Origin of the sequence: Streptomyces sp. NPDC048197, assembly GCF_043202395.1 — a bacterium.
In the GTDB taxonomy this organism is placed as follows: domain Bacteria; phylum Actinomycetota; class Actinomycetes; order Streptomycetales; family Streptomycetaceae; genus Streptomyces; species Streptomyces siderophoricus.
In genome coordinates, this window is record NZ_JBIDAJ010000001.1 from 56,701 (window position 1) to 171,333 (window position 114,633).

A 114,633-nucleotide genomic window follows, 5' to 3' on the forward strand; every position below is an offset into this window, starting at 1 on the left:
ATGGCGGGCGACCGCGGCGAGGGCCAGCTCTTCCCCGGGGTCTACGCCTCTCAGCAGCCGGCCGGGCGCGGTGTCCTCATCCGCAGAGGCCAGCCCAACCGCCTGATCCAGACCGTGTACTCCCCCGGGTGACACACCGGAGAGCTTTCCCGCGCACCCGAGCCACGCCCCGTACGGCATCCATGCCACGAACGACGAAGGACTAGACGACCCCATGACCAAGGATGTCATCGCCCTCACGCAGCGCATGCCGGACCCGTCGGCCATGCTCGCGGGCCTGCTCTCCGGAGGCCCCGACAATCTGGTGGACATGACGGGCGAGGGCGCGGTCGTGCGGCTGTGCGACGGTGAGGGCCGACCGCTCGTCTCCGTCGAGGCACCGCTGCTCGTGCAGGTCGACGGCGAGGCCGAGCGGCTGCTTGGAGCCACCCCGCCAGCGCTTCCGTACTGGTGGACCGAAGCCCGCGCCACCACTGGTGTCGAGGAAGCCGAGCGGCTCGCAGGTACCTTCGCTGCCCGGCTGGCGGCTTTGGCCGACGGCTCCGCCTGGCCGTCGGAGGCTGCGCAGTCCCTGGCCGTGGTGAAGACCGACGGTGTGAGCGTGGCGTCCACGCCCGATGCCGCGCAGCCGGCCGTCGACGTGCTCACCGACAAGGTCGCCGTCGTCATCATGGACCGTCCGGTGATCGCCATGACGGCCTGGTTCCAGGATGCGTTCCGCACCGCCGCCAACGCCGAGCTGGGTCTCCAGGTCGTCACCCCGCCAGGAACCATGCTCTCCCCGGCCGTACGCGCCAGCCTCAGCAACTGGCCCTGCCGCTGGGTCGTGCGTGACGAGCACGACGGCTACTACGACGGGTTGGCCGGAGCCGTATTGCGCTGGCAGGACGGCATGTTCGCACCGGTGCTGGCGGCCGACGCAACTGCTGGCGATCCCCGGACCCCGGTGGCCGCCTCCTACCAGGAAGTCACAGCCGCCGGCGAGCATCAGCTGGCCATTACGTTCCGCACGGTCCACCCCGCTGACGAACGTCTGGTCCTTGGCGGTGCGCTGGAGTCGATATGGCGCGAACTCACCGGTGAGCCCCCCGCCGGTTGGGGAACCGCGGAACCCGCCAATCTCCCCTGGTCGCCGCGTCAGATGACCGACCTCGCCTACGAGCGGGCGCCGGAGCCGACCTGGTTCGTGGTGGTCGGCAGCCCTGCCCGGCCGGGCCTGGCCACGGTGCGTGTAAGCCGTACGAAGGCGGGCGTGGAGGAGCACGTCACGCTGATGTTCGGCTACGGCCCCGACGAGGAACCGCCGGTGGACGCCCTGCCCAGAGCAGCCGAGCAGCTCGCCACCCGCCACCGGCTCCTTTCGATGCTCGTCCAGCTCCGCAAGGCCCACCGCAATCTGACAGTGCCGCCCCGCTTCGAGGGGCCCGGTGTCCCGCTGGCCTTCGTGCTCGGCGCGGAGGAAGTCCGCCAGATGCCCGGCGACCGTGCCCGGAACACGCCGCTGTCCCAGCCGCCTGTTCCCCTCGGCCCGAAGAACCGCCCTGCGCTGTACTACCCGCTGCCGGGAGACCCATCGGATCTGTCCGGCTGGCAGGACTTCGAGCGCCTGATGCGACATCTGAAAGGCGAGTGAGAGCACCTGGACGTTGGGGCCGGCCCCGTGCACGTCCACAACTTCCAGCACATCGCAGCAGGTGACGGGTGGGGCTCCTGGCAGCTTTGAGCCATTGTCACACCCTGCTCATAACATAGTGATTGTGAATTGCACCGGCCATGACCCGGTTGATAGGCATGACCGTACATACGATCGTCAAGTCCGGCGGGGGGAGCCCGATGAAGTTCGACATGGGGGCGCAGACGCTCTCGACCCTGAGGTCGAAGTCGCAGGGATCGAGCACGGAACTGGGCACGTTGATCCACCAGCTCGTCCAGGCAGCGCAGCCGTTGGAAGGCAAGTTCAACGGCTCGGGCAAGGCGGCCTTCGACTCGTTCAAGTCGCGGGCGGACGAGATCACGTCGGCGTTGAACAGTGCGCTGGCCGCGATCGTGGGCGGCCAGTCGGGGATGGAGTCGGCGTTCGGCTCAGGCGTCCAGGAGCAGGCTGACAACGCCCGGCAACAGATGTCGGCGGCGAACTTCGACGCGGCCCGCTTCTCGGGCCGATGACAGCCTGATCGCGGCGAAGTACTCAGACCCTAGGGGGAGTGATTGTGATGGCTGCTGGCATGGACCGTCGTTCGTACGACTCGGGCGCCTCGGCAGAGGCGCAGGGCAACATCCAGGCGGTGATCGGCCGTCTGGAGCAGGTGATCGCGGCGCGTGATGCGCAGGTCAAGGCGGCGATGGCGGACTTCGCGGCGGATGGTGTCGCGGAGGAGTACCACGGCAAGGAGCAGCGCTGGAACCGCGCCTCGCAGGAGGTCAAGAGCATCATCCACTTGCTCAAGACGACGCTGGAGAAGAACGACGCGACCGCGCACCAGACGCTCGCCCGCGCGAAGGCGGCTGTCGACAACATCGGCTGAGCCAGTGCGGCGCACCAAAGGCGAAGCAGTCCTTCTCGGTGCGCCGATCGCCAATTCGGGTTGCTGGCCGCCTTGGGGCGGCGGCGCGTAGGTCGTGGTGTGTGGGTTACAAGAGAGAGGAATGCGGGGGGCATTCATGGCGTCATGGGACATTCAGCCGCAGGGCGTGCAGGGCCAATTGAAGGTCGTCGGCACGCACGCCGAGGACCTGGGCAAAGCTCTCAACACCCTGCTCTCTGACATCCAGGAAGCGGCTGAGGCAGCGGGTACGGCCGTGCCGGGCACGAGCGCCATGACGCCGATGCGCGGGCCGATGACGCCATCAGGCAAGCCGCTGGGACCGGTGGCTCCCGAATTGTTGCCGCACAAGGCGACAGGTCCGGTCGCCGCAGCGCTGGTCGAGTACGTGAACGGCCGCAAGAAGGGCATGAAGGCGATGGCCGATCGCTGCCAGGCCGCGGTCCTGGGCGCCGCCAAAGCCACCAATGAATACGTCCAGGGCGACCTGGAAGCGGCCAAGAACGCCCAGACCGCCGCCCGCAACGTGCGGCTGGAGGCTCTCAAGGACTTCGGGGGGAAGAAGAAGTGAGCGGCGGACCGGTCGACCCGGACGACGTACCGGTCTACACCGGCAATCTGGAGGTCCTCGAAGCCAAGGCGAAGGCGCTGTCCCGCGGCGGCTCCACGATCGAAAGAGCCGGCTCGGACGTCCACAAGTCCTTCGGCGGCCTGGCCGCCTTCTACAAGGCACCCGAGGCGGAGCAGCTGTTCGGCGTCACCAAGCCGGTGGCGGACAAGGCTCAGGACCTCAGCGAGGACATGCACGTCATCGCCAAGGCCCTGGGCACCTACGCCCATGAGATCACTCCGCTGATCGCGAAGTTCAAGCAGCTCAAAAAAGAAGCCGCCGACTTCCAAGCCAACGAGGCCGCCGAAGACGACTGGAGCGAAGACGGCGACCTGACCGACGAGAACCTCAACCGGCGCAACAAGATCGCCGAAGTCTGGACCGCGTTCCAGGAAGCCGAACGCAACTGCCACGCCAAGATCGTCGGCCTCGTCCACGGCAAGGCACTCCACGTCATCGACGCTACCCACAAGACGGGGTACGGCTACAACGCCGAAGACCTCAAACAGGCCAAGAGCCTTCCCTGGGGCGACGCGGTCGAGGAATCCATTCCCGGGTGGCAGGTGTGGGAGCACGCCTGGGAATTCGGCAAGGGCTTCGTCGTCGACGGCGGGTTGGCTGGCGCCAAGGCGCTGAAAACCCTGTTCGGCGGGTACGGAGGGGACGCCGCCGGCGAGGCGTGGCTCGGCCTGGCCAAGCTCTCCACCGGTTTCACGATCACCATGCTACCCATTGTGGGCCCCCTCTACTTGGGCATACCAGGGCACATGCTCCCCTCCTGGCTGCAGGAATCGCGTACCGCGATGATCGAGACCGGCAAAGCGTTCGTCGCCTGGGACCAGTGGGGAACGAACAATTCTCGGGCCGCCGGCGCGGTCACCTTCAACGTCCTGAGCGCCGTCATCACCCGAGGCGGCGGCAGCGCCGTGTCAGCCGCAAGCAAGGCCGCCACGGCAGCCAAGGTCATCTCCGTCGGCAGCAAGGTGGCCCAGGCCGTCGACCCGATTACCTACGTCGCCAAGGGCGCAGGCGTCGGCCTGTCCAAGGTCCGCGGCGTAATGGCCGGTCTCAAGGACGCCGGCCACCTCGAGGTCCCGAAAATCTCCGACGGCGCCGTCAGCCTGCCCGAAGGCTCCCTCAAGATGCCGGACGGCACGATCCAGCTACCCAAGGACGCCACCATTCCGGAAGGGGCTACGAGGCTCCCGAACGGCAATATCAAGCTGCCCGAGGACACAGTCACCTTCCCGCCGGACACGGTGAAGGACCCGTCCACCGGGAAGTACATGAGCGGCAAAGGCGACCTCTACAACGAGGACGGGAGCCTCTTCCAGCGCGCCGAAGACGCACCCAAGGAAAACCCTGCCCAACCCACCGCGGGCGCGGACAACCCGCGGGTCGAGGCACCGGTCCGCCAGGAACAGCGAATCCCGGCCGGCGTCGGCGGACGCGGCGACGACGCCATACGCGTCGGCTCGGAGATATCCGACCCGGTGCGCGCCACGGACAGCCTCCCGACCGGCCGCCCCGACACGACTCCGGGCGGCACCGCGGGCCACACACCTGGCGGCCGGGCGGGCGACCACATGCCCACGAACAACCTGGACAACAGGGCAGGGGGCACCGGCCGCACCGGCGACAACAATCCCACGGGCGGCGCGGGCCACACAGAGACCCCGTCCACGGGCGGCGGCCACGACGTGCCAGGCGGTTCCACGACCGACAATGCCATTCCGGGCGGCTCCTCCACGGACAACGGCATCCCGGGCGGTGGCCACCCAGACCCCCCGTCGACTGGCGCCGGCCACCCAGGCAGCGATGACGCAGTCCGTGGCTCCGACGACGCGGCTCACCGAGCGGAGTACGAGGCTGCCCGCGAGAAGCCGGCCAGCGAGCGGACGCCCGCAGAACGGATGGCCATTACCCGCGAGCACGTCCGGTTGGCCAATGAGAACCCGGTTTGGCGCGCGGAGCACTACGACAAGTGGGGGCCCGGCAAGCGCAACAGTGCCGAGGAAATGGTGGACGGCCAGCTCCTGCCGAAGCTGGTAGAGAAGCCGGACGGCAGCTGGATGGCGGCCGACGAAATGCCTTACGCGAACCCGAAGCAGTTCCACAGCACTCCCCTGGTGAGAGGCCGGGACACGGTCGCTCCGCACGAGCTCCACCACCTTGACGACGTCTCGGCCAAGCGCATGGCAGGCATGGAGCTGAACAAGGCGGAGGGGGACTTCAAGGACCATCCAACCCATGAGACCGCGCAGGCGCTCGCCGACGCGCAGAAGCACTACGACCAGACCGTCGGCGTGGACGTCTCCAACAACACCAAGCTCGGCGAAGCACTCGGAGAAGAGGCCGCGAGGCGCCACATGCTCCTTCAGGAGGAGTTCGCGGGCGCCAAGGAGGTCGACGACCCCCCTCTGCCGGAAACGCCCAATGGATCCAAGAAGTTCGATCAGCTCTGGCGTGACAAGGACGGCAACCTCATCATCGTCGAGGCGAAGGGACCCAATGGAACACTGGACTGGCGCCAGGGCAACGGTGAGCTCGACGCCAACACCAAGGTGCAGCAGGGAACCATCGAGTACGTCCGCACAGTCGTGGCCGACATGAAGGAACGGGCCTTCACATCACCGGGCGATGCCAAGTACGCCGCGGAGATAGAAGATGCCATCGACAACAAGACCCTGCGCTACGTTCTCGTCCAGGCGACCGAGAACACCGGTAGTTATGCTGGGGCCGAGCTCAAGCACTTCAAGCTCTTCTAAGGAGAATCGCGTTGGTCTCGAACATCCCCCGCCACCCCTTTCCCACGGGGAACGCGGAAGAGGGCCTCGCCGTACTCCAAAGCAGCGCACAGAAGCTGATCGACGGGCTGGAGGCGCGCTCCACCAGACTGGGCGATGCCCTGGGCACCACACTCACGCTGGCCAAGGCGCACTGCCTGATGGACCCGAGGGCGGCGATCTTCCCCACGTGGGATGCCTGGGTGAATGCGATGCAGGTCGGCTCCGCAGTGTTCGCTGCCGCGACCACGACCGAAGCGCGAGTTGAGTGCCGCATTGCGCACAAGGATCGGATACTCCAGGCCACCGGCCCGCAGTGGTACGTGCACCCGAACACCTGGCTCACCGCCTTCTACCTGGCCGTGGTGTGCCGGGAACGGGACAGGATCACGGCCCTGAGCCAGGTGCCGCTCTCCCTGCTGCGCGAGAACGGCTCGCGTTTCGACGAGTTCCAATTTGCCTGGATCGACACCCTCCAGACCTACTGGCTCGGCGGCCCCGACCTCGGCCAGAAGCTGGTGGCCGCGGTGGACGGCACGGACCCGGAAACCGTCACCGACCCGGAGACGGTGGGCAAGCTGATGTACCCGGCCATGGAGATGTTCCACCGGATCGTCCGCAAGGACCATGCCGGCTTCAACCGTGCACTCGTCGCCGCCCTCCAGTGGCACAAGGAGTACTGGACCGAAGAGGACCGAGCCGCCACAATTCCGGGCCTCGTCGCGCTCGCCCCCCTCGCCATGGCCTGCATCGCCCACGACGCGGGCATCCCCATCGAGGTCGAGTCTGAGTACCTTCCCGCCGTCCTCATCAAACGCAACTGGTGCGGCGAGTTCCCCACGTGAGACACGTGGAACAGATGGCAGCCGTGGTTCCCGTCATGGAAGAGTCGCTGTCGGAGTCGCTGGAGAGGATCGAGACCTCGCACAACTCCAGGTCGGGTGCCGTCATGGGGTCGCTGAACGTCGCACTCGTCCGCTCTGTGGGGGACCCCGGTGCCGTCATGCTGGAGACGTGGGAGTCCTGGCTGCTGGCCATGCAGGTGCATTCGGCTGTCTTCGCCGCCACCGATTCCGATCGGGAAACGGTCACCTGCAAGATCCGCCAGGAGGAGCGCCACCTCGCCACCACCGGGCCGCAGACCTACCTCAACGCGGACACCTGGCTCGACGCCTTCTACCTCGCGGTCATCTGCCCTGAAGCAGCCCGCCTCGACATGCTGGCCCGGATCCCGGTATCCCTGCTGCGCGACTTCGGCGGCGCCCTGGACGAGTACACCTACGCCTGGGTGGAGACCCTCCAGAGCTTCTGGCTCCGCCGGGACGACCTGCGCACGCACCTGGTGCGCGCCGTGGACCTGAGTGCTCCCGAGCACGCCCGCGTCGTCGACGCGGAGGAGATGATCAAGCTCCGCTACCCGCCGATCATGATGCTCTACCGCTACCTGCGCAACGACGCCGCCGGTTTCACCGAGGCCCTGGCCGACGCCGTCCGCTGGCACAAGGAGTACTGGACCGCCGACGAAGACCGCGCCCACAACACCCTGGGCGTCGTGGCCCTCGCTCCGCTTGCGATCGCCTGCCTGGCGAAGGCCAACGGCATCCCGGTCGAGGTCGAGACCGACTACCTCCCCAAGGCCCTCCTCGACTTCGCCTGGCGCGGCGAGTTCGACGCGTAACGCGTCGCGAAGGCCCGCACCACGAAGCGCGGTGCGGACCCGCGCAGATCTGCCGATGTAACCGAACTCGTCCCGGCAGGCTAGTACTCATGCCAGCTGTGCTGAGTAGTCGCGCAAGGTCCCGCTTTCCCAGTTAAAGCGGGAGGGCATAGAGCAAGTGAGGGGGCGCCGGCGCCTGTGAAGCGCTGGCGTGCACCCCCTCACCGCCCAGATGTCTCACCTGGTTTGGTTCGCCTAGGTCATGCACCAACCAGAGTCGCAGTCCCCGTCGCCTTCGTCATCGCTCGGCACGTCAGGTATCGCCGAGCCAAGCGGGATACCGTAGCGGGTGAGGTACGCAGCATCCCGACCGAGAGCTGCTCTTCGACCGTTGATGAATGCCTCGAGCTGCTGGGACTTGGCGAACAATGCCGGGTCCGTTTTGCGCAGCTCCTGCCAATCACTGACCGTATGGAATGGGCAAAAGAAGCAGGAGCTCTTTGGGGGAACGGGAAGGCCCGCCTCGCGGATGAGGCGCGTGCAGTCCTCGCGGCGTAGCCCTAGGTCCAGCAGAGGATAGGTTATCTGCTCGCGGGGATCACTCCTGCGCCTGTTCGCTCGATGGATCTCGTCAACTGAGATGCCGATGCCGACAGTCGCAGGAGATTCGGCGGTGGCGCCGTGCTCTCGAAGCCATCTCGAAATCACCTTGATCTTGAAATCGGCGGTGCAGCTGCGTCGGCCGGGAGCCCCGTTGGCCATGCGGACGGGGATTGGTATCGACCTCGCTTCTGGCTTGTGGAGCCTCTCCCAGAGGGTCTCGGTATCACCAGTGCGGCGTCGACGCTCTAGTGTGTGGAGGTCGATCCCGTTCTCCTGCGCGTACGGTTCCGCATATTCCTCAATAAATTTCAGCGTCGCGGGATTCTCGCTATCATCGCCCACATTGGAGAAGAGGAACGTTTGAAAGTCAATTCGGCGCTGCGCAGCCAGCACCAAGAGCGCCGTTGACTGGACGCCCCCTCCGTAAGAGATCACCTTGACGTGAGTCTCCGCCATTTCTCTCCTCGCTTCGAGCGTCTACTGGGACGACACAACCAACGACACCTCCTCGGAGAAGTCAAACTGCTTCTGCAGCCAGGTGGCACCAGAAATGTGAGTAGCGTTATAGGCCCTGGAAGGGCGAGTCCCAAACCATCGGATATTGATGGTTCTGGCGGTGCAGTTGCCCTATCCACACCCGGCTGACATGAACAAAAGAAACGAATATTGAGCTTGAACTTATGGGTGTCGCGTGGTGGTTACCGTTCTTGATCCCTGCGTTACGCCGTGGGTATGCGGTACGCGCAGGGCGGTGGGGCTGACCGCTGACGAGACTTCCGTGAGGGGCTGCGGATGCAGCCAGCCGAGCGGTTCGCCCGGGGCGATACGAAACTCGGGACGGCGGACTGCTCCCGACCTCCTCTTGCTGCGAGCGGTGGCTGATCTACTAGGCCCTGCCGCCTCGCCCCAGCGGAAAACTGCGGACGCACGCCGACAGAACGAGGGATCATGAGCCATGCGTCCGGATGGCTGGCACCTCACCGAAGACCTCGACGACTTTCTTGCCCGAGCCGGAGACTTCCTGCGCTCGCGCCCTGCCCTGCACACCGTCCCGCTGACGGTGGCCGAGGCGCTGCGTACGCGCGGGGCGGACGCGTACGGCGCCGAAGCCCCCATCTTCGGCAGCCTTGAGCGGGCGGGCGAGGTCCGCGCGGCCTTCTTCCGTACCCCGCCGCGCCGCCCGTACCTCACCCCGCTCACCCTTGAGGAGGCCGACACCCTCGCCGCCCACCTGGCCCGCCTCGGCCACCGCCTCTCCGGCGTCAACGCGGACCACGAGACCGCCAGCGCCTTCGCCGATGCCTGGGCGCGGCACACGGGCGCGACGCCGACGCTGCACGAGCGGGAGCGCCTGTACCGCCTCGGCACACTCACACCGCCGGAGCCACTCCCGGAGGGCCGAAGCCGAGTCGCGGGCGAGCAGGACCGTGAACAAATCATGGTCTGGCACCGCGAGTTCATCACCGCCATTGGAGGAACGCCCGCTGCAGACAACAGCTCATGGGCGGATGCACGCATCGCCCAAGGACGCGTCACGCTCTGGGAAACCCCGGACGGCACCCCCGCCTCCATGGCGGGCGTGACCCCGATGGTCGCCGGCCAGGTCCGGGTGGCCCCCGTCTATACCCCGGCCCACCTACGCGGCTGCGGTTACGCGGGCGCCGCGACGGTCGAGGTGAGTAAGGCCGCGCTGGCCGCAGGCGCAGCGGAGGTCCTACTGTTCGCGGACCTGGCCAACCCCACCAGCAACGGTCTCTACCAGCGGATCGGGTACCGCCCGGTTACCGACTTCGCGGTGTACGACTTCTCGTGTGCCGGGCCGGAAATTCGTTGAAGGTCTGTGGGGGTCCCGTGACGTCAGCGCAGCGAACACCCCTGCCATCGTGGGACTTCGCCACCAGGATTTGCTCCTCGCAGCTCGCCAGCAGTTCGGCGGCCCGATCGTCCTGCTCTGGGAGAATCTCAACACCCCCTCACCAGCAGCATGAGGGAGTTCATTGTTACGCCGGACCATCTGGTTCGCACGATCGGACACGGCTACGCAGGATCCAGTCCAGCACCGACCTCATCGACGGCTGTCTGGCCAGCTCCGGACTGGGCTGGCACGAGCACGCCTGAACGTGCGCTGGGCCAGGCCCAAAACGTGTGGCAGCGGCAGAGGAATCGGCGCAGGATAGCGACGTGGTCCAGATTCGCACTGCTTCTTCAGACGATGTTGCCCTGCTCGCAGCCCTCAACCACATCGTTCATGACCTGCACAAACGACACCGTCCTGACCTGTTCGTTGACTCCCCGGAGCCAGATGACGTTGAAGCCTTCTTCCGATCTCAGATAGCCGATCCGTCCGTCACCGTGCTCCTCGCCGATGGAGCGGAAGGCAAAGCCCTCGGATACGCCCTCGCCCGGGTCAAAAATCGGCCCGGCAGTTCTCTGACACACTCAGACGTCATCATGTCTGTGGATCAAATCGCCGTAGCCCCCGATGCTGCCCGTGCTGGAGTCGGCACAGCACTGCTCGAAGCCGTACGTGAAGTAGGACGCGCGGCAGGCTGCCGACGCCTCGTCACGGACGTTTGGTACTTCAACGAGAGCGCTCGCGAGTTCTACCAAGCCGCAGGCTTCAGCCCAATGAACATGCTCTTGGATCAGCAGCTCTGACTTCGAAGCTTGCCCAGCCCATGGCCTGGTCAGTGACCATTGCGTCACCACCGTGATGAGTTGGCACGCGTGGATGACTTCGAGGCCCGTACGGGGGCGAGGCATAGGCGCCAAAGACGTGCAGGGCCTCGCTGTCTCCGATACCTCGGGAAACAGCAAGGCCCTGCCTCGTGTCAGAGCTTCACAGATGGCATGCGGAGCAGCCTGGCTCGTCGTCGTCCTCGTCGTGGGCGTCGGAGAGGATTTCGAGCAGAGGGGTGTTCGGCTTCACGCGCTTGGCGGCTCGGTCGAGAGCCGCCTGGTGCTTGGCTTCGATCTCGTCCCGGCGCGCTATCAGTTCGTGCAGTGACTCCCCCTGGGACCAGGTGTACTCCCGGCCCTGCATGGCCGTGCGCCGGTAGTTGACCTTCTCCTCGTACGCTATGGCCTTCTCGAACAGTTCTGGGTGGCGGTCCTTCAGGCCGACCCACTCGTGCTTGCGCTGGAAGAAGCAGAAGTAGCAGCCGGATCGGGTGCGCCACTCGTAGTAGGCCGGCAGGCCGATGCCGGCCTCGTCGAGGATGCGGTCGACGCCGGCACGATCGATGCCGTCCTCGCGGAAGGGGAAGACCGCGCTGATGTTCGGCTTCGTGCTGACGTACCCAAGGCGGTTCTCGTCCGCGCGGATCGCGACGTACGAGATCACATCGTCATCGCCGACCCACTCTTCCAGCGGCTTGAGCTTCAGGTTCTTCGTGCACCAGCGCATCTGGGGGCTGGGGAGGGTGCCCTGGTAGACCTCAAGCCAATGGTCGAAGTCGCGGGTCGCGTTGAGACGCACGATCTGCTTACCGACCGCTGCTTCGAGGCGGTTGAGGTATTCGTATGTTTCGGGAAGTTCGGCACCGGTGTCGCAGAAGAAATACTCCATGTCCGGCACGCGGTCGCGCATATGGATCGCGAGTGCGGAGGAGTCCTTGCCTCCGGACAGGCCGAGGACGTGGCGCGTCTTCCCGCTTGAGCTGTTGGTGTCGGTCACAGCGTCTCCTCCTTCTGGTGTGCCGCGGCGGAGTCCTGCGCGGCCAGGCGCTCGGCCAGGGCAGCGAGCAGGATGCGCGCGCCGTCCGGGCCCAGTGCCTTCTCAGCCTGCCGGATGACACTGACAACGAGGTCGTCGGCCGTCTGTCGGGACTGCCTGGGTACGTGGATGAGCGTGCGCTCTTCCGTTCCCTTGGGGGTGGTCAGTGTCAGCAGATGGGTATCCATCTGCCTTGCCTTGGCAGGTTCCTGATCGGCGTCGGGTGCGTCGTGGACTTCGTAGAGGTGGCTGACACGGTCGAGTGCGCGGGCCACCTCTCTGACCCTCTGGGGGAAGGACTTGACGTCCTTGTCGGTCCAGTCGTCGAGCGCCTTGTTCGTCAGGCGGATGATGATCGGGGAGAGCCAGCTTTCATCTTGCGAACTCTCGTCGAGGACGCGGGAGACGAATCCCTGTAGATCGAGGTGGAGTTGGGCGTTGGCGAATCCACGGAGTTGCCCCGTGAGACCGGCACGCAGTTCTGCAAGCTCAGTCGGGAGACGGAATTCCCGTCCGATCGTGGCCACGGCCTCCCGTCGCAGGGCGAGGCTGGCACCGGAGAGGTCGTCGAGGGCTGCAGCCAGGCTGGCGACGTACGCTTTTGCAGTCTCGTCGTCTTTGGTGGTGCTGGGCAGAATTGGGTCGAAGCCCAGTGCCTTGGGAAGTGCTGTGAAGACGAGCTCGTCTGGGTCGGTGGCGTGGCGGAGCGTCTCTCTGACTGCGAGGGCTCCGGCGCTGAGGCGCTGAGTCTGTTTGGCGTAGGACTTAAGGCTCAGGACCCGCTTGACGATCGCTTGTGTGACGCCGAGCAGCGCGGGATTGCGGGCGGATCGGGCACGGCGAGTGTCGACGCTTAGGGCCTTAGCCAGACCGTCTACGACGAGGCGACGCTGGCCACGACCGACTGGTGCGGCCTTGACCGTAAAGCGGTCCGGATAAGGGACGTTGAGCCGCTCGACGATCTCGGGGGTGAGGTGGGGGCAGTAGTTGCCATCTTCGAACAAGGCAACGTCTTGGGCCCGCAGGATGAGCGCTGCCACGACGAGGATGGGGACGACACCCGCCTTGACACCGAAGGGCGGTGCCATGAGCTGACGATAGATGTCGACGATCGGCGTGGGCTGCTTCGCGTTGGTCAGCGCTTCTTCGAGAGCTTCCCATGCCTGGATGACACTGGGGTTCTTTTCGGGACTGGGATGCGAGATGGCATGGGTCAGGATGCTGGTGTCATCGGTGTCGCTGCTGGCCTCTCCGGCGCCGTGCAGGCCGAGATATTCGACCACACCGTGGTACATCGCACGCTCGGGAGCGTACTTTGTGGGGTCGTACCCGAGCAGGGGGTTTCCTGGCCGTTGCAGCATCGCGGTGAGCACCTCGCGGCGAGCGCGGGCGGCGTTGCTGGTGAGCTGGTGTCGGCCAACCATCTCGTTGCGGACGTGCGGCGTGTGGGGGTAAACGCGGTCGCACGCCTGGGAGGCCAGGCCGGCGTAGCTGCGGGCCTCGACAGGCTCGCTTCGGTCGCCCCGGGTCTCGGTCCCCTCGTCCCACAGGTACCAGGTGGACTGAGGGCTCAGCGGATTGAATGCTTCGTCGAGCAGGACGCTGATGTTCTGGGAGATGTATGCGGCACGTTCCTTGATCTCCCGCGCGGCGACGTGGTCGATGGTGTCGTCGTCTTGCAGTTCCTCAAGGGCCACGAGGTCGATACCCGCCTGCAGCACGGCATCGGGATTCTTTGTTGTGCCGATGAGCACAGGCAATGGTGAGTTGACGGTGGGGCGAGACTCCAGCGACCCGAGGTGGTACAGGAGCAGGCCGTCTGCCGCGTCCTGGACAACGTCGGGGCCGTCGATGCTGTCGCTCTTGTGACTGATTGCCGTAACGAAGTAACGCAGCATGCCGGTGCGTTGGCTGTGGCCGCCTGCGACTACAGCGGCGGGGAGCACCGTGCCCAGGTGTTCGCTGAAGTATTCGACGACATCGGCCGGGGCAATGCGGGTGGCGACTTCCCTGACCCGCGCATCGATGTCAACGTCGGTTCCCTGCCAGACCCGGTACTCGTTGCTGTAAGAGCGATGGACGAGGAAGCCTTCGTCCACGAGCTTATTGAGTCGGCCCTGGAGGGCGGCAAAGCGCTCAGGGTCGGGTGCATCAGCCGGGTCGTGCAGCGCGAACTGAATCATCGACGGCGTGGCACGCAGCAAACCATCGACGTCCATGAGGTTCAGGAGACCTACCACCTTGAGGACGTCCTGGTCCTCGGTGGACATCCCGTTGGCCTCGTTAAGACGGTTGTCGACCTCCAGCCAACGGCTAGCGTTGGCCGAGGCCAGGATCGTCGTGTGGCCGGAGGCGAAGAAGTAGTCGTACAGCTGCGGCAGGCGGATCGTCGAAGCCTGCTCGGGCGCCTCGGACTTCTTCGTGTCCAGGGTGCGGCGCACTGTGTTCGGCTCGTCGCTGGCGAGGAAGCCATGGATGCTGCGGTCGTGCTGGCCGATCTGGAATGCGAGCTGCGGTGCGGCGACGGCAGTCAGCGGGTGCAGCGGGTACAGGTCGGCAAACATCTCGGTGGAGATGTCCACGACTGCGTGGAGAGCATGGTCGGTCCATGCAGCTTCAGCGGCGCGTGCCTGCTCCTGGATGAGCCTGCGGCCCGGCTCCGCAACACCGGAGTGGTCGAGGCGGCGGCTCATCATATGGATGGAGTCGCCCAGGTTGGGTGCGAACGTGATGTCCTCGAAGCGGCCCTGGACTTTGGCCCACTCCTGGGTCTGGATGCTGCTTGAACGTGCCGCATAGTCCGTGAACGCCAGGTGTTGCAGGGTGAACATGAACAAGGGCATGCCCGAGGTGCCTGCGCCCTTTTCGGCGAGCATCTGGAGCAGGAAGACGTCGCTGTCGGCGCTTCCGGAGTCGCCGTCGGCGGCGAGGTATTCGAGGGTCTTGCCGAACTCGTCGAGGATCAGCAGGACAGGGTGCCGGTCGCAGAGAACCGTAACCGCGTCCATGAGGTTTTGCGTGGTGGGCACATCGTCGCTCGCGCAGGCGGCGAGCGCTTGAGCGACGTCCTTGGGAGCCCGCTTCTTCCACTTGCGCTCGACCGCGGTCTGCAGCGCCCGGTACACGGTCGCTGCGAGAGGCTCTCGACGTGCAGTGGCAACTGCTCCCAGGAAACCCTCACTGGTGAGCTCGTCACGAACCCGTGCCAGTCGCGCCGCTTGTCCTGGGCTGGTGGCCGCCACGGCGGCCTCTGCCTCCGTCCGGCGGGTCGTGTCGTGTCCAAGGAAGGCGTCGAAGAGGTTCGCCAGCGTGGACTTACCCGAGCCGTAAGGTCCAGTGAAGGACCATGCCCGGGTACGTCGCTTATCTGCAACGGCGTTGGTAACGCGCTCGAGCACATCGAGGGCGCGTACCCCCACATACGGCGCGTTGAGGTGCTTCTCGCGGATGTCACGCTCCAGGTTGGTGGAGCGCAGCTCGGATCCGACCAGGGCGATGCCCTCGGGAACCTGGGCGGAGTCGGTGGACGGGCCGGGGCGGCTGGTCGTCGGGGCCATGGTCACGCGATCTCCTCGCTCATTTCCAGCACCTCGGTCTGCTGGGGCGGCTTGCGGCGTGCGCGCTTCGGGGCGCTGACGTCAAGCCCGGGGTACTTCTTGATCCATTCGTGCGGCGAGGGGAATCCCTCGCGCTCCCGGACGCGTCCGTAGTGTTCGTCGAGGACGTCCCAAGCCAGCGTTTGTGGAGCCACTTCAAAGCGCAGGCTGCGCTGACCGAGCGCAGAGATGATCTGCAGATCCGGATGGTCGCTGATGAGGGGCTCAAGCGCCTTCGTCAGCTCTGGCTCCCGCATGCGGAAGGCGCGGCCCGGGGATCCGGGGTCCTCAGCGAGCCGAGCAATGGAGACGGAGCCCGCCTGCGACGAGGACCGGGATGCGTAGTCCAGACAGGCATACGCCAGGACCGGTGCAGGCAAATTTGAGCGTGACCCACTCGTGAAACGCCAGGTCCGGTCCCGGCCTTTCCCCTGGCCTTCCAACAGACGCAGTTCACGGAACGGGGACAGGAGCAAGTCCTCGAAACTGCCGGGAGACAGCGGATTGAACTCTTGGTCCAGCGCGTACATCTTGATCAAGCACTCCGCGTCGCGAGTAATCGACTCCGGTGCGGGCCAGTCGCTCTCATTGAAGTTCTCGCGGACGTAACGCGTGATGAAGCTGGCCATCTCCGTCGACGTGACCCGGGAACGAGGAACCAGGTTGAACATGACGTACCAGCTGGGTACCCAGCACTTGGCCTGGGGTTCGGATGAGAGCAGCCACCAGTGCAGTAGCCACAGGCTGCCCGTGTCCTCGAGATACGGATCGGCCCCCTCCTCGTCGAGCAGCCACCGAGCCCGCCAGGTCGGCGAGGCGACATGCGCGCGGTAGGAGGGGTCTTCGTGCGGGTGCTCCTGGGTAAGTTTGAAAGCCTTTGACCAGTGCCTCATGGAATAGACCATGTTCTTACCCACGCCGAGCCGGACGGGTGCGTCCTCACGGTGGAAGATCTCGCTGTCGTCCTTAACCTGCGTGTACGCCTTGTGCAGCCAGCCGAAGCGCGGGGCGAACGTCTCGTGGCGCCCGAAGGAAAGTTCGACGGCTTCAGCGAGCCGGCTGTCTGACATGCGGTGGGGCCTTTCAGTGGGCATGTTGGGCGGAGAGGTATATATGCGGCCACAACGCCGATCAGGGTTCGGCCGTGGCGGCCATGACCGACCGGACGTGGCGCACTGCTTCCGTGACGGCAGCCACTGCCCGATCGACGTCGCGCTGGGTCGTGGCGTACCCGAGGGAGAACCGCACCGTGGAGTCCGCGTCGTCGCGGCTGAGCCCCATGGCAAGCAGCACATGGCTTGGGCTTGGGGCCCCTGACGAGCACGCGCTGCCATCAGATGCGGCCACATGCGGCATTGCTGCAAGGACGGCATCCGCCGGCAGGCCAGGGAATGTAATGCTTGTGACGCCAGGCAGGCGGGGCACGCGCGCACCGTTTATCCGGCAGCCCTCAACCTGAGCAGTCAGTGCCGCTTCGAGGGCATCACGCAGAGCGGCGGTTTGGGCTGCTTCGTGCGCAAGCTGCAGCCGGGCGGCCTCAGCGGCTGCCCCCAGACCTGTGATGCCGGCCACGTTCAGCGTCCCGGCGCGCCACCCGCGCTCGTGCCCTCCGCCCACGAGGAGCGGACGGTGAGGCAGTGAGGTCCCCCGGCGGATGAAGAGGGCACCAATACCCTGCGGACCGCCGAACTTGTGGGCGGAGAGTGACAGCAGATCGACATCGATCTCGCGGAGATCCAGCGGTAGGCGCCCGACATATTGCGTGGCATCAGTGTGGACCAGCGCGCCGGCCTCGTGGGCAGCCTTGCAGACCGGCACCAGGTCGGTCAGCACCCCGGTCTCGTTGTTCCCGATCATGAGAGAGACGAGGGCCACCTTGCCGCCGCGAAGTGCTGCGTCCAAAGGCTCTAGGTCGACAATCCCGTCGCGGTTGACCGGCAGTACGACGAGGGAGTCGGGCCGCTCTTCTGTCACGGCGCGTGCGGCTTCCAGTACTGCCGGATGTTCCACCGCGGCGGTCACCAACAGTCCGCCACGCGCATAGGCAGTCCGCAGAGCCAGATTGTTCGCCTCCGTAGCCCCCGAAGTGAAGATGATCTCGCCAGGGGCGCAGCTAAGCAGATCAGCAAGTTGCCGACGAGCCTCGTCGACCCGGCCAGCCGCGCTACGCCCGAGGTGATGCATGCTGGAGGCGTTGCCCACGCCATTGAGCGCGGCGAGGGTTGCTTCGAGAGCTTCGGGCCGCAGCGGCGCAGTGGCGTTGTAGTCGAGGTACACCACGTCCGCCACCCCCTGTGCGTCACCTGTCATGTTCTGCCCCCATTTGCTGTGATGCGCTCCTCTGGTCACTCCTGGCGGCTCTCCACGGCCGGACCTCGCGTTCCACCAGGAGTGCAATGAGATCCTAACGAACGCCTGAGACAACCGAGACAGGCTCGCCGGATCCGGCGCGAGCCGGACACGTTGTGCTACTGCTCGGTTCCAGCCCGCTTCCTGCCTCGACCTGCCCTGAAGCCGGCCACCGGAGCCCGTCCTCGTCGACGGGCAATTCTTGTCTCGACCGAAATTCGCTGATCAGGCCCCGGCTGTCAGTGGTCCGGTCTAGTGTTGATCGCACGTCAGGGCCCTGGTATTCCCGCGAGTCATGGCGCACAACATCGAGGGCAGGGAGCTGGGTTGGAGCGGCGGAACGCGTACTCGCGGCACCGAAAGGGGACATGGGTACGGCAGGGGGACAGATGACTACGCAATCACCAGGGCTATCCTTCCGCCACGTCCTTGACAGCGCGCCCCTAACTTACGTGCGTGGCCTGCTTGGTGAGGACACGTGCGCTCTTCTTGACCTCCTCGGGGGCGGCCCCACGGAGGAGGCAATGCTCCGCCGCGTCGCTGTCAGTGCCGTCTCTCCCGAGCGGCTGATCTCGCAGCCAGACGAACGCGAGAGCTTCCTCGCGCTCCTGCCCGAGGCGAAGCGCAGTGAACTCGCTAACAGGCTCGGGTGGGATGGCTCCACCGGAGCGGACTCATTCCTGTCCAAAGCCGAGTGGACCCCGGACCAGCGGCGGGCACTTCTCGGCTTCCTCGGCCTCGTTGTCGACAGGGCCTCCGAGGCTCCGCCGGCCTTCCGCAGCTCCACTTCTCCCGCGTATGGCATGTTCCCTCACCAGCGCCGCGCTGCCCAACGTGCGCGTGACCTGCTGTACTCCGGAGAGCGACGGGCCGTTCTGCACCTGCCCACCGGCGTGGGCAAGACCCGCACCGGAATGAACCTCATCTGCGACCACCTGCGCGGACACGAACCAACCGTGGTCGTGTGGCTCGCCAGGGGCCGTGAACTTCTCGAACAGGCAGCGACCGAGTTCGAGCGGGCTTGGGCAGCGCTCGGCAACCGTGAGGTCAGCGTCACGCGCATGTGGGGAGACGCTCCGGTGGAACTGGAGGGCATCACCGACGGCATGGTGGTGCTCGGACTCGACAAAGCCGTCTCCGCGGCCAAGAGCGACCGCACGTTCCTGGACCGCCTCGCCTTGCATGCCACTCTCACAGTCTTCGACGAGGCCCATCAGGCCGTCGCCCCCACCTACAGCCGTGTGGTCGAAGCTCTGACACTGCGCCGTGACGCCAGCCTGCTGGGCCTCACTGCTACACCGGGGCGGACCTGGGCGAACATCTCCGAGGACGAGAAACTGTCGGAGTTCTTCGCCCGCCAGAAGGTGATGCTCGAGATCGACGGATACGACAACCCGGTCACCGCCTTGATCGAGCAGGGCTACCTTGCCCGCCCTCTTTTCCGCACCGTCGCTACGCAGTCCGGTATGAAGCTCAGCGCTGCCGATCAGCGGGGGATTGCGAACGTGTTCGATATCCCGGAATCGCTGGTGGATCGGCTGGCGACAAACGTGCAGTGGAATCTGCAGGTCGTACGGACGGTTCTCGACCTGACCAAGGACCACCGGCGGATCCTGCTCTTCGCCGCGTCCGTCGATCACAGCCGCCTCATCGTCGCCATCCTCTCCGCGCTGGGCCTGGACGCCGCACAGGTCACTGCAGAGTCCTCAACCCGACACCGGGACAACGCCATTGCGCGGTTCAAGAGCCCCTCCAGCAAGCCCATGGTGCTCTCCAACTTCGGCGTACTCACCACGGGCTTTGACGCTCCCGCAGCGAGCGCCACTGTCATCGCCCGCCCCACCAGGTCCCTGGTCCTTTATAGCCAGATGGTCGGGCGCGTCATCCGCGGGCCTCACGCCGGCGGGACACCAACATGTGACGTAGTAACCGTTGTTGATCCTGATCTCCCAGGATTCGGAGACGTCGCAGAGGCATTCACGAACTGGGAGGATGTATGGAACAACAGGTGATCGATGCCGCCCCGGCCTACCCGATCGTCAGCTCGGACATGACGGTCAAGGCCATGAGGGACAGCGGCTACAAGTCGACAGCGCATGCCATCGCCGAACTGATCGACAACGGCATCGAAGAGAACGCCGATCTCGTCGAGCTGTTCGCCGTCGAGTGCACCCAGCGGCGCTCTGAGCGGGCGCGCTACCACGTCGAGAAGATCGCCGTGATGGACAACGGCGACGGCATGGACCCCGAGACGCTCCGCCGTTCCTTGCGGTTCGGCGTGGGCAGCCGACAGGAACGTAAGGGGATAGGACGCTTCGGCGTCGGTCTGCCCAACTCCAGCATGTCGCAGTGCCAGCGAGTGGATGTGTGGTCCTGGCAGAACGGCCCCGAGAACGCCCTGCACACTCACCTCGATCTCGAAGAGATCAATGGGAAGGACGCGCAGGTCCCCGAGCCACGTCACGACCCGGTGCCGGAAGAGTGGCAGAACCTGAGCCAAGGGCTCGGCCCATCAGGAACGCTCGTCTTGTGGACCAAGCTGGACCGTGTTCAGTGGGTGGGAGCGAAGACGACGCTCCTGAAAACCGAGGAGCTGATCGGCCGCATCTACCGGAGGTTCATCGCCGATGGCCGGTGCCGCATCCGTCTCGTCCCGGTCCACGGCTGGGACATCCTCGATGAGCGAGACGCACTCCCGAATGACCCCCTGTACCTGACCGAGCGGACGTCGACGCCATCCCCGTTCGACACGAAACCGATGTTCCGCCCTTGCGGGGGCGGCACCGTCGGCAAGGTCGGAGTCGAAGAGTTCATGGTCGAGGGCCTTGACGGCAAGAAGTACCCCGTGCGTGTCCGCGCCTCCATCGCCAAGGACGAGGCCCGGAGGCCCGACGTGGAGGGGCAGCCTTGGCCGGACAACATCTCCCCCACGATCAACCCAGGCTCCGCTCCATGGGGAAAGCACGCTGCGCGCAATCTTGGCGTCTCACTCATCCGCGCTGACCGCGAACTCGACCTCGATAAAGGCTGGGTAAGCACGTACGACCCGGTTGAGCGCTGGTGGGGCATCGAAATCGAATTCGACCCTCAGCTTGATGAGGTCTTCGGCGTAACCAACAACAAGCAGTCCGCCACCGCTTTTTCAGAACTAGCCCACTTCGACTGGGCCGAAGAAGCGGACGGAACAGGGATGTCCTGGGGCGAGTTCAAGGAACAGCTTGCCGAAGACGGCGATCCCAAACTGAAGCTGATGGACATCGTCTACCAAATCCGCGAAAAGCTCATCAAGAAGCTGCGGAAGGATTTGGTGGACCAGACGCGCGGCACCGGTACCAGCCGCAAGCGCCATGAGAAGGCAGAAGCCCAGGCCGAACAGGCAGTGAAGAAGAGGCGAGTCGAGGTCGGCCCGAGCCGGACCGAGACCTTGGAGGAGTCGAGCTCTCCGGAGGAGAGCCAGCAACTCCAGTTCGATAGCTTGGTCGAGACGCACAAGTACCCCGAAGCCGACGCCAAGCGCATCATCGAAGAGACGATGGCCCAGCATCGGCACGTCCGGCTGCTGACCAGCCGTAACCCGGACTCGCCCGCCTTCTTCAACATCGAGTTCATCCCGGGGATGCTCCAGGTCGCTCTCAACATGGACCACCCGGTGTACAACGACCTCGTAGCAGTCCTCGACAGCGACGCCGAAGGCGCCAGCCAGCGCGAATTGGCTGATCGGCTGGAGCGGGCCGCAAGCGCGTTCAAGCTCCTGATGTTCTCCTGGGCACGCTTTGAGGATGAACTGCCGGAAGACTCCAAGACCAAGGACCGCGTAAAGAAGATGCGTCAGGATTGGGGGCGGCTGGCCAGCGAGTTCTTCACCGCCGATGACGAAGACGAGGACGACGAGTGACATCTGACCACGTCTGGCGGCAGATCGAAGATCTTCTTGCCCCAGCTCGCGGTCGCGTGGCCCTGATCGCGCCCTTCATCAAAAAGGACGTGTTCAGGGCCGCTCTCGCGGCGATCACAGCCCCAGACGTCGAGATCCTCTGTGTGACGCGGTGGTCTGTGCTGGAGGTGGCCGCCGGGGTGTCAGACCCTGAGATCGCGGAACTCGCCGCTCAGGACGGCCGCGTCACCATCTTGCTCTGCCACGACCTCCACGCGAAGCTCTATCTCGCCGATGACCGATGTCTCGTCGGGTCAGCCAACCTCACCGCCAAAGCGACCGGAAGGAGGCACCCGAAGAATCTGGAGCTGCTCATCGAGGCGCCGACGTCCCACCCCGAGGTCCAGCGGCTGCTCCAGCAGATAGATGGCGGTGGCATGCCGGCAAGCCTGGAGTTGGCACACCAGATACGCGAGCAGGCCGAGCTGCTCAAGCAAGACGAGGACCGTCCTGCCCTCATCCTGGTGACTGGTGACGCCGATCAGCAGCGGACTGCCTGGAGACCAGAGACGCGATCACCTAACCGGCTCTACCGCGTGTACCGCGGGGCGAAGCACGATTACGTCAGCGAGATCCTCGCCGGCGTGGTCCGCGACCTGGCGCACCTGGATGTGCCGCCAGGACTGGACGAGCAAGCCTTCTCCAAGGCGGTCAGGGCCCGCCTGTACGAGATGCCGGAGGTCGGGCAGCTGGTCACCGAGGGCCGGCTAAGCATGGCTGACTTGCAGCAGCAGCTCTTGGACGCTGACGGATGCACCACAACACAGGCCCAGCGTGCTGCCGAGAACATCGGAGAATGGCTCAAGTACTTTGGCGAAGTGCGTGTGGTGCCGACAGGTCCGTGGGAAATCAGGCAAGGCCGTGAGTTCGAATAGAACCGGACAGGCCAGCGGATAGTGCCCCGGGGGAGGCTTGCGGGAGCGCACCACGTTGTCGAGGCCGGATCACGCCCCCTGTGCCAGGGCCCAGAGCCGCTCGGTGGCACGTGTCCAAGCCCGCTCAGCGTCCGGTCCTCCGTAGGCCCCCTCCAGTTCGGCCAGGATGGATGCACCTTCCGGGTACCGACCGACGGCCAGGTCGAGCCACACGAGCGTCAGCCGCTCATCCACGATCGGGTCGCGCAGCTCGGTCACGGTGTACGCCGCATAGGCGGCCGTGGGCAGGTCGTCATGAGGTTCGGGAAGTGCCCCTCCGACAGCACGCATGGGCGCTTGAGTTCGTTGAACGGCGGCGAGGGACGCGGCGTCGGCGAGAGCCTGGGGGAGGGCGCCACACACCGCCATGACGTCGACTTCTGCGAGTTCGTGCCATGAGCACCACTTCGTTGCGACTGCCTCGCCGGCATCGAGGTTCGTATCTCCAAGCACGCATCCGTGGGCGAGGAAGAGGTGGGCCGTCTCCGTGCTCGCTGACCGGGCGGTCGCGACGACGCCGAGCGGATACACCCAAGACGCGTGCAGCCCCGTCTCTTCGGCGAGTTCGCGACGCGCGGCGTCTGCCGGATCTTCGCCTTTATCGATGAGACCGCCAGGCAGGTCGGTGATCTCCGTGTTGTGCAGATAGTGGTGCTGGGTGACCATCGGCACGCGGCCGTGGTGAACTGCAAGTACGCGTACCGAGTCCGGTGCGGCGACGTGTGGATACGCTACGACGGCCCCGTCGGGTCGTACCGCCTGGTCCACCGCGAGGCGGATACGGTCCTTGGGGCCGCCCGTGAACAAGATCTTGCTCTCCAGCCGCCGCCAGCGGGCCCCGTTCCTCATGTCGATGACGGTACTACCCGCCGTGATCTCCCTGCGGGGGAGCTACTAGCTAACCAGCTCAGCGCTGCGGATGCTCCCGGAATAATTACCTCCGCTCCTCGATTGTTCCTGCGCAGGATCGAAGTGCAGACGGGGGAGGCATGAGCAACCTGAAGGCGTTCCGTGTCCGCGACGGGCGGGCCACGGAGATAACGGGGTCGTCGATGCCGTTGGAGCGTCACCTTCAGACGCTGATCGAGGACAACATGGAGGAGATGATCGGCATCCGCTTCCTGGCCAGCGAATACGCCACGGGCCGGCACCGGGGCCGGATCGACTCCCTTGGTCTGGACGAGAACGGCGCGCCTGCGCTGATCGAATACAAGCGCTCCCGCGATCAGAACGTCACGAATCAGGCGCTGTCGTACCTTTCGTGGCTTCACGATCACCACCACGAGTTCGAGAGCCTGGTGAGAGCGAAGCTCGGCGTCGAGGTGGTGGAGTCCGTCGACTGGAGCAATCCACGGCTCGTCTGCATCGCGGGGGACTTCACGCATCACGACACGGTCGCGATCGAGATGATCGGCCGCCGGATCGACTTGGTCAGCTACCGGGTCTTCGATGATGTGCTGACGCTACAGCTGGTCGCGTCCGTTGCCGGCACCCCATCTCGGGCACGGGGGAAGACACCCGAAGCGGGCCACGTTGTCAGTGTGTCGTCGCCGAAGTCGGTTCAGCAGTACCTGGATGAGTCTCCGCAGGATCTTCAGGAGCTGTTCGCGGGCCTCAATGACGTGCTGCTGTCGCACGACGATGTGCGGATGGAGCCGCAGCTCCACTACTTCGCGTACCGGCGGATCAAGAATGTCGCCACGGTGCGCATCCAGCCGCGGAATCGGGTGCTGGTGGTCAATCTGAAGCTCGCCCCGGACACGGTGGAGCTGCAGGAGGGCTTCTCGCGGGACGTCCGCGGCCTGGGATGCCTGGGGATCCGCGATGGTGTCGAGGTGCGGATCAGATCGCGCGAGGACCTCGCACGGGCCAGTGACCTCATTCGGCGGGGCGTTGCCGTCGGCTGACGCAGCAGACGGTCAAGGGCGGGTTGTGTCACCGGGATTCCGTTGGCACAACCCGCCCATTTCTGTGTTCTGGCCCGATTGCCGGACCTCTCGGTCTCACTCTTCAGGTCCTGCGAGTGCGAAGTCGTCATGGGACAAGGCGCTGCGGAGGCGCTGTTCGGCGATGCCGGCGTAGTGATCGGAGAGTTCGACGCCGACGAAGTTGCGGCCCTCCTTCAGCGCGGCGATGCCGGTGGATCCGGAGCCGGCGAAGGGGTCGAGGACGGTGCCGCCGGGCGGGCAGACCTGGACGAGCTGCTGCATGACCTCCACGGGCTTTTGGGTGATGTGGACGCGGTCCTTGCGGGGCTGGGAGGCGATGAAGTGGCCGGGCAGGTAGAGGTCGCGGGTGTTGTCCAGGGTGCCCTTGACGCCCCAGAGGATGAACTCGGAGTCCTGCTTGGGCCCGCCCTTGCGGGGCCGTGAGGTCGGCTTGATCCACGACATTTTCCCGTGCCAGGTCCAGCCGGCCATCTGCAGGGCGTCCGACGTGGTGGGGTCCTGCCTCCAGTCGGAGAAGACCATGACGACGGCGTGTTCGGTGCTGGCGCGGTATGCCTCGGTGAGCAGTTCGGTCAGCCAGGCGCGGTAGGAGCGTTGGTCGCGGTTTTCGCCGGGGAAGTTGGCGAGGTCGTGGCGGGCGTCGCCGCTGGTGTACTTCGCTCGGGCGGTTCGGGCGGTGCGTTCGGAGCTGGTGCGTCCGCCGGAGTTGTAGGGCGGGTCGGTGATGACGGCATCGACGCTCTCGTCCGGGAGGGACTTCAGGACAGTGAGCGCATCGCCTCGGTGCAGGGTGTACGACGACATTCGGCGGATCTCTCTTTCTGGAAGACGACCACATGCACGCACCCGTGGAACGGGATATGCGTGCAAGAACTGCTCGGGACAACCGCATGGCGGCTTCCTGGGGCGAGCAGTGGGCTGGAGGTTAGCGCCTTTTTCCGGTCGCACCCAATGGCGTGATCTTGTCCGCCCTTTTTCATGATCGCGGCTCGTTTGGTGCTGCCGGATTTTGTCTCTACAGTCTCGGCGTGTTCGCAGGACGGGCCCTGGTCCCGGCCCTGTTGAGCTGTGCTGATGCGTGTTGCCTCGTCCAATTGGCGGTCCGTTCGGCACCCTGAAGAGCCCTGACGGATGCAAAGGGAGGGGAATTCACCGTGTGGTTCCTGAGATTACGAGCGCGGCTTGCTGCCGCATTGCGATAAAGGGTTCGGCGCTTCGGAGTTAGCAGCTCCGAAGCGCGGCCCTCCCTTCGGGGACTTTCGAGTGTTTAACCGGTGTGGTGCCGGTGGCCTTTTCGACGAGAACGCCGGCGCCACGCTGCCTACGAGTAAGGAGCTGCTGATGCAGCATGCCCAGGCACGCCCCTGGCCCGAGCCGGATATCTGGATACGCCGAGCGTCCGGTGGCCGGCTGTGAAGAAGGTCGCAGCGATAGCCGGGGGCGTCGTCCTCGCCCCGATGCTGCTGATCGCGCCCATCGCCGTCGCCCTGGCCGGCGCCAGCAACGCCCAGGCCGCCTGCGGCGACGGCGGTGGTGGCGGTGCGGTGGATGCCAAGGCCGTGGCCAAGCAGGTGGAGTCGATCCTCAAGGACGGCGGCAAGGGTTCGGTCTCCGTTGCAGGGCTGGACAACCCCAAGGAGCAGATACCGAACGCCAAGACGATCCTGGCCACCGGCGTCGCGATGAAGGTGCCCCCGCGCGGGCAGATCGTTGCGCTGGCGACTGCGTTGCAGGAGTCGGGGCTACGGAACTTGGACTACGGCGACCGGGATTCGCTCGGCCTGTTCCAGCAGCGACCCAGCCAGGGCTGGGGTACCGCGGCGCAGGTCCGGGATCCGGTGCACGCCTCGACGAAGTTCTACGAGGGGCTGCTGAAGGTCTCGGGCTGGCAGTCGATGACCGTTGCCCAGGCCGCGCAGGCGGTCCAGGCGAGCGGGTTCCCGGACGCCTACGCCAAGTGGGAACCGCTGGCAACGGCGCTCCAGAAGGCCATCGCCAAGAACCTCCCCGCCAAGGGCGGTTCCGGCAAGGGCACCGAGCCGGAGGTCTCCACTGGTGGATGTGGGACGGGAGGCGATGGGAGCGGGTTCGGCCCGATCCCGGCCGGGTCCGTCCCCAAGGGCTACAAGATCCCGGCCGATGCGCCCAAGTCGGTTCGCACGGCGATCCGTTGGGGGCTCGGCCAGCTCGGCACGGCGTACCAGTGGGGTGGCAGCTGCACCGATCCGCGCGGTCAGGACCCCATGGGTCGTTGTGATTGCTCGTCGTTGATGCAGGCGTCGTACAAGGCCGGTGGGGTCTCGATCTCCCGGACCACGTACACGCAGGTCAAGGAGGGCAAGGCGGTCAGCGTCGATGCCCTCAAGCCTGGCGATCTGCTCTTCACCCGCGGCACAGCAGCGGTGCCGGAGCACGTCGGGATGTTCATCGGCCAGGGGCTGATCCTCCAGGCCCCCAAGACCGGCGACGTCGTCAAGATCTCGACCCTCGCCTCCTGGCGGCCCGACATCCTCGCCGCCCGCCGAGTCGCCTGACCGGCCCCTCCCCCCTCTCCCCTTTTCTCTTCCTCCCCTTCCGGGCCTTCGCATGCCCGAATTCGCACTGGAGTTCCCATGAAGCTCATGCAGCACGCCCAGTACCTCGCCTACAACCCCGGCGTCACGCCGAAGCAGGGCGGGCTCCCCGGTCTAGACGTCCTGAAGAACGTGATAGGCAGCATCAACCTGTTCGGCATCATCGCCACGGTCGGCGCTCTGGTCATCTCCGCGGTCGTCTGGGCCTGGGGCCACCACAGCGGCGGCCACCAGGCGGAACAGAACGGCAAGAAGGGCACGGCCATCGCCGCCGGATGCGCCCTGCTGCTCGGTGCCGCAAACGGCATCGTCGCGTTCTTCTCCGCCATGGGAACGCAGGTTCACTGATGCCGAAGAAACGTCTCCGCAATGCCGAGGAGCGCACGTACGGAGAGCCGACTTCGGTCCTGCGGCGCTCGCTGACCGGCGGCATCATCCTCGCGGTGCTGCTGGCCGTCGCCGGCCTGGTCGCGTACCTGAACCGAACGTCGGACCCGGCCTCCGCGAAGCCCTCACCACCATCGACGTCCGCCCAGGAGCCCTCGCCCTCACCTGAAGCGGCCGATGGCAAGGGCATGGCTGTCGCGGATCCTCCGAAGACGAGCGATCCGATCGTGTTCGCCAAGGCGGCCACGAAGGTCCTGTGGACGTACGACACCCGCGCCTTCTCCCAGGCCGAGCACCTGGCCGGGCTGAAGCGGTGGATGACCGGCGAGAAGAAGTACGCCGACTGGAAATCCATCACCGACCAGGTGCCCAGCCCGGTGCTGTGGTCGCGGCTGCATGACAACCGCCAGCACGCGAGCGCCACGGTCGGCGAGGGCCACTTCCCGCAGGCGTTCAAGACCGCGCTGGCCCAGGATCCCGGTGCGATCACCGAGGCATACGTCTACGCCGTGACGGTCACCGGCAACCAGACCCTGGCCTGGAAGGGCTCGGGAGCCGGGGCCGAGGCCCGTTCGATGACCCTCGCTGTCCAGTGCCGGCCGCACCAGGACTGCGCGCTGGCGGCCGTCCTGCCCAACGCCGCGCCATGAGCGCCCTGATTCCGGATAAGGAGGTGCCCTGATGGGAGCCTGCGACCTTCCTCTGATGAATACGGTCTGCGACGCCGTCGGCGGCGTCGTCAGCTCCACCGGTAAGGCGGTCACCGACGGCATCGGTGCCTGGATCGCCAAGTCGATGGGCGAGGTGGCCCAGTCCGCGGCCGACCTCGCGTCCAAGGCGGTCGACCAGACCACCGCCATCGATTTGAACGCCGAGTGGTTCCGCAACAACTACGAACTGCTCTTGCCGATCGGGTTGATCCTGACGGTTGGCACGTTCTGCCTGCAGCTGACCCGTGCTGCCTGGCGCAGGGACGAACGTGCCCTTGCCCAGGCCGCGTTCGGGACCATGGTGGGCGTCTTCTTCGCCTTCGCTGCCATTGCCTGCACCACAGTGGCCATCACCGTGGTCGACGCGCTCAGTGCGGGTCTGTTCAAGGCCGCCAACAGTTCCGTCGATGATGCGGTCCGCCGCATGATCAAGGTCAACGAGCTGGGGGCAATGTATGGCCTGGGCTGGGGTGTCCCCTCGATCATCGCGCTCGGCTGCGCGATCGGGGCGTTCTTGTACTGGGCCGTGATGGTGGCTCGCAAAGTCGGCATCCTGGTCCTGGTCACGCTGGCGGTCTTCGCCGGTGCCGGCGGCGGCTGGGAGGTGGCCAGGCGCTGGCGCCGCGGCTGGGTCGAGGCCACGGCCACCCTGGTCGTCAGCAAACTGCTGATGACGATCGTGTTCTTGCTGGGCGTCTCGGCCATGGGCAAGTCCGACTCGCACGGTGGGCTCGCTGCCCTGTCGGATGCGATTGCAGGCATCGTCGTGATGGTCCTGGTGATGCTGTGCCCCTACGCCACCTACAAGTTCATCCATTGGGCCGCTGATGGCGGGGGTCACGATGACCTGCACCGCACTGGCGTGGCCGGCATGGCGGTGGCGGCGGGTGCGGCCAAGACCGCAGGCCAGCTCGCCATGCAGGCGGGCACCGGGACGCCGGCTCCGCAGGGCCCGTCGAAGGTGCCGGGCCAGGGCACGGACGGAGTCGCCTCCGGCATCGACCCGACCGGCGGTTCGAGCGGCGGCGGAAAGCCGAAGCAGACGCGCTTCCGTTACGGCGAGGACCCCAACGCCACCGGCGACAAGGGCCGGCCGTTGATCCAGCGGCCTCCCACGGATGGCGACCGCGGCCAGCCCCTGATCCAGCGCCCCGGCCAGGCGAGCACCTCGGGCGCGGCGGCAGCTTCGGCGCCGGTCTCCTCCGGGCCGGTGCCCCAGGGCACCGCCTCGGCCGCGGCGGGTACGCGGATGGATCCGCCGGCGCCCAGGCCCAGCGGGCCGCCTCCGGCAAGCGGGCCTCCGCCACAAGGCGGCAGCACGCCGCAGCAGTGGATCTACCCCAAGCCACCGGGTGGATCGGGCTCGTAGCCCTCATTTGACGGGGCGGGCGCCTGCCTGCTCTCGGCACGCCCGCCCCCGTCTCCCCCTCCCTTTTCTCTTCTCACCACGTTCAAGGAGGCTTTGCCATGCATACCGACGTTTCAATGCCCGACGGTCCGGCCACCGTGAAGTTCCCCCATCGCTCGCGCCGCGGTGTACTGCTCGGACTGTCGGTCGCCCAGCTCGTCGTCGTCACCCTCACCGGCCTGGCCCTGCTCGGGGTGCTGATGCAATCCGGCGTTACCGGTGCGCTCAAGCTCATCCCGCTGTGGGCGGTCGTCCTGGCGGCGGTCTTTATCCGCCACCGCGGGCGGTCCCTCGCCGACTGGGCACCCATCGCCCTGCGCTATGCGCTGCGGCGTTTCAAGGGCCAGCTCATCTGGCTCGCCCGCCCCTCCCGCCGGCCGCGGCGCGAGGGCCTGCTCCACCTGCCCGGAACTGCGGCTTCCCTTCGGGTGGTCACCTCTCCGGGTGGCGGCTTCGGTGCGGTGCACGATCCGCACAACGGCACGCTGACTGCCGTGGTGAAGGTGTCCTCTCGCGCCTTCGCCCTGCTGGATCCGGCAGCCCAGGCCAGCAATGTCGCGGGCTGGGGCCGTACCCTGGCCGCGCTGTCGCGCACTGGGCACATCGCCCGCGTCCAGGTGCTGGAGCGGACCGTGCCCGACTCCGGCGATGCGCTCAACCGCTACTGGAGCGAGCACGGCAACGCCGACACCCACCTGGCCGGCCCCATCTACAGCGACCTGCTGGCCGCCGCCGGTCCCGCCGCGGCCCCGCACGAGGCGTATGTCGCGCTCGCGCTTGATCTCAAGGCCGCCCGTCGGCTGATCAACCAGGCCGGCGGCGGACTGACCGGTGCCTTCGCCGTCCTGTCCCAGCTCACCTCCACCTTCGGCCAGGCCGCCCGCAACTCCGGTCTCGTGCCCAGTGGCTGGCTGGGGGCGAGCGAGATCGCCGCCGTGATCCGCACCGCATATGACCCGAAGGCGTCGGCCGCACTGGATCAGTGGTCCGAGGCAGGCCGTCCGCAGGCCGACCCCGCTGCCGCCGGTCCGGTCGTCCTGGTGGAGAAGGCCGACCGGATCCAGACCGACTCGGCCCGCCACGCCACGTACTGGATCGAGAACTGGCCCCGCATCGAAACCAGCCCCGGCTTCCTGCACCAACTCCTGTTCACCTCGGGGGTACGTCGCACGCTGTCGCTGACCTACGCGCCCAAGGGGCTGGATGCAGCGCTCAAGGACGTGCAGCGCAAGAAGGCCACGGTGATCGCGGACGCGGCCGAGCGGCAGCGCAAGGGCCAGGTCGACTCCGAAGAGGACTCCGTCGAGTACGCCGACATCAAGACCCGTGAGCGCCAGCTGATCGCCGGCCACGCCGACGTCGCCCTGACCGGCCTGCTCACCGTCAGCGCCGACACCGACGACGAACTCAACTCCGCCTGCGCCGCGATCGAGACGGCCGCTGTCGCCGCCCTGCTCGACCTGCGGCTGCTGACCTGGCAGCAGGCCGAAGCCTTCACCAACGCCGCCCTCCCGCTGGCCCGCCCCTAGCGCCCCCAGCACCCCCCATCGCGCTCAACCGAAGGGCCTCTCCCATGCCGACCGATCCGCTGCCCGAACCGGCCTCGGACTTCGTCCCGTTCGCCACCGCAGCGCTCGACTTTCACCGGGCGATCAACCTCCCCGCCGGGCCCGTGGCCGCACACCGCACCGAGCTGGACGCCCTCCACGCCCACCTCACCGCTCTGTACGGCCTGCTCGACACCCACACCGCCCGGACCTCTCCGGTGGCCGAGGCCGAGGGCGATCACCTGCGGGCCTGCCGTGTCCGGCTGTGGCAGGCCGCCGAGCACCTCCACGACGCCTACCACGCAGCCGCCCACCCCGGCACCGGCCGCCCTCGCACGCGGGAGGCGTGCCGGGCCCGGCTCCCCGAAGGTGCGCCCGAACTCACCATCTGCCAGCGCCACCTGGCCACCTCCGCACACGTCCGCCATGACCACACCCCGGCTGATTTGCGCGACCCGTTCACCGGCCTGACCCGCCACTGACCCCGTTGGAGCACCCCGGCATGCCCACTCACACCCGCGACCGCGCCAGCGCCAGCCCGCTGTTCGTCCCCCGCAAAAGCGACCGCCGCTCCGCCCGCGCGGCCCGCGACCAGTTCGCCGCCGCCCGCGATCAGGCCCGCCATGCCGCGCGTCCCCAAGCCCGCCGTGCCGAACCGGGCATCGACCCCGAGCTGCGGGCCACCTACCCAGCCGCCGGGCGTCCCGGTCCGTACTCCGCCCGCGGCGGCCATCTCAAGCTCCCCGCCCACCGCATGACGACCGCCACCGCAAGCGGCGCGTATCCCTTCCTTGCCGAGGGTGGCCTCGGCGCCCAGGGGATCTACATCGGCCGCGACGTCCACGCCGAAGCCGCCTTCACCTACGACCCGTTCGCGCTGTACGGGCGCCTCGACGGGTTCACGAATCCGAACATCCTGCTCGCCGGGATCATCGGCATGGGCAAGTCCGCCCTGGCCAAATCGCTCGCCCTGCGGGCCGTGGCCTTCGGCTACCGCATCTACGTCCCCTGCGACCCCAAGGGCGAATGGACCGTCGTCGCCCAGGAACTGGGCGGCCAGACCATCGCCCTCGGCCCCGGCCTGCCCGGCCGACTCAACCCCCTCGACGCACCCGCCAGGCCGCACGGCGTCACCGAGGAAGACTGGGCCAATGAGGTCCGCAAACGGCGCCTTCTCCTCCTCGGTTCACTCGCGAAAACGGTCCTGCGGCGGGATCTGCACCCGATGGAGCACACCGCTCTCGACGTGGCGCTCGACCAGACCGTCGCTCACGCCGAGGCCAACGGCACCACCCCGCTGCTGGGCGATGTCGCGCACGTCCTCGGCTCCCCTGAGCGGCTCGACTCTGCTCTCGGCGAGCTGACCGGGCGGCTCGGGCACGCAGCCGAAGACCTGGCCCACGCGCTGCGCAGGCTCGTGCACGGTGACCTGGCCGGGATGTTCGACGCCCCCAGCACCGTGGCCTTCGACCCCAGTGCGCCGATGCTGTCCATCGATCTCTCCCGCCTGGGTGGTGCCGGCGACGACACCGCGCTCGTCCTAGCCATGACCTGCGCCTCGGCATGGATGGAGTCCGCGCTCGCCGACCCCACCGGCGGCCGGCGCTGGGTGATCTACGACGAGGCATGGCGCGTCATGCGGCACGTCGCCCTGCTGGAGCGCATGCAGAGCCAGTGGAAGCTCTCCCGTGGTCTTGGCATCGCGAACCTCATGGTGATCCACCGCCTAAGCGATCTGCTGACCGCAGGCGATGCCGGCTCCCGGGGCCGGGCGCTGGCGGAGGGGCTGCTCACCGACTGCTCGACCCGCATCATCTACCGCCAGGAAGCCGACCAACTCACCTCCGCCGCAGCCCTGCTGGGACTGACCGGCGTCGAGACCCAGGCCGTGTCCGCCCTCACCAAGGGGCGGGGCCTGTGGAAGGTCGCAGGCCGGTCGTTCATCACGCAACACCTCCTCCACCCACGCGAACGCGAACTGTTCGACACAGACGCCCGCATGCATGCCTGAGCTTCGCCCTTCGCCTGCTCACGCCACGGGGGGAGCCGAAGGCGCACTTCGGCTCCCTCCGCCTCCCCTCCCAAGCATCTGAAGGAATCCGTTCCCATGCCTCTGCCGACCACCATCCGCCGTGCCGCACGTCGGCTCGTCCAGCTCTACAGCGACGCCGCAAAGGCCAACGCTGCCCATAGCCACATCCCCTTGGCTACAGGCCCGTTCAGCGTCCTGGATGAGGCTCGCCGCGCGAGTGCTGCACGCCAGGTACCTGTTCGTGATCGCGCTGGGAGCCGTCACGGCTGAACCAAAGCGCGCCGCCACCACAGGGCCGGTCGACGTGCATGGGCACGACCGTCGGCCTCGCTCGCGCTAGCGCATTTTTCCGGCATCACCAAACCGTTCGTTGGGCCGCATCCTCGTCGTCCGCACGGCCCCAACCTCTGCGAGGTGCACTTCTCGTGGCGGAAACACGTCCCCACATCACCGTCAGCCAGCACGCCCGCTTCGGCGTCGTGGCAGCGGCTTCGCACGACAACCACGTCGCCGACCACATGCTGCGGCGGGTCGGCTTCGAGCCCCTGCCCGGCAGCAATCTCTACGCCCTCACCGAGCCCAACCGCGACCCGACCCGCCGTGGACAACAGGCAGTCCAGTCCCTGCGGGCCGCGCAGTACACGGTCACCTCCGACGCCGCCTACAACCTCACCCCCCACACCCCACTCACCACCAACCACAGTCTTGGCCGACTGGAGAATCGTTCCGCCACACAGGTGCCCAGTGCCCTGCAGACGGCCTTCGCTTCCGCCCACGCGCTCGACGCTGACATACGGGCTGCTCAGATCGTGGTGCACGACCAGGTGCGTGACCGTGAGGGCACCCTGCGCGCAGTCGGCACCGACGTACGTACCCGCGAGGGCCTGCTGCTCCACGGCGAAGGCGATGGGCGCTACGTCGAGGCCCGGCTGGAGCACACCGGCCGCGCGTTCGACGCCTTCTACGCGATGCCCGGCAACGAGCGTCGGGACCCGAGGCTGTCGATGATGCAGCGCCGCGCCCAGGCTGCCACCGCCATCTCCCCGGCCCGTGCAAGCGTCGCGCTGCCGCAGCAACCAGCCGCCGCCGTCGCCTACCGACCGCCCTCCACCACCCAGCAGCCGGTCCGCACACGCTGACCGGCTGCCCGCCTTTTCCGATCGCAGAAGAAGGAGTTCCTGTCATGGCCGTCAAGACGCTGTGGACCATCGACCACGCCTGCGGACACACCACCGAGGCCGACCTCTCCGACCGGTCGGCCGACCGGCGTGCCGGCTACGCCCGCTGGCTCTCAGCCCGCGACTGCACCGACTGCTGGCAGGCCGCCCGGGGCGAGGATGCCGAGTCGAAGGCCGAGTGGCTGGCGAAGAAGCGGGCCGCCGAGCAGGCCGAGGCCCAGGAGTGGTCCGAGCAATACCGCATGCCCGATCTGGAAGGCACCGACCGTGCCATCGCCTGGGGCACCCGCTGCCGCCACCAGCTCGTCTCCGCCGCCTTCACCGCCCTCGTCCTCGAAGGCACCACCAGCGAAGCCGAGTGGGAGGCCATCGAGGACGCGGTGCGACCCCTGACCCGCGCCAGCTGGTGGATCGACCAACGCGACGCCGACCCCGCCGACCTGCCAGAACTGCTGGACGCCGCCACCGACGGCGACCGGCCGAACGAAAACCCCCACTTCTAACCCCCGAAAGGCTCAGCCGTGCATCCGTCCTTCGACTGCCACATACGGCGCTCCGCCGACACCGCAGCACTCCTCACCACGCTCCACGCCAACCGCGACGAAGGCTTCGAGCCCTACCTCCTCGCCGCCTGGTCGCCGCACCTGGAAGCCGCGAACACGCTCTCCCTCACACACCTGGCACAGCTGCTCGATGAACCTCTCCACGCACGCCAGCAGCGCACCGGACGACGGCCAGCCCGTCCCGCCTGGCACTGCTCCGTCATCAACCACACCGGCCGCGTCCTGTCCGACGAGCAGTGGGCGGCCCTGGTGAAGGACATCGTCGCCGCCACGGGGATCGAGCCCGGCGGCGACACGGCCGCCTGCCGGTGGGTCGCGTTGCGCCGGGGCCATCACTCGGTCGATCTCGTCGCCAACGTGATCCGCCAGGACGGGCGCTGGGCCCGGATCCATCAGGACACCTTCCACGCACGCTCCGCATGTGACCACTACGCCGGCGCCCTGACCGCCCAGCTCACTGCCTGACCCGCCACCAGCTCTCCTTCAGAAAGGACGCGCCATGTCCCGCATCACCCGATTCCTGTCCCGCTGCATCTCCTCCCTGAACGAGGTGTACGGGCGGGAAGCCGAGATCTACCGCGACCCGACCAGCGGCGCGGTCATCGCCGAATGCCGCAACAACTGCGCCCGCCGAATCTTCCTGACCTGCGGCTTCAAAAGGACGGCCACCGCCTTCCGTCTGCGCCTGCCCGAGGGGCTGACCGAGGCGGAGCAGAAGGCCCGTGCCACCCAGGCCGTGGTCCATCTGTTCCATGCGGGCCACTACACCGACATCGCCGCCCACCTGGTGTGCGATTCCACGCTCGCTGCCACATGGGCCGAGATCCGCGAGCGCCGCCCGGACCACCCCGGCTGGCCCGCCAGCCCGACCACCGACACGCACACGGCGACAAGCACACAGATCGCCGCGTCCCGCCGCCCGTAGACCACCGTCTTCAACTGCCTTCAGGAGTCCTCGTGATCACCAGAACAACGCGCTGCCCCGCCGTCCCTCACCGCGCCGCGCCACCTGGAACTCACCTTGTCGTCTCCACGCACCAGCACGCCCTCGACCACCACCGGTACCGACCTCCTCCTCTACCTCCTGCTTGCCATCGCCGGGCTCGGCATGGCAGGAGGTTCTCTGGCCTGGCTGTTCGGCAACCTCACCAACGCCGTCGCCGGCTCCGGCCCATGGGCTGCCTACCACCCTGAAGAAACGTTGCTTCATCCGGAGCGGGTCTGGCCTCATCTGCCGCAGCCCGCCCTGATCACCGGCTGCTACGTCCTGCCCGCCCTCGTCCTCATAGGCACCGCCGTCGTCGCCGCGAAGGTCTGGCTGCGCTTCCGCAGCAGCCCGTCGGGGCTGGCCACCCGACGTGACCTGGAGCCTCTGCTGGCGAAGGAGATCGCCGCCAAGGCCATCGACCTGCGCCCCAGCCTGGCGGGCAAGAAGCCCAAGGACGTCGCGCCCGACGACCGGGGCGTTCTGCTGGGCACCGTCACGCCGGGCAAGGACGAACTCCGCTCCTCCTGGGAGGACGTGATCCTGGCGATCATGGCTCCCCGCTCCGGCAAAACCTCCGGCCTGGCCATCCCCGCCATCCTGCGCGCCCCTGGCCCCGTGCTGCTGACCTCCAACAAGGCGGCACGCGACGCCTACACCGCAACCATCGACGCACGCGCGGAGATGGGGACGGTGTGGACGCTGGATCCGCAGCAGATCGCCCACGCGCCGCAGACCATGTGGTGGGACATCCTCACCGACGCCCGCGATCTCGCCGGGGCCCGGCGGCTCGCCGGCCACTTCGTCACCGCCTCCGTCGACGAATCCAGCGCCGGCGACTTCTGGTCCACGGCCGCAGCCAACACCCTCACCGCCTTCTTCCTGGCCGCCGCCCAAGCCCGACGCCCGATAACGGAAGTCCTGACCTGGCTGGCCTCGCCGGCCGACCGCACGGCGATCGATCTGCTCCAGGACGCCGGGTTCGACGCGGTCGCAGCCCAGCTCCAGGGCACCGTGGCCGGCGCGGTCGAAACCCGGGACGGCATCTTCGAAACCGCCCGGCAGTACGCAAGCTGCCTCCTCGACCCCGGCATCGCCGCCTGGGTCACCCCGCCCAACAGCCTCGCCAAGGTGCGGGAGTTCAAGCCGGAGGCGTTCGCGACCAGCAAGGACACCTTGTATCTGCTGTCGAAGGACGGCGGCGGCTCCGCCTCGGCGATCATCGCCGCAGCCGCCGACGCCGTCATGCGCGCCGCCGTCATCCAGGCCGAACGCGACGGTGGCCGTCTCGATGCCCCGATGCTGGCGATCCTGGACGAGGCCGCCAACGTCTGCAAGATCGCCGACCTGCCGGACCTGTACTCGCATCTCGGCTCCCGCGGCGTCATCCCGATGACGATCCTGCAGTCCTACCAGCAGGGCGTCCGCGTCTGGGGCCAGTCCGGCATGGACTCGCTGCTCTCCGCCGCGACGATCAAGGTGATCGGCTCGGGCATGGACGACGCCGACTTCGCCGACAAGATCTCGCGCCTTGGCGGTGAGCACGACGTGCGCACGGTCTCGGTCTCCACCGGCGAGTCGGGCAAGTCCACCTCGGTGTCGATGCGCCAGGAGCGCGTGCTCCCGCTGGACGTACTCCGCGCGATGCCCAAGGGCACCGCCGTGTTGATGGCCACCGGGATCCGTCTCGCGCGCATCGACCTCAAGCCCTGGTACAAGGGCCAGGGCGCCAAGAAGCTGGGCGCCGCCTCCGCCAAGGCCACAGCCGCGATCAGCGAGCGCGCTGCCGCCAAGGCGCTGCGCCAGGACGACTTCACTCCCGCGGCATGACCGGCCCCGCTCAACTCCGCACCCGGGCGAGACCGTCCGGCGCGGCCCCCGCGCCGCGCCCCCGCCTGATCCGCTTCCTGGCCTTCGCCTTCTTCACGAGGTGCTCTCCCATGCCACACCCCGCACCGTCCTGGGCTTCCCTCAGCCAATCCGAGCGGCTGGCCGACGCTCCCGTCGTACGCCGCGCCGGCCGATGGTGGCTCGTATCGCCCTCCGGCACCATGCTCGCCACCGATCCCGCCTTCACGGGCGCACTGGACCGCTTCGCCACCGACATGGCCGCCGCCAATCGCGCCGTCGCTGATCTGCACAACGAACGCGACGCTTCCGACACTCCCGTACGTGAGGTTCGACGGTGACGCCGCTCGTCCAAGCCGAGCAGGCAGTCCTTGGAGCGGTCTTCCTGGCTCCCGGCCAGCTCGACCGCCTTTCGCCCTGGCTACGGCCAGAGCACTTCTCCCGTCCGGCACACACAGCGATCTACGCCGCGATGCTCAAGCTCCGGGCCGACGACCACCCCGCCTCAAAGGCCCAGGACGCTGGCCCCGTACCGATGTCGTGGATGACCGACACGGTCACCGAGGCCAGCAAGCACACCCGGGGCCTGACCGCCTCCTATGCGCACTCCCTGGTGGCGGCTTGTCCACGGCCGGAGCACGCGGTGGTCTACGGACGGATGGTGCTGGAGGGTGCCATCCACCGCAGTGTCGCCCAGCACGCCACACGACTGCACCAGGCCGCCCGCGCCGATGCCATCCGCGGCGGCGCTGAGGAGACGGTGCACCACGCCCAGGTTCTGTCCGACGTGCTGGCCGATCTCGCACGCCGCTGGGGCGGCGAGCCCCGGCCCGTAGCACCCCCGGCATCGGTACCGCCTCCTCCTGCTCATCCACAGGCGGTGGATGAACAGCTCCTGACCGATGAGGAGTTCCTCCTCGGATGCCTCAGCGCGCGTCCTCAGAGGCTCGACGAGGTCGTGGGCTGGCTCCACCCCGGCGATTTCGCCGATGCCGGCCATCAGCAGATCTACCGGTCCCTGGGCGCGCTCCACCACCGGGGCGAGCCCATCGACCAGCTGACCGTGCTCTGGGAGACCCAACGCCGCGGCGCCCTGGCCGACCGAACCCTCGATGCCGAACGCGTGCTGCGGATCTGCGACCCCTCGGCGTTCGCAGGGTCGGCGGAGTACGTCGGCGAGCAGGTCGTGCGAGCCTCCCTCGTACGGACGGCAGCCGCCTCGGCCCGCCAGGTGCGGGCGCTGGCCGACGACGAGTCGCTGGCACCGGGAAGGCTGATCGGCTACGCCCTCCACGCACTCGGTCCGCTGGAGGAAGTCCGCCGGCGCTGGCGCATCGCGGCTGGGGCCGAGCCCGAACCTCAGCGCCCTTCCGACCAGCCAGGCGGTTCGCCACCGGCGGCCCGTATCGAAGCGGCCCGTTCCCGCAGCCGTCCCCGTCGCCCCCCCATCCCCGCCACGGCGCCGACCGCACCTTCGCGGCCTGCTGTCCTCGACCGTCCTCACCGCCGGAGTCCGTCATGACCGATCACACTGGCCGCGCCGGTCTGGAGCGAGAAGGGCTGTACGCCGTTGCCCACGAGTTCGACAAGCTGCACTCCGAAATCAGCGTCCCCGGAACACCGAGCGAGCTTCCCGACCTCGCGTCCGCGTCCAAGCACCTTGCCAGCCTGACGGGGTTGATCAAGGACTTGTCCGACGAGGTCGTCTTCCGCGTGGCGGAGGATGACCCCGGACTCGATCTCGGGCCGGTCATCTACGCCTACACCTCGGCAGCGTCACTGGCGGGACAAGCGACGGAGAACTACACCGAGGCATACGTCCAGCTCGGTTTTCTGCGCCGCTACGCCGACGCCCCCGAAACGAAGGAACTGCGGGACGCCCGCCACGCCGCCTTCCTGATCGTCCAGGAACGGACGGAGATCGTACGCGACGACCTCACAGACGCCGCCCGCGGACTGAGGCGCTCAGCAGACCGGCTGGACGGCACCCCACCACGCATCCTGGCTGCGCTGAGCCGCTCAGCCCGTCCGACGAACTCGATCTACCGCCTCCCACCGCAGGCACCCGCACCGGGCCCGACACAGCTCGCCGACACCCCCGCGCCCCGCCATGCCCGCTGACCTGACGGTGTCGACGGCCTCGCCATTGATCGGGAGTCTGTGCTCCGGATACGGCGGCCTGGATCTGGGCGTCCAGGCCGCCCTGGGCGGCGGCACGCTGGCCTGGCACGCCGAGATCGATCCGGGGGCGTCCCGGATCCTGTCCCGCCACTGGCCGACCGTGCCCAACCTCGGCGACATCACGACCATCAACTGGGCCGACGTCCCGGGAGTGTGCGTCCTGACGGCCGGTTTCCCTTGTCAAAGACGTCTCGGTCGCCGGCCGCCGCGCCGGACTGGCTGAGGGCACCCGGTCCGGCCTGTGGCACCACATCGTCCGTGCCATCGACGCCCTCAACCCGTGCCTGGTGGTGATCGAGAATGTCCGAGGGCTCCTGTCCTCCCCCGCCGGTTCCCCTGGCGACGTGGAACCCTGCCCGTGGTGTCTGGGAGACGGCACAGGCCAGCCTGCTGTGCGCGCACTCGGTGCCGTACTTGGATCCCTGGCCGACCTCCGGTTCGATGCACGCTGGTGTGTGCTTCGCGCCTCCGACGTCGGAGCCCCCCATCACCGAGCACGGATCTTCCTCACCGCTTGGCCCTCCGGACGGACTGCCGCTGCTCAAAACGCCGACGAGCAACCTGGCGACCAACGGCGGCAGCCAGCATCCGGCGAAGCGGAAACAGGGCGGCCACGGCCCGAACCTGGCGGACGAGGTCGAGTGGCTCCTACCCACCTCAGCGGCCCGGTTCCCACACCCGTCCGGTGCGAAGGGCATGCGCACGGGACGGGGACGGAAGGGCCCCGTCGGCGAGGCGTCGCTGACGGAGGTGCTGTCGCTGTTCTCGGATCCGGCGGACGCGGAGTCCGGTCCGGGGTCTGGGGGCCGTACGGCGCCGCCATCGCCCGATGGGAGAAGATCACCCGCCCCGCACCTCGGCCGACCGATGACGCGGGCCGCCTGAGCCCGCTGTTCGTGGAGTGGATGCAGGGCCTTGACCACGGCTGGGTAACCGCCACGCCAGGGCTCGGGCGCCCTGCCCAACTGGCCGCCCTGGGAAACGGTGTTGTGCCGCAACAGGCCGCCCGCGCCGCGGAGATCCTCGCCCCACCACGGTCGCTCTGCCGCCACCGCACACTGCTCTGAACAGCGTCTTCTACACCAGATTTCCGGCATGGCCAAACCGTGCTTTCTCCGGAACCTCGACACCCCACACGTTCGCGCCAAGGGGTATCGATGTCTGAACCCGCTCACGACAGCGAGCCGGTACGCATACCGGACCACAACCTGGACGACCTCGTCGCCACCGTCACAGAGCTCGTCGCGGAGAGCCGTAAGCAGGGCGAGACGCTCGCCCGGCTCACCGATGAACAGCCTCCCCAGCAGGACGGCGAACACGACGAGCCCGGTCGCGCGGAAGGCGCCACGCCGGCCTCGGCCCCGGCGGGCAGCGATGCGGCTGCCACCGGGGCGGAGGGGCCGTCCTCCCTCTTCATTTTGGCGCTCGACGGCAAGGCGTATGCCGAGGAACTCGCCGCCCTGACCACCTGGGTGCACCACCTTCTCCTGCCGGTCTACGGGCGGGAGATCACCACCGGCCGCCCGTGGTGCCAGCAGTGGCACGAACACCCCGAGGCCGTCGCCCGGCTGCACGCCCTGTGGCTGGCCTGGCAGCAGCTCACCGACGTCAACGCCGGCCTGGCCGGGCCCTCCACCTGGCACCGCGACCACCTCGACCCGGCCCTGCTGCAACTCCGCACACCAGACGGGCCGTTCGGGGCGTGCACCACCAGCCCAGCCCGGCCCAACCACCGGCTGCTGGCTTCGCCCGAGCCCGCCGGAGTCTGACATGGCCGACTTCCACGCCCCGGCACCGGACTACCGGCTCGACGGCTACAAGGCCACCACCGAACAGACCGAGGACGACTTCTTCGCGGTGACACTCTCGGACGACATGCTCGTGCCTCTTGCCGAGCACCACAGTGCCGATGGCCGCGACACCTACCTGCTGCTGTACGACCGGGCCGCGATCTGGGACGTCCCCGGTACGGCGGAGTACGTCACGCTGCACCTCGCCCGGGACACCGCCGAGCGCACGTTCGACTTCGCACACGCGCGCCACCCGGTCATTCCCCTGGCGCAGAACTGGCTTATCCGCCAGGGCTGTCCGGCCGATGCGGCGGAGCTGTCCAAGAACCACGGGCCACGGCCAGCCGACGTACTCACGGCCCGGCTTGAGGACATGCTGCGGACCAACCCGGACGATCGGTACGCGTTGCTCGACCATTCCACCGACAACCCGTGCTCGGTCGACTTGGGCATCGAGGTCAGCACCCTCGTCCACGACAGTCACCCCGACTCCGTGCAGGCGCCGTACCGGCTCTTCCTTGAGGAGACCACCAAGGACTTCCGCTCCTACACGGTGCGGGAGGGCGCCTTCCTCACCGCCGAAGCCGCGGACACCTGGGGCCGGGAGCGCTCCACTCCCCTCCCCCTGGCTCCGGCGCCCAACGGCATGGTCGGCCTGCGGGCCGAGGCTGCCCGTACCCGCTCAACGGTCAAGGCCGGCGGCCACGCCGTGCCGCCGAATGCCGTCGCACCGCCCCGACCGGCGACTGCGCCCGCTCGTGTGCGTCGGAGCGCGCCGTGAGCCGGGCCCGGTACGCCTTCGCGGCTCACCCCGAGGCCCTCGCCGACCTGCGGTCCGCCCCGGAAGACATCCGCGACCTGGCCCTGCTGGAGTTGCAGCACCTCGTCCACGGCAACGAGCGCGGAGCCGCCCTGCATCGCGAACTGGCAGGCTGCCACAAGGTCTACGTCGATCCGGAGACCCGATGGCGGCTGGTCATCCAGTACCGGGACGCCCCGGCCTCCTCCCAGCACAAGAGGGAGATCTACCTCCTGGCCGTCGGCGAGCGTCAGGATCAGGCCGCCTACCGCACCGCGGCACGCCGGCTGGAGCGCGAACGGGAGGCATCCGGGGCCGAGCAGCCGCTCGGACGTCGCGCTCAGGCCGCCAGGGCCCGCTCCCCACAGTCGGCCACGGCTCCCCAGGCACGGTCCGCGGCGCTGCGCACCACGGCAACCTCACCCCGATCCGCTCGCCTGGATTCCCCCGCGCCCGCTGGACGCTCTGCGCGCTCCCGCTGACAACCCCGACCGACTTCCGGAGAACTGGACATGCCCGAACAACGCATATCGGCGCACGACGCCGCGCTCGTCAGCAAGGCAATCGACCGCCTCGCTCCCCGCTGGACGACCTGGACGCTCCAGACCGTCGCGCAGCACGGTCAGATGCGCTTCACGAAGATCACCGCGGCGCTGCCGTGGCTCAGCACCCAGAACACGCAGCAGATCCTGCGGCGAATGCACGCCACCGGCCTGCTGGACCGACCGGGCCACGGTGTCTACGAAGTCTCCCCCTGGGGCCGGAACGCGGACAGCGTGCACCGCACGCTCGCTTCCTGGCACCGCACTCACGCTGGTGGAGGCGACCCGGCGGTTGCCGAGGCGGAGCGCACGGAGGACGCCCTGCGCCGGCTGCGCGGCGAGGGGGCTGTCGAGGTCCTCCACGCCCTCTCGGAACACGGCCCCCTTCCGCACGGCGAACTGCGACAGGCGTCAGGACTCGCCACCGGCACCTTTCATTACCGCCTCCAGCAGCTCCAGGAGGATCAGCTCCTGACCCGCACCGGCCCCTCGTTCCGTGCCGCGTACGGCCTGACTCCGGCCGCTCAGGCACTCGGGCCGATCTACGCGGAGCTTGCCGCCTTCGAGTCGATGGCTCCCTCCGCCGCTGTGCAGCGCAACCCCGCCGAGCTGGCAGCGGCCCGCACGACGAGGGCCAACGCGGCCGTACAGCGAACCCCTTCCGCCTTCCCGGGGTTGTTCTCCCACGCCCCGGCACCCCAGCCACCTGTCCCGGCACACGTCACGGCGCTCTCCCACCCCTCACGGACCAGGTGATCCGCATGCCCACCGTCAGACCCCGTCGCCACGACGGTGCCCGCGCACGTTCCCGTGCGAGCCGCGCGGGCACCCGTGCACCGCCCTCGGAGCTGTTCTCATGCCCACGACCGATCCCCACGCCCTCGACCCGGACGTCGACGTCCTGATCGCCCCCGTCTACCTCGCCGGCCCTGGCCCCGACCATGCCGTCTTCAACACCCTTGATTCCGCGGCAGGCTGGACCAAAGTCGTGGCCTTCGGCGAGGACACGTACTACACCAGCCCGTGCCAGCGCGTGCGCATGGCTAATGTCATGGACAGCCACTATGGCGGCTGGACGATCTCGTATGCCGAGGACCCGCTCGGGGTACCGGACTGGATCACCACTTTCGACCGCGACACTCCGCGAGAGATCGTGGCGGCGTTCACGGACACGCTCGTTGCCGGGCTGCCGAATAACTTCGCCGACTACCTCAGCGGCGGCGAACACCACACCGGGCTCACGCCCGCCACCGTGTTCTCCCAGCACGAGTGGGAGGCCGTCCGCGGCACGCGGCCGTTCCGCACGGTGTCGCCCGATGGCCACGCCGCCTTCCGGATACGCGGCGGCTGGCTCCACGAGTACGACGAACTACTCGACCCGGCGAAGTCGACATGGCGGATGTCCGCCGGCCCCAATCCCATCACCACACCGAGCTGGCAGGCGTACTTCAGCCGGGGCACCCCTGAGCACCTCATGACCGCCGCGGCCAACGCCCTGACCGACCCAAGGCCCGTCGTCCGCGCGGAATTTCTCATTCCCGACCGCCACCGCTCCCTGGTCAAGACCCAGCCTCTGCGCCCCAATCAGGCGACTTCGCTCAGCACGGCTGCGCTGGCCCGCAGTTCGCCCACCAACGCGGTGCACCACCTCCAGCGGCCACCAGTCGCATCCGCTCCCCTCCCGCCCGTCGTCGCCGGCTCGCGCCGTCAGCGCTAACCCCCACACCGCACCCGGAGGTCCGATCCCCATGCCCACCAATGCCCCTGACGGGGACTTCTACGTCTCCCCGGTCTACCTCGCCGGCAGCACCTTCACCGGTGATCCCGCCCTCCAGCCGCTCCTCGACCAGGGGTTCCACCTCCACCACGACGAGCTGGCGAACGTCTACGTCACCTCGCCCGAACAGCACATCCGGCTCGGCTACCTCCCCGAAGGCGAAGACACCACCCTGTGGAAGATCGCGGTGCACTCCGACCCCTTCGGCCCGCCCCGCTGGCTGGCCACCTTCGACAACAGCACACCCACCGAACTCGTCACCGCCTTCGCCACCGCCCTCGCCCACGACTACGCGCAGAACCACGACACCTACCTCTACGGCAGCACCGGCAGGGACCAAGGCTTCCAGCCGCTCGTCGACGCCGGCTGGCGCACCGACAAAGGGCCTCACCTCAGCGTCTCCGTCGCACCCGACGGCCTGGCGGAAATGAACCACGTCCGAGGAGCGCTGGATCATCAAGCGGAGCTGTCCGGCTACCAGTACCGCTGGAGCGCCAGTGGCGGACGCGACGGCTACCGCTCCAGCTGGCACGCGACGTTCACGAGCCACACCCCGTCACACCTGGTCGCCGCCACCGCCACCGCCCTAGCCGACCCCACCCCGGTTCCCCGGTATGAGGCCGAGGTCACCAAGCGCAACCTCGCTGCGGCCCGCGTGACGCCGGTGCCTCGACTAGTACCGACTCCGCTCGACGTCCGCCGGGCAACGGCAGCTCGTGCCCGCTCCGCCGGTGATCGCGCCCTCGTCCATCCTCCGGCGAAGGTGATGGCGATGGCCGCCAGCAGGCCGAGCGCTGCACTGCGGACTCATGCCGCCCGCCGCCGATAACGAACGCTCCGGAGGGCCCGACGACGTTGGAAGCACCCGAACAAAAAAGAGAGACCAGCCATACCCGCACCCGCGAGGGCACAGGATTTGAATGCTCAACTCGTCGGAAGAGCCTGGAAGATGGCTGGTCTCGCGAGCCAGTTAAGCACACCTTTCGCGGTGGCGGTCAACCCCCAAAACTTCGAAGCAATAACTTCTCCGACGCGCTCGTCGTCGGCAGCGAGGTCATCTGCGAACTGTCCGAACTCCACCCGTCCTGGACGCCGTTGATCGAGGCAGACGCCCTGCGGCTCGTCGCCAACACTGCCGGCCTCCGCACACCCTCACTGTTCTCCCCGGCAATGCCGCTCGTGATCACGGCGATCGACGCTCGAAGTGCAGCAGGCCCTCGTCGAACGAGCCGCCGAACGCTTCGCGAACCACGACGAGCACGTCCCCAACCACCCGCCATCCCTCACCACAGACTTCGGGAGCCATTCATGCCTGACACATCCGACCTCACCAGCGCCGATGCCATGATCAGCACTGCCTGGGGACATCCCGTAGACGAGCTGTACAACTACCTCCGCGAAGGCAGCATCCACGACCCAGCACTCGTCGCAGTGCTGCGGGTGCGCACGGCGCTCGTCATCGACGACAGCGACGTCACCGTGCACCGGGAACGGATACACAGCCTCACCCGCAACGGCCACGTCCCGCTCCACCACGACCTCCAGCAGCTCAGCTCCTCATCGGCCGAACTGCGGCAAGCCCACGCAGCGAACCAGGCCCGCCTCCACGCCATCCGCTCCATCATCGACGCCTACCCCGAAGGGCACCTTGCCCAAGGACTCACACGGTCCCTGGACCGCTCCGCGGCCGTGCGCGCCGAGGCAGCACGCACACGGTCGTCCACGCCGACACCAGTGCCACCCGCCGACACTCAAAGCACCAGCCACACGGCGAACGCCGGAACGCACAACGAGGTGCGCTCGCCCCGCCGTTAGACGGCACCGGCCGCACCATGCCGGCCCGTGCCCTGCTCGCCCGTGGCTTCGGCGCCGACCAGCTGCGCCAGCTCGTGAACGGTCAGCTCGATCCGTCTGCCGTCGGCCATGCGGGCCCGGCCCAGGGTCGCAGCCTCGGCATCATCGACCGCCTCGGCGTACGTACGGCTCTCTTCGCTCTCCAACCCAACCTCCCACAGCGATCGGTCGCCCCGGAACAGCCCCGCGGGCGACCGATTCATTCCCCCTTGCGCGGACATCGGCGGCCGGTCCCTGGCCAGTTCGCCGACGGCAGACGCACACCGCCGGACAGGACTGGAGACCCCCTCCCTGACCATGCCAACGTACGGGTGCCGCGGAAAACCGCAGGTCAACGAAGGGATTGCTGCTCGTGACGCTCACCGCCACCACCCCGCTCCACGCTCCCGCCGCGCTTCCGTTCGCCGCCCTCGGCGAGCGTGAGTCGCTACTCGGCTGCCACTGCGCAGGCCCCGTCACCGACCTCCTCAAGAACCAGGGGTGGGACGTCGTCTCCGACCCGAACTGCAACGTCCACTGCTCCAGCCCCGACCAACGCGTGTACGTGGGATTCCTCCCCGAGAGCCCTGGAGCGGCGCGTGGCGAGCTGTGGCACATCCACGTCATGGGGACGAACGGCACAACCGCCTGGCGTCAGAGCTTCGGGGCGGACACCCCGGCACAGGCTGTCGCCGGATTCCTCGCCGCTCTCTTCTCCTCCCCCAGCCACTACTGCACCTGCATCTGACCAGGAGGTCCCGCGTGGCCCGCCACTCGATCACCGTGACCGCGTATCACGCCGACGGCACCGTCTGCCCCTCCGAGCATCGGCACACCACCGGCGGCAGCCCCCTCACCGAGGGATGTACCGGACGGGAGCGGTTCCTCGCGACCTGCAGCTGCAAGCAGTGGACCAGCGGCCCCTCGTCCACCAAGACCTACGCCGCCGAGCAGGGCAGACGCCACCGCTCCGACCAGCTCCCGGCGAAATTCGCACCGCCCTCGAAGGGCCCTGCCGCATTGCGCAAGCTCCTGCGCTTCGACGCAGAGGACTGAACGACCCGCTGCACTCTTCGCCTGTTGCCCCCTCCCCGCTCACTCTTCCTCCCGGAGGCCGTCTTGTCGCACCAGATCACCGTCCGCCAACTGATCCACCAGCTCCAGACCGTCGACCCTGACCTGCCTGCCTACTTCGCCATCAACCCCGACTGGCCCTACGCCCACTACATCGGTCGCATCGTCGAGGTCTCCGGCCCCAACGGCGCTGTGTACCTCGCCGAAAACGGCCAGGAGGGCGTACTGCCTCCCGCGGTCCGCGCCGAGCTCGGCTGGGCGGCCGTATGAACTACCGCGCTCCTGCGCGTGTCTCGGCGCATGCGATCAGCCCGGCCTCGCACCTGGACCTCAGCGATCTTGTTCGCCGCCCCATGTCCGCGTCGGCGCGCGGTGCTCTCTTGCGCTCCGTCCCCCCACGCCCCACCGAGCCGATCCGCGTCATGTGGGACACCGCCCAGGGACCTGAGCCGCTCCGGCCCGGCGCGATCCTGCTGAGCTGGAAGCCCGGCCGCGACGGCGGCATGGACGTGACCGCCTGTCTCGGGCTGACCGCGACCACCGTCCTCCTCGCCACATGGCCCAGCCTCAACGGTGACTGGACGCCCATCGTCCACCCCACGCTGTACGAGGTCACTGGCCTTCACGCTGCACTGACCGTGGCCACCGACGCCCTCCACCTCGCCAACCACCTGGCCGCTTCCTGACGCCATCCATCCCGACCGCTGAGGGCTGCCCCACGCCGGGGCAGCCCTCAGCGGGCTTATGAGGTCTCTCTGGAGCATCCGCCCTGACTACTCCGACTGTTCCTTTTCGGCCAGTTCCTCGGGCGTGCCGACGAAGGCGCGACCGCAGCCTGCGGGGAGTCCTTCGACCACCATCGCGATGGCAGCCTCCGCGGTCGGTGCGGGGCCGACACTCTGGGACCGTGAGGGCCCGCCGACGAAGAAGCCGCCGCCCAGCATCGGGGCGATAAACGGGACGTCCCACGTCCAACGCGGCTCTGTGCACCGGCTGAAGTGCAACTCGGCCATGCCGACCCAGGGGAACAGCTGCCGTAGTCGGGGCTCGGCGTAGGCGGCGCGTAGCAACTGGCTGTCCACGCGTTGGGTGGTAAGCAGCTTCTGCCATGCGGCTTCGATGATGTCTTCCTCTGGCGCGCCCTCCGTCATGCCCCGCATTCTGCTCGACGTCGAAAGATTTCGGCCAGCTCGCGGTGATAACTCTTGGCCCCGCCCCGGGCACACCTCGTCTTGAGAGGGGGAGCGTTTTGTGTCGTCCCGTGTGGGCCGGACAGGCAGCCGACTACGAGACGGCAAGGCGGGTGCAGTGCCGCTTTCCCCGCGGCCGGGCCACACGCGGGCGCGGTCGAGAGCCTCACTCCGGACGGGGTCCAGACAGATAGGTGCCGGCCAGTGTGCCGTCGTACCCCGCGTCCTGGGCTGCGGCCTCCAGGCTCGGGTAGTCCTGGCCGATGCCTTCGCCGATCATCGCCAGGTAGTCCGCGCGGGTCAGTTCGCGCTCGACCCACTGGTGTGCGCAGCGGCAGCGGATGCTGATCTCGTTGCGGTCGCAGATGACCATCCAGTCGCGGCGGGCGCCGCACTGGGGGCACATGACGGTGATTCCGGTGATACGGATTTCCTCGGGGTGCGTGGTGGCGCGCAGACCGATGTTCCCGCCATCAGGTTGCGTCTCCTGCTGGAGCCGCAACAGCGGGTCATCGCCGGATGCCGTCTGGGGCAGCAGGGTTCTCGGGTCCTGAAGGTTCTCGCTGAGCATCCGCATCGTCTCCATGTCTCTCTTCAACCAGCCATAACCGGCATGGCGGCCGGTGTCCAGCCCTTTGCTGTGCTGGTCAACGCCTTGCCCCTCGGGCACGGGGAGCGCTGGGATTCGTTCGGGCCGTGGTGCCGGGTGTCGTGTGTTTCGGTGCCGGGGGTTGCTGCTGGGACGCTCGCGAGCTCGTCCGCGTGCGGGGCGAGTCGGTGGCGGAGGGCAGTTTCCCCAGGCGCCGCAGGCGCCAGACGAGGACGTCGGTGACGCTGTCGGCGGTGTCCAGTTCGCGCCATGCGATGGCCTGCTGGAGTAGGACGTCGGGGTCGTGTCCCGCTCGCTCGGCCTGGTCCAAGGTGGCGGCCAGGGCGTCCCAGCCGGGTTCGCGCAAGACGTGGTCCGCGTGCTGGGGCAGGGCGACTTCAAGGGCCTCGACGTGCCGCTGGCGAACGGGTTCGGGGAGGCGGCGGCCGTGCTCGCGCATGGCCTTCATGGGCGTGGCGGCAGCGGTCCGGTAGGCGGCGCGCAGGTGCTGGGCGGCCTGTTGGGCTGCGGCGGCCTGTTGGGCGTGGCCGCGGGCGGAGTGCCAGCGGGCGGCGGCGATGGTGACGAGGACCATCGTGGACAGGAGCATCGCGGTGGCGCCGCCGTCCTCGCCCTTACCGAGGGCGTTGCCCGCGCGGACGATACCCCGGGCCGCGGTGCGGATGGCGCGGTTGTCGGCGCGTTCAGCGCGGATGTGGGAACGGGTGGCGCGTTCGAAGGCGCGGGCGGCCTCGCCGAGTTCCTTGCGGGTCGAAGCCGGGGAGGTCTGGGCGACCGCGTCGAGCAGCTCGCCGACGCCAACCAGTTGTGCGGCGGCGTCAGCATCGTCGTCTCCGCTCAGTGCCGAAGCCGCCCGCTCGGCGGCAGGGGCTGCCTCATGCCGGGCGCGAGCCGGACGTGGGGCTCGTTCGCCGGAGCGGTCGATAGCGAATGCGTCACTGTCGGCCAGTTCGGAGTCGAGGCGCTGGCGGATCTTGGGGAGGGAGAGGTCGGGGGCGAGCTTTGAGCCGGGGAACCAGATGGGTTCGCCGTGGCGGTTGCGGTCGCCGGGGAGGGCGACCTTGTATCCGAGGGTGTCGCCGGAGGGTGCGAGGCGCTTTTCGACGCGGAGGCCGGCCTCGGCGAGGCGGCGGAAGAACTCCTCCTCGCTCGCGGCTCCGGCCAGGGCCTGACGGACGCGCTCGCGCAGCGTCTCGCGGGATGTCTCGGTGCGTCCGGCACGTTCGGCCTTCGAGCGTTCGGCGCTCGTGGGGCGCTGGGCGGCGGTGCGGTCTCCTTCATTGAGAATCTGCAGGCCCCATTCCTTCTCGATCTTGCGGCACTCGGCCTGGGCGCGGATGCCGTCCTCGTGACGACGGGGGCTGCGCCCGTCCTCGCGCTTGAGGGTGGCGACGATGTGAATGTGGTCATCAGCGTGGCGTACGGCGATCCAGCGGCATGCCTTGTCGTCACCGTGTTCGGCGATGCCGGTGGCGTGCACGATGCGGCGGGCGACCTCGGCCCATTCGGCGTCGGTGAGGTGGCGGTCGCCGGGGGCCGTGCGGACGGGGCAGTGCCACACGTGCCGGGCCGGTCGTCGGTGCTTGGGCAGGGCGAGGACGGGCAGGTCGAGCCGGTCGGTGAGCTGCTTGAGCGTGGCCGCCGGGTCGCGTCCCGGGTCGGGGGCGAGTTCCGGCATCCAGGCGGCGACCAGGTGCGGGTCGGTGTGCTCATCGCGCCGACCGGGGCCGTAGAGGTAGTTGAGCAGTCCGTAGGTGCGGCTGCCGGTGGAGATGTCGGGCACCATCGTCAGCGCCGCGCGATCTCGATGGCAGCGTCTTCAACGCGCACGGCGGCCCGCAGGACCCGGGCCACTGCGTCGTCCACGTGATCGACGTGGCCGCCGGAGTTGAGGATGCGGGCGATCTGGTTGAGGTTGTTGCCGACGCGGGCGAGCTGTGCGCTGGCGGCCATGAGTTCTTCCACCCGGCCACGCTGATCCAACAGCCATGCCTTGGAACCGCCTTGGGCCTGGGCGACCGCGACCGCGGCGTCGGCGAGGAACCCGGCAGTCTTCAGACCGGCGGCTTCGGCGGCGCGGGTGACGGTATCGAGTTCGTCTCGGGTCAGGCGGACACTGCGGACTTGATCGCGGTGCACGCTCTGGCGCAGACGAGGACGCGTTCGTGGCGCAGCGGGTGCGTTCGGTTCCCCCTCTGGCTGCGGTCCGCCCTCGGCCGCAGCCCCAGAGTCCGGTGCCCCCTGGTGCCGGGCCTCCCCCCTCCCTCCCAGGGCGGGGGCAAGCCCTTGCGAAACTCCTCCGCTGCCCGTGGCTGCGGAGGAGTTTCGGAAGGTACAGCTTGCTGCGCATCGTGCCGGGCAGTGGTCCTGCTGCAGTTCAGGGGTGGTGCTGGACGGTTCGGAGGGCTTCATCGCGGCGTCTCCGCTGTGTGGCCGCGAACGTCGCGGAGGATCTCGGCCACGTAGTCGAGCGCGAGGACCGGGTGGTGAAGGGTTCGGGGGGTGCATTCCGGGGTCTGCTGGACGGTCCAGCTGCCGTCGGGGCCGGGTTCGGCGCGGTGGAGGTGGCCGTGGTCGCGAAGCACGGTGATCCAGGCGTCAGCCTCGGCGTGAGTGGCCGGTGTGGTGCGCATCGTGGTGCCTCCGTGGTGTGGAGAAGTCGATGGGGTGGCGCGTGGAGCCGGTGACCTGGCCATGCGGATCGGCCAGGTCACCGGCCGTGCGTCTGCGTTCGGTCAGCCCGTCTTGGTGACCGGCTGCGTGTGGCTCTCGGCGCGAAGGCGGCGCATCAGGACGGTCAGCCGGTCGTTGCCGAGCGGGAGGTTCTGTCCGCGGATGGCGTCGGCGACGACCTGGCGGGTGGCCTTGCCCGCCTCGGTGACCGCCTGGCGGGCGATCGGCAGGAGTTCTTCGGTCACCGGGTCGGTGTCCGGAGTCTGGTTGTCCCCGTTCTCCTCAGCGGTGACCGGGTCAGTCTCCGGCTGTACGGCGGACGGTGCGACCGGGTCGAGGCGGGTGACCGGGGAGGGTCTGCTGGCCGGGTGTCCGCCCAGGTCAGCGGTTCGACCCTCGTGCTCCGGCTCCGGCTCCGGCTCCGGCTCGGCCAGACCGTCCTGTTGTCCGGACGGGTCCTGCGAGGCACCCGTCTCCTGGGTGTCCTGACCAACCGTGACCGCTGGGCGGTTGGTCTCCGGGGCGGGCAGCTCGACCGGGTGCCCGGAGCCGACCGGCGACGGCCGGGGCTCGTCCTGACCGACGGGAATGTCCGGGCGGTCGGCGGTGACCCGGTCGGCTCGGACACGGCTGGTGTCCGGCTGTCCGGTGGGCTCGGTGACCCGCCGGGCGATGAGGATGTACAGGTGGACCGCTCCGGCCAGGGCGAGCGGCGCGAGGGTGGACAGGATGCCCACGGTGACGTCGCCCAGCCGCAACCCCACGCCTTGCGCCTGCTGCTGGTTCAGGCGTACCGCGTGGAGCGCATTCGCCCAGATGCTGGCGGCCGTCGCGGTGCCGAACAGCAGCCAGACGTAGCAGCGGGCGGCGAGCGGTGCGCTGCGCAGGACCAACAGGGCGCGCACTCCGTAGGCGATGAAGCCGTCGATGACCAGGGGGAAGACGTAGGTGAGGAATCCGCGGATGTGGATGGCGATGGCCATCTGCTGCAGGGCGTCGTAGGACAGGGCGCATCCGGCGCCGCCGAGGGCGACGATGGCGGCCCGGTCCCAGCCGGTGATCCGCGCGGGTATCGGCGCGATGTGGCTCACGCGGCCGTCCCGAGGTCGCCGCGGGACGTCTTGGCCCTGGGCTCCTTGAGCACCGTGGGCCGGCTCTCGGGCGTCATCGACTTCTTCTTGCCCTCGTTCGCCTTCTTCTCTTGTTCGACCGCGCGGTCTCGGATCTGGCGGCGGGTCTCGCGGTACCGCCTCTGTGCGTGCTCCTTCGTGATCTTGAGCATCCGGGCGAGCTGCTCTGCTGAAGTACCAGCCTGGTAGGCGGCGAGGACGACAGCGTCGCGCTCAGCCTGCGTGAGATGGACATCCTGGCCGGCCAGAACGGCATTGACGCGGGCGTAGTTGAGGCGCCGCTGGAATTTGCGGTGCAGCTCGGCTCGTTCCTCTTCGGTCATGCCGCCCCGGATGCCGATGATGTCGCCGTTTTCGAGGGCGGCGTCCAGGCAGGTGTTGCGGACGGGGCACTGGGCGCACAGGGCTTTGGCGGCGCGGATGCGGTCCATCTCGTCCGGCTCGGGGAAGAAGTCGTCCGGATCGACCTGGTGGGGGCCCGTGGCACGGCAGGCGGCGTCGTCATGCCAGGTCAGGTCGCCGAGGGTGCGCAGCATGTCGTTCTCGGTGTGGTGCATGGGGATCTCCGTTGCCCCCAGGGCGCGTTCGGGCAGGCAGACGCGGCTTGGGGATGGGTGCGTGGGGAGTCGACCGGTAACGGCGGTCGCGAGCAGGTCGTTAGCGGCTGAGGTGGCGAGCGGCCGATACCGCGGTGGACGCGGCTCGTGCGGCGGGTTCGCTACGTGTCTGCGGGACAGCGGTGGCAGCGGGGCTGCGGCGCTGGGCTGCGATGGCTCTTCTGCGGTCGGGGCCGTCGAGGATGACCTTGTCGGTCATCTCGGTCAGGCGGGAGGCGACGCGGTCGCCGATGTGGGCGCGCAGGTCGGCCATGCCGAGGTTGGTGGTCACCAGGGTCGGGAGCATCTCGTTGTAGCGGCGGTTGATCAGCCGCATCGTGATCTCCTCGGTCCACTCGCTGCTCTTGGCGGCACCGAGGTCGTCGATGATCAATAGCGGGCAGCGGGAGAGGTCCATCAGCTCCCGCTCGCCGTCGTGGCCGGGGCGGGGCCGCAGCTCCGCGTACAGGTCGGCGGCCGTGATCGCCTTCCAGCGCAGCCGCACACCGGCCAGCAGCAGGGACCGGACCGCGCCGTACGCCTGGTGCGTCTTGCCGGTGCCGGTGGTGCCGACGATCAGCAGCGAGCGCCCCTGAGCGATACCCGGAGCCCCCTTCGGCCCGGGGCGTCCTGCCTGGGCGACCTCGCGGACCCACGCGGCGACTGCCGGGTGGTCGGCGACGGCCTCCTGGTAACGGGCCGGGATGCGGGCCTGTGCCGCCTGCAGAGCGGGGACCGGCTCGGCAGGATCGGTGAGTTGGGCGGTCGGGTCGATGCCTCGGGAGGTGAGGATGTGGGCCAGGCGGCGGGCGATGCCTCCGACGGGCTGGGCATCGTGGTCGCGCATCACAGCTCCTCGGCGTAGGCGGCGGCAGGGTCAGCGGGATTGGCCCAGGCCCGGTGACCGGGCAGGTTAGACCGCGATTCCGGCCGCACCAAACCGGCCGCCGAGGCGTTCATGGCCTCGTTGACCATGCTGGTCAGCACGCTGGGGTGCTTGGGGTTGGCGGCGAAGCGCTGCAGTCCGGCCCGGATGTGCTCCGGGGCGATGCCCTCGTCCAGAAGTTTCCTGGTGATGCGCCCGAGATGGCCGATCACGCCGCCCGGCGGGCGTTGGACGCATGCGGCGACGTACTCGCCAACGAGGTCCTGGGCCGACGGGCTGGGTGCGGGCGCTGTGCGCCCCGAAGGATTAGTAGATCCAGGATCCAAGATCCTAGATCCAGGCGCCGAACCTTCGGGGAGGGTTCGGGGAGCCTTCGGGGAGTCCTTCCCGACAGGCTTGTGACCTGCGGTTTTCTTCGCGGTTCGCTTGGGCGCCTCGATGGCGCCGTCGAGCGTCGCCTGCTCACCGCCCGTGCTCGCGGATTGGTCGGCGGAAGGCGTCACGGGCGTCTTCGTCGGCCGATCGAGGGTGCGGGGAGCCTTCGCCGAGGTTTCGGGGAGTCCTCGGGGAGTGTTCGCCCGGCTTTCGGTGAACACGGTGCAGGTGCCCTTGCAGGTTCCGCAGCGCTCTGTGGCGTGGTGGTCCGGGCAGGCCGAGATACGGGTCTGCGACGGCTTGTCGATCTTCTGGTGCTCGAACCAGGTGACGATGTGCAGGTACCGGCGGCCGTTGCAGCCGGTGTACCGGCAGATCAGCCCCGCATCGGCCAGCTGCTGCAGGTCGTCCTCCACGTGCACCGCGGTGTGCTCGGCACGCAGCGGCCAGAGCAGGCCAGCGATGACGGCCGGGTGGTCGCGGAAGCGCCCGTGATCGTCGGCCAGGGTGAAGAGACCGGCGAACGTCCGCTCGGCGTGAACGCTCACCTCGGCGAGCGACTCGCTGGTGAAGAATTCGGGCTTGATGGTGCGGATCCTGGCCATGATCAGCGGCCCCCGCCCGCGGCACGGAGGGTACTGGCGGCAAGGTCGAGGTCGTACGTCTCTTCCCAGGGCACGTCGGGGTGGGCGCGGATCACCCAGCGGGCAACCGTCACACGCTGGGCACGGTTGAGAGCTATGAGCTGCCCTTGGGCGTCGTACGCGCGGGCGTAGGGGCTGGGCCAGTTCTGGCCAGGCTGCTGCTGTGAGACGCGGATGGTGCGGGCTCCGGGCACCATGTCCGCAAGAAGCGCGGCCAGGCGGTGCCGGCGAGCGTCGGCGGTGGGTTCATCGACCTCGGCCTGCGGGGCAGCGAGGGCCCTTCCGCTTCGGGACTTGGGCATGCGAGAATTCCTCACTCGTAGGCGAGGTGAGACGGCCGTTCTCGTCGAAAAGGTCAGCCGACTCGCCCCGGTTATGTATCCGCCCCCTTCGGGGTGGCGGTGTCGGCGCCCGGAAGCTGCTAACTTCTGGGCGCCTTCTTCATTTCCCTCGGCGCTCTGGGATTTGACGCCCACTCACCCATCTTCCTCCTTCCCTTTCGCTGGGTTGCGTTCCGGCCGCCCCCTCCGAGGGACCAGCAACATATGCAGTTTCCGCGCCAAGATCCAGACGTATCCGTAGGCCCCTCAACGACGCCCAACCAGAGGTCGCGCTCCCCCTCCGCCGATCGCTCCGGCAGATGGACTGACGGGCCACGAACAAATTCGAGGGGTCCATCACAGCGCGCAGAGTTTCCACCCAACACCCGTACGTAATTCGATCTTCTTGTGGCGCTGGTCGCAGCACCTTCACGCCGAGAGCCAACGCAGGCGAAAAGGGCGATTTGCGCCGACTGTCCACAGTCGAGCGAGGCCCGTCAGACGAACGAAGGGTGGCAAAGTATTTACCGGGACGCCGAGAGCGACCCGAGCGGAGGCCGGCCTTCACGGCAGGGCGATTCCGCGTCGAGCACCGACGCTCGAACCGATCAATCTCTTCACTCAAGTACAAGATCATCACCTCCGTACCCTTCACGTCAGTGGAAGATGCTGATGGGGACCTTATACCGGCACCGCCCTCCACTCAACTGACGTGAAGGCGTCGACTTGTGTACCCTCCACTCGTGTACACTGACAGATCGACTCTTGACGAAAGGAGGGGAAGTGGTGAGCGAGGAGACAGGCCGCTCTTTGGCGGAGAAGATCAACTATTTGTTCGCGACGATCAAGGATGACGACGGCAGGGAATACAGCAACGAATACGCGGCGAACGCCATCAGCCAGACGGGGATCAACATCTCCATGAGCTACATCTGGCAGCTACGGAAGGGAAAGAAGGACAACCCGACCGTGCGCCACCTGCAGGGTCTGGCGAGCTTCTTCGGCGTGCCGATCTCGTACTTCTTCGACGACGCCGTAGCTAGGCAAGTCCATGGCCGACTGGTTCAAATGGAATCCGAGCGGGCGAGCGTCAACGAGGCACTCGAAGACCGCGATGTGAAGTTGATGGCAATGCGCGCCGGCGAACTGTCGGAAGCGCGAAGAAAGCAGGTAATGGACCTGCTTGACGTTGTCTACAAGTTGGAGCAGGCAGAGCACCGCGAATGACGCGCCGTCAACGGCGTGATTCCGCGGCGAGGGGGTGCTGTTGCCGCGACACTGATCGTGTGCGGGAGAATGACCGTGAAAGAGCGAGAGCTTCGCAGACGTTGTAAACGTGAACTGCGAGCCCTTGATATCCAGCCCCCCTTGCAAGTAGACGTGCTCTGCCAGCAACTAGGGGAACGGCGTGGCCGCCCCATCCGGTTGGTGTCGCACCCGATGCCGGTGCCGGGGCCGTTCGGTGCGTGGATCGCCGCCCCGTCCACGGACTACATCCTGTACCAACAGGAAACCACTGCGAGTCACCAGCGGCACATCATCCTCCACGAAGTGGGCCACATCCTGGCGGATCACCAGAGCGACGGAATCGAAGATGTCGCGCTCTGGAAAGGGGCGGTCCCGGACCTCTCGTCAGGATCGGTCAAGCGGCTTCTGCGGCGGACGTCATACGACGAAGAGCATGAACGCGAGGCCGAGTTGGTTGCCACCATCATTCTGGAGTGGGCTTCGGTCTTGGATCGGGTCGCGCCGCGTCGGGCATCCTCCCCCTCCCTGCGTCGCGTACAGGCCGCCCTCGGTGACCGGCAGGGGTGGCTGTGACCGGTCTGCTTTTGACGGCTTTCATCCTCGACCTGGCCGTGGTGTGGAAGCTCATTCAGCTCGCTCGGGATCCCCGCGATCTACCTCTCCGCGCTGTGACGCTGTGTCTCATCTGCACCCGTGCTTCGTTTGGCCTCGGCTTGGATTCCGCGGCCCGTCTCGTGGACAACCTCATGGGCCCAGGATCTGCGCGGTTGGTGCAGAACGCCCTGCTGCTCGGCGCGGTTTACTGCCTGATGTGCGTCTACCTGTTCTCCGCGGAGGAGCGGAAGCGTGCCATCCGACGGGCCCGCTGGGAAGCCCTGCCATTGGCATCGGCTGTCATCGTCCTCGCACTGACGACCATCGCCACGCCCGTCAGCGTCAGGGGCAAAGACTTCGCCACCGCTGACGTGACGACAACGCCGGTGGCCTTGTTCTTCATGGCCGCGCTGCTCTACCTCATCTACGCACTCGCTGCGGCGCTGTGGTGGACCTGGCGGCATGCGCGGATGTCCCTTCGCCCGCTGTCCACGGGGCTGTGGCTCACGGTGGGAGCCCTGGCTGGCATGGTGGTGGCCAACATCGGCCGCCTCGCTATCGACGTCACACGATGGCGTGGTGCGAACGTCCCGGCGTGGCTGCACCACAGCACGCAGGGCCTCCTAGCCCTCGCGGTCCCGGTTTTCATCATCGGCGTCATGTATTCGGGCGCCGCGATGCGGTTGGCGAGAGTTCGGGTCTGGCTGTGTCACCGCAAGGCGTACCGGCGCCTCCGCCCGCTGTGGGAAGCATTGCACGAGGCGTTTCCGCAGGACGCCCTCAGTCGCGTGCCCACCAGCGGATGGCGGGAGTTCCTGTCCCTGCGCGGCACTCACTACCGCTACTACCGACGGGTGATCGAATGCCGGGACGGCCTGGTGAGAATCAGCCCGTACCTGGCACAGCAAGGAGTGAACCACGGCACGCCGCATGCGTCTTTGGCCGGCCACCTGCGACACGCGCTGCGCGCCCAAGCCAACGGCGAAGCCGTGTCGGAGCAAGCTGTTGCCGTGGCCCATCCGGGCGACGACAGCCTCGATGCCGACGTACGGCAGCTGATCTCCCTGTCGGATGCGCTCAAGCCGGCACAAGCGCCATAGCCGACACGAGGACATGCAGCCGGACCCGACCGACCAGCGACCCCACGACGAGGAGCGGCACCATGACGGACACATTGATCACGGCTGGCCGGGTCATCACCGGCCCCAACGGCACCAGCGTCACCGATGGCGCCGTTCTCGTCCGCGGGGACCGGATCGCCGCGGTCGGCCCACGTGCGGAGCTCGAGCAGCTCGCGGCCCACGGACTGCGTACCGTGTCCTTTCCGGACGGCACCGTGCTGCCGGGCCTGATCGATGCCCACACGCACCTCATCTTCGATGCGAGTCCCGACCCTGTGGCTGCCGTCCAGGCCAGCAGCGACGAGGAACTGTTGGAGGGCATGGCCGAGCGCGCTGAGCAGCTGGTCCTCAGCGGGGTAACGACCGTTCGGGACCTCGGTGACCGCAACGGCCTCGCTATCCGCCTGCGCGGTGCCGTCGCCTCTGGCGCCTTGCACGGACCGCGCATCCTGTCGGCAGCAACACCGTTGACATCCCGCGGCGGTCACTGCCACTTCTTCGGCGGAGAGGTCGAGGGCGAGCAGGCCATCCGGGAGATGGTGCGGCGCAATGCCCGTCTCGGAGCGGACGTGATCAAGGTGATGGGCACGGGTGGGGGAATGACCAAGGGCGGTCCTGCCATCTGGCAGAACCAGTTCACCGAAGCCGAACTGCGCGTCGTTGTCGAGGAAGCCCGGCGCCTCGATCTGCCCGTCGCCGTCCACGCCCACGGCACCGACGGCATCGCTGCCGCCGTTGCCGCCGGCGTGGACACCATCGAGCATTGCACCTGGATGACCGAAGGCGGCGAATTCGACCTCCGGGACGACCTCCTCGCCGAAATCAAGTCCCAAGGCATCTACGTGTGCACCGCGACCAGCCCCAACTGGAGGGCGTTCGCCGAACGGGTTGGCCACGACCGCGCGGAGCACCTGTTCTCCTCCATGCGCTGGATGGCCGACGGTGGGGTGCCCATGATCGCCGGCACTGACGCCGGTGTGACGCGGGCGGTCTTCAACAAGTTCGTCAATAGTCTGGAGTTCTACGAGTACCTGGGAATTCCCAACGAGAAGATCCTCGACATGGCCACCATCGACGCAGCCCAGGCTCTGAGGAGCACCGACACCGGCCGCCTGGCCAAGGGGCTGCGCGCAGACATCCTCGCTGTTGACGGAAACCCTCTCGACAACATCACCACCCTGCGTAACGTCCAACTAGTGGTTGCGGACGGCAGAATGATCCAGAACTGAGTTGCGCTTCGCCGGAAGTCCGGCCAGCTACCTGCTCTGATTCAACGCTTCGTGGTAAGCCGTGGACCGTCCCCGCCGCCGCACCCAAGACGAGCTGGCGTTCCTGGCCCGCTACGCCGCGTCCTGATACCGCAGGGCACTGGAAACGGACCAGGGCTCAGCACGTGCTGCGGCCTCGCCGTGGTCACATGCGACGCTCGGTGAAGTCGCCGCTCGCGGGCGGCGAGGTGGGTACCACGGCCCGGGTGATGGCGCCCAGGGTGGCCCAGTCGCAGAGCACGCCCCCCATGGTGGATAGGAGGTCGGCCACCCGGTAGATCTCCACTTCCTCCGGAAGTGCCGTCTCATCGGTGGCGCTCCGTCGGGCTTTGAGATCGCCGAACTCTTCCTCCGACAGCTCCAGGCACACCACATTGCGTCGAGAGGCAAGAAGGTTCGACTCTGGGCGGGGCCCCAAACCGCGCAGCCGGTCCTTGTCGACCGTGAGGCCGAGTTCGGAAACCAGCGTCAGAATGGTCCGATCGGAGCTGTCTCCGCGACGGTAGAAGCTGAGGTCCAGGTCCACGCTGGGAAGACGTACGGGGAAGCGCGTTGGGGCAGTGATGACCGGCTCGGTTCCCAGGCAGTTGGGATCGCGCAGGACCATGACCTCACTGTCCGTCCAAACCGGGCGCAGTACGCAGACGACGATGCTCAGCACGTTTGTGCGGCCGACCACGAGTTCGTCGGTGACCTGGTGGTCGGGGTGGCGGATGCGTGCGTTCATCGCCCACCAGGACGCGTACTCGGGGTGGTTGGGGTGGCGGGGTGCCCACTCACTTGAGGCTGCGATGAGGGTCCGGTCCGCGTCATGCAGAGCATCTCGCCAGTAGTGGTACCCGGTGTTTCGTGCCAGGGAGAGTGGCACGTGCCGTTGGCCGCCCCGGCGGTTCCAGCCACGGTCAAGGCGCTTCAATACGCGGGCCGCGGCATCACAGGGCGTATGCGCGAGGGAGACGGAGCGCTGCTCGGCCCAGGCGCGTGTAGCTTCATCCGGCTCGGTCACCTGGAGGGTGAGGCGGTCGGCAGCATCCTCCAGGTCGATAATGCCGCCCGGCCTCAGCAATGGTGCGAGGTCAGTGCCCGGTGCTGGGTTAATGACGATTTCGTCGGCCCATGTGTATGCGTCGTGGAGCCATTGACTGTGCTCCTGCGACGCCGACTTGCCGCCCTGGTGTGGGATGAGCACAACGAGGCGGCCATCGCCCCTCAGCGGCCAGCCGTCCTTCAGTGCCGTGATGAGGTCATTCCGCCAGGAGGACGACTCGGGCGACGAGTCGGCCAGGAGTACCGAGGCGTCCCAAGACAGGGGCATCGGCTGTCCGGCGTGGACGACTGCGAAGCGCCGGTCCCAGTCCGGGATCGGCTCCAGATCAGCAGGGGGTACGTCCGCGGAATCGTAGCGGTCGTCGAAGCTGACCTCGAACGACGCTGGCGGTTCGGAGCACACGTGTCGCTCGTCATCGATGGTCCAGGTGACAGCGGTCAGCCGACCGCTGCGCCCTTGATGCACACCGGCGGTGACCACGACCTCAGTGCTCATGGACGGCGCACCACTGACAGCTAGGAGCGACCTGTCGACAATCCGCGTGAGTGTCTGCACGGAGTGCTCGAAGACGGTCTTGCCGGAAGCCGCATACCTGGCGCCGCCGCCGGAAGCGTCGTAGGCAGCAAGCTCCTCGGAGGTCAGGGTGTCCTCATAGGGGACGCCATGGGGTGCCTGCAGAGCGGCCCAACGCCGCCAAATGCGACCTTCCGAGGGAGGAGGTCCTGAGAACTCGCCGCGTTCGCCCTTGACGGCCTCGATCTCGCGCTCGAGGAGGCCCTCCAGCTGTGGGGAGCCTGTGAACTGGCCGTCTTCATCGAGAAGTTCGTTGATCCGGCTCCTGGTCATCTCGACGTACCCACCCTCAACGGTAGTCGCGCCCTGGTCGAGCGGGCCGGGGAGGAGAGTCGAGAGGTCTTGGTGCAGCTGCTGCGGATCAGATAGCCGGTAGCGCACGGCCCAGGGGGAGATGTCGTCGATCGCAGTGCCGTCGTCAACCGCGATGAGTGCGTAGATCAGGCTGAGTACGTCCGTCTCGGCCCCGGCCAGTCCTCGGAACTGCCTTGCCCGAGCTCGGGCGTTGTCCCAGTGCGGTACGACCCTGTTCGCCATGCAGGGATCCTAGCGAGCAGGTCGGCTGGTCGGGCCCGCCGGGACGGGACGCGTGGATCGGATGATGAGCACTGCGCGGCGGGTGCCGTCAACGGACTTGGCGCGCATTGCCTACTCCGCTGCGGCAGTGCGTCGAGCGATCACGTCCGGCATATCCTCCTCGCGCCCGAGTCGGCCTCACGAATGACCTTCAAGATCACCTGGCGAAAGTCCTGGCGGACGGGGAGAACGTTCGGCCGCGTGGCCAGCCAAGCCGCAGCAGCCGCCACCACGAGCAAGGTGCCCTCGTCAGCCTCTTTCCGCTGGCGATTAGGGGCTGTCTGGCAGGTCGAGTGACAGGACCCGTCGGACATGCCCTGCCGCATATTCAGGGTGACGCGGTTACCACCAGGGATCCATCTTTGATCCGTCGCGTCTCCCTGACCGTAAGGGCCGGAGATTGGTAGACCAGCGCGCCACGGCGGTACAGCCAGTACTCGAATCGCGTCGCGTGCTCTAGGGCACGTCGCTGTTGCGGGTCGGCGTCGGGCAGAGTCAGCTCGACGAATCCCCTGCCGTCGCGCAAGACCCCCTGAGACAGGATGTCTCCGGTGATCGTCACCGAGATGGTGGCGGTAATGAGCTGGACGGCGTCACCGTGCATCGGGCGGAGCCCAGGGAACATCATTCCGCTTCCTCGGGCTTGCGCTCGCGAACATTGGCGGTCACGCATGGTGCTATCTCGTCGGACATGCACGCACCCCCACTGCTACCTGGGCGTTCCACGCCGCTGCCCGTGCTACCGCCTTCTTGCGGCCAAACAGCATCTCGCGATCCTCCCGCAGGGTTTAGACGTCTCATTGTGACAACCGGCCGTGGCTGACGTCACCCCGTTGGGCTCGGGTACGACGTCCCGCAGACGTCTGCACCCGTCGGCGGCAGCACGCGCGTCACCGATCCGTGACTACGCCGTCGCAGCCGTGCACCGGGCGATGACCAGCGGCACGTCCTCCTCCCGCAACGCAAGGTGGCGGGTGGGCTCGGGATCGTGCAGGTGCGTCTTGAGGACGATCTCCCACAGCTCGGCGCGCTGGTCGTCGCTGTAGTGCTCGGTGAGCTGATACCAGTGCATGATCACCTGCCAGGTGAAGCGCTGCGGCTCAGGGCTGGCCTGCCAGTCCATCTGAAGGTGATGGTGGTCCTTCGCGGAGGCGATCGTGCCGCGCAGGTCGTCAGGGACCGCTTCCGGATTGCTCGCGCGCTCCAGGATGTCGGCAAGGTCCTCGGCACAGGTCGGACGGGGAGGCAGCGGGTCGTGGAGGCGGGGCGGGGGCCCGTCTTTGACGGTGCCTGCCGGCCGCCGAGGCCAGCGGTGATCGTAGGAGCGCTTGAGCTGGTCCGCGTCGATTTCCTCCGCGTCGTCAGAGTCGTCAAGGTCGACGACATACCCTTCAGGCCCGACCATGGTCTGGGTATCGTCGTCGGCGACCCAGCCTGATTGGACCACGTACCCTCGGTGCCCTTTGAACTCGCCGTCGGTGACGCGGACACGCGTGAACTTGGGGTAGCCGCCCTGCTGAGCGATGATCGCGGCCTGGACGACGACGGCCGACCAGTTCGTGCAGACTTCGAGGGCCGGGTCGGGGAGAGCGCTGCCGACGCCGCGGCTCATGCCGCCCCATCTCGGCTCGGGCACCGCCGCGTCCAGCGCCCCGCTGCCGCGGCGGGGGAATGCACCGAACAGATCTGCCGACCGGTTGCGTGGCCGGATGGGTGCGCTCGGATCCCAGGTTCGGGTCAGCCACCGCCAGCGCTCAGCCACCGGATCGTCGGGGTCGGCCTGCAGGGTGAGGTCGTGACCTGCACCGGGCAGTACGTCGTTCACCAGCGCACTGACCCGGGCGTCGTCCCACAGATGCCACAGAACCTTCGTCCACGGGACCTTGTCGACCGGCAGTCCGTCGCGCAGGTGCAGGCTGTAGAGGACTACGGCGGTGATGTCCCGGATCGCGACATCATCCCAGCAGTCCTCATCCATGGCTCCGGGGCGCTCCGCGGCGGTTGCCGCGGTGGCACGGCGTACGGCCTCGTCCCACGGGCAGACGGCCGTCGCCTTCCGAATGCGCATTGATGACTCCCTGTGCTCAGTGTCCTGCCGGTCTAGAAGACGAATTTGCCCATCTTCGCTCCCATGTCCGCGAGTTCGTAGACTGCTGCAGCCCGATCGGGCACAACCTCGGCTTGGTCGTACAGCCAGGTGACCAGAGCAGCCATCGCGTGCACCGTGGCGACGGGGTGCTGGAGCAGCTGCTCACAGGCCGGGTCAGTGACCACCAGTCGGCTCTCTGCGAAGGTCTCCAGCTGGTCCAGGCCGGCCTCCCAGTGCGTAGCAGGGCACAGGCCACCCAGCAGAGGGCGCGCTCCGGACGCCCATGCGACAGGATCGACGGCAGCGCCGCTGTCGTCGAGGAGCTTGGCGCCGAAGCCCCCGAGCCTGGTCACCATGGCCTGGACCATGGACACCGGCACCCACGAGGACAACACTTCGGCGACCTGGGACCTGGGGCTGCCCGCCATCGCCGAGGTCTCCACAAGCAGTTCATCGGCTTGCATTCGGGTGGCGAAGTCCTCTTCGCTCTCATCCGGCCGGCGCGGTGCGAACAGGCCCTCCGGGAGACCGTCAGCGCCGTTCTTCGCAAATTCGAGATAGGCCAGGAGGATCAACCATCCGTACACGTCGGTGCCGATCTCCCAGCGCGTGTACGAGGAGAGCCTCCCCGGCCTCCCGTCATCCATGTTGGGCGTCTGGCGTGGCTCTCGGGCGAACTCCCGAACCGGCACGGGACGTCCCTCCTGCTGGTCCCGAAGCTGCTTCATGCGCCGTCGCTTCGCCTCGCCCATCGGGTTCCCTCCCGCCGCACGCCGGTGCTCGGCGCACCGACTCCCTCTCATCAGATCACGTTGCGGCGGGCCAGTATCAAGCCCCGAGGCACACTCCCCCACCAGCCACCGGCCCGCCGTGCCCACCTCTGCATGTCTGGACATCAGGGGGAAGCGCCCAGTGGGATCGTGGCGACCGGCTCCCATGAGATTTCCCAGGCCGCGGTCCCCCTGTCGTGGGCACGCTCGCGGAACTGGACGTCGAGCAGGTGCACGCAGGTGACATGGAAGGGTGCGTGGCTGGGCGTGATCCTACGCAGGGCGCTTTGGAGGGTGTCGCTGCTGGCTGTGTCCCAGCTGTACCCGAGGGACATGTGGTGTCGGCCGCCGTCGTGCTGGATCGTCTCGGGACCGCGGGCTTCGCGGAACGCCTCGCGAACCCGGCCTTTCAGATCGGCCAGGGGGGCGTCGGGTGAGAGGTCCAGCAGGGCACCGGCCTTGTTGGCGATCGGTGAACCGGCCAGCACGCGGAACGGCACCGCGTCGTAGAGGTGTTTGCGCAGGGCCGCGGTGAGAGCCTCGCGGTCGTCACCAGTGATGTGGTCCGCGGTGGTGTCGGCGACCATCTCGACGGTCACGTGGATCAGGCCGTCGCTCAGCGGGGTGATCGGATATGGCTTCATCGCCTCCCGGCACGCTCTCACGAGCTGCGCGAGGTCCTGGTCCACAGTGAGGTCGGGGAGCAGGTAGGCGTGCAGGACACGGGCGCCGTCGCGCCACGGGGTTCCCGCGAACTGTGGTGCGAATTTCCTCATGACGGCCGACTTCCTCCTGCCCTTGCGCCGACCTGCTGCTCGGCGCTCCGGCGTCCCTGGCCAAGCGGTACCTCAGCGAGCACGTTCCAGGTGTACCCGTCCCGCCAGGTCTGCTGCTGGTCCACGAGGACGACCCGCCTCACGGTCATCCTGGCCCGGGGCGGCCGGAGTTTGACGAGTGCCCGTGAGAGTTCGTCGTGGTCCCATTGGGCGCCGCTGTACGCGAGGCTCATGTGTGGCCAGAAACCGTCTTCCGGGGCTGCCGGCATTGTCTCCGGGCCGACGACGCCTTCGGTTGCGCGGCGCAGGGTCCAGAACAGTTCGGAGATCCGGCCTTCTGGATAGATCGCTGGGACGACTCCGTTGTGGAGGGCCTGGGCCGGGCCGATTTCGAGGTCGAACGGCTCGAAGTCGCGCAGCGCCGCCTGCCCAGCGGCGGCGACCGCGGCGGCCTGGGCCGGAGTGAGTGGGCCGATGGACTGCAGGGTCGAGTGCAGCCACTCGATGGGCACCGGGCTCAGCTCGGGGTGGCGGCTGAGGATCTCGGCGTGGGCACGGGCGAAGTTGTGCACGGCTGGTTGGCCGTCGAACAGCAGATGCCAATGCGCGCGGCGCTCGTCCGCCGGCCAGTGATGCGTTGCCCAGAAGTCCCTCATCACGCACCACCCTCTACCTTGCTGGGATCAACGTCCACCCAGATCGGGAGATGGTCCGACCCCACCTTCGCGGCCTTGCTGCGGTGGGCTCCGTACGCCACGAGCGCGGGAGCTGCGGGGCGGGTGGCGAGGATGAGATCGATGCGGCGCGGCCCCCAAGGGTCGGGATCACCCTCGCCATCCTCCCAGTGGCCGACAGTCGGGTGCGGAGGGACTCCCAGATGAACTGCGGCGTCGACCATGAAACCGCGGCGTAGGAGGGCGCGGGTCTGTTCCCGGTCGGCCAGCTGGTCGCCACCAATCGTCTCAGGGATCACCTGGTATTCGAGATCGTCATGATCCTGGTTCACGTAGGGCTCGGCGTCGTAGTAACGCTGTAGGCCGCCCTCGGTGACCGTTGCAGCAGACGGGGCATTGAAGTCACCGATAACGAACCCCGGCTCGGCGCCACCAGTACACCGGTACATGCCTTTCACCCGCAGAGCCTCATTGGCACGGAAGTCCGGGCGGAATGGGTCACCATGGTAGGAGCCCACCTTGACCGATTTGCGCGCACCGATGTCGAAGCGTGCGCTGGTGAATCCGTGCCAGAAGTCCGGTGCTCCGTAAGGGCGGTAGCTGCCGGGAACTACAGCTGCCGCGTTCGGGTCCCACAAGAGCGCCGTGTACCACGGGCGGTGGGAGTTCGCAGCCATAGCGGTGCCGTATGGGTGCCCGGGTGTGGCGTCGACGGTTGCAGTCAGCCCGCAGTCGGCGGCAAATGCCTGGATGGCCTCAGCGGCCGTCTCGTCCCACTCTTGCTTGGCGGTGGCGCTTTCGTCGACCACAACCTCTTGGAGACCGAGAATGTGTGCGCCGATTTCACGAACTGCGGTGACACGCGCCTGCCAGGCGGCGCTGCCACGCGCATCGAGTTTGAGCTTGTAGGCGTTCAGATTCGCGATGCGTATCACTGTTTCCTCCTGTTCCAGGTCAGGAACTGTTTCGGATGCGGTCTAGATCTGCGTCGAGGACGGGCAGGTCGGGGTTAGTCGCGTAGCTGCTGCTCGCGTGCCCATTCGCCAAGGTCGGCTTTGTGTGCGGCCTGCACGGCGTCGACGGCTTTCGGTCTCCGGCCTACCAGGGCGGCTCATGTGCGTGCCCCGCGTTGCTCACCGTCAGGCTGGGTTTCCTCGGAGGTGACCTGGTAGGACAGCAACTGCTGGAACAGGCCCGGTTGCTGGGAGAGCTGTTGGTAGGTGCCCTCCTGCACGATCTTTCCCTCGTCGAGGACCACGATCCGGTCGGCCACGGCGACGTTGGTGATGCGGTGGGTCACCAGCAGCACCACCCGGTCCTGTGCCAGGGCCCGTAGCCGCTGGAAAATCCGGTACTCCGCCCTCGGGTCCAAGTTCGCGGTCGGCTCGTCGAGGACCAGCAGCCCCGCCCCTTTGAAGAACGCCCTTGCGAGAGCGATGCGTTGCCACTGGCCACCGCTCAGCTCCTCGCCGTTGAGCCACTCGCGGGCGAGGAGGGTGTCCAATCCGGCGCCGAGCTTGTCGACGACTTCGTCGGCGCCGGCGGCCTCGCACGCCTCACGCACGGCCGCATCGCCGCGCGGCGAGGGCTGTCCGAGGGTGACGTTCTCGCGCACTGTCAGGGGCCAGTGCGCGTAGTCCTGCGGCACCAGGGCCACCTGCTGCCACAGCGCCTGCGGGTCGGCGTCGCCGGCAGGGGTGCCGTCCCACAGCACCTGCCCATCCGTGGGCAGGTACAGGCCGCTGACCAGCTTCGACAGTGTCGACTTGCCCGAGCCGTTGAAGCCGACCAGGGCGGTGACCTCGCCACGGCGCAGAGTTAGCGAGACGTCGGACAGCGCGTCTTGGTCCTTGCCCGCATAGCGGTGGGAGACCGCCTTGATCTCGATCTTCTGCGGCGGCTTGGGCCGGTGCGTGCCCCGGCGCATGCGGAACCCGCCGGCCTTGTCCAGGAAACCGCTCCAGTCGTCCATGTACAGACCCGTGCGTACCGCCCGCGCCCCGATGGCCACCAGGCCGCGGACCGACTGTCCCACCGTCTGCAAGGCGAAGACGGCCGTACCGGCGTGCCCGACGCTGATGCGGCTGGTTGCCAGCAGCCACACGACCGCCGCCCACACCAGTGCCGAACCGAGCCCTCCGCACAGCGCGCCGACCAGGGACATGCGCGCTCCCTTGTCGGCTGCGGCCCGGTCCTCGCGGTTGATCCGGGCGACCGTCTGCCGGTAGCGGCCGGACAGGAAGCCGGCCATGGTGCCGGCGCGGATCTGGTCGGCGGCCTCGCGGGTGTAGATGTGCCAGCGCAACACCGACAGCATCCGGTTGTCGCCGTTGCTGCGCAGGTTCGCCAGGTAGCGCACGCGTGCGGCGCTGACCTGGGCCAGGGCCTGCGGCAGGCTGGCCGCCACCAAAAGTGGCAGGAGCACCCAGTGAACCCCGGCCAGCACGACGGCCCCGGCGAGGAAGGAGGCCGTCGAGGCGATCAGGTCCTGCCCCTCGTCGATCAGGTCCCCGGTGACTTGCGCTCCGCGGTCGGCGGCCTCGCGGTCGCGGTTGAAGTCGGGCTCGTCGTAGGCGCACAGCTCCACCTCGGCGCAGCCCGTCAGCAGCATCTGCTCGGCCTCACGCGACATCAGCGGGCCCAGCCGGGAGGAGAGCCAGTTGACAGTGATCCCCAGGAGCGCCCGCACACCAGATGCACCGGCCAACAGGACCACCGACGGCCACGCCTGCAGGAGCCGGTGGTAGACATCCCCGCTGGCCAGCAGCGCAGTCAGGGTCCCGCTGATCGCGACCAGGCCCAGGGCCTGCATCACACCGGCGACCCCCTGGCACAGCAGGAGGCCGACGGTCGCTGCCCGGTCGACCCGCCAGGCGAGGGCCAACGACCTGCGCACCAACCGCGGCAGGCGCCTGGCCATGTCGCTCATCCGGATCGACCGGCCAGCCGCTTCACGGCTGCCGGTCAAGTCCACGTACCGCATCTGCGACCCCGGATCGGTCGCCTCTGCCGCGGTGCCCGGCATTGCTCCAGGGGGGACGTCATATCCGTCCTGCGGTCCGGCAGGTCTCGTGGCGGTCGGAGGCGGCTGAGGGGAGGTGCGCGGCCCCGGGACACGGTCGGCTGATGCATCGGTGGGTTCGCTCATGCCCCCCACCCCGAATCGGGGCGTGATGAGTGGCGAGCACTGCGGGCGGAAACGTCAACAAGGCGCCCCAAGACACCCATGGACAGACGGGGGTCCAGCTGCCGATGTTCGATATCGATAGGGGACACGACGGGGATGACTACGGGATGCATGGTTCCTCCAGAAGAGTCGCCGATGAGTACAGGTGCTCTAAGAACGGCCCCGATCGGACACCCGTAACGGGCACACCGGAGGCAAATGCTGAACATGAGTTCCCATCGTCGACTCGGGCTGTGCGGCCGTTGGCCTGCGCGTGTCTGCGGGTGCTCGAACAGCTCGAATCAGTCCTTTGAGGTATTGCGGCACGGGATTGACGGGGGGGTGATCTCAACCCGGACACGGGTTGCGCGCTTACCGGCGAGCCGTTCTGGCTCCGCTGAGACGTTGCTGCGGAGCAGTTGGCCAGCGGGGTGAAGTGCCCGCCAGGCTTCAGCCATGCCTGCGCAACGGCTAGCTGTCGAAACGGGTGTTGGATGAGTTGATTAGGGCCAGCCGACGTCCTGCGCCACGAGCCACATGAGGCCAATCCATCCACTGGCGATCACGACGAAAACCAGGAACAGGAGGATGAATGTCGCGGCACGTATGGGCGGGTCAGGTTCTGGTGGCTCCGGCGCGGTATGGCCGTGGATGTGCGCCGCGCGCAGGCAGTCAGGGCAGTTGGGGTGGTGCGTCATCGCAGGGTGGTCACCTCGCCACGTCGGGGGTGCTCTTCACGGAAGCCTCCTTGGGGGTCATGCGCGGGTGAGCCAGCGGTGGCGTTCGGAGTCGGTGACGATGTGCTGATGGTGGGAGATCTCCAGCTGGGCGAGGTGGGCGTAGTGCTCGACGACGTCGGGACCGAGGGCGTCGCGGACGATGGAGCTGTTGCGGAGGGCCACCTGTGCCTGCTTCAGCGTGCTCGGGAGGGGTGGACCTCCTTCCCGGTAGGCGTTGCCTGTCTCTGGCGGTCCGGGGGTGAGCGCGTTGTCGACTCCGTGGTTGATGGCGGCGACGGCTGCGGCGAGCGCCAGGTAGGGGTTGGCGTCCGCCCCGGGGACGCGGATCTCCAGGTGTCGGCCTTCGCCGTGGCCGACGACGCGGATGGCGCAGGTGCGGTTGTCGTAGCCCCAGCTGGCGGTGGTGGGCGCGAAGGAGTCCGGGACGTAGCGCTTGTAGGAGTTGATGTTCGGCGCGTACAGCACCGCCGTCGGTGGCAGAGCGTCGAGCAGTCCAGCGGTGGCGTGCCGGCCAAGTGTGGACAGGGCGCCGTCAGCGCCGATGATCGCGTTGGTGCCGTTCTTCCACAGCGAGATGTGCAGGTGGAGGCCGTTGCCCACGCCGGTAGTGGGGGCTGCCATGAAGGTAGGGGTGAGACCTGACCGGCCGCCGATGGCGCGGACGGCGTGTTTGAACGCAAGGTGCCCGTCACAGGCGGCCAGGGCCTCGCCGTAGGGGAAGGTCACCTCCACCTGACCGGGGCCACTTTCCGTTTTAACCGCCTCGACGGGAAGGCCGGCGCCGGCGAGGGCTGCCTGCAGGCGGCGGAAAAACCGGTCCGCGGCCGGCGGGTGGTCCAGGGCGTAATCCAGGTTCCCCATGGCCAGGGGCCGCAGATCCTGGTAGCCACGTTCAGCGGCTTCCTCGGGGGTTCCCTGGTAGACCACGAACTCGCATTCCAGACCCGCCTTAAGGTGAAGGCCATGGCGGGCCAGGCGGGCCAGCTGTCGGCGCAGCATCTGGCGCGGAGCCACCTCGACTGGGCTGCCGTCGTGATCGACGGCGTCGCCGAGGACCAGGGCAGTCTTCGGCATCCACGGAGCAAAGCGCAGCGTCGTGAGGGCAGGGGTGACGGCCAGGTCCTGGTAACCGGTGGCCCATGAGGTCAGGCCGAAGCCGCTGGTGGGGGTCATGTCGACGTCGGTGGCCAATACGTAGGCGCACATGTCTGCCCCGCCCGTGGCGACGCGGTCGAGGAAGTGCCGCGCGCCGTAGCGTTTGCCCTTCACCCGGCCCTGTAGGTCGGGGATAGCCAGCACCACCGTGTCGATCCGTCCAGAGCCGACCAAGTGGTGCAGCTGGTCGAGGGTGAGCTGACCCGACGCGGCATGCCCCTGTCGTTGCCCCGGAGGCGCGGCCACGGGGGCATCGGCGCCATTACCGGACTTGGCCGAGAACTTCACACGATCTCCTGGTCAAAGTGGTCGGAAGAGCGGTCGAGGCTCTGGGCGGGCATGTCGTAGGTGCGCTTGCCCGCGGCCCGCCACCACAGCCAGGCCAGCGACAGCACGGCGAGCAGCGCGAGGGGTGCGTAGTTGAAAGTGGCGACGGAGATCGGGCTGGTCTGGGGCAGGCAGAACAGGAAGGTGACGAATGCCACCCAGGCCACGGCGATGGTGCCGACCGTCACGCCCCACCGGCCCAGGTTCCACGGTCCGGGCCGGAACCGGTTGCGGTGCTTGACGCGCAGGAAGATCGGGATGGCGTAGGCGGGGGTGATGCCGATGACGTTGATGCTGGTGATCGCCGCGTAGGCGGTCGGGCTGTACAGGCTCGGCGCGGCGAGCAGGGCCGCGGCGCCGACGGTCAGCCACACCGCGTGGCGGGGCGTACCGGTGCGGGTGTGGACCCGCCGCCACAGGCCCGAGCCCGGCAGTGCGCCGTCCCGGCTGAACGCGAACACCATCCGGGAGGCGGCGGCCGTCTCGGCGTTGCCGCAGAACAGCTGGGCGATGATGACGATCAGCAGCAGCGCCTTCGCGCCGGACACTCCCAGGGCGTCCAGGAAGATCTGGGCGGGTGGAACGCCGGTCGCGGTGGCGCGGGTTGCGGTGTAGTCCTGGATGGCGAACGTGAGACCGGCCAGCAACGCGAACCCAGCGAGCCAGGACCAGCCAATGGCCCGCATGATGCCGCGGGAGGCGCTGACTTGGGCGTTGGTGGTCTCCTCCGACAGGTGCGCGGAGGCGTCGTAGCCGCTGAAGGTGTACTGCGCGAGCAACAGGCCGATCAACGTCACGTACACGGGGCTGGACCAGCCGGTGTGGTTGATGAACTCGCCGAAGACGAAGCCGGGTTCCTGGTGGTGGGCGGGAACGATGGCCAGGGCGCCGACGATCACGGTGACACCGGCCAGGTGCCACCAGACGCTGATGCTGTTGAGGATGCTGACCAGCCGGACACCGAACAGATTCAATGTGGCGTGCAGGGCGAGGATGATCAGGTAGATGACCACGGTCTTGCCCGCAGTGGGCTCGAAGCCGAATTGCAGGTTCAGCCAGGCACCGGTGAACAGCGCGGCTCCGTAGTCAATGCCGGCGATCGCGCCGAGCAGTCCGAGCAGGTTGAGCCAGCCGGTGTACCAGCCCCATTTGCGGCCGCCGAGCTTCTCTGCCTGGTAATACAGGGCCCCGGACGTCGGGTAGGCGGAGGTGACCTCGGCGAGCCCGGCGCCGACGAACATCACCATCACGCCTACGGCGATCCAGCCCCACATCATCACCGCGGGGCCACCGGTGGTCAGACCGAAGCCGTACAGCGTCATGCAGCCGGAGAGCACGCTGATGACGGAGAAGCTGATCGCGAAATTGCCGAACGGACCCATACGGCGGGCGAGCACCGGCTCGTACCCCAGTTCGCGCAAGTACGCGTCATCCGGGGCACGCCGGGAGCGATCCGATCGGCGGTGCTGACCTAAGCGGAACACGAAACCTCCAGGAAGTGAAGAAAGGGGCGAACGGGCTGAACGCGCGTGTCAAGGGATGTGGAGATGTCCGGCAGGGTCACGGACGAGGGCCAGCGCGTGGAGCCTTCCTGTGTGCGTAGGCCAGCGATTCCCGGCGTGCCCGCAGCATCAGCTCCTGACCTGCGTCGTCCCCCGGGAGCCGGTCCTCCACCGAGGACCACGGTTCACGGGTCGCGTAGGGCTCCATGGAGGTGAACACCTGGGCCGCTTCGACGAACTGGTGACCGGCCCACAGCGCATACGCAAGGTGGCTCAGGTCGGTCAAAGACCGAAGAGAGGGGTCCGAGGCCCTGAACCAGTGGTGGAAGGCGTTGCGGGTGTAGGAGCGCAGTGGATCCTCGGCCCACTGCCGTCGCCACAGCGGGTGCACCCTGCCGCGCTGCATCTGCTGCCGGCACTGCTCGACTTGAGCGTATGCCGGTAGCAGGAGCAGGGGCGATCCGGCGGGCGCCCATGATGCCACCCACCGTCCGAAGTCGAAGACGGCAGCCAGCCCTCCAGATGCTGGGGCGTCCCGGGAGAGCAGGACCTGCAGGATCCGGTGGAATGCCTCCCGGTTGAACGGATCCCGTCGGTGCACCTCACCCAGCAACTGCCACGGCCCCGGCGGCAGCATCGGCTCCTTCGACGGCACACGGTGCTCCGGTCGCTGTTGACGCACATCGATCTGCGCGAGGGCCAGCAGACACACCCACGGGACTGGATCATGCGGAGCCCGGTGTGCCGCCATCTGCGCTGCATGTCGGCCACGGGTCTCGAACTCGGACACGGCGGTGTGTTGTTGGCGGTGGGCGCGCAAGGCGCGCTCCACGAAGACCCGGGCTCGCATGACCTGGGCGTCGTAGCTCTCCGGCTCCTCAGCCAGCCACACATCCATCACGTCGCTCCCGGCAGCGGTGACCGCCAGGACCTGCGTCCGAGACGTCCTCAGCGCCAGAGACCTCGTGGCGGACAACAGGTTCCGCGTGGCCGACCACCGTCCGGCTCGCAGCTCTACCAGGGCCACTCGCAGGTCATCATCGCTGCCCGCGGGGTGATATACGGGATACATCAGCGCCCCTCGCGCCAGCATTCGCTGTCGCGGCATCTCACCCCTGCGTCGGAGACGTGCGCCCCGTCGGCCGATATCCTGAGTGCTGCCTCGATCAGGCCAATATGGCTGAACGCCTGCGGGAAGTTGCCCACCTGGCGCTTGAGCCGGGGGTCCCACTCCTCCGCCAGCAGGCCCAGGTCGTTGCGGAGCGAGAGCAGCTTCTCGAAGAGCTTGCGGGCCTCCTCCACCCGGCCGATCATCGCCAGATCGTCGGCGAGCCAGAACGAGCAGGCCAGGAACGCGCCCTCCTCGCCCTCCAGACCGTCCACGCCCACGCCCTCGCCGGCGGTCGGATAGCGCAGTACGAAGCCATCCTCGGTGGTCAGTTCCCGCTGGATCGCCTCGATGGTGCCGATGACGCGCTTGTCGTCCGGCGGCAGGAAACCCATCTGGGGGATGAGGAGCAGCGAGGCGTCCAGCTCCTGGGAGCCGTAGGACTGGGTGAAGGTGTTGCGCTCCTTGTCGTAGCCCTTCTCGCAGACATCCCGGTGGATGGTCTCGCGCAGGTCCTTCCAGCGCTCCAGCGGGCCGGCGACATCGCCGGATTCGATCAGCTTGACGGTGCGGTCGACGGCGACCCAGGTCATGACCTTGGAGTGGACGAAGTGCCGGCGCGGGCCGCGGACCTCCCAGATGCCCTCGTCCGGCTCGTCCCAGTGCTTCTCCACCCAGCGGATCAGCTTCAGCTGCAGGCTGACCGCGTGGTCATCGGGTGCCAGGCCGGAGGCGTACGCGACGTGGAGGGCCTCGGTGACCTCGCCGTAGACGTCCAGCTGGAGCTGTCCGGCGGCGCCGTTGCCGACCCGTACCGGCTGTGAATTCTCGTACCCGGGAAGCCAGTTGAGCTCGTTCTCGCCGAGCTCGCGCTCACCGGCGATGCCGTACATGATCTGCAGGTTGTCCGGGTCGCCGGCGACCGCCCGCAGCAGCCACTCCCGCCAGGCCCGCGCCTCCTCGCGGTAGCCGGTGCGCAGCAGCGACGAGAGGGTGATCGCGGCGTCCCGCAGCCAGGTGAAGCGGTAGTCCCAGTTGCGGACGCCGCCGATGCACTCCGGCAGCGAGGTCGTCGGCGCCGCCACGATTCCGCCGGTCGGCGCGTACGTCAGCGCCTTGAGCGTGATCAGCGAGCGCACCACCGCATCGCGGTAGGGCCCGTGGTACGTGCAGCGCTCGACCCACTCGCGCCAGAACTCCTCGGTGGCCTCCAGCGACCCCTCGGGGTCCGCTTCGGCAGGCGGCTGGCGGTGCGAGGGCTGCCAGCTGATCGTGAATGCAATCCGTTCGCCCTGCGAGACGGTGAACTCGGAGACCACTGTTCCGTGGCGGGCGGTCGCACTTGCGGGGGTGTCCAGCCATACGGAGTCGGGCCCGGCAACCGCGACGGTCCGGCCGTCGACTGAGTGGACCCACGGCACGACCTTGCCGTACGCGAACCGCATCCGCAGCTCCGAACGCATCGAGACCTGGCCGCTGATCCCCTCCACAATGCGGATCACCTTGGGTGCGCCGTCGCGCGGCGGCATGAAGTCGACCACCCGGACCGTGCCATGTGGTGTGTCCCACTCGGATTCCAACACCAAGCTGTCGCCTCGGTAGCGGCGGCGGTCAACAGGTCGGGGGCGGGCGCCGGGAGCATGGGCCGGGGCGATGGACCAGCAGCCGTGTTCCTCGGTGCCCAGCAGCGCCGTGAAGACCGCCGGCGAGTCGAAGCGGGGCAGGCACAGCCAGTCGACCGTGCCGTCCCGGCACACGAGAGCGGCCGTCTGCATATCGCCGATGAGCGCGTAATCCTCAATGGGCATGGACATGGGTTTGTGTCCGATCGTCGTGCGGGAGCGTTCCGCGGGTAGGCACGGCAGCAAGGAACCGCCGGGTGACACGGCCTTTGGCGAACAGGCGGGATTGTTCGTAAGCGGCCTGCGCGGCCTCGCAGTAGTCGCGGGAAGACGCGAGGAGAGCGCGGGCGAGGTTCAGCAAGGCCCGGGGCCCGTGTTGCGGTTCGGCCAGCAACGCCCGTTCTCGCTGCGCGGGACCGATGAGGTAAGGCAGATTCCCGCTCCGGTAACCGATGACGGGGACTCCCACTGCCATGGCCTCAAGAGCCACCATGCCCAGTGAGCCGGATGTGGACGGCGTGACGACGATCGCGGCCCCCGAGAGCCAGGCGGGCACGGCATGCCACGGCAGCCCTCCGGACCAGCTCATGTGCGCCGCCAGATCCACCTGGCGCCGACAGGTCTCCGCCAGGACGACGCCGGCTGGTCCTGACTGCAGGTAGTGCGTGGCTGCCGCGACGCGCATCACACAGGAGCTGGCGGTGGTCCCCTGCTGCCCTGCCGCTCGCAGCAAGGCAACAATGCCGTTGGAGGTGTCCCCGACCGCGCTCAGAATGCGGATGTCCCCGGCTTGCAGACGGCCCAACACTCCGACGGGATTCGGTTCGGGCGGTTCGTGGAGGAGGGCATGAGGAACCACACACCACGTCGATGTGTCCCAGCCGCGTTGGCGCGCCGCGTCGAGGACCGCTGCCGTTGGGGCCAGAACGACATCGGCCTGTGTCAGAGCTATAGCGTCGCGGTCGTCGGGCAGTCGGTCCACCGCCAGCACCCGGCACACCCCATCGGGGAGGTTCATGCGCAGCCGGCCCAGGCCCCACAACGCGTCGGTGCACAGCACCGTGTCGGCGTTGTGCCGGTCAACCAGCGAGCGCAGCTGACGCTGAAGCCCCCACGCACCGCGGCTGATTGCGTCCCGGAGCGTGTCTGGAGGGCAGGGCAGGCTTACGGGCGAGTCGATCTGCTCCACGACCACGCCCTCGAGCCTGGGGCCAAGCATTGGCGGGGCCGCGGTGACGATCACTGCCCGGTGTCCGGCACCCACCAACCCGACGGCCAGGGCTGCGGCGGCCTTCACGGAGCCTGAGGCTGCATTCATCTGCCAGGCCAAACAGACCACCAGCACGCTCCGGCGATCACAAGCGGCTGCCAATCGGCCCTGGTGGAGCCGGGGAGGAGTGATCGCGGATTGCTCAGGGCGTTGCGGGGGCTGCCAGGGCCGGCGCGGGTCACGGGTGCGACGAGAGGCTGCGCTAGTCATGCTCACCAGCGCACTCCGTCGGCCAGCAACTTCAAGGTGGCACGGGCGCGTTCAGTGACCTCGGGATCACGACAACGGACACCTTGGACCAGGCCGTCGACAGCATCCATTGCGGCCAGGGCCGGCAGCACCCTTCGCTCCGGCCCCGTCAGCTGACGCCCATATCCGCTCAAAAACATTCGCCGAAGCCGCGGAGATTGCATCCACGCGTCGACAGCCAGATGCACGAAATCGTCGACGGCCACCGCAGGCCGCGCCTGCCCGAAATCGAGCAGAGCAGTGCACCCGTTGTGCCCGTCCCACAAGAAGTTGAGTTCCCGCGCGTCACCATGGACGAATGCCGTAGGGCACGCCTCCAGCTGGGGCAGCTCCCTGACCAGGCGAAGCACCATATTCTGCTCGGCATGCGAGAGGAGAGCACCGGCCGCAGTTACGCCCTGCCCCGCGGATGCCGTCCTTGCACGCACCTCTGCCAGCGCATCCACCGAGGCGCGGGGGGCGACCAGCGTGTCATGAAGCTCACGCAGCAGGTAGCCCGCTTGGCGGTGCACCCGGATGAGGTCGTTCATATCGAGCCCGGCTGGTGCCACCGTCTCGCCAGGAACTGCGGTCAGAAGCAACGCCAGCTCGCCGGGATTAGCCGCCTGGAGCCGTGGAGCGCGGCCGGGACCGAGAGCAGGTACCGCGAATCTGTAAGCGTGGACTTCGCGGTCATAGGAGGCTTTCGTCGACGCAATCTTCAGGAAGAACCGGGTGCCGTCCGCACAGGTCAGCTCCCACACCTTGGAGTTCGCGCGGCCCCGTGAGGCGTCCAGCACGCCCGTAATGGCGCCGAGCACACACGACGCCCAATCGAGCACGCAGCCCGGAATGCTCATCTGCCGCCCGCTGGCGCAAATCCCGGCCGTGTCGACCGTCTCAGCGTAAACAGGCCGGCTGGCGCTCTTATCCACATCTGTCCGTGCGTGATCGACCTGCGCTTTTGGCGTGTGGCACGGGTATCCGTCCGGGTTGCCCTGGAGGCGGCTCATGAAGACTCCTCGAAACATCAAATTGAACGGCAGTGAACGGAGCGCTCAGGCAACGGCGGATTCGGGCCCTGCTCTCATCGCGCGCACTGCGTCCAGCCGCTCAGCAAGAGCCCGGAAGTCGGTCAGAACGGTTGGATCTTGAGGAAGGAGCCACAGACGAAAGGGGCGGCACCCGCCTCGCTGCAAGCGCTGGCCGTCGTAGGCGCAGGACAGACATTGCCCCTTCACGCCTAGGCGTTCACCCAAAAAGCTCCGTGCGGCCTCCGGCTCCACCGGAATGTGCAACCAGCGGTGCTGCATGCACACGAGAACTGGACCTACGTCAGCGCCGGCCGCAATGAGCGCCTCAAGGGCTGCGAGTCCAAGCATGGGGCGAATGGAAAGCGCCGCCCATTCCCGGCCTGGCAGCGGGTCTGGATGTGGCTGCTCGTCGAGTTGGTGCCACCAGGGATATGTCGTTTTGACTCCGGTGGTCGATGGAGGCCACACAACGGTGGTCGAAGGCATCAAGCGTCACGCCCTCGATCCGGTGGGATGCCGACGGCCGGAGGAGACCGAGCACCGCGACCTCGGGTTGCAGTAGCCGGTGCGTTGCGGAGCGATGCTGCTACCGTCGGGGTGAATTGCCCCGGTGTCGTCTAGAAGCAGGACACCGTTGCAGAGGAGCGACCACCCTTGTTCCGGGTGCTGAGCGACTGAACGCGCGGCCTCGCAGTCAGACGCGTTGGAATCTGGACAGGGCGGCTGGTGCAGGCACATCTGAGATGATTCCTCTCTCGCGATTCCTTCGATGCATTTCCAGGTTTCTGTGCGGGGACCCGAGGGATACCTCATCGGTTAATCTGCCGTGCACCGCAGGGAATTACCGAAACCCTTCACAAAGAGGCTCTCGGTGATAGGTAAAACTCTCCGAACGGCACGCTGCCCGAACGCAGGAACACCCTTCGCGGATCCACTGACGGTCAATGCCGGACGGACCCAAGCTGAAGAAGCACGGAGATGCGCAGCTTCTGTCTGGGAGCCGATTATTCCGAAGGACCTTGTCGCTCTCTTCGAGCCTTACTGAGCGCTTTGCGCAGCCCTTCAGGATCGGTCAAGCCTCGGACGCTTGCGGGAAGTACGTGCCAGTGCAAGCCAGGGGGAGCCGATGCACTGGCCGGCGGAACAACTACATGACACTTGCGCCCAAGCGGGACAGTCTCGGGCTCGTCCCAGCGCGCAGCGACACCGGCGGGAACGAGAAAGTAGAGACGCGGCTCAGGGCCATCAGGCTGAAGAATCACGGCTCCGACCGAGGTTGACTCCGCGCGAAGAATGTCAATTGCTCGCCGCCCGATGACCTCCGTCGCTCGAATGGCATCCCACCATTCACCAGCTGAGCAGAGTTCGGGCTCATTGCCGATGGGCATCCACCGGGGCGGCACTTTGGGTGCTGCACGATTGATGGCGGACATGAAATAGCCTCCTCAACATTCTGCGCTGAGGAGACCATTTCACTTTGTGGATGTAGTGCGCGGACAGACTGTGCGCACACGGTCACGCGAACGCCCTTGACAGGGGCTCACGTTGTGGTAAAGCCAGCCCAACTACCGAATGCCGAGAGCTCGTTGGAGGGGTGCGCATCCTGACGCAGAAGAGCTGCGACGGTCTCGCGAACGGACGGGTGGAAGCGTGTGTGGTTGGGGGCGACCTTGCGGGCACGCTTGAGGGCATCGAATGCACCAGCACGATCACCCACGCCGAGCTTCGCGGAGGCCACGTCGATGTGGTGGTGGCTCGACCGCTCGCCAGCCGTGGTCGACGGAGGAGCCCATTCTCCACCAGCCACGGGGGCCCACTCGGTCAGTCGTGCCAACGCTTGCTCGGTGTCACCCAGGTCGATCATGGAGTGGACCTCGTGGATGCGAATGTTCGTTGGACCAAACGACATCTCGTAGGCGAGGGAGTCGCGGTTGCCAGCCATTCTGGCCACGTCTTCCGCCTCCCGCAGATACGTGTCCGCACTTCCCGGATTGTTCTCGCGAGCTTCCAGCACGGCCAGCTTCAGCAGCAGTGCACCGTCGACCGCGAGAGCGTCGTTCGTGAAGGAACGCTCCGGCTGGAGTCGTTCAAGCTCATCTCGCAAGGTCAGCAGCTTGCGCCGAGCCGATGAATACGCGCCCTGCCGCAACATCGCGCCGGCCACCAAGTAGCCGGATGTGATCTGCATCAGCGGATCGCCGGAGTGCTGTGCAGCCCAACGGACCCGCTCTAGCGCGGTGTTGGAAAGATCGTGATGCCCCATCTTGTGGGCCAGCGAATTCACGGCACGGTAGGCACGGGCGAGATGCAAGAAAGCCTGCGCCCGGTCACCGCTACGGCCCCCCAGAGCTATGTGGGTGAGTTCCGTGATAACCGGTGGGAGCAGTGGGCCCATCGGTGCGTAGCGGGCGTCGCGCCGCAATGCCGCCACCTGATCGACCTCGGAAGCTAGCACCGCGAGTGAACGCGGCGCAGCCTTGATGTCATCAGGTGTGTCATAGCAAAGCATGATCCGTCGCAGCTCGGGGATCACTGCGTGAACGCCATCTTCGGCCTCCGGATCGCCGTAGTACGGCTGCCCTGTAAGGACCTCAGTCCCGAAGCGCAGTGCTTTGGACAGCGCCAGGACGAGCGATGGCGGCGCCTTTCGCGCCCCGGATTCCAACTTCTGGATGTAGCTCGGCGAGACAGAGGCTTTCTGCGCCAGCTGAGCCGTGGACAGCTTCCGTGTCCTGCGGGCGACCCGGAGGCGGTCGCCCAGCATGAGGTTTTCATTCATCGGTGGATCGGTCCCTTCGCGATGAGGCGCACTCGCTTCAGAGTACGGACATTCCAGTTCCGCGCGACTGCCGTCGCCAACTGTTAACGGGGCTGGTGGCACTGGACGGCTAAACCAAGATCGCCTGGTGGGGCTGACGCTTCCCTGCTTGGTGATCCCACACGTTGCAGGGGGATTGAGAAATGGCACTTATGCCTGCAATCACGACATCATTTGGCGCCGACGAGGGGCGCCCGGGGCCTGCCGTCAAGGGTCACCGCAAGAAAAAGTGCGGACAGTTTGTCCGCGAACGCCGATCACGCTGTGGAAGTATCTGCTTGCACTCGGTGCCGCACCGCCGTCGGCGCCAGCGAGAAGAGGCGATGCAGGCCAGCCACGGACGCACACACCTGCACCGCCCCATCTCACCGATTCCGCAAGCTAGTTCGACGACTTTTGCGCTGTCGTGACGCCTGGTCACCCGGCCTAGACTCAAGGTCGTTTGCCCGGCGTCGGGTGTGCGCCACCAGGGGTGCACGCCGCTTCACGCCCTGGCCCTGGCCGAGGGCACCGCCGGGTGGGCGCCCGGTTCCGATGAATGAATGAGGGGTGTTCCCGTGCCCGAGAAGGTCACCAAGGACAAGGTGCTGTGCTACGTCGTGCGCGACGGAAAGCTGCTGGTATTCCGGCACACCGAATACAGCTACGAAGAGGTCGGCATCCAGGTCCCGGCCGGCAGCATCCGTGAGGGCGAGACGCCGGATGCGGCGGCCCTGCGGGAGGCCCGCGAAGAGACCGGCCTGAAGGACTTCAAGATCGTGCGGAAGCTCGGCGAGGCCGAGTACGACATCAGCCCGTACCGGTTCGAACTCCAGCGCCGTCACGTCTTCCACCTGGAGCTGACTGAGCCCACTCCGGAGCGGTGGATGAGCCAGGAGGACCACGACGGGGAGCAGGAGCCCACGCACTTCGAGTGCTTCTGGATTCCGCTGGAAGCCGCCCACATCCTCCAGTCCGGCCAGGGCGCCCTCCTGGGACGCCTGTACGACTGATCCCCGTCCGGTCACGGCCCCGGGAGGCAGCCGATGCACCGCACCACCGAACAGCACGAGCATGATCCGATCGCCCAGATGTACCGCGGCTTGGACGCCGAGGATACCGACAGCGCCGTATCAGTGATCTTGAAGTTACGCGGTGAGACCTGCGACATCGACTGCCTGTACTGCTACGAGAAACGCAAGGAGGCCCCGGGAGGAGCCCGGATCGACGCCGGCCAAGTTCGTCGGCTCGCCGAGCTCTTCCAGGGGCGTCCGCTCGCGGTGGAGCTTCACGGCGGTGAACCGCTGACCGCCGGCCGCGACCACGTCGCCGAAGTCCTGCGCGAACTGGCCAGCCAGCCCAGAGTGGTCCGCGTCTCGATGCAGACCAACGGCGTGCTGCTGGACGAACAGTGGCTGGACCTCTTCGATGCCCTGTACCCGGGCCTTGTGATCGGCATCTCTCTGGACGGGGACGCGGCGGGCAACGCCTGGCGGGTCGGCTACGACGGACAGCCGGTCTACCCGCGCGTCGCCGCCGCGCTGCGGCTGCTGGCCGATCGCGGCCGGAAGACCGGAGTGATCGCCGCGGTCACCCCGGCCGTGCTCGGACGCGCCGAAGCGGTCCTGGACCACGTCGCCGGCTTCGAGGCGGTCAACGCCGTCAGCTTCGTGCCCTGCTTCGACACTTCCGTCCAGCGTCCCACCGCCATTCCAGGGCTGCGCATTCCGGAAAGCCGACAACTCCAGCGCGCTGCCGTGCGCGGCCATGCTGGTCCAGCGTGGGCGATCAGTCCAGCCGAGTATGCCGAGTTCGTGCTTGCCGCCACGATCCGGTGGATCGGCGCCGGGTATTTCACCCGCCTGAAGCTGGAACCCGCTGTGTCCACCATTCGGCGGCTGCGCGGGCTGGACACCGGCTTCTGCCACTTCTCCAACCTCAAGTGCGACCACGTCTTCACGTTCTACCCGGACGGCCGCCTCGGCAGCTGCGACGAACTGCCCTGGCCCCAGGCCATGATCGGCCGTCTGGACCAGGTGCCCGACCAGGACGCGGTCATTGCTGGGCAGCGGCGGCTGCCCCTGCTGAAACAGGGCAAGGGTCTGATGGAGCGGTGCACTACCTGCGCCTACCGGTCCGCCTGCGGCGGCGGCTGTGTGGCCACTCGCTGGCGCCATGACCAAGCTGGTGGCCAGGACGCCTACTGCGACTACCGGATGCGGATGATTGACGGCATCGCCGCGATCCTCGCCCAACCCGCCCACCCGGACGGCGCCTGGTGCCGCACCATGCGCTGGCGCCCCCGTACCCCGAACAGCATGCGCGACGTTGCTGCCTTCCTCGCCCGCTGGGACCGCGCCAACGCGGCCAGGACGCCTGTGCGGCTGCACACCAGTGCGCACGGCAACATCAACACTGTGGGCTTGCCCGGCATACACGAGGCCGATGACCTCGACCCGGCCCACCCCCAGTGGCGCGAGGCGATCGAGCCCGGGGTGCGGCCTCTGGTCGACACCGTCACCCGGATGTGGGGACTGGTCACGTACGACAGCTGCCAGGGCCACCCCTACACCGGCCTTGACCTGGAGCCCGCCGAACGCAGAGTCGGCATCCTCCCGCGCGACCGAGCCGAGTACGCCCAAACTGCCGCGGCCCTGTGCCGCGCGGTCACCTCGGCCGCCCCTACCTTGCCCGCCGCGGTGCAGGTGACCGTCGGGCGCGCGGAGCTGACCTGCGAGGCCACGAACCGGACCACCCACGTGCTCGACCTGGCACTGCGACTGGCCCCAGGCCATGACTGGCCGGCGTACTTCGACGCCGTGGACGCGGCTACCGAGGCTGTCGCGGACGCGCTGCGAGGCGAGGCCCCTTCAGCTGGCCGCTGCTGTTCCTGTCGCATGCCGCAACCCACCGCTCCCTCCTCCGAGGAGATATCGGCGTGAGCAGCGCCTCGGACACGCTGACGATCCACCAGTTACTTGGGCGGATCGTGTACTTCCACGTCCTATTCATCGAACCCGACCTCCGACCCAGCACACCCCCCGCCCCGGGGCCGGCGTGCTGCAACCACGCCACCGCCCCGGTCCAACTCACCGTTGGTGAGCTGCTGCCGGACTCCGCCTGGGCGGCTCTGGTTGAGGTGGCGCCCACCCTCCGGGCACATCACCGGCCGTGCCCGAAGGCCACCAGCGCCTGCTGCGCCACATGTCGCGTCATCTCTGCAGCCACAGCGGTCGCGGCCGGATGGGCACACACCGAGTGCCACAGCTACCGGCAGGCCGAACCCGCCGAAACTCTCCTGCGTGACTGCGGGCACGCGGCGGCAGGCCGTCTCGGGCGGGTTTTCGCCACCCAGCACGCGGCCCACTGCCCGGCGTTGGACCGGCTCACAGTGCCGGAGGCACTCCCAGACACCGAGGAACTGCCGCTGACCGGCGAACTGCTGGCCTTGTGGGCTGAGCCGACAGCCGCCACCCGCCACCCCGTGGCCACTTGGCTCAATCACTGCACCGGCCTGGACGACGTCCGCCGAGTGCTCGAAACGAGGAGGAGCGGCTCGTGATCCACATCGCCGAAACCGTCGCGGTCGGCAGCATCGAGGGATTTCTCGGCTCCGAGGAGCAGACCCGGCTCGCCACTGCGATGAACAACTTCCTCTCCAGGGAAGCACGCGCACGCTTCGGTGAAGACCGGACAACCTCCATCCACGAGATTCCCGGCCACTCCCACGAGCAGGCAATGACGGTGTACGAGCCGGCCGGACGGGTCGAGATACCGGAGATCCCGGCCGAGGCCGAACAAGTTCTGCAGCACGCCTTCGACCGAGCCCGCCCAGCCCTGTCCCGCGTCATGCCGTCAATCACCGCATGCCGGCCGTGGACGTATGTCGAGTACGGACCCGGCCAGCACATCACCGGCCACCTCGACGGCATCGCCCCCGACCCGCTCGCCTGGCCGAGGCAGATCGCCGGAATCAGCGTCGTGATCAGCGAAGCAGAGGCCGGCGGCGCCTTCTACGTCGAGAGCTCCTCCAGCGACCGCCTGTGGGACACCCGCCTCAACCAGGCCGCGGACCACGGCTACGCGGACGGCATGTGGATAGCCCACGACGGGGCCGACCATTCAGCCGACTGGTTCAGGCAGATGCCCCGCACCCGATGGAACGTGAGTTCCGCCCCGGGCACCGCCCTGCTGTACGGATCCCAGCTCACCCACGGCACCGAGCCGGTGGCCCGCGGCCGGGTCGCGAAGTTCATCAGCTGGCTGGTCGCCGAGAAGCACGAGGGGTGAGCCGCATGCTGCTTGCCCTGGAGGGGATCGCCGGAGCCGGAAAGAGCACACTGCGCGACCGGCTCTTGTCCGCGGCCACGCGCGAGGACATCCGCCTTGGACACATCGGCCAGTTTGCCTGGCTGTCGCTCGAGGCCACCCGCACCCTCACCGGTCTGCGGGCCGGCCGCCCCGCGCCGGCCGGCGAGCAGGCACTGTCCGCCGCCCGCCTCGACCTGGAACTCCACGCCAGCCACAACCTCGCCCCCGCCCTGTCCCTGGGCCCCGTGGTCGCCGACCGGCTCATCCTGTCGACCGCCTGCCTGCTCGCCCTGCTGCATGACCGTCCCGTCGCCGGCTACGTCCGGAATTTGGCCGAGGTGAAGCCCGCGCGGGCAGAGCTGACCATCCTGCTGACCACCGATCCCGAGCTGTGCCATGCCCGGCTTTGCCACAGGGCCACCTCGCGCCGCTTCGGCGAGGCCCCGCCGACCGCCGCTCGGCTCGCCGACCTGTACGAGCAGGCCGCCACCGCCTGGACCGAGACGACCGGGCTGCCCGTGCTGCGGCACCCGTGTACCGCCGAGCCCGACCTCGACCTGCTGGCCGCCGCCTGCCTGGACCAGCTGCGTGCAGCCGCCCCACGTACGGCGCGAATATTAGAGGAGCCGCCCCATGCACCTGCACCCCCTTCACCCCGCCGTCTGGGTCCTTGATCAGCTCCGTGACACCGGGTGGCACGTGCACGACCTGCTCTCCTTCACCCGCGCCAGCACCCTGGTGCTCGTCAGCCGCGGCGGCGCGTCCCCGGTGGTCCTCAAGGCCGGCTTCGGCAGCAACCACGTCCTGGCCGAGCTGGACGAGGACAGCCGCAAAGCCGCCTACGGCTTCTACTGGTACGCGGAAATGACCGAGGCCGAGCGTGCCCTGACCCGCGAGGACTTCCGCCACGAGATCGCCGTCGCCCGCGCCGCCGCAGATGCCGAGCACATAGTGCCGCTGCTGGAGGAGGGCAGCACTGACCGCTTCGACTGGTACACCATGCCCTTCTGCTCTGGCGGCAACTTCCGGCCCTTCCTGGCCACGGCCTGTGACCACGACCGGGCGGTGGCCGGGCTGGGCATCTTGGCTGACGTCGCCGAGGGACTGCGGGGCCTGCACGAGCGCGGCATCGTGCACCGCGACGTCTACCAGGAGAACATCCTCATCCACGACGGCCGCGGGCTGATCACCGACCTCGGCGCGGCCAGCCTCGCCGACATCCCCCGCGGACCTGCCGCCCGCGGCCCCGAAGTCCACTGGCCCCCGGAGTATGCAACCTCCTACGACCGCGTCACCCCGGCCGCCGACGCCTTCAGCCTTGCAGTCCTGATCTACCGCTTCCTCTGCGCGGACATCCCCCGGCATGGCCACTCGCGACTCGACGCTGCCCCCGCCGGCCTCCAACCGGTGATCTCCGCGGCCCTGGCTCCCGCTCCACAGCACCGACCCGCGATGAGCGAACTCCGCGACGCCCTGTTCCAGGCAGCCGCTGCGCTGGCTATGCCCGGCCACTGAACCACGCCCTCGGAGGGATACCGCAGTGAACACCGCACGTTCGCCGCCTCACCCCCGGCTCCAAAGGTGCACGGCCCCAACACCCCTTTCAGGAAAGGACGAGCACACTCATGAACGACCGGATCAGCGACTTCCTCACCGCCGTGGACGACCTCCGCAGCGACGACAAGACCGTACGCACCACCGCCCACACCTCCAGCGTCTCCGCCGAGGGCTGGCCTACGACCGAGGTCCCGGCAACCACCGACGCTGCCACGGGCACTGACGCCGCCTGACCGCCGCGCACCACGCCGGCGGCAGCCCGCCGGTGAGCATCTCCTGGGGCCGGACCACCACGGTCCGGCCCCAGGCCCAGCCCCGACGGAAGGACCGCCCCGTGGACGCGCCCACCACCGCCTTCTCGTATGCCCCCATCCAGAGCCTGCACCGCGACCGCACCCGGCGGATCCACGCCGTCGTCCAGCCCAGCTCCCCGCGTCCGGTCGGCACCGCCGCGGCCTCGGTGACGGCCGCAGCCGACTACTGCCTGGCTCACCATGTCCTCGAAGGCGCCGAGGCGGCCGCCCGCGCCCGCGACACCACCACCTTCGACTGGTACGGCGCCCACCCCGACGCGAACACGGCGACGCTGTCCACCTCCACGGCCGTCGGCCCGCGCATCGTGATCAACCCCGACCTGGACCGCCTGCCCCGTTCGGCGTTTTCCGAGACCCCTTACTACGTGCTGGGCCCCAACACCACCGCCGCGCGGAAGGACCTGCGCGAGCTGGCCACCGCCGCATACAACACCGGTGCCCAAACGGGATTCGGCCCCCTGCTCGCCGCCCATGCCGTCGTCTTGGTCCTGCTCCGGCACAAACAGCTCGGCGACACACTCGACAGCTGGACCATCACCCGCCTGCCCGGCACTGTCTTCAGCGATCACGTCGACGAGCCCGTCGTCCTGGCCCGCGACCTCGTCCACGAATCCGGCCACAACTGGCTCAACGACGCCCTCGCCGCCACCGCCAGCAAGATCAGTGACGAAGCGCAGTTCTACTCCCCGTGGAAGAAGACGATGCGCCCCGCCTTCGGCTTCCTCCACGCCTGTTGGGCCTTCCCTCTCACCATGATCTACACCGCCCGCGTTTTGTCCCAGACCACCGGCGCCCTGCATCAGTTCCTGACCGCCTACCTGGACCAGCAGCGCGGCCTGCTCGCCCCGACCGCCGACGACCATGCACGCGCGCTCGCCCTCATCCCCGACACCGGTCTACGCCAGCGTCTGCACGCCGTCCATCACGAGGCCCTCAGCCTGTGAACCACACCGACGCCCCCACCACTTCACCGGCTACCTGCCCCGCCGACCGAGCGCACGAGCCCGGCCTCATCCTGCGCATCCACCCCGTTGGCCAACGCCCGGTACAGGCGCACATCGGAGCGGCCAGCCTCGAACTCAACGCGCCCATCGGGGAGAACACCGCCTTCAACGTCGGCTCTGTCGCCAAGCAGATCACCGCGTACCTGTGTGTGCACGCAGCGCGCAACGGTCTCCTCCACCTAGGCCAGCCGGTCGGCGATATCCTGCCGCGCTTCCGCATCGCAGGCGTGACCGTCGGCGACCTCGTCCAGCACCGGGGCGGGATCCGCGACGCCGAATCCCTGCTCTCCCTGGTCGGCTTCCGCGACCTCGACCACTACACCGCCGACGATCTGCTGCAACTCGCCTACCGCCAGCACCGCCGCGCCGTCGAGCCCGGCAGCTTCCTGTACAGCAACACTGGCTACCTCCTCCTCGGCGAGGTACTCAAGCACGTCCACGGTGCCGCCGGGCTCCAAGAAGTCGCCGACGCGCAAGTCTTCACCCCGCTCGGGATGACCTCCGCCCGCTTCAAGAGCGATCCGCGCGAGGTCATCCTCGGCGCCGCCTCCAGCTACCGCCTTACCGTCGACGGCTGGCTCCACCAGCAGGCCCCGGTCACCTTGCCCGGCCCCGGCTCGCTCTGGTGCACCGCCACCGACCTGGACCGCTGGCTCGACCACCTGTGGCACGAGTGGCAGGCCCGTGCCGACGACGCGCTCCCGTTTGGGCAGCACATCAGCTACGAGACCAGCGATCACCACCCCTTCACCTACGGAGCCGGCCTGTACGCCGATCCCCGCCCGAAGCGCACCGCCGTCTTCCACTACGGCCACGAACAGGGGTTCTCCTCCACCGCCCACCTCACCAGCTCAGGGTTCCGCGTCATTTGCATGTCCAACCACAGCGGAATCGCTGCCGACCACGTCGTCGCCACCACCCTCGCCGACCTCGACCACCACCCCGAAGCCGACCTGGGCGAAGTCCTGCGTCGATCGCTTCAGCAGCGCCCCAAGCCACCGCCCGCACCGGTGAACCGCCCCAATCTCGACGCACCGCACATGCCGCTTGGCACGTACGCCTGCGAGGACGTGCCCGGCACCGTCCGCCTGACCCGCAGCGAGGGGGCGCTGTACCTATGGCGTCGGGGAACCCGCGACTATCTCACCCGCAGCGGGCCCGCGACGTACACCGCGGACGGCTACACGCTCACGCTCACTACCCCACCCGCAGACGAAAGCGCGCCCTCGCCGGACGGCTTCGTTCTCGATCTCGACCGTGCACCCCGACTGCACTATCGACGACAGCCGGACTGACCAACTCCCAACCACACCGCTCTACAAAAAGCCGCACGTTCGCCCACCATCACGCCCCTGTCTTCTGCACCCCGTCGCCAGGCGAGGCATAACCCCGTAGCAGCACAGCGGTCGGACTTCGGCATTCCAGCCTGACTGTCCCGTGGTTCCGGCGCGCAGCTACTACACAGTTCGCAAGTGAAAGAGATGGGTCACATGAGCCACCAGAACACCTCCCGCCCCGCAGACGCTTCCGGCACCTTCGCCCTCGGCGGGGACCTGACCATCAACCGCCTCGGCTACGGCGCCATGCAACTCACCGGCCCCGGCGTGTGGGGCGAGCCCAAAGATCCGGCCGAAGCGATCCGGGTGCTGCGTCGTGCCGTCGAGCTGGGCATCAACTTCATCGACACGGCCGACTCATACGGCCCCTTCGTCAGCGAGCGACTCATCCGCGAGGCCCTGCACCCCTACCCCGACGACCTACTCATCGCAACCAAGGGCGGGCTGACGCGCCCCGGCCCCGACGACTGGCGCCCCGTAGGCCGGCCCGAGTACCTGCGTCAGCAGACCGAGCTGAGCCTGCGCCACCTCGGCGTCGAACGCATCGACCTCTACCAGCTGCATCGCATCGACGAAAAGGTGCCGCTCGCCGACCAACTAGGTGAGCTCGTCCTGCTTCAGCAGGAAGGCAAAGTCCGTCACATCGGCGTCTCCGAAGTGACCGTCCAACAGCTCAAGGAGGCCCGCACGATCACGAACATCGCCTCCGTGCAGAACCGCTACAACCTCGCCGACCGCAGCGCCGAAGACGTCCTTAACTACGCCGAACGCGAGAACATCGCCTTCATCCCGTGGTTCCCCATAGCCACCGGCGAGCTTGCCCGACCCGGCGGCCCGCTCGACGCTGCCGTCAAACAGCACGGCGCCAGCCCCTCCCAGCTCGCCCTCGCCTGGCTGCTGCACCGCTCCCCGGTCATGCTCCCCATCCCCGGCACCTCCCGGACGGCCCACCTGGAGGAAAACACCCAGGCCGCCCGCATCGCCCTCACCGACGACGAGTGCGACGCCCTGGCCGCCGCAGTCTGACCCGCCAGAGCGGCGTCAGCGGCTCCGAGGTCGCATCGAGACGGCTACCGCTGATGGACAGGACGAAGCTCCGGGCCTTCCGAGGGTTCGAATATCCAATGAAGGTGCGCCCAGGGCCCGGTCACTATGCCGGTCGACAAGATCACCCTGGTCGCGCAGTGTCACGACGAGCGCGAGGACATGTCGAGTGGGTCCTTGAGGTACCAGCTAGACGGAGGATGCGACGCTCTCCTCCGCCTGGATCCCGAGGAGCCGATGCAGCTCCGCTGTCACCACGCGGTAGGCGTTCCCAAGCCTGAGGACCGCGACCGGGTACTCGCCGCGCTTTGCCAAGGCGTATCCCGTGCTGCGGCCAATCGTCAGCGCCTTGTTGGCTGTGTCGAGGTCGACGGCGGCTGGCAGCGCGAGCAGCTCTTCGTAGGTCATCCCTCGTGCAGCCTTGCGTGTAGTCATGATGTATTCCGATCAAGAAAAGTTGCCCTGACGGCGAACTGTGTACCACGAATGTTGCGGCAACACATTTTTCTGCCATAAGTTGTCACCATGACAAACAGGGAGTGGTCACCGACCTTCACCGCCCGCGTCGCCGAGCAGATGCGCCGTGCGCGCAAGGCCGCCGGCCTCACCGTCACGGAGGCAGCCGAGGCATGCGCGGCCCTGGGCCTGGCGGTCCCGAAGACGACGATCACGAACTTGGAGACCGGGCGCCGCAGCTCGATCGACCTCGCGGAATTCCTCGTCCTGGCCGAGGTCTACAAGGTCCCGCCGGTAAGCCTGCTGTTCCCTCTCGGCCTGGAATCTTCCGTCGAAGTGCTTCCAGACCGGGAGGTCTCGACCTGGGAGGCTGTGGCCTGGTTCACCGGCGAGACACGGCTGGAGAGGCCCGCGCCGGAGGACTCCGCCCGCGGCGTGCTGGACACCTTCCGCGCCCACAGCGACGCCGTGGCGACAGCCCTGGCTTCGACCCACTTGGCCAAGGAGCGCCGCCGGAAGGCCAGCACCACCCTCGACTCCGGCCGTCGCGAGGCTCTGCTCGAAGCCGCGGGCGCGTACGAACAGCTCGCCTTCGACGACTGCAGAGAGCTCCGCGAGTTCCGCCTCACGATGCAGCAGCGCGGCCTCGTCCCACCGGCCCTCCCCGCTGAACTCTCCTTCGTCGACGAGCCCAATCCCGAGGACTAGCCTTGGCCAGCACCACCTCCGGCGGCACGATCACCCGTCGCTGTTCCTGCCGCAACCCCGCGACAGGCAAGAACTACGGCAAGGCGTGCCCCAAACTTGCCAATCGCCGCCATGGCAACTGGTCCATACGCCACGAACTGGTCAATCGATCCGACGGCACTCGGCGGGAGTTCCGCCGCAGCGGTTTCGAGTCCTCGGCCGACGCCACCAAGGAACTGGGCAAGGTCCGCGCGCTGCTTGCCATACCCGATGAGGACGACCCAGCGGGGCACCTGGCGATCAGCGACATGCTGGAGGACTGCTCCAAGAAGAAGGAGCCGCTGCCGGGCTACGACGAAACCCGTCGGCGGCTGGCAGCGGGGCAGGCGCTTAACCCGAAAATGCCGGTGGCCGAGTGGCTCGACCTCTGGCTCGCTGGCAAGAAGCGCCTGCGCGCGGGCGGCTACAAGCGCTACGAGTGCGACGTCCGCGTCCACCTCAAGCCCCACCTGGGCGAAGTACGCCTGGACAAGCTCAACGTCCCCCACCTGGACCGGATGTTCGACGCCATCAACGAGGCGAACATCGAAATCCAGGAGCAAAACACTCAGCGGCGTGCCGCCCTGGACGAACTCAAGAGCATCCCGTGGAAGGGGACGGAGAACCGAGCGCGCCGCAAGTGGCTGAAGGCCGCCATCGACCAGATGCCGCCCTTCCGCCGCGTCACCACCGTCAACACGCAGCACCACATCAAGGCCACCCTGCGAGCGGCGCTCAACACCGCTATCGCCCAGCGGATCATCCCGAACTACAACCCGGCCGAGCACGTCGAACTGCAGCCCGGTACCAAGCCCAAGGCCCTCGTCTGGACCGACGAGCGTGTCGCACACTGGCTGGCCACCGGCGAGAAGCCCAGCCCGGTCATGGTCTGGACACCGGAGCAGACCGGCAAGTTCCTGGACCACATCATCGGCGACCGCCTGGAGGCCATGTGGCGGATGATCGCCTTCCGTGGCCTGCGCCGTGGCGAGGGCTGTGCTCCACGCTGGATCGACTACTCGAAGAAGTCGCGGTCGCTGGAAATCGCCACCCAGCTGGTCCAGGACGGCTGGGATGTCCTCGAAGGTCTCCCGAAGACCAACAGTGGCATCCGTTCCGTCGCGCTCGACGAGGAGTCCGTCGAACTCCTGGAGCTGCGCAAAATCGCCCAACAGGAAGAGAAGCGCGAATGGGGTGAAGCCTGGCGGGACACCGGCCGTATCTTCACCGAGGAGGACGGCTCCCTTCTGCACCCCGGCAAGATCTCCGACCTCTTCGAGCGCCTCATCGCCGAAGCCGGCCTGCCGCCGATCCGCCTACACGACCTGCGACACGGCGCCGCGACCCTGATGCTGGCCGCCGACGTCGACATCAAGGTCGTCTCGGAAACACTGGGTCACAGCGACACTCGCATCACCCGCGACATCTACCAGTCCGTCCTCGATGACCTAGCCCGTGCGGCAGCAGAGGCCGTGGTCAAGCTCGTGCCGCGTGCTCCGAGCGCGATCCGCTCTCTGATCGAGCAGCGCGCTGCGCGCTCTCTCACTCCTGTTGGCGCCTCCCCACGATGCACCTGTGAGTGCACCTGTGGCGCTGTGCAGGAGGAAGGTCTTATGGCGTAAGGGCGGTCGTCAGCCCCTTCAAGGGGCCCTTCATCAGTGAGGGCCCCTTACGGCAACTGATCAAGTTCCCGGGCAAGCACCATGCAGCTATCAACGAAACTGAGCGCCTCAGTGGTAGTCACTGTGTCCGTACCGTGAGCCGCTGCATTGCGCAGCTTCCGCAATCGTTCAAAGAGGCCAACTGCCTGTTCAGGCAATCCCACCTCAGCCAACTGCCGACCCAGCTCATATCCCGGCAAGGACATTCCTGGACGAGTGTGCGTCGGCGTGACGTCGGGGTGGCGGACCAACACCTCCACGCACAGACGTTGCAGTGCGTTCCATGCCGTGACTACGGCGCCTGCCGGTGACGCCTCCGCCATGTATCGCGCGTTGTGAAATTCTTCGTAGTCGTCTTCGGCGAGGTTCACGAGCACTGCCCCGGCGGCGCGCTCGTCGGGAGGGATGGCATCACCTCCATGGATCATGTTTCGTACGCGGAGTGGCAACTGAGACGGTGGGCGCTCGGCGAGCTCCTGCATGCGGCGGTACAGCGGCCATTGCCGGAGGTCTCGTGGCAGATCGTCGACCGACTCGCTCGAAGAAACCCTCGCAGGCTCGGAAAGCACCGGATCGGTATGCCGAACCTGCCTGTTGGGCTTTGGGCTCGCAGGTTGCGACGGTACGTCCCGCTCCACGGTGAAGGCATCCCCCTTCCCGTCCAGTGCCTCTTGGAGCTCCTCGGCCGCTGCTCGGTGCAGGCTCCTCACACGCTCGTACGGCATCGCCAGCCGCCGACCATCTGGCGCGCCCTCGTCGCACAGAAGCCGGTGCCACGGCAGGCTTCGGTTCTTCACGTAGTTGGTGCTGGCTCGGCGTTCGAGCAAGGTCCGCTGCACGACAAGAGCAGAGGCGATGGTGCACCCCAACTGCCGCTCGCCGAGCGGACCGTGGCGGCAGCCCGCCAATGCCCCTGCAAGACGGGCTGGCTGCCAATTCAGATGGTTGTAGAACACGTAGGCAGGAAGACACCCCGCGGCGACAGCGTCCTCGATCAGGAGATCGCTTTGGAGGCGCCCACCGTTGGGCCGATATCGGAGCTTGTAGCTGCCGCTTCGCTCAGCGCGCTTGGCTTGGACTCGCATGCCGAACCCGATCTCGCCAGCGTAGAACCACCATTCCCAGTCCGCACCGTTCACCGCCTCTTCGGGGCCGGTGAACCAGCGAACCGCCACACGGTCGCCGTGCTGCATGCGGATGTCCTGCAGATGGTGCTCGGTGAGCCCCACCTCACCGGGGGCCTGCCCCTCTCGGTGCCCATCAGCCAGTCGCTCAAAGGTGTACTCGGCGCAGGCGCTCAAGGTACGGCAGAGCGATTTCCCCCGTAGCTCCTTACCGCAGGATGGGCAGAACGAGAATTCGGCCGTGGTCTTGCGACCGCACGAGCACACCTGATCCATGTCGCCTTGTTCGGGGGTGATCGTCATCTTGATCGTCGAGATTACCCGGCGGCTTCGCGGAGACCGCGGGCCAGCGCAGCATGGTGACGCATGACGGGCAAGCAGCCAGCGTCCACATCGGCCTGGCCATGGTCCTCACCGCAGGGGCAGATGCTCCAGCCGTCTTCCTCGATTCGGTCGGCCACTGTGTCCACCAGTTCGGCCAGTTCGTCGAGTGCCCCGACCGGAATCCTCGCTGCGCCGTCCGCATGGTGCTTCACGAGGGCTGCGCCGATCTCTGTGGCGAGGTCCAAGAGGTGGGCGACGGCCGGACCGTCGTCGTTGAGGCTTGCGTACTTGCCGGCCTGCGAGGCTGCCATGACCAGGTGGCCCAGCGCTTCGACGGGCGCGCTCACCGTACGGTCGTCGATCCGCACCGGGCGAACCGCATGCGCGCCCTTCTGATCATCCTTGGAAGTCGCCCGCATGATGACCTCAGCGACAGCTTCTGGGGTTATCAGGTGTACGGCGTCCTCGCGGTCCATTCCCGCTTGCTTGGCCGCGGTCTCGACGAGATGGGTGGCGACACCCTGCACCGCCGTCGGCTCCACCTCGACTCCGTGGGTCAGCAGCACGGCGCTCGCCTGCGCCACGAGGGTCTTGAACGAGAGGGTGTCCATTGGGTCTGCCACGGTGCCCAGCCTAGAAGCGTCGTTGGAGCGTTTCCACAAAACCGGTTTGATCGCCAAGGAACCTCACCGAGCCGTTCGGCGCCCCTTCGACGGGTTTTCTCGCGCACCCCTCTGCACAAGCTCTGCGCTCATGCGCTCCCCTTGCGCTCCCCTTGGATTTGGTGGCACGAATCGAAGCGCCGCCACCGGCTAAGGTGGACTTCTCCGGTAAGAGAAAAGCCAGGTCAGACGGGATCTGACCTGGCTTTTTCGCTGAGCCGCCTTCGGGATTCGAACCCGAGACCTACGCATTACGAGTGCGTTGCTCTGGCCAACTGAGCTAAGGCGGCGTGGTGCGCGGCCCAGTCTACACACCACTGAGGGGTGGTTCGTAACCGGTTGCGGGGCTGGTCAGAGGTGGGCCGGGAGGGGTGTGGGGCGGGTCACGCGGCGGGTGGGGCGTGGTCAGGTGCAGCGCTTGTTCTTGGGCGGGGTGGTGCCGGTCAGGAGGTAGGTGTTGATCGCGTTGTCGATGCATGTGCTGCCGCGGCCGTAGGCGGTGTGGCCGTCGCCCTCGTAGGTGAGGAGGGTGGCGTTGGAGAGCTGGGCGGCGAGGGCCTGGGCCCAGGCGTACGGGGTGGCCGGGTCGCGGGTGGTGCCGACGACGACGATCGGGGCAGCGCCCTTGGCCGGGATGCGGTGGGCCGTGCCGGTGGCCTTCACCGGCCAGTAGGCGCAGCTCAGCGCGGACCAGGCGAAGCTCTCGCCGAAGACCGGGGAGGCCTTGCGGAAGGCGGGGAGGGCGGCGCGGACCTGGTCGGGGCCGGTGAAGGGGGGCGCCAGGTCGAGGCAGTTGACGGCGGGGTTCGCGTACATCTGGTTGGCGTACTTGCCGCTGGGGTCACGCTCGTAGTAGCTGTCCGAGAGGGTGAGCAGCCCGCGGCCGTTGCCCGCCTCGGCCTGGGCGAGGTATTCGCGCAGGACGGGCCAGGCGCGCTGGTCGTACATCGCGGCGATGACGCCCGTGGTGGCCAGGGATTCGGTGAGCTTGCGGGCCTCGCCCGTCTCCGCCGGGTGGGCGTCGAGCTTCTTGAACAGGGCGGCGAGCCGCTTGCCGGCGTCCTCGGCGTTCTTGTGGCCGAGCGGGCAGTCCTTCTTCTTGACGCAGTCCGCGGCGAACGCGGTGAACGCGGTGTTGAAGCCCTTGGTCTGGTCGAGGTTGATCCTGCGGGAGTCCAGCTCCGGGTTCATGGCACCGTCCAGCACGATGCGGCCGGTGCGGGAGGGGTAGAGGCCGGCGTAGGTGGCGCCGAGGAAGGTGCCGTAGGAGGCGCCGACGTAGGTCAGCTTCTTGTCGCCCAGGACGGCGCGCAGGACGTCCATGTCACGGGCCGCCTCGATCGTGGAGACGTGCCGGAGCACCTTGCCGGAGCGGGCCTGGCAGCCCTTGGCGAAGTCGCGGTACGCGGTGACGAGCTTGTTGACCTCGGCCGGTGAGTCCGGGGTCTGGTCGGTCTGGGTGTAGCGGTCCATCTGCGGGTTGGTGAGGCACTCGACCGGTTCGCTGCGGGCCACGCCGCGCGGGTCCATCGCCACCATGTCGTAGCGGGCGCGGACCGACGCGGGCTGCGGGGCGTACTGCTGGAGGTAGTCGATCGCCGAACCGCCGGGCCCGCCCGGGTTGACCATGAGGGAGCCGAGCCGGCTGCCGGGGCCGGTGGCCTTCTTACGGGCCACCGCGAGCTTCAGGTCGGTGGCCACGGAGGGGTGCGCGTAATCCAGGGGCGCCTTCATCGTCGCGCACTCGAAGCCGGCGACCCCGCAGGGATGCCAGGTCAGCTTCTGGTCGTAGTACGGGCGCAGGTCGGCCGGGATCGCGGCGGGCAGGGGCCGCAGGGTGGCGTCGTCGGCGGGCCGCTGGGCGCCGGCTTCGGTCGTACGGCCCGGGGACGCATGGGCATCGGGGGACGAACTGCCCGAGGAGCAGCCGGACATCAGCAGAGCGGTGGCCGCGACTACGGCGGCGGAGGTGCGGAACAGACGGCTGGTGGCCATGGACGGTCCCTTGGTCGCGGTCCCTGGAAGCTGGAGCCTGGGTCTGGTAGCCGGGAGAGCCGGTCATCGGGGGAGTGGTCGGGGGGCAGGTACCTCGTGGTGGTCGGCCTTGGGTGCTGCGTCTTGAGCGGTGCGTCTTGAGCGGTGCGTCTTGAGTGCTGTGCCTTGAGCGGTACGCCTTGGTGGTGCTTCGGGGTGGTGCGTCTTGGCTGGTGCCTCGGGGTGGTGACGCTTCGGTGGTGGTGCTGACGAGCGGGTGCGTGCGAGTGGGTGCGTGCGGGTGGGCTGTTGGCCGGTATTGAGTGGTGGCTGGCCAGGTGCTGAGTGGTGGCAGGTCGGGTGCTGAGTGCTGGCCGGTCGGGTGGCTGGTCGGTGGGCGGTGGAGCTGCTGTGGCTTTACGGAGGGGGCGGTGAGGGCGGGTGGTCAGCCGGCGCGGAGGGCGGCGGTCATGGCCTCGACCGCCAGGAGGGGCGCGACGTTGCGGTCCAGGGCCTCTCGGCAGGCGATCACCGCTTCTATCCGGCGGAGGGTGCGCTGGGGGGTGGAACCGGCGGCGATGCGCTCCAGGCTGTCGCGCACCTCGTCGTTGGCGAGCGGGACCGAGGCGCCCATCTGGAGGGCGAGGACATCGCGGTAGAAGCCGGTGAGGTCGACCAGGGCCAGGTCGAGGCTGTCGCGCTGGGTGCGGGTCGCGCGGCGCTTCTGCTTGTCCTGGAGCTCCTTCATGGCCCCGGCGGTGCCCCGGGGCAGCCGGCCGCCCGTCCCGGCGGCGGCGCCGAGCGCGGCGCGCAGCTCCTCGGTCTCCTTGGCGTCGACCTCCTCGGCGACCTGCTTGGCGTCCTCCCCCGCGGCGTCGATCAGCTCCTGGGCGGCCTTGAGGCAGCCCCCGATGTCGTCGATCCGGAGCGGAAGCTTCAGGACGGCGGCGCGGCGGGCGCGGGCACGCTCGTCGGTGGCCAGGCGGCGGGCCCGGCCGATGTGGCCCTGGGTGGCGCGGGCGGCGCGGTCGGCGGCCTCCGGGGCGATGCCGTCCCGGCGGACGAGGACGTCGGCGACCGCGGCGACCGGCGGGGTCCGCAGGGAGAGGTGGCGGCAGCGGGAGCGGATGGTGGGGAGGACGTCCTCGATGGAGGGCGCGCAGAGCAGCCAGACCGTACGGGGCGCGGGCTCCTCGACGGCCTTGAGGAGGACGTTGCCGGCGCCTTCGGTGAGGCGGTCGGCGTCCTCCAGGACGATCACCTGCCAACGGCCGCCGGCCGGGGAGAGCGAGGACCGGCGGACCAGGTCGCGGGTCTCCTTCACGCCGATGGACAGCAGGTCCGTACGGACGATCTCGACGTCGGCGTGCGTGCCCACCTGGGTGGTGTGGCAGCCGTCGCAGAAGCCGCAGCCGGGGGCGCCGCCGAGGGCGCGGTCGGGGCTGACGCACTGCAGGGCGGCGGCGAAGGCGCGCGCGGCGGTGGCCCGGCCGGAGCCGGGCGGGCCCGTGAACAGCCAGGCGTGGGTCATCTGGGAGGCACTGCCCCGCTCGCCCGGGGACGGCGTCCCGGACCGGTCCTGCGGGGCACCGGTCCGGCCCGCGGCCTCGGCGGTGACGAGGGCGTCCGCGTCCCGCGCGGCAGCGGCCAGCTGAGCCGTCACCCGCTCCTGGCCGACCACGTCGTCCCACACCGCCATCGCTGCCGCCGTTCCTCTTCTCCGGTGTCTTCGTGTCTGTGACCGCAGGTCGCCGCCACGGCCGGGATCGCCGTCCGCGCGTCGCCCGCGACCTGACCCATTGTGGTGCAACCCACTGACAAACGAATCCGGAAGCCGGCGCCGGAGCAGTCGGACGGCGCCCGCGCGGCCCCGCGGAGGCGCTGCCCCCGACCTCACCGAAGGCCGCGAAAAGGCCGCGAAAAGGCCGTGGCCGCAGTGTTCCCACTGCGGCCACGGCCCGCGCCTGCGACGACTTTCGCAACGGCTCCCGTCCGGGCTAGCGGCGCCTGCCCCGGCCCCCGCGGCGGCCGTCGTCGCCCGCACCGTCGTCCGCGTCCTCGTCGTCATGCGGCCCGAGCAGTTCGTCGGCGAGCGTCGGCAGATCGTCCAGCGGGGTCTCTTCCGCCCATTCGGGTCGCCGGCGGGTGCGCGGCGGGGTGTCCGAGGGGTGGCCCGTCGACGGGTCGATCTGCGGGAGTTCGCGGGTCCGCTCGATGCCCGACTCCGCGCTGGAGGCGCTGTTCGGGGTCTCCTTGCGGAACATCCATGACGGCACCCGTTCGGTGGGGTCCTCGCCCCGGGTGTCCCGCGCCTGCCGGTCGTTCCGTCCGTGCCAGTCGTGCTGCTGCTCCGGCCGGGTGTCCTGGCGCCAGGCGTCCTGACCGCCCTGCGGGGCCTCCTGACCACCCTGCCAGGTGTCCCGTACGGGCGGCAGGACGGCCGTCTGCTCGGCGTCGGTGCCCGCATCGTGGCCTGCACCGGAGCCCGCGTCGGGGCCGGCGTCGCGGACCGGCGGCAGCACCGCCGTCTCGTCCGCCGCGCCGGGCGCATTGCCGCCCCGGGCCTCGGGCCTCGGCAACGACTCCGTCCGCTCGTGCGGGGCGACACCCGCCGAACCGGAACCGGACGCTCCCGAACCGGCGGACTCGGCCCCCGGCGCTCCCGCCCCGGACGACGAGGCGTCGCCGTGCTCCTCCCCCAGCCGCTTCCGCAGGTCCGCCACCGGCGTTTCCTTGGTGGGCGCCTCCGCCGCCTCGGCCTCGGCGGCCGCTTCGGCGGCCGCCTTCGCCTCCGCCGCGGCAGCCGCCTCCGCTGCCGCGATCCGGGCCTGCTCGGCGCGGAGCAGGGCCTCCTCGGCCTTGCGCTGCTTCTCCAGGCGGCGTTCCTCGGCCTCCTTGCGCAGCCGGGCCTGCTCCTCGTGCTGCTTGCGCAGCCGCTCCTGCTCGGCCTGGCGGGCCCGCTCCTCCGCCTCCCGGCGCTGGCGCTCGGCCTCGGCCGCCTGGCGGGCCTCCTCGGCGCGCTGCCGGGCCTCCGCGGCCTGGCGGGCGGCCTCCAGCGCCTTGGCCTGCTCGGCCTCCTGGCGCTTGCGCTCCTCCTCCTCGGCGCGCAGCTTGGCGAGCTGCTCCTGGCGCTCCCGCTCCAGGCGCGCCTCCTCGGCCTTGCGCGCGGCCTCCTCCTCGGCCCGGCGGCGGGCCTCCTCCTCGGCCGCCTTACGGGCCTCCTCCTGGGCCTTGGCCTCGGCCTCGGACAGCGGGAGCACCTGGTCGAGGCGGTGCCGTACGGCGGTGGTGACGGCCTCGGGGTCCTGTCCGGCGTCGACGACCAGATAGCGCGCTGGGTCGGCGGCGGCCAGGGTGAGGAAGCCGGCCCGGACCCGCTGGTGAAACTCGGCGGGCTCGGACTCCAGGCGGTCGGGCGCCTCGGTGAAGCGCTCCCGGGCGGTCTCCGGGGAGATGTCGAGCAGGACGGTCAGGTGCGGGACCAGGCCGTCCGTCGCCCAGCGGTTGATCCGGGCGATCTCCGTGGGGGCGAGGTTCCGCCCGGCGCCCTGGTAGGCGACCGAGGAGTCGATGTACCGGTCGGTGATGACGACCGCGCCGCGCTCCAGGGCGGGCCGGATGACGCTGTCGACGTGTTCGGCGCGGTCGGCGGCGAACATCAGCGCCTCCGCCCGGTCGGACAGCCCGGTCGTCGCGACGTCCAGGATGATCGAGCGCAGTCGCTTGCCGATGGCGGTGGCGCCCGGTTCGCGGGTCACCACGACCTCGTGGCCCTTGTTGCGGATCCACTCCGCGAGCGCCTCGACCTGGGTGGACTTGCCGGCCCCGTCGCCGCCTTCGAGGGCGATGAAGAAACCGGTGGGCGCGGGTGCCTGCGCCGGGTCGCCGCCGCGCAGCGCCTCCCGCAGATCGCGGCGCAGCGGGACGCCGTGCCGGTCGTCGACCTTGCCGAGGACCCAGGCGGCGACCGGCAGCAGCAGCGCTCCGGTGAGCATCAGGGTGTAGGCGGCGCCCCCGTAGGCGAAGTCGAACGTGTCGTTGCCCAGGTGGTGCGGCCCGATGAGGGCGGCGAGCAGCGGCGCCACGATGGCGGCCAGTGCGATCGCGAGCCGTACGACGGCCTGCAGGTGCTCGGTCGTACGGGCGGTGCGGGCCTCCTCGGCCTCCTGGTCCAGCAGGACGTGTCCCGTATTGGCGGCGATGCCGGCGCTGACGCCGGCCAGCAGCGCGAGGACGAGGACGGTCGTCGGGTCCGGGACCAGGCCCATGGCCAGCAGGGCGACGCCGGTGGCGGCCACCGCGAGGGCGAGCAGCCGGCGCCGGGAGAGCGCGGGCAGCACCCGGTGGGCGCCGCGGATGCCGGCGGCCGTACCGCCGGTGAGCGCGAGCACCAGGAGGGCGAAGGAGGCCGGCCCGCCCGCGAGGTCGTAGCCGTGCAGCACGGCCAGCGAGACGGCCGCGGCGATCCCGGCGGCGACCGCCGCACACGCCGTGACCAGCAGCGGAATGGCGCCCGTACGGCCCTTGTCGGCGCCGGCCGGCTCGCCCTGGGCCGACTTCGCGGCCTTCGGGCGGCGCAGCCCCTCCAGGGGGGAGCGCGGCCGCGGTGTCTGCCCACCGGGGAGTTCGATGAAGTACAGGATGGACACGGAGGCGGCGAACAGGCCGGCCGCCACGTAGGAGGCGAGTGCCACCTGGTGGAGGTGGAACCAGTCGATGCCGGTTCCCAGGAGCTTGCTGATGAGGGTGACGACCACCAGGGCGGCGGCCGCGATCGGCAGGGAGACGAAGGTGGTGCGCAGCGAGAGGCGGCGCAGGGCGTCCAGGTTGTCCGGCAGCGGCCTCGCGACGGCGCCCTCGGGGGGCGGCGCGGGCAGCAGGCCGGGCGCCGCGCTCTCCCTGGCGACGGTCCAGAAGCGCTCGGCGACGCCGGTCACGAAGACCGTGACCAGCACCCAGGCCAGGGCCTTGCCGGGCGTCCAGTCGATCCAGAGGGGGGCGACGACCAGCAGCGCGAGCCGCAGCACGTCCGCGCCGATCATCGTCCAGCGGCGGTCCAGCGGCCCGGAGGGCGCCGTGAGCGCGGACAGCGGGCCCAGGAGGACGGCTCCGAAGAGCAGCGTCGCCAGCATCCGGGCGCCGAAGACCGCGGTGACGGCGAGGGCGGCACCGCGATAACCACCGCCGAAGACGGCCTCACCGCCCAGCGGCACGTACAACGCCGCCTGCAGGGCGAGTACCACCAGGACAAGCATGGACAGGGCATCGCCGATGCCCCCGACGAACTGGGCGCTCCACAGCCGCTTCAGTGGGGGGAAGCGCAGCAGGGCTCGCACGGCGCGCTCGCGGGAATCCGCCGCTAGGGCGCCAGAAGTGGGGGTCACGACCGTTGGCTGCTCGGCACGCGTCATCCCGCCAGCCTATCGGGAGGGCGCGCAGCGTCGACCGCCCGCCCGAACAAGCGGGCGGGCACGACGGAACGCGTCCGTCGTGCCCGCCCGCACCTCACGCCTCACCAGGGGCGCAGGCCCCGATCCCGGTCCTGGCCCCGGTGCCGGCCTCAGTCCTCCGCCGAAGCCGCCGTCTTCTTGGCCGCCGCGGTCTTCGCGGTGGCCTTCTTGGCGGTCGTCTTCTTCGCGGTGGTCTTCTTGGCCGCGGTCTTCTTCGCCGTCGTCTTCTTGGCGGCCGTCTTCTTCGCCGGCGCCTTCTTGGCCGTCTTCTTCTTCGCCGGCCCCTTGGCACGCTTCTCCGCCAGCAGCTCGTAGCCGCGCTCGGGCGTGATCGTCTCGACGTCGTCGTCCCGCCGCAGCGTCGCGTTGGTCTCGCCGTCGGTCACATACGCACCGAACCGGCCGTCCTTGACCACCACCGGCTTGCCGCTGACCGGGTCCGTGCCCAGTTCCTTCAGCGGCGGCTTGGCGGCGGCCCGCCCGCGCTGCTTGGGCTGGGCGTAGATCGCCAGCGCCTGTTCGAGGGTGATGGTGAAGAGCTGCTCCTCGCTCTCCAGGGAGCGCGAGTCGGTGCCCTTCTTCAGGTACGGGCCGTAGCGGCCGTTCTGCGCGGTGATCTCCACGCCCTCGGGGTCCTTGCCGACGACGCGCGGCAGCGACATCAGCTTGAGGGCGTCCGCCAGCGTCACGGTGTCCAGCGACATCGACTTGAAGAGCGAGGCGGTGCGCGGCTTGACCGCGTTCTTGCCGGTCTTCGGGGTGCCCTCGGGCAGGACCTCGGTGACGTACGGGCCGTAGCGGCCGTCCTTGGCGACGATCTGGTGGCCGCTCTCCGGGTCCATGCCCAGCTCGAAGTCGCCGCTCGGCTTGGCGAGCAGCTCCTCCGCGTACGCCACGGTCAGCTCGTCGGGCGCGAGGTCGTCGGGGACGTCGGCGCGCTGGTGGCCCTCGCTGTCCTTCTCGCCGCGCTCGACGTACGGGCCGTAGCGGCCGACCCGCAGCACGATGCCCTCGCCGACCGGGAAGGACGAGATCTCCCGGGCGTCGATCGCGCCGAGGTCCGTGACCAGTTCCTTCAGCCCGCCGAGGTGGTCGCCGTCGCCGTTGCCGGCGTCGGATGCGGCACCCACCGCACTCGCGTCCTCGCCCTCGCCGAAGTAGAAGCGCCGCAGCCACGGCACGGCCTGCGCCTCACCACGGGCGATGCGGTCGAGGTCGTCCTCCATCTTGGCGGTGAAGTCGTAGTCGACCAGCCGGCCGAAGTGCTTCTCCAGGAGGTTGACGACCGCGAAGGAGAGGAAGGAGGGGACGAGCGCGGTGCCCTTCTTGAAGACGTAGCCGCGGTCCAGGATGGTGCCGATGATCGACGCGTACGTCGACGGGCGGCCGATCTCCCGCTCCTCCAGCTCCTTGACCAGGGTGGCCTCGGTGTAGCGGGCGGGCGGCTTGGTGGCGTGCCCGTCGGCGGTGATCTCCCGGACGGTCAGCGCGTCGCCCTCGGCGACCTGCGGCAGCCGGCGCTCGCGGTCGTCCAGCTCGGCGTTCGGGTCGTCGGCACCCTCCACGTAGGCCTTGAGGAAGCCGTGGAAGGTGATGGTCTTGCCGGACGCGCTGAACTCGGCGTCCCGGCCGTCGGCAGAGGTACCGCCGATCTTGACGGTGACGGAGTTACCGGTCGCGTCCTTCATCTGGGAGGCGACGGTCCGCTTCCAGATCAGCTCGTAGAGGCGGAACTGGTCGCCGGTCAGCCCGGTCTCGGCGGGCGTGCGGAAGCGGTCGCCGGAGGGGCGGATCGCCTCGTGCGCCTCCTGCGCGTTCTTGACCTTGCCGGCGTACGTGCGCGGCTTGTCCGGCAGGTAGCCGGCGCCGTACAGCTGCGTCACCTGGGCGCGGGCGGCCGCCACGGCGGTGTCGCTCAGCGTGGTGGAGTCCGTACGCATATAGGTGATGAAGCCGTTCTCGTACAGCTTCTGCGCCACCTGCATCGTCGCCTTGGCGCCGAAGCCGAGCTTGCGGCTGGCCTCCTGCTGGAGGGTGGTGGTCCGGAACGGCGCGTACGGGGAGCGCCGGTACGGCTTGGACTCCACCGAACGCACCGAGAAGTCGGTGTTCTCCAGGGCGGCGGCGAGCGCGCGGGCGTTCGCCTCGTCCAGGTGGAGCACGTCGTTGTTCTTGAGCTGTCCGTTGGGGCCGAAGTCGCGGCCCTGCGCGACGCGGCGGCCGTCGACGGAGTTCAGGCGGGCGGTCAGCGTCGAGGGGTCGCTCGCGTCGCCGGCCCGCCCGGTGGAGAAGGTGCCGGTCAGGTCCCAGTACTCGGCGGAGCGGAAGGCGATGCGCTCGCGCTCCCGCTCGACGACGAGACGGGTCGCCACGGACTGCACCCGGCCGGCCGACAGCCGCGGCATGACCTTCTTCCACAGGACCGGCGAGACCTCGTAGCCGTAGAGGCGGTCGAGGATCCGGCGGGTCTCCTGGGCGTCGACCAGCTTCTGGTTCAGATCGCGCGGATTGGCGACGGCCTCGCGGATCGCGTCCTTGGTGATCTCGTGGAACACCATCCGGTGGACCGGGACCTTGGGCTTGAGGATCTCCTGGAGGTGCCAGGCGATGGCCTCGCCCTCGCGGTCCTCATCGGTGGCGAGGTAGAGCTCGTCGGATTCGGCCAGCAGCTCCTTGAGCTTCTTGACCTGGTCCTTCTTGTCACTGTTCACCACATAGATGGGCTGGAAATCGGCGTCGACGTTCACCCCGAGCCGGGCCCAGGGCTCGCCCTTGTACTTCGCCGGGACCTCCGCCGCGCCGTTGGGCAGGTCACGGATGTGCCCCACGCTGGCCTCGACCACATAGCCCGGGCCGAGGTAGCCCTTGATCGTCTTCGCCTTGGCAGGCGACTCGACGATGACAAGTCGGCGGCCGCCGCCCTTCGTGGCTTCGCTGGTCGGGGACAACTTCGCTCTTCTCTCCGGTCGACGCGGAAAATGCCCCCCGGCCGGATGCGGGGGCGCACTGCGGTGACGCTTGACGCTGCGGAGTGTGACGGTACCTCCCGCCCCCGTGTCAAACGGAAAAACCCCGCAACGCCACTCGAACGGTAACCCGACTACATGCCTTCATGCCGCCTGGACCACCTCAGCCGGTCGCCACGGGTCCGGCACGCGCCATCTGGATCATGACGGCCCGGAGGCTCCGCCCGGAGGCCCGCGCATGATCCGGATTCGCGAGCCGCGCCCCCGCCGCGGCGACTGTCACAAGGCGGCCCCGGATCCCGTCACTGTCTTGGTACGACAGGTGAGCGGGCTGGCAGGATGGGCGCAGGATGGACACGGCACGGCCCACCGCTCGGGCCGGTTACCGCCGTCGTCACGCATACCCTCGGGGGGAATCTCACCCATGGCGAACCAGTACCCCGGACCGCCACCGGAGCAGCCCGGCCAGCCCGCTCAGCCCGGCCAGAATCCGTACGCCACACCGCCCGGCCCGGCCGACTCCGCCTACGGCTATCCGCAGGGCGGCCGCCCCGGCGAGCCCGGGTACGGCTATCCGCAGCCCGGCTCGACGCCCCCGCCGCCCGGTTTCCCGCCCGCCGGCGCTCCGGCCGGCCCCCCGCCGCCCGGTCCCGGCGCCTTCCAGGCCGGTCCGCAGCCCGGCGGGATGGCGCTGTCGCTCGGGGACATCGCGGTGAGCGGCGACACGATCACGACGCCTACGGGGGTGATGCCGCTCAAGGGCGCCGTGTGGACCGCGACGGACATGTCGCGGACCGAGGAGAAGATGCCGACGCACGCGGTCGTGCTCGCCATCATCTTTTTCTTCTTCTGTCTGCTGGGTCTGCTCTTCCTGCTGATGAAGGAGCGGACGACGACCGGCTTCGTGCAGGTCACGGTGGCCAGCGGGGGCCGGCACCACTCCACGATGGTTCCGGTGCAGTCCCGCGAGCAGGTCATGTTCGTACTCAACCAGGTCAACTACGCACGGTCGCTGAGCGTGTGAGCGACGCAGAACAGGCCGGGCCGCCCTCCGGGGCGGCGATCCGGAGCCGCACCGTCCGGCGGGCGTCGCTCGCCCTCGCCGCCGGTGCGGCGGCCGCCGCCTACCTCTGGCACACGAACCCGCACCAGCCCGGACAGGTGCTGATCCCCTGCCCGTTCCGGCTGCTGACCGGGGTGCTGTGCCCGGCGTGCGGCGGTACCCGGATGGCGTACGACCTGCTGCACGGCGACGTGGTGCGGGCCTTCCACGACAACGCGGTGCTGCTCGTCCTGGGCGTGCCGGCGATTGCGTACGTCCTGCTGCGCTGGCTGGTCCTGGGGCTGCGCGGCCGCGCGTACCGGCTGCAGCTGACGGGCCGCGACAATGCCGTGGTGTTCGGCATTGCCGCGGTGTGGATGCTCGTCCGCAATCTCGTCGGCTGACACCCCGGCAGCCTCAGCCCACGGGGACGGAGACCAGCGGGTGGGTCAGCGGGTCAGCGGACGGTGACGGAGACCACCGGCGAGACGGTCTTGCCCGCGGCCATCCGGAGCTGGTTGGCGCCCTTGATGCCGAGCTTGACCCGCACCGAGTAGGCACCGCTCTTGGCCACCGGGGTCTGCGCGGGCAGCGAGACCCACTTCGTGCCCTGCTTCTGCTGGACGGTGACCTTGGTGCCCGCCGTGATGCCCTTGGCGGTCCCGGAGATCCGGAACTCCTGCCAGGCCTTGACGGAGTTCACGCTGGCCTTCGCGGTCAGCGACGCGGCGGCCGGGGCGGTGGCCACGACCGGCTGGGCGGCGTGGAGGTCCTGCGGCGCGGCGAAGGCGGCGGCCGAACCCCCGGCGAGCAGGGAGACGGCGATGGCGCCGACGGTGGCGTAGCGAAGTGCGCGGTTCATGGGAGTTCCTCACTGTCGGTGTGGCCGTTGGTGACCTTCACCGAGGAACATGACGCCCGGCCCGCGGACGTTCCACGTACCGTCACAGATCAGCCATCCGTTACAGAACTGTCTGGAACTGGACGTACTACCGCGTCCCCGCCGCCCGCCGACCGGTTACAGCGTCATCAGCAGCCAGGCCCCGGTGATCAGGAACAGCACCCCCGCGAGCAGTGCGGTGACCGCGGCGACCGGCCGGCTGACCCCCTCGGCGACCGGTGTACCGCTCCGGGCACACGCCCCCGTCCACACCAGCAGTCCGGCACCGAACAGCGCGAACGCCACACCGGCGAATGCCTCGGGTCCACTCTCCATGCGCGCAGCGTCGCACCCCGGGGCGGCGTCCCGGCGAACACCGGATGAACGCCGCCCGCCCTCCTCACCGCCCCCTCTGCTCCCCCTACTCCGCCTACTCCCCTTACTCCCCCTCACTCCTCCTCCGCCACCGGCTCCAGGAAGCCCTGCTCGACCAGCATCCGGATCGAGGCGGGCGTACGGTCCCGCAGCAGCACCGGGTCCTCGCCGACGAGTTGGGCGATGGCGTCCAGGATCCGTCCGGCGGGCAGCGTGCCGTCACACACACCGGCGAAGCCCGCACCGACGGTGTCCACCTTCGTCGCCCGCCGCATACCGCGGTTCTGACGGAGCACCACATGCTCCGGGTCCTCGGCCCCCGGCAGCCCGACCTGCTCCTGGACGACACCGTCGGCGAGCCGGAAGCGCCCGGCCAGCAGCGCGGCATCGTCCGTGGAGCGCAGATAGTCCTGGCGCTCGAAGTGGGCCACGACCGCGTCCCCCAGCGGCTGTTCGACCGGATGCGGCCATTCCTCGACCGTGACGGACGGGGCGTCGGACCCGGATTTGCGCAGCGTGATCCAGCCGAAGCCGACGGCCTTGGTCCTCCGGGCCGCGAACTCCTCCAGCCAGGCGTCGTACCGCGCGGCGTACTCCTCGTCACCGGCGCGGTGGTCACCGGCGTCCCGCAGCCACAGCTCGGCGTACTGCGTGACGTCCTGCACCTCGCGCTGCACGATCCAGGCGTCACAGCCGCGCGGCACCCAGGAGCGCAGCCGGTCGTGCCACTCCTCGCCCTCGACGTGCTGCCAGTTGGCGAGCAGCTGGCAGTACCCGCCGTAGTTGAGGTACGCGGCGGACTGCTGGACGAGGGTCCGGCACAGGTCGTCGCCGCCCATGCCGCCGTCCCGGTACGTCAGCCGGGCGCCGTCCGGCCCGAGGGGCGAGATCACGAACGGCGGGTTCGACACGATCAGGTCGTACGTCTCGTCCCCGACCGGCTCGAACAGCGAGCCCTCCCTGAGGTCCGCCGCGCCCGCGCCGGAGAGCGCCAGCGTCAGCGCGGTGATCCGCAGGGCGCGGGGGTTGAGGTCGGTGGCGGTGACCCGGGTGGCGTGCCGGGCGGCGTGCAGCGCCTGGATGCCGGAGCCGGTCCCGAGGTCGAGCGCCTTGGCGACCGGCCGGCGCACGGTGATCCCGGCGAGGGTGGTGGACGCGCCGCCCACACCGAGCACCAGCGCCGCGCGCTCGCTCTCCCCGGCGCCCCGGATGCCGCCGGCGCCGCCGACCGCACAGCCCAGGTCGGAGACGATCCACCAGTCCTGTCCCTCGGGGCCGCCGTACGGACGGACGTCCACCGTGGCGCGCAGGGTGTCGCCGTCCTGCACCACCCAGCCGTCGGCGAGGCAGTCCTCGACCGGCAGGGCCGCCCGCGCCCGGCCCAGTTCCACCGGCCGCTGCAGCAGGAACAGCCGCACCAGGGTCGCAAGCGTGCTGTCGCCGCGGGTCGCGCGCAGCGCGGGGACGGTCTCGTTGCGCGCCAGCGCGGCGTAGGCGGGGGCGCCCAGCAGCTCCAGCAGCCCGTCGGCGGTGAAGGCGGCGGTCAGCAGCGCCTCGCGCAGCCGGGCGGTGCGGGCGTTGCTCTCGGGGTCCTGGACATCAGCGGTGGGGAGGTGCGTACTCACACCGACCATTGTCCGTGCTGCCACTGACAATCGGCACCGGCCCGGCGGCACGCCCTTCCCGGGCGCGTCGCCGGGCCGGCAAGAGGCCCCGCGGAGGCGTTACGACTTCTTGGAGGGCGTGGGCGCCGCCTTGGACGGCGTGGCCACCGGGGAACCGGACGCGGCCTGGTTCTGGCAGCCCTTCTGCTTCGCCATCGCGGCGCCGACGTCACCGGCCTCCAGGTTCTTGAAGGCGGCCTCGCTCTGCTTGTTGAGCTTGTTGATGCCGTTGGACAGGTCGCGCAGCCCGTCGGCGAACTTGAGCTTGTTCGAGGTGTCGAGGTTGTTGACCTGCTTCTGCAGGTCCGCGTAGCCCTTGGACAGCGAGTTGAGTTCCTTGACCGCGTTCTCCTGCGCCTGCTTGCCCTGGTCGGTGGGCGGCGGCCCGGCCTGCTGCAGGGACTTGGCCAGCGAGGCGTACGCCTGGGAAATCTTCTGGAAGGCCGCCGAGTCGGTCTGCTGGACCTTCTTGGAGTCCGTGCTGCCGTTGTCGGCCGTCTGCATGGCGGCGTTGGCGTCCTGGATCTGCTTGAACGGAGTCTGCGCGGGGTCGCAGAAACTCTTCGCCCAGTCGTTGAGCTTCTTTCCGTTGTCCTCGCTGCAGCCGGTCAGCGCGAGCATCAGTGCCGCTCCGCCGGACAGTGCAGCCACAAGCTTCTTGTTCACCGGATTGGTCCCTTCCATGGCTCTCGGCCCCGGAACATACACGTCCGAACGGCCTGGTTCCCGGGTCGGGCATCCGGTCCGGCTCTCATTGCAGCCATTTGCACCAAGGAGCGCAGGGCCACCCGGGCAGACCGAGGGCGGGTGGCCGGCGCCTGCAACATGCGCCGTCCACCCGCCCAGTTGAGCGGTCCGCGAGCCTTCCGACGGTCGGTTCCGGTTAGGACGCCACCGCCGTCTCGGCCGACTTGGCGACGCCGTCGGGCTCCTCGGAGTTGTTGTGTTCGTCACCCACGGCGATCCCGCGCCGCTTGGAGATGTACACGGCACCGATGATGACGACGAGCGCCAATACGGCCGCCGCGATCCGGATGCCGATGTTCTTGTCCTCGCCGTACGAGAACTTCACCACGGCGGGCGCGATCAGCAGGGCCACCAGGTTCATCACCTTCAGCAGCGGGTTGATCGCCGGTCCGGCGGTGTCCTTGAACGGGTCGCCGACGGTGTCACCGATGACGGTGGCGGCGTGTGCCTCGCTGCCCTTGCCGCCGTGGTGGCCGTCCTCGACCAGCTTCTTGGCGTTGTCCCAGGCGCCACCGGAGTTGGCGAGGAAGACCGCCATCAAGGTGCCGGTGCCGATCGCCCCGGCCAGGAACGAGCCCAGCGCCCCGACGCCCAGCGAGAAGCCGACCGCGATCGGGGTGAGCACCGCCAGCAGGCCCGGCGTGGCCAGCTCGCGCAGCGCGTCCTTGGTGCAGATGTCGACCACCCGCCCGTACTCGGGCGTCTGGGTGTAGTCCATGATCCCGGGCTTCTCCCGGAACTGCCGGCGCACCTCGAAGACCACCGCTCCCGCCGACCGGGACACGGCGTTGATCGCCAGCCCGGAGAACAGGAAGACGACCGAGGCGCCGAGGACCAGCCCGACCAGGTTGTTGGGCTGCGAGATGTCCAGGCTGAGCCCCATGCCGCCGGCGGCATGGCCGATGTTGCGTACGGCGGTGGCGATCGCGTCCCGGTAGGAGCCGAAGAGCGCGGAGGCGGCCAGTACGGCGGTCGCGATGGCGATGCCCTTGGTGATGGCCTTGGTCGTGTTGCCGACCGCGTCCAGGTCGGTCAGCACCTGCGCGCCGTCCCCGGAGACGTCGCCGGACATCTCGGCGATGCCCTGCGCGTTGTCGGAGACCGGTCCGAAGGTGTCCATGGCCACGATCACGCCGACGGTGGTCAGCAGGCCGGTGCCGGCCAGCGCCACCGCGAACAGCGCCAGGGTGATGGACGCACCGCCCAGCAGGAACGCCCCGTAGACGGCCAGACCGATCAGCACCGCCGAGTAGACGGCCGATTCCAGGCCGACCGAGATGCCGGAGAGGACGACGGTGGCCGGTCCGGTCAGCGAGGTCTTGCCGATGTCCCGTACGGGCCGCCGGGTGGTCTCGGTGAAGTATCCGGTCAGCTGCTGGATCAGCGCGGCGAGCACGATGCCGACGGCGACCGCGACCAGGGCCAGCATCCGCGGGTCACCGCTGTGGCCCAGGACCACGGGGTCGCTGACGCCGGTCAGGTCGCGGTAGCTGGACGGCAGGTAGGTGAAGACCGCGGCGGCCACCAGGACCAGCGAGATGCCCGCGGAGACGAAGAAGCCGCGGTTGATGGCGGTCATGCCGCTGCGGTCCCGGCGTCGCGGCGCGACGACGAAGATGCCGATCATCGCGGTGATCACGCCGATGGCCGGCACCAGCAGCGGGAAGGCCAGGCCCGCGTCGCCGAAGGCCGCGGTGCCCAGGATGAGGGCGGCGACCAGGGTCACGGCGTACGACTCGAAGAGGTCGGCGGCCATACCGGCGCAGTCACCGACGTTGTCGCCGACGTTGTCCGCGATGGTCGCGGCGTTGCGCGGGTCGTCCTCGGGGATGCCCTTCTCGACCTTGCCGACGAGGTCGGCGCCGACGTCGGCGGCCTTGGTGAAGATGCCGCCGCCGACCCTCATGAACATCGCGATCAGCGCGGCACCGAGACCGAAGCCCTCCAGCACCTTGGGCGCGTCGACCGCGTAGACGAGGACCACACAGGACGCACCGAGCAGACCGAGTCCCACGGTGAACATGCCGACCACGCCACCGGTACGGAAAGCGATCTTCATCGCCTTGTGGGATACCGCCGTAAGATCCTTTTCCCGGGATTCGCCCTCGGCCGGAGTGGCCTCCCGGGCGGCCGCCGCCACACGCACATTGCTGCGCACCGCGAGCCACATGCCGATATAGCCGGTGGCCGCCGAGAATGCCGCGCCGATCAAGAAGAAGGCACTGCGTCCGGCGCGCTGCGACCAGTTATCCGCGGGCAGCAGCATGAGCAGGAAGAACACCACGACCGCGAATACGCCGAGGGTCCGCAACTGCCGTGCCAGGTAGGCATTTGCGCCTTCCTGCACCGCCGCCGCGATCTTCTTCATACTGTCGGTTCCCTCGCCGGCCGCAAGCACTTGGCGGACCAGCACCGCCGCGACGGCCAGCGCCGCCAGCGCCACTGCGGCGATCACCAGCACGATGCCGCGGTTGCCCGCGGTCAGTGACGGCCCGGCCAGAAAAGAGGGGGTGTCAAGCAACTGAGGGGTGTAAGGCCCCGCCATTCGTCCTCCTTGACGTTTGGCACATGGGCGCGCGGAAGCACGCTCAGGCGTCCTGAGCAAGAGATGTGGACGGATTGTAGGGAGCCCCGGTTGATCAAAACAGGGCGCCTCAAAGGGAATTCGCCGGTAGTCGCGAAGATCAAAAGGCAGAAGGCGCCCGGAATTCGCCCGGACGAAGGAATGCACCGAATTCACTGACCGTCGGCAGATGATCTCTTCGTCGTACCGATCGCCGCTTGATCACGCATTGATCGCCGCTGCTCACGGACACCGCCCCCGGCGGCTGGGCCGAATGAGGCACAGGGGACCCCGGAGAGAATTGAGCCGCCCGGCCGCGGCCGAACGGGTGACCCACCGCCCACAAACGCCCCTCTGAGGGACCGTGAGGGCTCATCCCGACCCATGAGGACCCGTCAGATCGAGTCCGGATCGCAACGCATGGGGGCAACGCATGGGGAGCGAGGGGGCGGACCGCCG

107 protein-coding genes and 1 tRNA gene (1 of these 108 only partly in view) are annotated in these 114,633 nt (G+C 68.3%); 60 read left to right on the plus strand and 48 right to left on the minus strand.

The window, feature by feature from the left end:
- From eccCa to ACGF4C_RS00325, 8 genes are all read left to right on the plus strand, one after another.
- On the plus strand, positions 1–132 hold the 3' portion of the coding sequence (eccCa, locus tag ACGF4C_RS00290; RefSeq protein WP_393562026.1) for a type VII secretion protein EccCa. It extends 3,843 nt beyond the left edge of the window; 132 of the gene's 3,975 nt are visible here — the last part of the coding sequence; its start codon lies off the left edge, out of view; it ends in the stop codon at positions 130–132.
- An 82-nt stretch (positions 133–214) separates the two neighbouring features.
- A complete protein-coding gene (locus ACGF4C_RS00295) occupies positions 215–1,633 on the plus strand; it encodes a DUF6177 family protein (RefSeq protein ID WP_393562028.1) in 1,419 nt (472 codons plus the stop codon).
- A 200-nt stretch (positions 1,634–1,833) separates the two neighbouring features.
- Complete coding sequence (locus ACGF4C_RS00300) at positions 1,834–2,166, plus strand: hypothetical protein (RefSeq protein WP_362919680.1); 333 nt, start codon at positions 1,834–1,836, stop codon at positions 2,164–2,166.
- A gap of 47 nt (positions 2,167–2,213) precedes the next feature.
- Positions 2,214–2,525: a pore-forming ESAT-6 family protein gene (locus ACGF4C_RS00305; RefSeq protein ID WP_393562030.1), complete on the plus strand. Its 312-nt coding sequence runs from the start codon at positions 2,214–2,216 to the stop codon at positions 2,523–2,525.
- Between the two features lie 136 nt (positions 2,526–2,661).
- A complete protein-coding gene (locus tag ACGF4C_RS00310) occupies positions 2,662–3,114 on the plus strand; it encodes a DUF6507 family protein (protein ID WP_393562032.1) in 453 nt (150 codons plus the stop codon).
- Complete coding sequence (locus ACGF4C_RS00315; protein ID WP_393562034.1) at positions 3,111–5,921, plus strand: hypothetical protein; 2,811 nt, start codon at positions 3,111–3,113, stop codon at positions 5,919–5,921. The genes ACGF4C_RS00310 and ACGF4C_RS00315 overlap by 4 nt, the downstream gene beginning before the upstream one ends.
- Before the next feature lie 11 nt (positions 5,922–5,932).
- Complete coding sequence (locus ACGF4C_RS00320; RefSeq protein ID WP_393562035.1) at positions 5,933–6,784, plus strand: immunity 49 family protein; 852 nt, start codon at positions 5,933–5,935, stop codon at positions 6,782–6,784.
- 35 nt (positions 6,785–6,819) lie between these two features.
- Entirely contained in the window at positions 6,820–7,617 is a 798-nt protein-coding gene (locus ACGF4C_RS00325; protein WP_393562037.1) for an immunity 49 family protein, read from the plus strand.
- Positions 7,618–7,851: 234 nt separating this feature from the next.
- On the opposite strand, the gene ACGF4C_RS00330 is transcribed toward ACGF4C_RS00325, so the two are convergent.
- Complete coding sequence (locus ACGF4C_RS00330) at positions 7,852–8,655, minus strand: phosphoadenosine phosphosulfate reductase (protein ID WP_393562038.1); 804 nt, start codon at positions 8,653–8,655, stop codon at positions 7,852–7,854.
- 499 nt (positions 8,656–9,154) lie between these two features.
- Between ACGF4C_RS00330 and ACGF4C_RS00335 the strand changes: the two genes are divergently transcribed.
- Complete coding sequence (locus tag ACGF4C_RS00335; protein WP_393562040.1) at positions 9,155–10,033, plus strand: GNAT family N-acetyltransferase; 879 nt, start codon at positions 9,155–9,157, stop codon at positions 10,031–10,033.
- Positions 10,034–10,380: 347 nt separating this feature from the next.
- Positions 10,381–10,857: a GNAT family N-acetyltransferase gene (locus ACGF4C_RS00340; RefSeq protein ID WP_393562041.1), complete on the plus strand. Its 477-nt coding sequence runs from the start codon at positions 10,381–10,383 to the stop codon at positions 10,855–10,857.
- A 181-nt stretch (positions 10,858–11,038) separates the two neighbouring features.
- Here the strand turns inward: ACGF4C_RS00340 and ACGF4C_RS00345 are convergent, their stop codons facing one another.
- The 4 genes from ACGF4C_RS00345 to ACGF4C_RS00360 form a co-directional block, all read right to left on the minus strand.
- Positions 11,039–11,875 (minus strand): phosphoadenosine phosphosulfate reductase family protein, encoded by an 837-nt coding sequence (locus tag ACGF4C_RS00345; RefSeq protein ID WP_393562043.1) that lies wholly within the window; start codon positions 11,873–11,875, stop codon positions 11,039–11,041.
- Complete coding sequence (locus ACGF4C_RS00350; protein ID WP_393562803.1) at positions 11,872–15,471, minus strand: ATP-binding protein; 3,600 nt, start codon at positions 15,469–15,471, stop codon at positions 11,872–11,874. The genes ACGF4C_RS00345 and ACGF4C_RS00350 overlap by 4 nt, the downstream gene beginning before the upstream one ends.
- Positions 15,472–15,473: 2 nt before the next feature.
- A complete protein-coding gene (locus tag ACGF4C_RS00355) occupies positions 15,474–16,580 on the minus strand; it encodes a DUF4007 family protein (protein WP_393562045.1) in 1,107 nt (368 codons plus the stop codon).
- A 61-nt stretch (positions 16,581–16,641) separates the two neighbouring features.
- The gene (locus ACGF4C_RS00360; RefSeq protein ID WP_393562047.1) at positions 16,642–17,820 is read right to left on the minus strand and encodes a cysteine desulfurase family protein; all 1,179 of its coding nucleotides are present in this window, start codon (positions 17,818–17,820) and stop codon (positions 16,642–16,644) included.
- Between the two features lie 563 nt (positions 17,821–18,383).
- Between ACGF4C_RS00360 and ACGF4C_RS00365 the strand changes: the two genes are divergently transcribed.
- Genes ACGF4C_RS00365 through ACGF4C_RS00375 form a run of 3 tightly spaced genes read left to right on the plus strand, consistent with a single transcriptional unit; the run spans position 18,384 to position 22,668 of the window.
- A complete protein-coding gene (locus ACGF4C_RS00365; protein ID WP_393562049.1) occupies positions 18,384–19,871 on the plus strand; it encodes a DEAD/DEAH box helicase in 1,488 nt (495 codons plus the stop codon).
- Positions 19,856–21,754 carry an ATP-binding protein gene (locus ACGF4C_RS00370; protein ID WP_393562051.1) on the plus strand — a complete coding sequence of 633 codons (1,899 nt, stop codon included), beginning with the start codon at positions 19,856–19,858 and terminating at the stop codon, positions 21,752–21,754. The genes ACGF4C_RS00365 and ACGF4C_RS00370 overlap by 16 nt, the downstream gene beginning before the upstream one ends.
- Positions 21,751–22,668, plus strand: a complete 918-nt coding sequence (locus ACGF4C_RS00375) for a phospholipase D family protein (RefSeq protein ID WP_393562053.1) — start codon at positions 21,751–21,753, stop codon at positions 22,666–22,668. The genes ACGF4C_RS00370 and ACGF4C_RS00375 overlap by 4 nt, the downstream gene beginning before the upstream one ends.
- A 69-nt stretch (positions 22,669–22,737) precedes the next feature.
- Here the strand turns inward: ACGF4C_RS00375 and ACGF4C_RS00380 are convergent, their stop codons facing one another.
- Positions 22,738–23,556, minus strand: a complete 819-nt coding sequence (locus ACGF4C_RS00380; protein WP_393562055.1) for an NUDIX domain-containing protein — start codon at positions 23,554–23,556, stop codon at positions 22,738–22,740.
- 140 nt (positions 23,557–23,696) lie between these two features.
- Between ACGF4C_RS00380 and ACGF4C_RS00385 the strand changes: the two genes are divergently transcribed.
- A complete protein-coding gene (locus ACGF4C_RS00385) occupies positions 23,697–24,614 on the plus strand; it encodes a transporter (protein WP_393562057.1) in 918 nt (305 codons plus the stop codon).
- Positions 24,615–24,710: 96 nt separating this feature from the next.
- On the opposite strand, the gene ACGF4C_RS00390 is transcribed toward ACGF4C_RS00385, so the two are convergent.
- Positions 24,711–25,460, minus strand: coding sequence for a DNA-methyltransferase (locus ACGF4C_RS00390; RefSeq protein WP_393562058.1), 750 nt, complete (start codon positions 25,458–25,460; stop codon positions 24,711–24,713).
- Positions 25,461–26,068: 608 nt separating this feature from the next.
- On the opposite strand from ACGF4C_RS00390, the gene ACGF4C_RS00395 reads away from it, so the two are divergent.
- The 24 genes from ACGF4C_RS00395 (at position 26,069) to ACGF4C_RS00510 (ending at position 46,791) form a co-directional block, all read left to right on the plus strand.
- A complete protein-coding gene (locus ACGF4C_RS00395) occupies positions 26,069–27,190 on the plus strand; it encodes a C40 family peptidase (protein ID WP_393562060.1) in 1,122 nt (373 codons plus the stop codon).
- Between the two features lie 78 nt (positions 27,191–27,268).
- Positions 27,269–27,577, plus strand: coding sequence for a DUF6112 family protein (locus ACGF4C_RS00400; RefSeq protein WP_030068283.1), 309 nt, complete (start codon positions 27,269–27,271; stop codon positions 27,575–27,577).
- Positions 27,577–28,266, plus strand: a complete 690-nt coding sequence (locus ACGF4C_RS00405; RefSeq protein WP_393562062.1) for a hypothetical protein — start codon at positions 27,577–27,579, stop codon at positions 28,264–28,266. Before ACGF4C_RS00400 ends, ACGF4C_RS00405 begins: the two co-directional genes overlap by 1 nt.
- Positions 28,267–28,297: 31 nt before the next feature.
- Positions 28,298–29,695 (plus strand): ATP-binding protein, encoded by a 1,398-nt coding sequence (locus ACGF4C_RS00410; RefSeq protein ID WP_393562063.1) that lies wholly within the window; start codon positions 28,298–28,300, stop codon positions 29,693–29,695.
- A 116-nt stretch (positions 29,696–29,811) separates the two neighbouring features.
- Entirely contained in the window at positions 29,812–31,263 is a 1,452-nt protein-coding gene (locus ACGF4C_RS00415) for an SCO6880 family protein (RefSeq protein ID WP_393562065.1), read from the plus strand.
- 44 nt (positions 31,264–31,307) lie between these two features.
- Positions 31,308–31,763 (plus strand): DUF6238 family protein, encoded by a 456-nt coding sequence (locus ACGF4C_RS00420; protein WP_393562067.1) that lies wholly within the window; start codon positions 31,308–31,310, stop codon positions 31,761–31,763.
- A gap of 20 nt (positions 31,764–31,783) precedes the next feature.
- Positions 31,784–33,292 carry an ATP-binding protein gene (locus tag ACGF4C_RS00425; RefSeq protein WP_393562069.1) on the plus strand — a complete coding sequence of 503 codons (1,509 nt, stop codon included), beginning with the start codon at positions 31,784–31,786 and terminating at the stop codon, positions 33,290–33,292.
- Positions 33,293–33,738: 446 nt separating this feature from the next.
- Entirely contained in the window at positions 33,739–34,452 is a 714-nt protein-coding gene (locus ACGF4C_RS00430) for a hypothetical protein (protein ID WP_393562071.1), read from the plus strand.
- A 44-nt stretch (positions 34,453–34,496) separates the two neighbouring features.
- Entirely contained in the window at positions 34,497–34,994 is a 498-nt protein-coding gene (locus tag ACGF4C_RS00435) for a hypothetical protein (RefSeq protein ID WP_393562073.1), read from the plus strand.
- A gap of 18 nt (positions 34,995–35,012) precedes the next feature.
- Positions 35,013–35,519 carry a hypothetical protein gene (locus ACGF4C_RS00440; RefSeq protein ID WP_393562075.1) on the plus strand — a complete coding sequence of 169 codons (507 nt, stop codon included), beginning with the start codon at positions 35,013–35,015 and terminating at the stop codon, positions 35,517–35,519.
- Between the two features lie 34 nt (positions 35,520–35,553).
- Positions 35,554–35,979 (plus strand): hypothetical protein, encoded by a 426-nt coding sequence (locus ACGF4C_RS00445; protein WP_393562077.1) that lies wholly within the window; start codon positions 35,554–35,556, stop codon positions 35,977–35,979.
- A gap of 96 nt (positions 35,980–36,075) precedes the next feature.
- Complete coding sequence (locus ACGF4C_RS00450) at positions 36,076–37,869, plus strand: type IV secretory system conjugative DNA transfer family protein (protein ID WP_393562078.1); 1,794 nt, start codon at positions 36,076–36,078, stop codon at positions 37,867–37,869.
- A gap of 110 nt (positions 37,870–37,979) precedes the next feature.
- Positions 37,980–38,228 (plus strand): hypothetical protein, encoded by a 249-nt coding sequence (locus ACGF4C_RS00455; protein WP_393562080.1) that lies wholly within the window; start codon positions 37,980–37,982, stop codon positions 38,226–38,228.
- Positions 38,225–39,409 (plus strand): DnaB-like helicase N-terminal domain-containing protein, encoded by a 1,185-nt coding sequence (locus ACGF4C_RS00460; protein ID WP_393562082.1) that lies wholly within the window; start codon positions 38,225–38,227, stop codon positions 39,407–39,409. Before ACGF4C_RS00455 ends, ACGF4C_RS00460 begins: the two co-directional genes overlap by 4 nt.
- On the plus strand, positions 39,406–40,008 hold the full coding sequence (locus tag ACGF4C_RS00465; protein ID WP_393562084.1) for a hypothetical protein: 603 nt from the start codon (positions 39,406–39,408) through the stop codon (positions 40,006–40,008). Before ACGF4C_RS00460 ends, ACGF4C_RS00465 begins: the two co-directional genes overlap by 4 nt.
- A complete protein-coding gene (locus ACGF4C_RS00470; RefSeq protein WP_393562086.1) occupies positions 39,998–40,291 on the plus strand; it encodes a DNA cytosine methyltransferase in 294 nt (97 codons plus the stop codon). The genes ACGF4C_RS00465 and ACGF4C_RS00470 overlap by 11 nt, the downstream gene beginning before the upstream one ends.
- 16 nt (positions 40,292–40,307) lie before the next feature.
- Entirely contained in the window at positions 40,308–41,135 is an 828-nt protein-coding gene (locus tag ACGF4C_RS00475) for a DNA cytosine methyltransferase (protein ID WP_393562804.1), read from the plus strand.
- A gap of 90 nt (positions 41,136–41,225) precedes the next feature.
- On the plus strand, positions 41,226–41,837 hold the full coding sequence (locus ACGF4C_RS00480) for a DUF4913 domain-containing protein (RefSeq protein WP_393562088.1): 612 nt from the start codon (positions 41,226–41,228) through the stop codon (positions 41,835–41,837).
- A gap of 1 nt (position 41,838) precedes the next feature.
- On the plus strand, positions 41,839–42,639 hold the full coding sequence (locus ACGF4C_RS00485) for a hypothetical protein (protein WP_393562090.1): 801 nt from the start codon (positions 41,839–41,841) through the stop codon (positions 42,637–42,639).
- Entirely contained in the window at positions 42,636–43,139 is a 504-nt protein-coding gene (locus ACGF4C_RS00490) for a hypothetical protein (protein ID WP_393562092.1), read from the plus strand. Before ACGF4C_RS00485 ends, ACGF4C_RS00490 begins: the two co-directional genes overlap by 4 nt.
- A 30-nt stretch (positions 43,140–43,169) precedes the next feature.
- Positions 43,170–43,955 carry a winged helix-turn-helix transcriptional regulator gene (locus ACGF4C_RS00495; RefSeq protein ID WP_393562093.1) on the plus strand — a complete coding sequence of 262 codons (786 nt, stop codon included), beginning with the start codon at positions 43,170–43,172 and terminating at the stop codon, positions 43,953–43,955.
- Positions 43,956–44,055: 100 nt separating this feature from the next.
- Positions 44,056–44,916, plus strand: coding sequence for a DUF317 domain-containing protein (locus tag ACGF4C_RS00500; protein ID WP_393562094.1), 861 nt, complete (start codon positions 44,056–44,058; stop codon positions 44,914–44,916).
- Positions 44,917–44,947: 31 nt separating this feature from the next.
- Positions 44,948–45,805, plus strand: coding sequence for a DUF317 domain-containing protein (locus tag ACGF4C_RS00505; protein WP_393562096.1), 858 nt, complete (start codon positions 44,948–44,950; stop codon positions 45,803–45,805).
- A gap of 479 nt (positions 45,806–46,284) precedes the next feature.
- Positions 46,285–46,791, plus strand: coding sequence for a hypothetical protein (locus ACGF4C_RS00510; protein ID WP_393562097.1), 507 nt, complete (start codon positions 46,285–46,287; stop codon positions 46,789–46,791).
- Here the strand turns inward: ACGF4C_RS00510 and ACGF4C_RS00515 are convergent.
- Entirely contained in the window at positions 46,788–46,976 is a 189-nt protein-coding gene (locus ACGF4C_RS00515) for a hypothetical protein (protein WP_393562099.1), read from the minus strand. The genes ACGF4C_RS00510 and ACGF4C_RS00515 overlap by 4 nt on opposite strands.
- A gap of 206 nt (positions 46,977–47,182) precedes the next feature.
- Here ACGF4C_RS00515 and ACGF4C_RS00520 point away from each other — a divergent pair, with 206 nt between their 5' ends.
- The 4 genes from ACGF4C_RS00520 (at position 47,183) to ACGF4C_RS00535 (ending at position 48,569) form a co-directional block, all read left to right on the plus strand.
- Positions 47,183–47,557 (plus strand): DUF317 domain-containing protein, encoded by a 375-nt coding sequence (locus ACGF4C_RS00520; protein WP_393562100.1) that lies wholly within the window; start codon positions 47,183–47,185, stop codon positions 47,555–47,557.
- A gap of 14 nt (positions 47,558–47,571) precedes the next feature.
- The gene (locus ACGF4C_RS00525) at positions 47,572–47,865 is read left to right on the plus strand and encodes a hypothetical protein (RefSeq protein WP_393562102.1); all 294 of its coding nucleotides are present in this window, start codon (positions 47,572–47,574) and stop codon (positions 47,863–47,865) included.
- A gap of 63 nt (positions 47,866–47,928) precedes the next feature.
- On the plus strand, positions 47,929–48,153 hold the full coding sequence (locus ACGF4C_RS00530) for a hypothetical protein (RefSeq protein ID WP_393562103.1): 225 nt from the start codon (positions 47,929–47,931) through the stop codon (positions 48,151–48,153).
- 110 nt (positions 48,154–48,263) lie between these two features.
- Positions 48,264–48,569 (plus strand): esterase, encoded by a 306-nt coding sequence (locus tag ACGF4C_RS00535; RefSeq protein ID WP_393562104.1) that lies wholly within the window; start codon positions 48,264–48,266, stop codon positions 48,567–48,569.
- Positions 48,570–48,656: 87 nt separating this feature from the next.
- Here the strand turns inward: ACGF4C_RS00535 and ACGF4C_RS00540 are convergent, their stop codons facing one another.
- The 10 genes from ACGF4C_RS00540 to ACGF4C_RS00585 form a co-directional block, all read right to left on the minus strand.
- Positions 48,657–49,034: a DUF6193 family natural product biosynthesis protein gene (locus ACGF4C_RS00540; RefSeq protein WP_393562105.1), complete on the minus strand. Its 378-nt coding sequence runs from the start codon at positions 49,032–49,034 to the stop codon at positions 48,657–48,659.
- A 205-nt stretch (positions 49,035–49,239) separates the two neighbouring features.
- Positions 49,240–49,659: a hypothetical protein gene (locus ACGF4C_RS00545; protein WP_393562106.1), complete on the minus strand. Its 420-nt coding sequence runs from the start codon at positions 49,657–49,659 to the stop codon at positions 49,240–49,242.
- Positions 49,660–49,720: 61 nt separating this feature from the next.
- Positions 49,721–51,469, minus strand: coding sequence for a relaxase/mobilization nuclease domain-containing protein (locus ACGF4C_RS00550; RefSeq protein ID WP_393562107.1), 1,749 nt, complete (start codon positions 51,467–51,469; stop codon positions 49,721–49,723).
- Between the two features lie 2 nt (positions 51,470–51,471).
- Entirely contained in the window at positions 51,472–51,822 is a 351-nt protein-coding gene (locus ACGF4C_RS00555; RefSeq protein WP_393562109.1) for a plasmid mobilization protein, read from the minus strand.
- A gap of 269 nt (positions 51,823–52,091) precedes the next feature.
- The gene (locus ACGF4C_RS00560) at positions 52,092–52,316 is read right to left on the minus strand and encodes a hypothetical protein (RefSeq protein WP_393562110.1); all 225 of its coding nucleotides are present in this window, start codon (positions 52,314–52,316) and stop codon (positions 52,092–52,094) included.
- A gap of 102 nt (positions 52,317–52,418) precedes the next feature.
- Positions 52,419–53,447 carry a DUF2637 domain-containing protein gene (locus ACGF4C_RS00565; protein ID WP_393562112.1) on the minus strand — a complete coding sequence of 343 codons (1,029 nt, stop codon included), beginning with the start codon at positions 53,445–53,447 and terminating at the stop codon, positions 52,419–52,421.
- Positions 53,444–54,043: a WhiB family transcriptional regulator gene (locus ACGF4C_RS00570; protein ID WP_393562113.1), complete on the minus strand. Its 600-nt coding sequence runs from the start codon at positions 54,041–54,043 to the stop codon at positions 53,444–53,446. Before ACGF4C_RS00570 ends, ACGF4C_RS00565 begins: the two co-directional genes overlap by 4 nt.
- Before the next feature lie 100 nt (positions 54,044–54,143).
- Positions 54,144–54,929, minus strand: coding sequence for an ATP-binding protein (locus ACGF4C_RS00575; protein WP_393562114.1), 786 nt, complete (start codon positions 54,927–54,929; stop codon positions 54,144–54,146).
- Positions 54,929–55,948 carry a hypothetical protein gene (locus tag ACGF4C_RS00580; protein WP_393562115.1) on the minus strand — a complete coding sequence of 340 codons (1,020 nt, stop codon included), beginning with the start codon at positions 55,946–55,948 and terminating at the stop codon, positions 54,929–54,931. The genes ACGF4C_RS00575 and ACGF4C_RS00580 overlap by 1 nt, the downstream gene beginning before the upstream one ends.
- A gap of 2 nt (positions 55,949–55,950) precedes the next feature.
- Entirely contained in the window at positions 55,951–56,289 is a 339-nt protein-coding gene (locus ACGF4C_RS00585) for a hypothetical protein (protein ID WP_393562117.1), read from the minus strand.
- Positions 56,290–57,093: 804 nt separating this feature from the next.
- Here ACGF4C_RS00585 and ACGF4C_RS00590 point away from each other — a divergent pair.
- From ACGF4C_RS00590 to ACGF4C_RS00605, 4 genes are all read left to right on the plus strand, one after another.
- Positions 57,094–57,534, plus strand: a complete 441-nt coding sequence (locus tag ACGF4C_RS00590; protein WP_393562118.1) for an XRE family transcriptional regulator — start codon at positions 57,094–57,096, stop codon at positions 57,532–57,534.
- 201 nt (positions 57,535–57,735) lie between these two features.
- Positions 57,736–58,128, plus strand: a complete 393-nt coding sequence (locus tag ACGF4C_RS00595; RefSeq protein WP_393562120.1) for a hypothetical protein — start codon at positions 57,736–57,738, stop codon at positions 58,126–58,128.
- Entirely contained in the window at positions 58,125–59,249 is a 1,125-nt protein-coding gene (locus ACGF4C_RS00600) for an MAB_1171c family putative transporter (protein ID WP_393562122.1), read from the plus strand. The genes ACGF4C_RS00595 and ACGF4C_RS00600 overlap by 4 nt, the downstream gene beginning before the upstream one ends.
- Positions 59,250–59,311: 62 nt before the next feature.
- Complete coding sequence (locus ACGF4C_RS00605; RefSeq protein WP_393562123.1) at positions 59,312–60,499, plus strand: amidohydrolase family protein; 1,188 nt, start codon at positions 59,312–59,314, stop codon at positions 60,497–60,499.
- Positions 60,500–60,683: 184 nt separating this feature from the next.
- On the opposite strand, the gene ACGF4C_RS00610 is transcribed toward ACGF4C_RS00605, so the two are convergent.
- The 17 genes from ACGF4C_RS00610 to ACGF4C_RS00690 form a co-directional block, all read right to left on the minus strand.
- Complete coding sequence (locus ACGF4C_RS00610; RefSeq protein ID WP_393562124.1) at positions 60,684–62,696, minus strand: hypothetical protein; 2,013 nt, start codon at positions 62,694–62,696, stop codon at positions 60,684–60,686.
- Positions 62,697–63,063: 367 nt separating this feature from the next.
- Positions 63,064–63,339, minus strand: a complete 276-nt coding sequence (locus ACGF4C_RS00615) for a hypothetical protein (RefSeq protein WP_393562126.1) — start codon at positions 63,337–63,339, stop codon at positions 63,064–63,066.
- Between the two features lie 300 nt (positions 63,340–63,639).
- Entirely contained in the window at positions 63,640–64,713 is a 1,074-nt protein-coding gene (locus ACGF4C_RS00620; protein ID WP_393562128.1) for a hypothetical protein, read from the minus strand.
- Positions 64,714–64,835: 122 nt separating this feature from the next.
- Positions 64,836–65,576, minus strand: coding sequence for a hypothetical protein (locus ACGF4C_RS00625; protein WP_393562129.1), 741 nt, complete (start codon positions 65,574–65,576; stop codon positions 64,836–64,838).
- A gap of 143 nt (positions 65,577–65,719) precedes the next feature.
- On the minus strand, positions 65,720–66,370 hold the full coding sequence (locus tag ACGF4C_RS00630) for a hypothetical protein (protein ID WP_393562131.1): 651 nt from the start codon (positions 66,368–66,370) through the stop codon (positions 65,720–65,722).
- Positions 66,367–67,026: a 2'-5' RNA ligase family protein gene (locus tag ACGF4C_RS00635; RefSeq protein ID WP_393562133.1), complete on the minus strand. Its 660-nt coding sequence runs from the start codon at positions 67,024–67,026 to the stop codon at positions 66,367–66,369. Before ACGF4C_RS00635 ends, ACGF4C_RS00630 begins: the two co-directional genes overlap by 4 nt.
- Positions 67,026–67,979, minus strand: a complete 954-nt coding sequence (locus tag ACGF4C_RS00640; protein WP_393562135.1) for an endonuclease/exonuclease/phosphatase family protein — start codon at positions 67,977–67,979, stop codon at positions 67,026–67,028. The genes ACGF4C_RS00635 and ACGF4C_RS00640 overlap by 1 nt, the downstream gene beginning before the upstream one ends.
- 176 nt (positions 67,980–68,155) lie before the next feature.
- Positions 68,156–70,027, minus strand: a complete 1,872-nt coding sequence (locus tag ACGF4C_RS00645) for an ABC transporter ATP-binding protein (protein ID WP_393562806.1) — start codon at positions 70,025–70,027, stop codon at positions 68,156–68,158.
- A gap of 686 nt (positions 70,028–70,713) precedes the next feature.
- A complete protein-coding gene (locus ACGF4C_RS00650) occupies positions 70,714–70,908 on the minus strand; it encodes a hypothetical protein (protein WP_393562137.1) in 195 nt (64 codons plus the stop codon).
- 57 nt (positions 70,909–70,965) lie between these two features.
- Positions 70,966–72,393, minus strand: a complete 1,428-nt coding sequence (locus ACGF4C_RS00655) for a glutamine synthetase family protein (RefSeq protein WP_393562139.1) — start codon at positions 72,391–72,393, stop codon at positions 70,966–70,968.
- On the minus strand, positions 72,390–73,814 hold the full coding sequence (locus ACGF4C_RS00660; RefSeq protein ID WP_393562808.1) for an amino acid permease: 1,425 nt from the start codon (positions 73,812–73,814) through the stop codon (positions 72,390–72,392). Before ACGF4C_RS00660 ends, ACGF4C_RS00655 begins: the two co-directional genes overlap by 4 nt.
- A 178-nt stretch (positions 73,815–73,992) precedes the next feature.
- Positions 73,993–74,832, minus strand: a complete 840-nt coding sequence (locus tag ACGF4C_RS00665; RefSeq protein ID WP_393562141.1) for a hypothetical protein — start codon at positions 74,830–74,832, stop codon at positions 73,993–73,995.
- Positions 74,833–75,005: 173 nt separating this feature from the next.
- A complete protein-coding gene (locus tag ACGF4C_RS00670) occupies positions 75,006–76,856 on the minus strand; it encodes a glycoside hydrolase family 15 protein (RefSeq protein ID WP_393562143.1) in 1,851 nt (616 codons plus the stop codon).
- Positions 76,840–77,961 (minus strand): glycosyltransferase, encoded by a 1,122-nt coding sequence (locus ACGF4C_RS00675; RefSeq protein WP_393562145.1) that lies wholly within the window; start codon positions 77,959–77,961, stop codon positions 76,840–76,842. The genes ACGF4C_RS00670 and ACGF4C_RS00675 overlap by 17 nt, the downstream gene beginning before the upstream one ends.
- Before the next feature lie 185 nt (positions 77,962–78,146).
- Positions 78,147–79,175 carry a phosphotransferase gene (locus tag ACGF4C_RS00680; protein ID WP_393562147.1) on the minus strand — a complete coding sequence of 343 codons (1,029 nt, stop codon included), beginning with the start codon at positions 79,173–79,175 and terminating at the stop codon, positions 78,147–78,149.
- A gap of 513 nt (positions 79,176–79,688) precedes the next feature.
- A complete protein-coding gene (locus ACGF4C_RS00685; protein ID WP_393562148.1) occupies positions 79,689–79,934 on the minus strand; it encodes a DUF5999 family protein in 246 nt (81 codons plus the stop codon).
- A gap of 802 nt (positions 79,935–80,736) precedes the next feature.
- On the minus strand, positions 80,737–81,975 hold the full coding sequence (locus tag ACGF4C_RS00690) for a helix-turn-helix domain-containing protein (protein ID WP_393562150.1): 1,239 nt from the start codon (positions 81,973–81,975) through the stop codon (positions 80,737–80,739).
- A gap of 596 nt (positions 81,976–82,571) precedes the next feature.
- On the opposite strand from ACGF4C_RS00690, the gene ACGF4C_RS00695 reads away from it, so the two are divergent.
- From ACGF4C_RS00695 to ACGF4C_RS00740, 10 genes are all read left to right on the plus strand, one after another.
- Positions 82,572–83,006: an NUDIX domain-containing protein gene (locus tag ACGF4C_RS00695; RefSeq protein WP_350254727.1), complete on the plus strand. Its 435-nt coding sequence runs from the start codon at positions 82,572–82,574 to the stop codon at positions 83,004–83,006.
- Positions 83,007–83,039: 33 nt separating this feature from the next.
- Positions 83,040–84,935, plus strand: coding sequence for a radical SAM protein (locus tag ACGF4C_RS00700; protein ID WP_393562152.1), 1,896 nt, complete (start codon positions 83,040–83,042; stop codon positions 84,933–84,935).
- Positions 84,932–85,555, plus strand: coding sequence for a hypothetical protein (locus ACGF4C_RS00705; RefSeq protein ID WP_393562154.1), 624 nt, complete (start codon positions 84,932–84,934; stop codon positions 85,553–85,555). The genes ACGF4C_RS00700 and ACGF4C_RS00705 overlap by 4 nt, the downstream gene beginning before the upstream one ends.
- On the plus strand, positions 85,552–86,283 hold the full coding sequence (locus ACGF4C_RS00710; protein ID WP_393562156.1) for a hypothetical protein: 732 nt from the start codon (positions 85,552–85,554) through the stop codon (positions 86,281–86,283). Before ACGF4C_RS00705 ends, ACGF4C_RS00710 begins: the two co-directional genes overlap by 4 nt.
- A 5-nt stretch (positions 86,284–86,288) precedes the next feature.
- Entirely contained in the window at positions 86,289–86,978 is a 690-nt protein-coding gene (locus ACGF4C_RS00715) for a hypothetical protein (RefSeq protein WP_393562158.1), read from the plus strand.
- Complete coding sequence (locus ACGF4C_RS00720; protein WP_393562160.1) at positions 86,938–87,819, plus strand: protein kinase; 882 nt, start codon at positions 86,938–86,940, stop codon at positions 87,817–87,819. Before ACGF4C_RS00715 ends, ACGF4C_RS00720 begins: the two co-directional genes overlap by 41 nt.
- 110 nt (positions 87,820–87,929) lie before the next feature.
- A complete protein-coding gene (locus tag ACGF4C_RS00725) occupies positions 87,930–88,094 on the plus strand; it encodes a hypothetical protein (RefSeq protein WP_393562161.1) in 165 nt (54 codons plus the stop codon).
- A gap of 101 nt (positions 88,095–88,195) precedes the next feature.
- Positions 88,196–89,119 (plus strand): aKG-HExxH-type peptide beta-hydroxylase, encoded by a 924-nt coding sequence (locus ACGF4C_RS00730; RefSeq protein ID WP_393562163.1) that lies wholly within the window; start codon positions 88,196–88,198, stop codon positions 89,117–89,119.
- Complete coding sequence (locus ACGF4C_RS00735; RefSeq protein ID WP_393562164.1) at positions 89,116–90,474, plus strand: serine hydrolase domain-containing protein; 1,359 nt, start codon at positions 89,116–89,118, stop codon at positions 90,472–90,474. The genes ACGF4C_RS00730 and ACGF4C_RS00735 overlap by 4 nt, the downstream gene beginning before the upstream one ends.
- 195 nt (positions 90,475–90,669) lie before the next feature.
- Positions 90,670–91,542, plus strand: a complete 873-nt coding sequence (locus tag ACGF4C_RS00740) for an aldo/keto reductase (protein ID WP_393562166.1) — start codon at positions 90,670–90,672, stop codon at positions 91,540–91,542.
- A gap of 207 nt (positions 91,543–91,749) precedes the next feature.
- Here the strand turns inward: ACGF4C_RS00740 and ACGF4C_RS00745 are convergent, their stop codons facing one another.
- Positions 91,750–91,995, minus strand: a complete 246-nt coding sequence (locus ACGF4C_RS00745) for an integrase (RefSeq protein ID WP_393562167.1) — start codon at positions 91,993–91,995, stop codon at positions 91,750–91,752.
- A 90-nt stretch (positions 91,996–92,085) separates the two neighbouring features.
- On the opposite strand from ACGF4C_RS00745, the gene ACGF4C_RS00750 reads away from it, so the two are divergent.
- Positions 92,086–92,724, plus strand: a complete 639-nt coding sequence (locus tag ACGF4C_RS00750; protein WP_393562169.1) for a helix-turn-helix domain-containing protein — start codon at positions 92,086–92,088, stop codon at positions 92,722–92,724.
- Between the two features lie 2 nt (positions 92,725–92,726).
- A complete protein-coding gene (locus ACGF4C_RS00755; protein WP_393562171.1) occupies positions 92,727–94,364 on the plus strand; it encodes a tyrosine-type recombinase/integrase in 1,638 nt (545 codons plus the stop codon).
- Between the two features lie 47 nt (positions 94,365–94,411).
- Here ACGF4C_RS00755 and ACGF4C_RS00760 read toward each other — a convergent pair whose 3' ends face one another.
- From ACGF4C_RS00760 to topA, 7 genes are all read right to left on the minus strand, one after another.
- Positions 94,412–95,830 (minus strand): DUF6615 family protein, encoded by a 1,419-nt coding sequence (locus ACGF4C_RS00760; protein WP_393562172.1) that lies wholly within the window; start codon positions 95,828–95,830, stop codon positions 94,412–94,414.
- A 14-nt stretch (positions 95,831–95,844) separates the two neighbouring features.
- Positions 95,845–96,474 (minus strand): hypothetical protein, encoded by a 630-nt coding sequence (locus ACGF4C_RS00765; RefSeq protein WP_393562174.1) that lies wholly within the window; start codon positions 96,472–96,474, stop codon positions 95,845–95,847.
- Between the two features lie 255 nt (positions 96,475–96,729).
- Positions 96,730–96,803: transfer RNA gene (locus ACGF4C_RS00770), tRNA-Thr, on the minus strand.
- A 115-nt stretch (positions 96,804–96,918) separates the two neighbouring features.
- Complete coding sequence (locus ACGF4C_RS00775) at positions 96,919–98,508, minus strand: alpha/beta hydrolase (protein WP_393562175.1); 1,590 nt, start codon at positions 98,506–98,508, stop codon at positions 96,919–96,921.
- Between the two features lie 424 nt (positions 98,509–98,932).
- Positions 98,933–100,186: a DNA polymerase III subunit delta' gene (locus tag ACGF4C_RS00780; protein WP_393562176.1), complete on the minus strand. Its 1,254-nt coding sequence runs from the start codon at positions 100,184–100,186 to the stop codon at positions 98,933–98,935.
- Between the two features lie 298 nt (positions 100,187–100,484).
- Positions 100,485–103,898 (minus strand): dTMP kinase, encoded by a 3,414-nt coding sequence (gene tmk / locus ACGF4C_RS00785; protein WP_393562177.1) that lies wholly within the window; start codon positions 103,896–103,898, stop codon positions 100,485–100,487.
- A 149-nt stretch (positions 103,899–104,047) separates the two neighbouring features.
- The gene (gene topA / locus ACGF4C_RS00790; RefSeq protein ID WP_393562179.1) at positions 104,048–106,885 is read right to left on the minus strand and encodes a type I DNA topoisomerase; all 2,838 of its coding nucleotides are present in this window, start codon (positions 106,883–106,885) and stop codon (positions 104,048–104,050) included.
- 442 nt (positions 106,886–107,327) lie between these two features.
- Here topA and ACGF4C_RS00795 point away from each other — a divergent pair, with 442 nt between their 5' ends.
- Together ACGF4C_RS00795 and ACGF4C_RS00800 are read left to right on the plus strand one after the other, a co-directional pair.
- Entirely contained in the window at positions 107,328–107,927 is a 600-nt protein-coding gene (locus ACGF4C_RS00795) for a hypothetical protein (RefSeq protein WP_362137218.1), read from the plus strand.
- A complete protein-coding gene (locus tag ACGF4C_RS00800) occupies positions 107,924–108,349 on the plus strand; it encodes a DUF2752 domain-containing protein (RefSeq protein ID WP_393562181.1) in 426 nt (141 codons plus the stop codon). Before ACGF4C_RS00795 ends, ACGF4C_RS00800 begins: the two co-directional genes overlap by 4 nt.
- Before the next feature lie 53 nt (positions 108,350–108,402).
- Here ACGF4C_RS00800 and ACGF4C_RS00805 read toward each other — a convergent pair whose 3' ends face one another.
- The 5 genes from ACGF4C_RS00805 to ACGF4C_RS00825 form a co-directional block, all read right to left on the minus strand.
- Positions 108,403–108,807, minus strand: coding sequence for a hypothetical protein (locus ACGF4C_RS00805; RefSeq protein WP_393562183.1), 405 nt, complete (start codon positions 108,805–108,807; stop codon positions 108,403–108,405).
- A 156-nt stretch (positions 108,808–108,963) separates the two neighbouring features.
- The gene (locus ACGF4C_RS00810) at positions 108,964–109,161 is read right to left on the minus strand and encodes a hypothetical protein (protein ID WP_393562185.1); all 198 of its coding nucleotides are present in this window, start codon (positions 109,159–109,161) and stop codon (positions 108,964–108,966) included.
- A 113-nt stretch (positions 109,162–109,274) separates the two neighbouring features.
- On the minus strand, positions 109,275–110,825 hold the full coding sequence (locus ACGF4C_RS00815; RefSeq protein ID WP_393562187.1) for a methyltransferase: 1,551 nt from the start codon (positions 110,823–110,825) through the stop codon (positions 109,275–109,277).
- A gap of 99 nt (positions 110,826–110,924) precedes the next feature.
- Positions 110,925–111,530 (minus strand): small secreted protein, encoded by a 606-nt coding sequence (locus tag ACGF4C_RS00820; protein WP_393562189.1) that lies wholly within the window; start codon positions 111,528–111,530, stop codon positions 110,925–110,927.
- Positions 111,531–111,747: 217 nt separating this feature from the next.
- Positions 111,748–114,156, minus strand: a complete 2,409-nt coding sequence (locus ACGF4C_RS00825) for a sodium-translocating pyrophosphatase (protein ID WP_393562190.1) — start codon at positions 114,154–114,156, stop codon at positions 111,748–111,750.
- Positions 114,157–114,633 lie beyond the last annotated feature (477 nt).

What these genes read in the sequence shown, in the direction of transcription:
- ACGF4C_RS00295 (WP_393562028.1), top strand. Translation starts at nt 215, where the DNA reads ATGACCAAGGATGTCATCGCCCTCACGCAGCGCATGCCGGACCCGTCG.
- ACGF4C_RS00300 (WP_362919680.1), top strand. Translation starts at nt 1,834, where the DNA reads ATGAAGTTCGACATGGGGGCGCAGACGCTCTCGACCCTGAGGTCGAAG.
- ACGF4C_RS00305 (WP_393562030.1), top strand. Translation starts at nt 2,214, where the DNA reads ATGGCTGCTGGCATGGACCGTCGTTCGTACGACTCGGGCGCCTCGGCA.
- ACGF4C_RS00310 (WP_393562032.1), top strand. Translation starts at nt 2,662, where the DNA reads ATGGCGTCATGGGACATTCAGCCGCAGGGCGTGCAGGGCCAATTGAAG.
- ACGF4C_RS00325 (WP_393562037.1), top strand. Translation starts at nt 6,820, where the DNA reads ATGGAAGAGTCGCTGTCGGAGTCGCTGGAGAGGATCGAGACCTCGCAC.
- ACGF4C_RS00330 (WP_393562038.1), bottom strand. Translation starts at nt 8,655, where the DNA reads ATGGCGGAGACTCACGTCAAGGTGATCTCTTACGGAGGGGGCGTCCAG.
- ACGF4C_RS00335 (WP_393562040.1), top strand. Translation starts at nt 9,155, where the DNA reads ATGCGTCCGGATGGCTGGCACCTCACCGAAGACCTCGACGACTTTCTT.
- ACGF4C_RS00350 (WP_393562803.1), bottom strand. Translation starts at nt 15,471, where the DNA reads ATGGCCCCGACGACCAGCCGCCCCGGCCCGTCCACCGACTCCGCCCAG.
- ACGF4C_RS00355 (WP_393562045.1), bottom strand. Translation starts at nt 16,580, where the DNA reads ATGTCAGACAGCCGGCTCGCTGAAGCCGTCGAACTTTCCTTCGGGCGC.
- ACGF4C_RS00360 (WP_393562047.1), bottom strand. Translation starts at nt 17,820, where the DNA reads ATGACAGGTGACGCACAGGGGGTGGCGGACGTGGTGTACCTCGACTAC.
- ACGF4C_RS00365 (WP_393562049.1), top strand. Translation starts at nt 18,384, where the DNA reads ATGCTCCGCCGCGTCGCTGTCAGTGCCGTCTCTCCCGAGCGGCTGATC.
- ACGF4C_RS00370 (WP_393562051.1), top strand. Translation starts at nt 19,856, where the DNA reads ATGGAACAACAGGTGATCGATGCCGCCCCGGCCTACCCGATCGTCAGC.
- ACGF4C_RS00380 (WP_393562055.1), bottom strand. Translation starts at nt 23,556, where the DNA reads ATGAGGAACGGGGCCCGCTGGCGGCGGCTGGAGAGCAAGATCTTGTTC.
- ACGF4C_RS00385 (WP_393562057.1), top strand. Translation starts at nt 23,697, where the DNA reads ATGAGCAACCTGAAGGCGTTCCGTGTCCGCGACGGGCGGGCCACGGAG.
- ACGF4C_RS00390 (WP_393562058.1), bottom strand. Translation starts at nt 25,460, where the DNA reads ATGTCGTCGTACACCCTGCACCGAGGCGATGCGCTCACTGTCCTGAAG.
- ACGF4C_RS00400 (WP_030068283.1), top strand. Translation starts at nt 27,269, where the DNA reads ATGAAGCTCATGCAGCACGCCCAGTACCTCGCCTACAACCCCGGCGTC.
- ACGF4C_RS00405 (WP_393562062.1), top strand. Translation starts at nt 27,577, where the DNA reads ATGCCGAAGAAACGTCTCCGCAATGCCGAGGAGCGCACGTACGGAGAG.
- ACGF4C_RS00410 (WP_393562063.1), top strand. Translation starts at nt 28,298, where the DNA reads ATGGGAGCCTGCGACCTTCCTCTGATGAATACGGTCTGCGACGCCGTC.
- ACGF4C_RS00415 (WP_393562065.1), top strand. Translation starts at nt 29,812, where the DNA reads ATGCCCGACGGTCCGGCCACCGTGAAGTTCCCCCATCGCTCGCGCCGC.
- ACGF4C_RS00420 (WP_393562067.1), top strand. Translation starts at nt 31,308, where the DNA reads ATGCCGACCGATCCGCTGCCCGAACCGGCCTCGGACTTCGTCCCGTTC.
- ACGF4C_RS00425 (WP_393562069.1), top strand. Translation starts at nt 31,784, where the DNA reads ATGCCCACTCACACCCGCGACCGCGCCAGCGCCAGCCCGCTGTTCGTC.
- ACGF4C_RS00435 (WP_393562073.1), top strand. Translation starts at nt 34,497, where the DNA reads ATGGCCGTCAAGACGCTGTGGACCATCGACCACGCCTGCGGACACACC.
- ACGF4C_RS00445 (WP_393562077.1), top strand. Translation starts at nt 35,554, where the DNA reads ATGTCCCGCATCACCCGATTCCTGTCCCGCTGCATCTCCTCCCTGAAC.
- ACGF4C_RS00455 (WP_393562080.1), top strand. Translation starts at nt 37,980, where the DNA reads ATGCCACACCCCGCACCGTCCTGGGCTTCCCTCAGCCAATCCGAGCGG.
- ACGF4C_RS00465 (WP_393562084.1), top strand. Translation starts at nt 39,406, where the DNA reads ATGACCGATCACACTGGCCGCGCCGGTCTGGAGCGAGAAGGGCTGTAC.
- ACGF4C_RS00470 (WP_393562086.1), top strand. Translation starts at nt 39,998, where the DNA reads ATGCCCGCTGACCTGACGGTGTCGACGGCCTCGCCATTGATCGGGAGT.
- ACGF4C_RS00480 (WP_393562088.1), top strand. Translation starts at nt 41,226, where the DNA reads ATGTCTGAACCCGCTCACGACAGCGAGCCGGTACGCATACCGGACCAC.
- ACGF4C_RS00485 (WP_393562090.1), top strand. Translation starts at nt 41,839, where the DNA reads ATGGCCGACTTCCACGCCCCGGCACCGGACTACCGGCTCGACGGCTAC.
- ACGF4C_RS00495 (WP_393562093.1), top strand. Translation starts at nt 43,170, where the DNA reads ATGCCCGAACAACGCATATCGGCGCACGACGCCGCGCTCGTCAGCAAG.
- ACGF4C_RS00500 (WP_393562094.1), top strand. Translation starts at nt 44,056, where the DNA reads ATGCCCACGACCGATCCCCACGCCCTCGACCCGGACGTCGACGTCCTG.
- ACGF4C_RS00505 (WP_393562096.1), top strand. Translation starts at nt 44,948, where the DNA reads ATGCCCACCAATGCCCCTGACGGGGACTTCTACGTCTCCCCGGTCTAC.
- ACGF4C_RS00510 (WP_393562097.1), top strand. Translation starts at nt 46,285, where the DNA reads ATGCCTGACACATCCGACCTCACCAGCGCCGATGCCATGATCAGCACT.
- ACGF4C_RS00540 (WP_393562105.1), bottom strand. Translation starts at nt 49,034, where the DNA reads ATGACGGAGGGCGCGCCAGAGGAAGACATCATCGAAGCCGCATGGCAG.
- ACGF4C_RS00545 (WP_393562106.1), bottom strand. Translation starts at nt 49,659, where the DNA reads ATGGAGACGATGCGGATGCTCAGCGAGAACCTTCAGGACCCGAGAACC.
- ACGF4C_RS00550 (WP_393562107.1), bottom strand. Translation starts at nt 51,469, where the DNA reads ATGGTGCCCGACATCTCCACCGGCAGCCGCACCTACGGACTGCTCAAC.
- ACGF4C_RS00560 (WP_393562110.1), bottom strand. Translation starts at nt 52,316, where the DNA reads ATGCGCACCACACCGGCCACTCACGCCGAGGCTGACGCCTGGATCACC.
- ACGF4C_RS00570 (WP_393562113.1), bottom strand. Translation starts at nt 54,043, where the DNA reads ATGCACCACACCGAGAACGACATGCTGCGCACCCTCGGCGACCTGACC.
- ACGF4C_RS00575 (WP_393562114.1), bottom strand. Translation starts at nt 54,929, where the DNA reads ATGCGCGACCACGATGCCCAGCCCGTCGGAGGCATCGCCCGCCGCCTG.
- ACGF4C_RS00580 (WP_393562115.1), bottom strand. Translation starts at nt 55,948, where the DNA reads ATGGCCAGGATCCGCACCATCAAGCCCGAATTCTTCACCAGCGAGTCG.
- ACGF4C_RS00585 (WP_393562117.1), bottom strand. Translation starts at nt 56,289, where the DNA reads ATGCCCAAGTCCCGAAGCGGAAGGGCCCTCGCTGCCCCGCAGGCCGAG.
- ACGF4C_RS00605 (WP_393562123.1), top strand. Translation starts at nt 59,312, where the DNA reads ATGACGGACACATTGATCACGGCTGGCCGGGTCATCACCGGCCCCAAC.
- ACGF4C_RS00610 (WP_393562124.1), bottom strand. Translation starts at nt 62,696, where the DNA reads ATGGCGAACAGGGTCGTACCGCACTGGGACAACGCCCGAGCTCGGGCA.
- ACGF4C_RS00615 (WP_393562126.1), bottom strand. Translation starts at nt 63,339, where the DNA reads ATGCACGGTGACGCCGTCCAGCTCATTACCGCCACCATCTCGGTGACG.
- ACGF4C_RS00620 (WP_393562128.1), bottom strand. Translation starts at nt 64,713, where the DNA reads ATGGATGAGGACTGCTGGGATGATGTCGCGATCCGGGACATCACCGCC.
- ACGF4C_RS00625 (WP_393562129.1), bottom strand. Translation starts at nt 65,576, where the DNA reads ATGGGCGAGGCGAAGCGACGGCGCATGAAGCAGCTTCGGGACCAGCAG.
- ACGF4C_RS00630 (WP_393562131.1), bottom strand. Translation starts at nt 66,370, where the DNA reads ATGAGGAAATTCGCACCACAGTTCGCGGGAACCCCGTGGCGCGACGGC.
- ACGF4C_RS00635 (WP_393562133.1), bottom strand. Translation starts at nt 67,026, where the DNA reads ATGAGGGACTTCTGGGCAACGCATCACTGGCCGGCGGACGAGCGCCGC.
- ACGF4C_RS00645 (WP_393562806.1), bottom strand. Translation starts at nt 70,027, where the DNA reads ATGCGGTACGTGGACTTGACCGGCAGCCGTGAAGCGGCTGGCCGGTCG.
- ACGF4C_RS00650 (WP_393562137.1), bottom strand. Translation starts at nt 70,908, where the DNA reads ATGACGCACCACCCCAACTGCCCTGACTGCCTGCGCGCGGCGCACATC.
- ACGF4C_RS00660 (WP_393562808.1), bottom strand. Translation starts at nt 73,814, where the DNA reads ATGGGTCCGTTCGGCAATTTCGCGATCAGCTTCTCCGTCATCAGCGTG.
- ACGF4C_RS00665 (WP_393562141.1), bottom strand. Translation starts at nt 74,832, where the DNA reads ATGGATGTGTGGCTGGCTGAGGAGCCGGAGAGCTACGACGCCCAGGTC.
- ACGF4C_RS00670 (WP_393562143.1), bottom strand. Translation starts at nt 76,856, where the DNA reads ATGTCCATGCCCATTGAGGATTACGCGCTCATCGGCGATATGCAGACG.
- ACGF4C_RS00680 (WP_393562147.1), bottom strand. Translation starts at nt 79,175, where the DNA reads ATGAGCCGCCTCCAGGGCAACCCGGACGGATACCCGTGCCACACGCCA.
- ACGF4C_RS00685 (WP_393562148.1), bottom strand. Translation starts at nt 79,934, where the DNA reads ATGTGCCTGCACCAGCCGCCCTGTCCAGATTCCAACGCGTCTGACTGC.
- ACGF4C_RS00690 (WP_393562150.1), bottom strand. Translation starts at nt 81,975, where the DNA reads ATGAATGAAAACCTCATGCTGGGCGACCGCCTCCGGGTCGCCCGCAGG.
- ACGF4C_RS00700 (WP_393562152.1), top strand. Translation starts at nt 83,040, where the DNA reads ATGCACCGCACCACCGAACAGCACGAGCATGATCCGATCGCCCAGATG.
- ACGF4C_RS00715 (WP_393562158.1), top strand. Translation starts at nt 86,289, where the DNA reads ATGCTGCTTGCCCTGGAGGGGATCGCCGGAGCCGGAAAGAGCACACTG.
- ACGF4C_RS00720 (WP_393562160.1), top strand. Translation starts at nt 86,938, where the DNA reads ATGCACCTGCACCCCCTTCACCCCGCCGTCTGGGTCCTTGATCAGCTC.
- ACGF4C_RS00725 (WP_393562161.1), top strand. Translation starts at nt 87,930, where the DNA reads ATGAACGACCGGATCAGCGACTTCCTCACCGCCGTGGACGACCTCCGC.
- ACGF4C_RS00740 (WP_393562166.1), top strand. Translation starts at nt 90,670, where the DNA reads ATGAGCCACCAGAACACCTCCCGCCCCGCAGACGCTTCCGGCACCTTC.
- ACGF4C_RS00745 (WP_393562167.1), bottom strand. Translation starts at nt 91,995, where the DNA reads ATGACTACACGCAAGGCTGCACGAGGGATGACCTACGAAGAGCTGCTC.
- ACGF4C_RS00750 (WP_393562169.1), top strand. Translation starts at nt 92,086, where the DNA reads ATGACAAACAGGGAGTGGTCACCGACCTTCACCGCCCGCGTCGCCGAG.
- ACGF4C_RS00760 (WP_393562172.1), bottom strand. Translation starts at nt 95,830, where the DNA reads ATGACGATCACCCCCGAACAAGGCGACATGGATCAGGTGTGCTCGTGC.
- ACGF4C_RS00775 (WP_393562175.1), bottom strand. Translation starts at nt 98,508, where the DNA reads ATGGCCACCAGCCGTCTGTTCCGCACCTCCGCCGCCGTAGTCGCGGCC.
- ACGF4C_RS00780 (WP_393562176.1), bottom strand. Translation starts at nt 100,186, where the DNA reads ATGGCGGTGTGGGACGACGTGGTCGGCCAGGAGCGGGTGACGGCTCAG.
- tmk (WP_393562177.1), bottom strand. Translation starts at nt 103,898, where the DNA reads ATGACGCGTGCCGAGCAGCCAACGGTCGTGACCCCCACTTCTGGCGCC.
- ACGF4C_RS00795 (WP_362137218.1), top strand. Translation starts at nt 107,328, where the DNA reads ATGGCGAACCAGTACCCCGGACCGCCACCGGAGCAGCCCGGCCAGCCC.
- ACGF4C_RS00805 (WP_393562183.1), bottom strand. Translation starts at nt 108,807, where the DNA reads ATGAACCGCGCACTTCGCTACGCCACCGTCGGCGCCATCGCCGTCTCC.
- ACGF4C_RS00810 (WP_393562185.1), bottom strand. Translation starts at nt 109,161, where the DNA reads ATGGAGAGTGGACCCGAGGCATTCGCCGGTGTGGCGTTCGCGCTGTTC.
- ACGF4C_RS00825 (WP_393562190.1), bottom strand. Translation starts at nt 114,156, where the DNA reads ATGGCGGGGCCTTACACCCCTCAGTTGCTTGACACCCCCTCTTTTCTG.